Genomic DNA, 115343 nt, shown 5'->3' with positions numbered 1-115343 from the left:
TAGGGTTCCTAACGTTATTTGTGTAACTACGGAAGAAACTTTGACTGATGCACTTAGAAAAATAATAACACATGAAATAGATTGCTTACCTGTAATTAGTCACGAAGAAGGTTCAATAAAAGTTTTAGGAAGAATATCAAAAACAACTATAACTAGGTTGTTGTTAGATATATTGGAGGAATAAGATGATAAATATTTACGTACTGTCAGACTCTTTAGGAAATACTGCAACAGACGTAGTAAGAGCTGGACTTGCTCAATTTGACTGTACTAAAGATGAGTACAAAATAATAAAAATTCCTGGGATAGCAACTCAAGAAGATATTGATGAGGTTTTTGTAGGGATAAGGGATAAAGATGTAATAGTCCAAACTATAGTAAAGAGGGAATTAGCCAACTATACAAAGGAACTAGCAAAGAAAAATGGTGTTGAAGTAATAGATATTTTAACAAAATTATTACAAACTTTGGAAGTTAAATTTGAAACAAAAATAAAAAATAGACCTGGAGAAATTAGAAAACTAGGAGAAAGCTATTTTAGAAGAGTAGATGCTTTGGAATTTGCTGTTAGGTATGATGATGGAAAAGATTTGAACGGTTTGCTGGAGGCAGATATAGTAATACTAGGAGTGTCAAGAACTTCTAAAACTCCATTAAGTATGTATTTAGCTAACAAAAACATAAAGGTAATGAATTTGCCTTTGGTTCCAGAAGTTAATTTACCTAAAGAACTTTATGAAATAGATAATAGAAAAATAATAGGTTTAACTACATCTATAGAACATCTAAACGGAGTTCGTGAAGAAAGAATGAAAGCTTTGGGAGTAAATAGTCAAAATAGTTATTCAACAGAGCTTAGAATTTTTGAAGAGTTGGAGTATGCGGACGGTGTAATGAAAAGATTAAATTGTCCCGTAATTAATGTAGAGAATAAAGCAATAGAAGAAACGGCTGAAATAATTATTGATATTATAAAAGAACGTGGAATTAATATAACAAATATTTAAGGAAGTAATAAAAAAATAAAAGGGGATTAATAATATGACAACAAAATATGTTTACAATTTCAAAGAAGGTAACAAAGATATGAAGAGTTTGCTTGGAGGAAAGGGAGCTAACTTAGCTGAAATGAGTTCTCTAGGAATAAGTGTTCCTCCAGGTTTCACTATTACTACAGAAAGCTGTAATGATTATTATGAAAATAATATGCGTATAAAACCGGAAATCATAAAGCAAATTAATGAACAATTAGCGGTTTTAGAAGAGTCTATGGGTAAAAAATTAGGAAGTTTAGAAGATCCATTATTAGTATCAGTAAGAAGTGGAGCAGTATTCTCTATGCCTGGTATGATGGATACAATACTTAATTTAGGACTAAACGATGAAACTACAATAGTTTTGGCTAAGAAAAATAATGATTATAAGTTTGCTTATGATAGTTATAGAAGATTTATTCAAATGTTTTCTGATGTAGTTATGGGAGTAGAAAAGTATAAATTTGAAGCGGTACTAACACGTGTTCGTAATGAGAAAGGATATGAACAAGATAGTGATATGACGCCTGATGATTTATTTAAAGTAGTAGAAGAATTTAAGAAAATTTATCAAAAAGAAGTAGGAAAACCATTCCCTAGTAATGTTCAAGAACAATTAATGCTGGCGGTAGAAGCAGTATTTAAATCTTGGAATAATAATAGAGCAAAAGTTTATCGTAGACTAAATGGTATAAGTGATAAGTTAGGAACGGCAGTTAATATTCAGGCAATGGTATTCGGTAATATGGGTGATAATTGTGGAACAGGTGTTTGCTTTAGTAGAAATCCATCTACTGGAGAAAATAAATTGTTCGGAGAATATTTGATAAATGCACAAGGAGAAGATGTAGTAGCTGGAATAAGAACTCCGAAACCAGTTTCTGTATTGCAAGCAGAGTTACCATCGATTTATGATGAATTGGTATCTCTTACTAAGATTTTAGAAAATCACTATAAAGATATGCAAGATATTGAATTTACTATAGAAAATGAGAAATTGTATATTCTACAAACTAGAAATGGTAAAAGAACAGCTTTAGCTGCAGTAGAAATAGCAGCTTCGTTAGTCGAAGAAGGTATTTTAACTAAAGAAGAAGCATTATTACGTATTAATTCGGATGATATCAACCAATTGTTGCATCCTACTTTTGAACCTAAAGCATTAAAAGAGGCAACACTATTAACTCAAGGACTAGCAGCTTCTCCAGGGGCAGCAACAGGAGCAATTTATTTTACAGCAGAAGATGCAGTAAATGCTTCTAATAGTAAAGATGTAATATTAGTCAGAGAAGAAACTTCACCTGAAGATATAGAAGGAATGGTTAGCTCACAAGCTATAGTAACTTCAAGAGGAGGAATGACATCACACGCTGCCGTAGTAGCTAGAGGAATGGGTAAATGTTGTGTTTGTGGTTCTCAAAACATGATTATTGATTATGAAGAAAAAACTTTACGAGTAGGAGATGTAATATTAAAAGAAGGAGATATTATATCTGTTGATGGAAGTAGTGGAAAAGTTTATTTGGGAAGTATTGCTAAATCTGATTCTTCATTTACAGATAGTTTCAAAAAAATAATTTCTTGGGCAGATGATATAAGAGAGTTAAAAATTTTTGTGAATGCTGATAATGAAAAAGATGCAAAAGTTGGATTTGATTTTGGAGCAGAAGGTGTAGGATTGTGTAGAACAGAGCATATGTTCTTTGAAGAGGATAGAATAAGTTCTGTTAGAAAAATGATATTATCAAATAATGAAGAAGAAAGAAAAGTACATTTAGACAAATTACAGCCGATACAAAGTGAAGATTTCTATAGAATATTCAAAGAAGCTCAAGGAAAATCTGTTAATATTCGTTTATTAGATCCACCTTTACATGAATTTTTACCACATGATGACAAAACTATTGCGACAATATCTAATGAATTAGAGATTTCTGTTGAGAAATTAAAAGAAAAGATTAAAAGTATTGCAGAATTCAATCCTATGATGGGGCATAGAGGTTGTAGGCTTGGTGTAACTTATCCAGAAATTTATTTAATGCAGGCAAAAGCTATAGGACAAGCAGCTATTCGAGCTAAAAAAGAAGGAATTGAAGTAAATGTAGAAGTTATGATTCCTTTAGTAGGAATAAGTGATGAATTGAAATATTTGAAAGATCAAATAGAAGATTTATTAGAAAAAGATATCCAACTTTACAATCAACCATTTAATTATAAAATAGGAACTATGATAGAGATTCCAAGAGCTTGTTTGGTAGCAGATGAAATAGCTAATTATGCAGAATTCTTTAGTTTCGGAACTAACGATTTAACTCAACTTACTTTTGGTTATTCTCGTGATGATGCAGAGAAATTTATAGATATTTATAAAAAGAAAAATATCCTAGAATCTGATCCGTTTGTTAATTTGGATAGTAGTGGTGTATTAGAACTTATGAAGATAGCTATAAACAAAGCTAAACAAACGAGACCTGATATTAAGTTAGGTATTTGTGGAGAGCATGGAGGAGATGAAAAATCTATAGAATTAGTAGGAAATATTGGTTTAGATTATGTTTCTTGTTCACCATACAGAGTTTTAATAGCTAAACTAGCTGCGGCTAAAACAGCGATAAAGAATAAGTAATAATTGAGAATATAGTAAAAAAACCGTGAATATATAATTTCACGGTTTTTGTTTTTTTAAGTTTTTGGATTAACAGTTATTTTCTAACAGCATCCATAAATAATACTACACCTTGATATAAGAAAGATATAGCAACTAAATAAGCAGCAGCTAAGCTTGCAATTATTGGATTAAAATATACAAATAATCCAATTAGAATACTTAAGATACCAGTCCAAATAAGTAGGTTACTTAAGTTAGGTAGTTTACTTCTAAGTTTGAATGCACGAATAAGACGTATAACTCCATAGACTATTAACCAGATACCTATTACAACAGGAATAACTAATGGTAAAGTTATGAATGATCCTGATAATAGATATATAGCTATTATAATATTAAGAATACCAGAAAATAGTAACCAACCATCACGGTCATCTTTTTCTATATTAAAATAAGTTACAGTTTCAGATATACCACCTAATAGTATCCCAAATGAAATAAGCCAGCTTATACTAAGTAAATTAACTGCCGGATTTACAATTAAATAGATAGCTAATACAATTTGTAAAATTCCACCTATTATATAAAGCCATTTTTCTGATTTTTTCATAAATAAACCTCTTTTCATAAAATTTCATTAAATTATAGCAAATTTTATAATTTAAGTCAATTATAAATTAGCATTATTTTTTGTTTTCTTTTTCATAAATCTTTTAATTATGATAGCTAATCCTCCAAATATAATAACAATAGGAATTGCATTGAGAGGGAAGAATAGAGAAATTACAATTAAAGCTATTACTTCTTGTTTGCTAACAGTTATTAAGAAAGTAGTTGCTATTATGGAAATCATTACCGTTGAGTTAGCTTCCGGAAAAATTACCGACCAAGCATATCCTTGTAAAAATGCGGAGAACATTAATGGAAAAATATCTCCACCTTTCCATCCAGTATTTAGGCAGATAGAAAGAAATAGTAACTTAATAATGGATGATAAAAATAAAAATACAGCACTTAATTGTAATGCCATATCAACTACTAGGTGCATAGTGTGTTGGCCAGAGAATAATAAATTAGGAGCAAAGTTTGCTACTAGAAATATTACTATCCCTCCAAATATAATTTTTTGATTAAGTGTATAAGAATTTTTTATGAATTTCTCTATCTGCTTATCTGCTACTCTATATAGGAAACCTGTAATTATAACAATAGGAATTATGGGTAGGGCATAAGGAATAGTTTTTATAACATTATCTACACTTCCTATTTTAGTTACAAATCCAGGTGCATCTACTAGATTGCTAAGGAGTACATATATAATAATACCATTTATTATTAATAGTATATTTAGTAATTTTTCTTTTTTGAATGTATTTTGTTTTGTTTTTGATTTTAGGTAATTTGTTGGATGGAATAATAGTTCTAATTTTTTATTAAATTTAAGAGTTACAAAATTCTCATAATTTTGAAAAATATAGCGTGCCTTATCAGCTTGCCAAATCGACAATCCATACAAAATTCCCATTAAAGTTGCTTCTGGTCCAACTCCAGCTCCAACAACTAAAACTACTAGTGCTGAAATTGTATTTTGAATTATATTGTAATTTCCTATACTGCCATTCTTTTTAAAAATATGCTCTACTTCGTGATGGTTTTGTGGTACATCTCCATATAGTTTTTTTATAAGTAGTAAAATAATAGTACCTGTAAAAATTAATATAAAATTATATAGCATATTATATGTGTTAATCTTATCTTTTAGCGTGTGCCAAAGAAAATGTGTTAATGCAGATTCTATTCTAAGAAATAAGAATGCAAATAGTCCTATTATTGAACTATAAATAATACTTATTAATAAAATATTTAATTGTTTGGATTTCATTTTTTCTCCTAATAATGTTTAAATTGTAATAAATGTTTTATACTTTAAGGGTTTTGACATCAGGTGTCAAGTTATAAATAACGTCTTTTCTTTCGATGATTATACTAACTTTATTATACAGCTCTTTATTAGATTTAATATTGTCCAGTAATTCTTTGCTAGGATTAATTGCTATTGGATTACCTACTTTACTAAGCATTCTATAATCCCCCTGAGTATCTCCGTAAGCAAAAGATTTTTCTAAATCTATATTATATTCTAATACCAGTTTATCAATCATATTGTTCTTACTTTCTGAATCCCACATAGGAATTACTTCACCAGTAAATTTATTATTTTCCATAATATACTTACTACCTATACTCAAAAACACTCCGTGTTTCTCACCCATTTTTTCTACTAGAAAATCTGGACTTCCAGAAATAAAAAATACTAGATGATTTTTTTCTTTGTGATCTTTGATAATATTTCTAGTATATTTATATACTCTATCAGATTTTAGTTGGATTACTTTTCTTGCAACAAAATCAAGTTCTTCTTTTGTCAAACCTTTTATCGCTTCTTGGTATCTAGTAGATAATTCGAAAAGGTAGTTGTCATAATCATCTTCTCTTTTATCCCAACTATTGTAAAGGTGTCTTATGTCATTTATCCAAATTTTTTCATCTAATATTTCGTAACGTATAAGTTTTTTGAAATGTTCAGTCATCAATGAATCTCTATATAAGGTTCCATCTATATCAAAAAATACCGCTATTTTTTTATTGGTCATTGATAAGATTACCTCCTTTTAAATATATTTTGATTAATGTTATCATAGTTTTTGATAAAATACAATATTCTTAAGGTCTTAAATATATTTTAAATGTATAATTTTATGTCTTAATAAAAATTTTTGATAAATATCCTTAAAGTAAATATGTAGTAAATTATAAAAAAACTAATGTAGTATATAAAGTAAAAATATATTATTATAATTATTTTAACAATTAATATTAATTGTGTTATAATCTATTTAATATATTTTAAGAAAGGAGTTTAGTATGTATTTAATAAAGAAATTAAGTTGGTTTTTGAAGAAAGAAAAGAAAGCATATATAATAGCAATATTATCTTTGATAATCATCAGTATTTTAAATTTAATACCTCCTAAAATTATAGGGATGGTCATAGATAGTGTTACAGAGAAAACTCTAACTCAAAGAGATTTATTTGTTAATGTATTTATTTTGTTAATTGCAGCTTTAGCTATGTATGTTTTGAGATATATTTGGAGAACTAGTTTATTTGGTGCTGCAAATAGATTGCAAAGAATTTTACGTTATAATTTGTTTGAACATTTTACAAAAATGTCTCCTTCTTTTTATCAAAAATATCGTACTGGTGATTTAATGGCTCATGCTACTAACGATATAAATGCTGTAGGTCAAACTGCTGGAGCAGGAGTAATGTCCGCAGTTGATGCTACAATAACGGCCTTAGTTACATTAATTACTATGTTTTTTACAATTTCTTGGCAATTAACATTGGCGGTATTAGTACCATTACCTTTTATGGTTTTTTGTACTAATAGATTGGGTAAAAAATTACATAATAGTTTCAAGGACTCTCAAGCAGCATTTTCTGAATTAAATAATAATGTTCAAGAAAGTATTTCAGGAATAAAGGTTACTAAATCTTTTGATTATGGAGAAGAAGAGTATAGTAAATTTAAGCAAACAAATGATATTTCTTATGAAAAAAATATAAAGACTATGAAATATGATTTGTTATTTGACCCTGCAATAATAATTTTTATAGGAATGTGTTATGTTATATCTCTTGTGTTTGGGGGTTATTTAGTTTACTCTGGAGATATTACAGTGGGAGGCTTAGTAACATTTATTACATATTTAGATATGCTTGTTTGGCCACTGTTGGCTATGGGATATTTATTTAATGTTATTCAACGAGGGAATGCATCATACGGGCGTATAGAAAGTATTTTATCAGAAAAATCTGATATAGTAGAAGCCCAAAATCCTATAACTAGTATTAATAATGGAAAGATTGTTTACAATGTAAAATCATTTTCTTATGATAATAATATTACTTTGAAAGACATAAATTTTGAAATAGAAAAAGGAAAAACTTTAGGTATCGTTGGGCAGACAGGATCAGGGAAAACTACACTTTTAAAATTATTACTAAGAGAACGTGATGTTGAAAATGGAGAAATATCTATAAATAATAACAATATAAAAGATTATTTACTTAAAGATTTACGAAGTTTGATAGGATATGTCCCACAAGATCAAATATTGTTTTCTGCTACTATAAGAGATAATATAGCATTTGCAAAACCTAATAGTACAGATGAACAAATATCAAAAGTAGCTAAACTTAGTTGTGTTTATGATGATATTGTAGAAATGCCTAAAGGTTTTGATACTATAGTAGGAGAGAGAGGTGTTTCTCTTTCTGGAGGTCAAAAACAAAGGATAGCAATAAGTAGAGCTTTGATTACCGAATCAGATATATTAATTTTAGATGATTCTTTGAGTGCTGTAGATGCCAAAACAGAGGATATTATCTTACATAATTTACAAGAGATAAGAAAGAACAAGACAACTATTATAACCGCTCATAGATTAAGTGCGGTAGTTCATGCTGATTTAATTATAGTTATGCAAAATGGTACTATAATAGAGAGTGGTACACATAGTGAGTTAATAGAAAATGCAGGTTGGTATGCAGACACTTATAATAAACAACAAATAGAAAGTAGTTTAGGTGGTGATTAATGATATGAAAGAAAAGAATAACAATACACCGACAGCTAAAGAACAATGGAGGATATTCAAAAGATTAATTACATACACTAACAAATATAAAGTGTTACTTATTATAGCTTTAATATTTTTATTTCTTAATACGGTAGTTAGAGCAGTAATACCACAAGTGGCAAAAGAGTTTATAGATAACTATATAGGAAATAGCAATTTTAATCGTAATATTGTGATTTTCACAATAATAATTTACTATTCTCTTTTCCTACTAGAAGCCATATTTTATTATGTAGGTGGAATGAGTTTTGAAAAATTATCTTTTGGTATTATAAAAGACTTACGAAATGAATCATTTAGAAATGTTCAAAAATTGGGAATGAAATATTTCGATAATACATCTTCTGGAGGTATTGTATCAAGGCTTACTAATGACACAGAAAGTATAAGTAATATGTTTAGCTTAGTATTTAGTAATTTTATTTCTGGAACATTTTTGATTGTAGTTAGTTTATATTCTATTTTTACTCTGGATATTACAGTAGGATTCTTAACGCTATCGTTACTTCCTATAATTTTTGTATGTATGTATTATTATAGAAAACTTTCTGTTAAGGTAGTTGGAGATATGAGAAGTAAATTAAGTTCTATTAATTCTAAGTTAGCTGAAAGTATAGATGGTATGACTATTATTCAATCTTTTAGACAAGAAAACAGAGTAATTGACGAATTTGAAAAAACTAATAATGATTATTATAAATTATATATTAAATATTTACGTGTAGATAGTTTGCTTTTAAGACCGGCTTTAGCATTATTAAAAATGATAGCTTATATAATGTTACTTATGTATTTTGGTTTGCGTGGAGAAGTTTTGGGGCTTACAGCAGGAACTATGTATGCACTAATTCAATATATAAATAGATTTTTTAACCCGATGATAGATTTAACTCAAAGTTTTTCAACGTTACAAACGTCAGTAGTATCGGCAGAAAGAGTATTTAAACTTATTGATGAGGAGGAATATGAACCACATCAATTAAATAAAGATGTATATATAGAAGAAGGCAATATAGAGTTTAAAAATGTTTCGTTTAGCTATAACGGAGAAATAGATGTTTTGAAAAATATTAGCTTTAAAGTTAATAAAGGAGAAACTATAGCTTTTGTTGGACACACAGGATCTGGGAAATCTTCTATTATAAACCTATTTATGAGATTTTATGAATTTAATAGAGGAGAGATATTAATAGATGGTACTAATATAAAAGATTATAGTAGGAAAGAATTATTTAAAAACATTGGATTAGTATTACAAGATCCATTTCTATATCACGGTAACATAGAAGATAACATAAAACTTTTTTCTAGTGATATATCATCAGAAGATGTTGAAGAAGCGGCTAAGTTTGTAGATGCTGATAATTTTATCACTCAATTAGAAAATTCATATAAACATAAAGTTACAGAGAGAGGATCTACTTTCTCATCGGGACAACGTCAGCTCATAGCTTTTGCGAGAACTATAGCACATAAGCCGAAAATATTAATTTTGGATGAAGCAACAGCTAATATAGATTCAGAAACTGAAGAGATAATTCAAAATTCTCTTAGAAAGATGAGAAGAGGAAGAACAACTATAGCGATAGCTCATAGGTTATCTACGATACAAGATGCTAATTGTATATATGTTCTTAATAAAGGAGAAATAGTAGAAAGTGGAACTCACGAAGAGTTATTAGAGAAAAAAGGTTTATATTATAAAATGTATAAATTACAGACAGGAATGATGTAAATAAAAATAGTACTTGTGAAAATTTCACAAGTACTATTTTTTACTATTTATAGTTTTTCGTAGTCTTCTGGAACATCAAAAGGATTTTCTTTGTTGATATGATCGTAGAATAATATTCCGTTTAGATGATCTATTTCGTGTTGGAAACAGATAGCAGGCAAATCAGTTAAGTTGAGTGTTATTTTTTCATCGTTCTCATTAAATCCTACAACTTTTATTTTTGCATATCTAGGAACATATCCTTTTATTTCTTTATCTACAGATAGACATCCTTCTCCGCTTTCTAAGTAACATTTTTTTGCTGAATGCGAGATAATTTTAGGATTGTATAATGCGTATGATACTGTGTTTTCTGGATTTTCGCCGTCTAGAATATGAACGGCAATCATACGTTTTGATACATTTATTTGCGGTGCGGCTAGACCAATTCCAGGCTTTAAATCGTACTTTTCACAAAGTTCATCATCTTGAGATGCTATTACATACTCTAGAAGCTGTTTTAATATTTTTTTATCATCTTCTGAAATAGGTGATACTACTTCTTCAGCTCTTTTTCTAAGTGTGTTATGTGGATCAATTATTATATTTTTTTTTGTTATCAAATTTATTCTCCTTAATCTTTTTACTTTATTGTAATACATAGTTTCAAATAGTTCAATAAAATAAAAACAACAAAAATATAATTTGTTGTTTTTACCTTAAATATCTATTTTTCTTTAAATCCGCTTTTTAGTAACATTTCCGAAGTTTGCTTAAAGCTAACTTTTGTAGCGTTAGCATCTCCAGAGAAATCTGAGCCAACTAGCTTTTTAGCTCTTAGAGTCTTAAGGTCAACCTTAGTATAATCAACCTCAACATCTTCTACAATACTATTATCTTTATATTCAAATTTTTGTGTTACTCCTTCTATACCTTGATAAGTAGTAGAAATTTGTTCCATTTCAGTTTTCATAAGTTCTTTTTGTTCGTCTGTAAATGAATCTAACTGTATTACAGTATGAGCAGTTTGTTTTGTAACTTCGTCATCTTTGTAATAAAGGGCAATTTCAACAGTAGTTGCTTGATTAGGATTAGCAACGTATGTTTTGCTTTCTTCTGGTTTAGAACAACCTGCTAATATTAATATAGATACTAAAAATAATGATAAAGCCTTAAATATTTTATTCATAATTTTTGAAACCTTCCTTTTTAAAATGATTAACATATTAATTATAACATTATAGAAAGATAAAATCAATGTAAATTAGCTTTAAAAATAGTTATTTTAAAGATATTTAGAAGTCTAAAAAAATAAAAGTCAAAAAAAGTCAAAAAAATTTCAAAAAAGTGTTGACTTTTTTTGACCTAAATGATAATATATTAAATATGAATTAGCACTCTACCAATTCAAGTGCTAATTTATAAATGTAAGAAGGTGATTATATGCTATTAGATAGGCAAATACTTATCCTTCAAACTATAGTAGAAAATTTTATTGATACTAATCAGCCAGTAGGTTCAAAAGTTATTTCTAAAAATATTAACTTTAGTTCTGCAACTATTAGAAATGATATGAGTAAATTAGAAAAAGAAGGACTTATTATGAAGACACATACTTCTTCTGGTAGAGTACCTTCAGAAAAGGGATATCGTTACTATATAGATTATATAAAATCTGATTATAAATTAACTAGTGATGATAATAGGAAGTTACAAAGTATATCTGATGATAGTTACAATTCTGAAGGGAATTTTTTGGAAAAAAATGCTATAGTATTGTCCGATTTAACGGATTGTACAGCGGTAATATTAGCACCTACAAAAACGGATAATAGAATTAATAAAATTGAAGTAATTTTATTAAGTAGTAGAAGTATTTTGGTACTATTAATAACTACAACCGGAGAAGTTTATCAACAAAATTATAAGTTGGATTCTGATTTTTCGGAAGACGATGTGGCGGAGGTTAATAAGATTTTGGCAACATATTTTTATGATGTTGATATGGCCACTGCACATATACTTATTCACGGAGAGTTAGAAAGATACTTAAAGGAAAAAGTTAATAACTATGATGTTATTGTAGTAGCATTAAACAGATTACTTCAAAATAAAATTAAGAAAACTATAGCATTGGGTGGAAAGTACAATTTGCTAAAGCAAACAGATATAAATGATTTAGATAAATTAAAAGAAATAGTTACCCTTTTGGAAGATGAAAATATTATCAATTTAATTGATGAGCATTCTAGTGATGATGAAACTTCTATAAAAATAGGTAATGAACTTTCGTTTGGTAGTATAAAAGAACTTTCATTAGTATCGAGTAAATATAGCACTGATAAAGGTGAAGGAGTTATTGCTGTATTTGGACCGAAAAGAATGAATTACAAGAAAGTTATGGCATTAATAACTTGTGTAAAAGATAACTTAAACAGCAATTTAAAATAGCAGGAGGTAAAAATGACCGCTGAGAATAATAACCAAGAAGAAGTAAAAGAAGAATTAGAAAATCAAGAAGATAATGTAGTTGACGTTGAAGATTCTAATGAAGAAATTATAGAAGAACAAACAGTAGAGCAAATTTTAGAAGCAAAAGTTTTGAAATTAGAAGAAGAAGTAAAAGAAGCAGAAGACAAATATCTTAGACTTTATGCTGAATTTGAAAATTTTAAGAAGCGTAAAAATCAAGAAATAGAAACTAACAATAAGTACAAGAGTCAAAGTGTAATATCAAGTATATTACCTAGTCTAGATAATTTAGAAAGAGCTTTAGAAGCAACAGAAGAAACTGAGGCTACAGAAGCATTGCTAAAAGGTGTAACAATGGTATATGAAGGAATTCAAAATGCTCTAAAAAACGAAGGAGTTGAAGTAGTAACACCTACTGGAGAGCAATTTGATCCTAATTATCATCAGGCAGTTATGCAAGATTCTGATGAGGACAAAGAAAGTGGTATAGTATTGGAAACATTCCAAAAAGGATATACACTTAAAGATAGGGTAATTAGACCCGCAATGGTAAAAGTAAACAACTAAAATATTGAAAATATAACTTAACAACGGAGGAAAAAAATAATGTCAAAAATTATAGGAATAGATTTAGGAACAACAAATTCATGTGTATCAGTATTAGAAGGTGGAGAAGCAAAAGTAATACCAAATCCAGAAGGAAATAGAACAACTCCATCGGTAGTAGCATTTAAAGGTGATGAAATTCAAGTAGGGGAAGTAGCTAAACGTCAAGCTATTACAAATCCAAATACGGTAATATCTATTAAACGTCATATGGGGACAGATTATAAAGAATCTGTTAATGGAAAAGAATACTCTCCACAAGAAATTTCTGCTATGATTTTACAAAATTTGAAAGCAACAGCAGAAAGTTATCTTGGAGAGAAAGTTACAAAAGCAGTAATTACAGTTCCTGCTTACTTTAACGATTCTCAACGTCAAGCAACAAAAGATGCTGGAAAAATAGCAGGATTAGAAGTAGAAAGAATAATAAACGAGCCTACAGCAGCAGCATTAGCTTATGGATTAGAAAAAACAGACGTAGATCAAAAAGTTCTAGTATTTGACTTAGGTGGAGGAACATTCGACGTTTCTATCTTAGAATTAGGGGACGGAGTATTTGAAGTATTGTCTACTTCTGGAGATAACTTACTAGGAGGAGATGATTTTGACCAAGCTATTATTGATTACCTAGTATCAGAATTTAAGAAAGAACAAGGAATAGATTTATCTCAAGATAAAATGGCTATGCAACGTCTAAAAGATGCTGCAGAAAAAGCTAAAAAAGACTTATCAGGAGTAACTTCTACACAAATATCATTACCATTCATTTCTGCTGGAGCTAATGGACCAGTCCACTTAGAAAATACGTTAACTCGTGCTAAATTTGATGAATTAACTCATAATTTAGTAGAGAGAACATTAGTTCCTACACGTCAAGCATTAAAAGATGCAGAATTAAGTCCAAGTGATATTGACCAAGTAATATTGGTAGGGGGATCAACTCGTATTCCAGCAGTTCAAGAAGCTATCAAAAAAGAAATGGGTAAAGAACCTCATAAAGGAGTTAACCCAGATGAAGTAGTAGCTATGGGAGCAGCTATTCAAGGTGGAGTAATTTCTGGAGATGTTAAAGATGTAGTCCTACTAGATGTTACGCCATTATCATTAGGTATCGAAACTATGGGATCAGTTATGACTGTGCTAATCCCAAGAAATACAACTATACCTACTTCAAAATCACAAGTGTTCTCAACAGCAGTTGATAATCAACCAGCAGTAGATATTCACGTACTTCAAGGTGAAAGACCGATGGCTAACGATAACAAAACATTAGGTCGTTTCCAATTAACAGATATACCAGCAGCACGACGTGGAGAACCACAAATAGAAGTAACATTTGATATAGATAAAAATGGTATTGTAAATGTTACAGCAAAAGATTTAGGAACACAAAAAGAACAAAAAATTACTATTGAATCAAGTAGCTCATTAACAGAAGAAGATATTGATAGAATGGTAAAAGAAGCAGAAGCTAATGCAGAAGCAGATGCAAAACGTAAAGAAGAAGTAGACATCAGAAATGAAGCTGATCAATTATCATTCCAAGCAGATAAAGCATTAGAAGATGGAAAAGATAAAGTTGATCAAAGTTTACTAGATGCTATAAAAGAAAAAAATGACAAATTAAAAGAAGCTATCAAAAATAATGCTTTAGATGATATTAAGTCAGCTAAAGAAGAATTAGAAAAAGCTGTTCATGAAATGACTATGAAACTTTATGAACAAGCTAGTGCAGCTCAAGCTCAAGCATCACAAAATGCAGAACAGACATCTAGTGATGATGATACTATTGATGCAGATTTCACAGAGAAAAAATAATTTTGAATAAACTATTTTAGATTAAAAATACAAAATCCACTAAATTCTAAATACTTTAAGGAGTTTAGAACTTAGTGGTTTTGTTAATATAAATGTAATTTGAGGTGAAATAATGGCAAAAAGAGATTATTATGAGGTGCTAGGTCTAAGTAAAGGAGCTTCAGCTCAAGAAATAAAAAAAGCATACAGAAAATTATCTAAACAATACCATCCAGATATCAATAAAGAGCCAGATGCTAATGAAAAGTTTAAAGAAATAACAGAAGCTTATGAAGTTCTTAGCGATGATAACAAGAAAGCTCAATATGATCAATTCGGTCATTCTGCTTTTGAACAAGGTGGTTTTGGCGGAAGCGGAGGCTTTGGTGGCTTCGGTGGAGGATTTAGCGGAGCAGACTTTGATGATTTAGGAGATATTTTCTCTAGTTTCTTCGGTGGAGGATCTCGTAGAGCTAATCCTAATGCTCCTAGACAAGGAGAAGATTTGCTTCATAGAATAAATATAAGCTTTAATGATTCTGTTTTTGGAGCTACTAAGAATATAAAAATTAGAAAAGATGTAGAATGTGATCATTGTCATGGAAGTGGAGCGAAAAATTCTTCAAGTGTAGAAACTTGTACAACTTGTCATGGAAGTGGTGTAGAAACAGTAGTTCAAAGTACAGTGTTTGGACAAGTACAATCACAAAGAACATGTTCAACTTGTCAAGGACGAGGAAAAATAATTAAAGATAAATGTTCTCACTGTTTTGGAAAAGGATATAACAACAAAGAAGTAGAGTATGAAATAGAAATACCGGCAGGTATAAAGTCTGGACAACGTGTAAGGCTACAAGGAAAAGGTGGTCATGGAATTAACGGAGGCCCAGCAGGAGATTTATTTGTAGAAGTTTTAGTTGCAGAAGATAGTTATTTCCATAGAGAAGGTGATGACATCTATACTGAATTAGAACTTTCTCCTGCACAAGCAGCCTTAGGAGCTAAAATTGATGTGCGAACTTTAACAGGTGAAATTGAATTAAATGTTCCAGCAGGTACGCAACATGGTAGAAGATTTAAACTTTCAGGAAAAGGTGTAAAAAGTGTAATGGGATATGGTCAAGGTAATCATTATATAGTAGCATCTATAAAAATACCGAAAGATTTATCACGTGAGGAAAGAGAATTATATGAAAAATTAGCTAAATTACGTGATGAAAAATATACAGAGGAAACGGGCTTCTTCGAAAAAGCTAAACGCAAGGCAAAAGATATATTAGATGATTTGTAGAAATTAGTATTTTAATTTGAGAGAAATAAGGTTTTTATTTCTCTCATTTTTGTTATTAGAGCATAAATATTTAGTGGAGGTAGTTATCGTGGTATAATCAATAAGTTCGTATATATTGAGCTATACAATAGAAATAGAGGGAAAAGAATGAAAAAAATAATATTAAGAACAGTAATGTTAGCACTACTAGTAATATTACTAGTGATGTTATTAGTAGGGTGCGTAAAAATAAATTTAAAATCAAATGCAGTATATTATGCGAAAAATATGCCAAGAGGAGAAGGACAAGAACCAGAATTAATAATGTTAATAGACAATTTATGGTGGGTGGATAATCCAGATATAGAAGGAATACAATACAATTTAGATGGAGTTAGGACGGTTAAAACTCCTAATGGTAGGAGATACCTTAGTAATTCCTATGAAAATATATATATATTCAGATGAAGAATATAATTTTTATAAATTTAATAGAAGATTTGAATTATTATTTATGTTGAATGATAAAGATGAAGAAGTAAATATTAACTCTGTAGATAAAAATAAAATAGTTTCGGAGATAAAATCACTAGTACAACCTGTAATTGACAAACAAGATAAGCCACTAATAAATCTCCAATGGATATTTAATTTAGTATATCAAGATGAGTTTAAATAGAAGTATACAAATCTATGTAAGTAAAAATACTTACATAGATTTTATTTTATAAATGCATAAGTTTTCTATAATAATAAATATTATGATATAATCATTGAGTTCGAAAGGAGGAAAAATGAGAAAAATAAAAATTATATTAAGTTTAATGATGATGTTTTTATTACCAGGAAATATTGTTTTGGCAGAAACAACCCTAACTAATGTAGTAGATAAAAATACATCAAATTCGAACAAAAACTATCAGAATGAAAGTGTAACTATTGGTAATGATTCACTAACCATTGGAACACCTTCAAAATCTAATAATACAAGCACATCTAATATTCCACAAATTACCCACTATGTTATTAATGGAGAAGTGGATAATACAAAAACGGGAATTGACTTTTATAATAATATTTCTATTTCATTAATAGGAGATAACTTAACAAACAGGCATTTCTTGACTAAAGAAGGGTTACACTGGTCAGATAGAACATATGTTGAGCTAATCCAAGGACAAGAATTAGGAATACTTAACGATGCTACTACATTTGGTGTTCAAAATACACCTAGTATAGAAGTTAAAGCATATAGAAATAATAAAGGAGATTCTGGAAGAATTAATTTTGTAGGAAAAACTAAATCTAACGAAGATTTAGATTTAATTTGGACAGTAATTGATTCAGATAAAGAAGAATGGGCTAACAATTCTGGTTACGCTAATAATAATCGTATAAAAGGATTAGGTTTTGCAGGAGAACAATTTATTCCAGGAGCAACTGGAAATTCTATTGCCGTCTTATATAATAACGCAAGTAACTTAGGTATTAATTACAAGATAGTAAAACACGGTACAATGGAAGAAATGCCAGTAGTATTAAGCTTTATTTCAACAGATATTGACGCAGCTCAAGGAGTACAGACAGATTTAGCTAATATTACAGAAATTATTCCTAAAGAATCAAATTTAGTAAAGAAAGATAATATTATTTATGATGCTACTCCTGGGGTAGTTGGATTAAATGGCTCTGTAGACTTACCCAAAGGTGGCTATTTAGGTGCAGGATTTTTATCTAGTTTTGATTATATATTTTATTCGCCAGCACCTGAGAGAGTTAATGATTCATATTACTATCCTATAGCTGTAAGATATGATATATTCGGTAGTAGTTTACAAGCTAATCTATTTACAAGGTTACAAAATCATATTACAGTTAGTTATGTAGATGAATCTGGAATAACTATAAAACCTAATGAAGAATTTACAGGATTTCATGACGAAAAGTACTTGTTCCAATCTGTAGCTATACCAAAGTACAAATTAGTAGATATTAAAAAAGATGAATCAAATCTTAACTATCCAAAATTACAATTCGTATATAGACCAGTATATACTGTTACTTTGAAATTCACTGATGAATCAGGAAAAGCTTTGGCAAAAGATAAAGTTTTTCTAGCAGAAAAAGGGTATTCCCTACTATATAATGCAGACAATATAGCAGAATTTACTTCGCCAAATCAATTGAAAACAGTAGTCAATAAGGATATAGAGCATACATTTGTTTATAAGAAGATTGTAAAACCTATTGAGAAAAAAGAAGATTTAGTAGATAATAAAGTAAGTAAAGAAAACATTGCTAAAGAAAATACTAATAACAAAGTTATAGGTAATATAGAACTACCAGTAAACTATAGTAACTATATAAGACCAACTCAACCGATTCAAATTCCTAGACCTACAAATTTCAATAATATTAATAATAATTCTACAATTATACAAAATACTTATATACCAGCAGAGTTAGAACAGAAAACTGCATATGTAGAAAAAAATAACGAAAAAGTAGATCCATTTTTAATAAATACTGGAATGACAAAAGAAGAAAAAGAGATTTTCTTAAATTATATTAAAGAAGTAGCCAAAAAATCTAGAGAAAAACACGGTAATAATCAAGATAAGATAAATCACGATATTACGAATGCTATTGCCTACAGTGTATATCACAATGATTCTCTACAAAAAAAGACTAATGATTTCGGGGAAAGACCTGAAAATTTGGATGATGATTTAAGAAAATTAATTGATAATTCACATTACGATTTAAGATTTATTATAGATTTCCCACATTTAGCAGCGCCACTAGCTACATCAGAGAAAAGCGTTTGGTGGAAAGAATCTATAAAATTTATTGGTGGCTTATCTCCGCTTAATTTATTAGGAGTAAGCCCTAAAGACGTCTTATTTCTAAATAATTCAATGACAGGTGATTTATTAACTCATATAGATGAAAAAGATGCTAGAACTAACAAAGATGCTTATATTTTAAAATATCATCCTGATTTTAAAGATTTGTCGCTAGAAGAAAGAATTGAAAAATATTATAGTATAGAAAGTCTTGAAACAAAAAGACAAGAGTATTACAATGAAGTTTTAGAATTAAAAGGTATAAAATATTTACCAATTGATAACTATATTCTTATTAACTACGGAGCTATACTCAGTTTAGCAGGATTAGGGCTAATATCTTTAACAGCGTTAAGAAAATTTAAAAAAATCTTAAAGTATGTTATACCTGGATTTAAAGAAGTGTTTAAACATACCAAAAACTTTGTGAGCAATAAAATAACAAGTTTCACTAGTAAGGTAACAGCAGGCGTTATAACTGCGAAAAAAGTAGGTGTTAGTATATTAAAAGGAGTAAAAAAAGCAGTAACAGCTACTTATAAAAATGTAATAAAACCAGTAGTTAAAACAATTAATAAGACAGTTATACAACCTATAACAAAACATATAGTAAAACCTACATTAAAAATTGTAAATAAAGTAATAGTAAAACCAGTGCAAAAAATAGCGAGTGTTATTTATAACAAAGTAGTAAAACCGATTCATACTAAAATTATAAAACCAGTTTACAATAAAGTTATTAAGCCAGCAGTCAAAGTAGTAAGTAATTTTGTAGTAAAATCTATTAATAATTTTGTACGCCCCATTGCCAAAACGGTAATTACAAAAGTAGCCAAACCAGTAGGGAATTTTGTAGCTAAAAATATAGTTGCCCCAGCAGGAAGGTTAATAAAAAAACTATTTGGAAGAAACTAGAGGGAAAAGAATGAAAAAAATAATATTAAGAACAGTAATGTTAGCACTACTATTAATATTACTAGTGATGTTATTAGTAGGATGCGTAAAAATAAATTTAAAATCAAATGCAGTATATTATGCGAAAAATATGCCAAGAGGAGAAGGCCAAGAACCAGAATTAATAATGTTAGTAGACAATTTATGGTGGGTAGACAATCCAGATATAGAAGGAATAAAATATGATATAGATGGAACAAGTGCTATTATTGATTTAAATGGTAATGGAAATAGAAGATTCAATAATATATACTCATATGAAACGGAATATGTTTATAACAATGAAAACGGTGTTTCTTATAATTTTAATAGACGTTTTGAATTATTATATGTAATAGATGCGAAATATAAAAAAATAGATATCAATTCTATAGATAAAAATAAAATAGTTTCAGAGATAAAATCATTAGTACAACCTGTAATTGACAAACAAGATGAGCCATTAATAAATCTCCAATGGATATTTAATTTAGTATATCAAGATGAGTTTAAATAAGTATATTGAAAATAAAAATACCATAAACAAAGTTTTATATTGTTTACGGTATTTTTATTTTCCCTATTTTATTTACTTCAAATGTTCTATTTCTATTATTGGTTTTGAGTTTCTTCTGTATAATTATTTTTATTTTCTAATATTGTGTTATTAGTATCTGAAATGTTATGTTCATTGTTTTTAGATGTATCTTCATTTTTCTCAAAATTATCGTTGTCTGTTGTATTATTATCATTGATATTAGTAACAACTTCTGTATTTTGATCTTCTGTTATAGTTTCGTTTCTATTTACTTCTTTGTTTTTCTCGGAAGATACATTATTGAATTCTTCTAAAATATTGTTTAACTTTAATTTTATATTTATCAATTCATCAATACTTTTAGTTGTTTCTAAATTATTTTCTATGTTATTTATTTGTGTTATTAATTTTTGTTTCTCATCATTATCAATATTATTGCTATTTAATTTTTCTTTTATCTTATTAATATCTGTTTTTATATTTTCTATTAATGAGGTATTATTGTCTATAGTTCCGCTATTAGCTTTGTTGAAGTTTTTTGATATTCCGATAGGAATACTATTGATAATTTCTAGTTCACTACTAGGTATATTGTTGTTACTAACATATAAGCTTTCAATAGTTTTGTTAGGTTTACTGATGTTTAGTGTAGTTAAGAAATTGTTATTTGCATTTAGTGTGTTTAATTTTGTGAAATTATTAATACCTTCTAAAGAGTGTAATAAATTGTTTTCTACGTTAAGTGTTGTTAATGAATTTTGATTGTTTTTTATATTAATGTTATTAATTGTATTATTTGATGCATTTAATATTTCTAGATTATCAAAATTTTCAATTCCTTCTAAGTTGGTCAATTTATTATTTTCTATGTTTAGTGAATTTAATGAGTTATTAGTATTATCTCCCAAGTTACTTATGTTATTATTTTTCACGTCTAGTGATTTTAATTTAGGTAGCTTAGTTAGAAAGTTCAAACTATTTATATTGCTATCTGTTGCAGACAGTTCTTCTAGGTTTGGCGCATTTAAAGTTGACATATTTATTTTTGGATTATTTGATAAAAACAATCTTGTCAATTCTCTCTTATTATTTAGAGGCTTAAGATCTGTTATATTATTATGCTCCAAGCTAACAGCTTTCAGATTTTCTAAATTTTTTAATGGCGATAAATCTTTTATGTTATTGTAATCAAGATTTAATGATTCTAAATTTTTTAGTTTTGATAGAACAGATATATCTGTAAGATTGCTTCCAGCTATGGCTACGGATTTTAAGTTAGGATATTCTGCTAAAAATGAAATGTCAGAAATTCCGTTTTGTGAGATATCTATTCCTTCTAGTGTAAGTATGTTTTTTAAAAATGAATAATCTTTAATTCCAGTTTTTGTTAACCATAAATGTTTTAATTTTTTGAATTGATATAGTGGAGTTACGTCATCAATTTGTGTAAATCCTACTCCTAATACTTCAATATTTGGCATTAATTCTAATCCCTTTCTTTTCAAAGGATTTTCTTTTTGACCGATATTAATATATCTAACAGTTTTTAGCCATTCTTTCATTTTTTCTGTATCTTGTTCATCTTTAGGAAAATCAGTCTCTGCATTTGCATGAACAATGTCATTAATAGTTTCTGCATCAAAACCTAATTTTGTTAATGTTTCGGTACCATTATTGTTATGACTATGATGAGGGTCTTCTATTGGTTTATTTATATCTATATTTTTTAGAAGAATTGAATGACTATGATCACCGTGAGGATAAACAAACGCCAATCCCTCGCTTGTTTCTACTAGTTTTATAGAATTTATATCTAAATCTAATTGTTTTGCCAAGTAGTTACGTTTAGTTTCTATTTCTTTTTTTAATTTAATATCTTCACTGTTATTTTTTTCTATGTTGTCTTCATTATTATCATTTAGCTTTTGATTGTATTCATTTTTTGCTTTCTCTAAATATTTATTTGGTATTAAATTTTCCCACATAGAATTTACAAGTTGATAGTATGGAATGAAGTGATTATGGGAACTATGACTAACGATTACACCAGAATCAGTATATGATGTTATATTTTTACCATCAAAGATAAATCCATCATCAGTAGGGAAGTCTATCCCTGCAAATTTTAGTTTATTTTCTTTTGATTTATCATATTCATTGTTGTTAATATTGTTTTCTGTTTTGTTTGGAACTTCTGGTTTTGCTATATCAGGTTTATTTTTATTAACATCTTTTTTAGGAATAAAGTGGAAATGATCTCCATGCTTAACTATGTAGCCATCTTCAGTTTCACCTACAATATCATTAGGGTTGAATGTATAACCGTCATTATTAATATTATTAGTTAGATGATTAGAATTATAGTTAAGTTTAGAATTACTTGGATTGTTAGGGATTAAGTATGCCCATTTTGTTCCTATTAGTTGATTATAAGGGATAAAGTGTGTATGCCCATTATGTAGTAATATTAGTCCAGATGAATTACGTCCAATTATTTGTCCCTCATTAGAGAATAAGAATCCATCACTAGTTGGATAATCAATACCAGCAATACCGTTAGACTTATTTATTGTTTTTATATTGTCGGTATAGTTGTTTTTTGTAATATTTTTAGCTTCTTCTCTAGTTACTATATTAGTTTGTTTTATATTATCTTTTGGAAAGTAATAAAATTTATTGTTTACTTTTATTACATATCCTTGTTCTAGTTCATATTGAACATCAACTTGATTTAATATATAGTTCGGATCTTTCATAACTAATGTATCTAGAATTTTAGCATTGTAAGGAACAATTCCTTTTTCAAAGTGGGTGTGATCGTCATGTATTGTAACGTACCCATCATCTGTTATCTCTGCGACAACAATATTACTTGTTTTATCTTTATAGTGGATTTTTTTAGTTGATAAATTATTGTTATCTATATTTTCGACATTTTGTTTTTCGGGAATATCATGTTCATTGCTGCTCACTTTATATATTCCAAAAGTAAGTAGACATACAGTAATAATCCCAGTCGTTCCAATTATTATTTTTTTGTTATTATTCATATTTACTCCTTAAAATGAAATTATTACGATTTAGATTATAACATGCCAATTTTATTTTGTAAATAGTAATCAATACTATTTATAAAATTTAATTTTTATTGTAACAATTATATTTTAGTTAAACAATTTTAATAATATGGAATTTTATTTTTTTTAATAGTATAATAAACATAATTAATATTGTTACGAGGTAAAGGGTTATGACAAATTTTGAAAGTAAAAGAGTTGTAGGAATAGACTATCTTAGAGAATCTAGATATAAAGATAATGTTATAGTTATTGATGCTAGAGGAAATATGCTTGAAGAAAACTCTTTAATGTATGATAAAGCCATTGTAGTTGATTGGACAGATATAAGTTTATTAGGCGAATTTGGTGGAGAAGATTTAGGAAAACTTCTGTCAATAAATAATTACAAGGAAATATTTAAAAAGCTGAATATAAATGATGATACAGAAGTTTTAGCTTATGGATTTACTATGCCAGAAGCTGGATTTGGTGATGAAGGACGTATAATTTATACATTTGAATTCGCAGGATTAAAAAATGTAAAATTAATTGATGGCGGATATGATGAAATCGAAAAACTAGGATTTAATAAAACATATAATAAAGAAAAAGATAGACTTAATGTAGAGAATATAGTACGAGAAGAAGCTAAAGAAAATACCAAAGCTATATTTACAGACGAATTATTAACTTTGGTTAATAGTAATAACGTACAAATATTAGATACTAGATTAAAAGAAGAATATAATGGTAGAGTTATTTATGGAGAAAATAAAGCAGGACATATAGTCGGTGCTATATCTTTACCTTTTAACACATTAGTAGATGAACGTGGATTCTTAAAAACTAAAGATGAAATAGTTTCTTATTTGAATAGTCTAGGTATAGATAAAAGTAAATTAATAATAACCTACTGTACTACAGGTGTTAGAGCATCTTATGTAGCGGTAATTTTGACAGAATTAGGGTATAAAGTTAGAAACTATGAACCTTCATTTGCAAGATATGCAAATGTAGGAGAAGTAGAATTGTAGTTAAGGAGGAATTTTTATGTTACAAAGTAGACAAGCAACAAAAGAAGATATACGAGTGTTAGATGGTATATATGAGTTTATTTCATCATTAGAACTTGATATTTTAAAAGAAACAGGACGAGAAAAATTTTACAATATTTTGAAAGAGTGCTTTACTTCGGATGAAGATCGTTTTAGTTATAGGTATTGTGATGTAGTAACGAAAGAGGGGAAAATATTAGGATTTTCTTTTAGTTATCACTATGACGATGTTAATATTGCTAGAGATTATTGGTTTAATCATATAGTAAAAAAGTATAATTTAAACAATGATTCAATAATTTTTGATTACAATGAAGCATTACCAGAAGAATTATATTTGGACACACTATATACATTTGAAGAGTCAAGAGGACTAGGAGTTGGGACAAAACTTTTACAACAATTTTGTGAAAAATCCTTTCCATTAAAAAGTTTAAATGTTGCACAAAGTAATATACGTGCAAAAAAATTATACGAAAGCTTTGGTTTTGAAAAAGACGGAGAAATATGGATAGGTCATGAAAATTATGATCATATGATATTAAGATAAATAATTTTATTATAGTAAATATAGAAAACATTTGATATAATTATAAAAAAATGATAGGAGTACAATTTATATGGCAGAATTACTAAGAAAAGATATAAAACTAGAGGAAACTTGGGATCTTACTCAAATATTTTCTACAGATGAAGATTTTTGGGCAGAATATAAGAAAGCAGAAGAAGACATAGTAAATATTAAAAATTATCAAAATAAATTAGCAAATAGTGCACAGGATTTACTAGATGTAATGAAATATTTTGAAGCAAATTTTTTAAGATTAGAAACATTATATGTTTATGCACATCTTAAAAATGATCAGGATACTACAGAAACTACTTATAAAGAAATGTATTCAAAAGCTTATGATTTGTATGTTAGAATTTCGACTGAATGGTCATTTTTGACGCCGGAATTGTTAGCAGTAGAAGAAGAAAAATTAAATAAATATTTAGACGAACTAAAAGAGTTAGAAGTTTATAAATTTGAAATTGAAAAAACTAATAAAGTTCGTCCATATACTTTAGATAAGGAATTAGAAAGAATTATTTCGATGGCAGGAAATGCTCTATCAGCAAGTAGTGATACGTTCTCTGCATTAAACAATGTTGATGTAAATTTTGGAGAAGTTGAAGACAAAGACGGTAATAAATTACCTTTAAATCACGGTACTTACGGACAATATATGGAAAGTAATGATAGAGTACTTAGAAAAAATACATTTAAGACATTATACAAATATTACAGATCACATATAAATACATTAGCTTCAACATTATCAGGAAACTTGAAAGCTAACAAGTATTATGCAGATACGCACAAATATAACTCAACTCGTCATAAAGCATTGTTTAATAATCACATTCCAGAAGAAGTTTATGATAATTTAGTTAAAACTATAAACGATAATTTAGATGTATTGCACAAATACTATAAATTACAAAAGAGAGTTTTGGGAACAGAAGACTTTAGGTTGTATGATCGTTCTGTATCAATGGTAAATTCAGAGCCTACTAAATTTACATTTGAAAAAGCTAAAAATCTAGTGTTAGAAGCGGTAGAACCACTAGGAGAAGATTATGTAAAAGATATGGAAAAAGCATTCACAGAGCGTTGGATTGATATAAGACCTAACAAAGGAAAACGTTCAGGAGCATATTCTTCTGGAGGATATGCAACAAAACCTTATATATTATTAAATTATGATGATACATTGAATTATGTTTATACATTGATTCACGAATTAGGACATTCTATGCATTCTTTCTATACAAGGAAAAATCAACCACAAACTTATGGAAGTTATTCTATATTTGTAGCAGAAGTAGCATCTACTTGTAATGAAGCATTGTTGTCAGATTACCTATACAAAAAGTTCGAAAAAGAAGGTAATAAACAGTTAATGCTAGAAGTTTTAAATCAAGAACTTTTAGGTTATGTATCTACATTGTATCGTCAAGTAATGTTTGCAGAATTTGAACATTTAATTAATAAAACTGTTCAAGAGGGTGGAGTATTAACTGCAGAATATCTAAATGAAAAATATTTTGAATTAGTAAAAAAATATCATGGTGATTCGTTTGTTTATGATGATGAAATTGCTACTGAGTGGTCTAGAGTTCCTCATTTCTACTATAATTACTATGTTTATCAATATGCAACAGGATTCTCTGCAGCACAAGCATTATCAAGTTTAATATTAGAAGATAGTAATAATGCAAAAACTTATATAGAAGAATTTTTATCGAAAGGTAATTCTAACTATCCAATAGAAGTTTTAAAAAATGCAGGAGTAGATATGTCGATTTCTGAACCTATCGAAAGAGCTATTAAACTATTTGAAGAAAAGATAGATCAATTCGAAAAATTATACTTTGATAAATAATTTATTTTATAGACGGCTTACTGATAGTATTATGATTAATTAAGTTACTAATATTAATGCTATCTTTAAGCTGTTATTTTTATGATTTTATATTACAGGAGGAATTATGCCAGAATTACCAGAAGTAGAAAATATAAAAATAGGATTAAAACCTAATGTTGTAAATAAAAAAATAATAGATATAACATATTCAGATGTAATTGTGGATGCACATAAACAAGAGAAACGTGCTTTAGTTAAAGATGATTTATCTTATTTTAGAGATAATCTTGTTGGTAAAGAAATTTTAGATTTACAAAGACGTGGTAAATATATTTATTTCATACTAAATGCAGGTTATTTAATAACTCATTTTGGAATGACAGGGGCATATTTCGTAGTTAATGATATTCGAGAAATTACCAATAAAAATTATTACAAGCACCGTCACATAATTTTTGATTTATCCACAGGAGAAAAGTTGGTGTTTAGTGATATACGTCGTTTTGGAGAATTAAGATATTTAGATAATATTTCTGATTTCAAACCATTCAAAAATTTAGCCCCAGAACCATTTGAAAAAGATAGTTTAGATTATTTTCTGCACAAATTGGAAGAAAAAAAATATAAATCCCAAAAAATAAAAGCACTCCTTCTAGAAGGTAATGTTTTTTGTGGTTGTGGTAATATTTATGCGTGTGAAGTTCTTTACAGAGAGAAAATTCATCCAGAGAGATTGGCTGAAAGTTTAACCTTGGAAGAAAAGAAAAGTATATTTACTACTCTTGTAAATATACTTGAGTTCAGTATTGAACAAGGAGGATCAACAATTTCTGATTATGTACACTCTGATGGAGGAGAAGGTAATATGCAGAATTATTTACAAATATATGGAAAGAAAGAGTGCCCTTTAGGACATGAAACAGAGAATATAACTATAAAAACAAGATCAACATATTTTTGTCCTGTTTGTCAAGAAAATCAGTAAAAATACAACAGTTATTATAACAGATGAGGTTTTCACGAGTATATCAAAATAAAGTTTATATAAAACATTTTCATATTAATTTCATTACTTTTACACTTTGTTTTCATATTAAAAATGTATATAAATAGCTATTGAAACTAAATAATACAGTTGATCAGTAGTTATTGTTCTATATTATTTTGACACAAATTGTTCACATATACTTGTGCAACATTGTTGAAATAGTATTGTAAATGTTGTACACTAAGTTTGTACAATAAAATAAATTACAAGGAGTGTCAAATTATGTCAACAAAAGTAGAAACAAAAAAAGCATTTGTTGGTGGATTATGGGAAAAAGAAGTTAACCTAGTAGATTTCATTAAATCAAACTACACAGAATATCGTGGGGATTCTTCTTTCTTAGTAGGACCAACAGAAGATACAAAAGTTTTAGTTGAAAAATTTAATGACTTAATGCGTCAAGAACGTCAAGCAGGTGGAACTTTAGATATGGATACATCTATTCCATCAACAATTCTATCACATGGAGTAGGATATTTAGATAAAGATCGCGAAAAAATTGTAGGTCTTCAAACAGATAAACCTCTAAAACGTGCTCTTATGACATTTGGTGGTATCAATATGGCTGTTCAAAGCTGTAAAGCTTATGGTTATGAAGTAGACGAAGAAGTAGTAAAAATCTTTACAGACTACCGTAAAACTCATAACCAAGGAGTATTCGATGCTTATACTCCAGAAATGAGAGCTGTTCGTAGATCAGGTGTTATTACTGGACTTCCAGATGCTTATGGACGTGGACGTATCATAGGTGACTATCGTCGTGTTGCTCTTTATGGAGTTGATAAATTAATAGAATTCAAAAAAGCTGATTTAGAAAAAATCGGTGCAGACGGAGTTATGACTGAACATGTAATCCGTGATCGTGAAGAAGTAAATGAGCAAATTAGAGCTTTAGGTGAATTAAAAGAAATGGCTCAAATCTATGGATTTGATATTTCTGGACCTGCGACAAATGCTCGTGAAGCTGTACAATGGTTATACTTTGGATACTTAGCAGCAATCAAACAACAAAATGGTGCGGCTATGAGTATCGGTAATATAGCTACTTTCTTAGATATTTATATTGAAAGAGATTTACAAGATGGATCATTAACAGAAGTAGAAGCACAAGAATTAATAGATAACTTAGTTCTTAAATTAAGAATGGTTAAATTCGCTCGTACTCCTGACTATAACCAATTATTCTCTGGAGATCCAATTTGGGCAACATTAATAGTTGGAGAAATGTTAGATGCAGAGAAATCATTAGTAACAAAAACAGACTTCCGTTTTATCCATACTTTAGATAATATGGGTAACTCTCCAGAACCAAACTTAACTATCCTTTGGTCTTCTAAATTGCCAAAAGGATTCAAAGAGTACTGTGCAGAGTCTTCAATTAATCACTCAGCTATTCAATATGAAAGTGATGAATTATTAGCAGACTTCTTACAAACTTGTGATAAATCAATCGCATGTTGTGTATCTGGTATGACAACTGGTAAAGATATGCAATTCTTTGGAGCTCGAGCTAACTTAGCTAAAGCATTACTATACACTATCAATGGTGGACGTGATGAAATCAGTGGAGCTCAAGTAGGTCCTGTAACTGAACCTTTACGTGGAGAATTAAAATACGAAGAAGTTATGGAAAAATTTGATGTATTTATGGAATGGTTATGTAAACTTTACATTAATACATTGAACGTAATTCACTATATGCATGATAAATACTCTTACGAAAGTTTAGAAATGGCTTTACATGATACAGATGTAAGAAGATTTATGGCTACAGGTATTGCAGGATTCTCAGTAGCAGTAGACAGTTTATCAGCAATTAAATATGCTAAAGTAACGCCAATAGTGGATGAAGAAACAGGATTAGCAGTAGATTATAAAGTTGAAGGAGAATTCCCAACATTTGGTAATGATGATGATCGTGTAGATGATATCGCAATTGAATTACTAAAAGAATTTATGACAAAACTGAAAAAACACCCAGTATACCGTGCGAACGAAACTACTACATCAATCTTAACGATTACTTCAAACGTAGTTTACGGTAAGAAAACTGGTAATACTCCTGATGGACGTCGTGCTGGAGAGCCATTCTCACCAGGAGCAAATCCAATGAACGGACGTGACCAAAGTGGAGCATTAGCTTGCTTGAACTCAGTTGCTAAATTACCATATGAGTACAGCCGTGATGGAATTAGTTTAACAGCTGCGTTTACTCCAAATTCATTAGGTAAAAACCATGAAGATAGAATTACTAACTTGGTAGCAATGATGGACGGATACTTCCAACAAGGAGGATTCCACTTAAATACTAACGTATTTAATAAAGAAACTCTTCTTAAAGTTATAGAAGCACCAGAAGAATATCCAAACTTCACAATCCGTGTATCAGGATATGCAGTACGTTTAATCAGCTTAACGCCTGAACAACAACGTGATGTATTAAGCCGTACAATGCACCAATTCCGATAATAAAAATAATTTATTAAAAAGAGAGAAGGAGGGTTTGTTGCTCTCCTTTTTTTATGATAGTATATAAAAATAGGAGGTATTAATGAATATAGTTACTGCTTTAATGTAATTATTAAACATAAAACCACCTAAATTATCAAAACAGCAAATTTATAATATAAAAAATAATTTTTATAAATTAGATGAAATGTTAGAAATAAGAAATCATGTACTAAAAACTTCTAAAAATCTATAAGTTGGTTTTAATAGAGCAATATTTACTGTAACTTTTGTTTTTATCTTTATTTTTGTATTATCTATTATTAGTTATAATATTGCACCTGTTAATGTTATTTTATTAATACATGGTTCTATATTTGTAATTTTGTATATTATTCTATTTGTTTTTAAGATATTTTATGTTAACAAAATAAAAAGACAATATAATAAATTAATTCAACTTTATTATTATAATAATTTAGATGAGTTGTATATTGAATAGAATATAATATATTATTTTAGAAAGGATTAAATTATTATGGTAGAAATAGAACGCAATAAAAATCTAACGGCTAATGTTCACTCTATTGAATCTTTTGGAAATGTAGATGGTCCAGGTATTAGATTTGTGGTGTTTTTTCAAGGTTGTATGTTACGTTGTAATTATTGTCACAATCCAGATACTTGGAAACTACAAAATCCTAAAGCTACAGTATATACAGTAGAGAATTTGGTAAAAAAAGTAGTACGTTATAGACCTTTCTTTGAAGCTAGTGAAGGTGGAGGCGTTACTGTTAGTGGCGGAGAATCGCTATTACAATTAGATTTTGTTTTGGAATTTTTTAGAGAATTGAAAAAATTAGGTATTAATACATGTGTAGATACTTGTGGAGGTTTCTATGTAGATGCTCCTTCGATGAACAAAAAAATATTAGAATTAATTTCTCTTACTGATTTATTTTTAGTAGATTTAAAGCATATTGATGATGAAATTCATACTAAATTAACTAAACGTACAAATAAAAATATTATAAAATTTACTAATTTTTTAAGTGATAATGGTGCTAAAATGTGGATAAGACACGTTCTAGTTCCTGAATGGACAGACGATGATTATTACTTGCAAAAATTACGTGAGTATATAGATACTTTGAAAGGTGTAGAAAGAGTTGAAGTATTACCATATCATGATATGGCTAAATATAAATACAAAGAACTAGGAATTAAATATGAATTAGATCATATCGAACCTCCTACGAAAGATAGAATAGAAAATGCAATAAAAATTTTAGGTGCTAGATACGATTTATAATAATTATTAAGTCTAAATTTTAAAATTATTATATAATTGAAAAAACCCGTTGTACAATATATACGTTGATATATTGTACATAGTAAAAAATATTTTACTATTGATAGAAAACCTAATATAAAGCGAAAAACATAAGGTATATCAACAAGACAACAAAATAGTTGTTAAGGTTGTATATCGGAAAAATAGAACTTAAAGGACAACCTTAAAAATAAGGTTGTCTTTTTTTGTATTTAAAGAAAGGAGATAGTGCTAATGGAAAAAATAGATATAATAACTCCCCTAGCAGTATTGATGTTTTTTATGACAATAATACTTTTAGCATATTTTCTCGCAATGGTGGTGACAATTCCTTACGCAAAGAAATTATCAAGACAAAATGAGACAAAACACAAATGGGAAGAACATATTGAGTATTTGTGTTTGACTGGTGTCTTATTAGTACTTTTAGTTGCTATGCAAATGTTCTTAATCGAGTTTGAACTAATACCAATAAGATAAACAAGTATGACAACGATTAACAAAATATAGGAGGTAAAAAATATTGAAACATTATATGAACTAATCCTAAAAGGAGGATTAATGAAATATAAGTATAAAAACAGTAAACATAAAATTATAGATATAGAGGAAGTAAAAGGATCTATATTTATATATAGAAACAAAAAAGATTTAATACATCAAAGAGGAATAGTTTTGACCTCTTTAGAAGCGTTAAATGACAACAGTAACAACATAACTCACTTTACCCCTAATGTTTATAAATACGGAACTTATGTAGATGATAATAGAAAAATAACATCAGGACACTTCGAGAAGAATTTAAGACAGATAAACACATTTTACTTAGACTTCGATAGTGAAAAAATTAATGAGAGTGATATATTATCCGTATCCTTTGAATTAGGATTTATGCCTACATTTATTATAAAAAGTGATAGAGGATACCAGGTATTTTATATATTAAAAGAGCCAGTATATATCACAAAACATAGTGATTATAAAGTAATTGAAGTAGCTAAAAAAATATCAAATAATCTTAGAAAATATTTTGCTGAAGCCAAAATGCCAGTAGATATGCTATGTAATCACTTTGGAATATCAAGATTTCCAAATAAGGATAATGTAGCTTACTGTGATACTAATAATGTATATCCATTTAGTGATTGGTTAGATTGGTCGATAAAAGAAGATGATAAGTTACCTACAAACAATAATTTCTATATCATCAAAGGAAGTAAGGATATTAGGCAAATAGATGAAAAGTGGTTTAAATTACTTTTAAATGCAAAAAAGATAAAAGGAAGCAAAGACTTGCTAGGTAGAAACAATGTATTATTTACACTAGCACTAGCTTGTTACTCTTCAGGAATTACACAAGATGAATGTGAGGACAAGTTAAGTATATTTAATAATAGCTTAGAAGAACAGTTAAAAGAAAATGAATATAAAAGAATAATATCTTCAGCATATTCAAATAAGTACACTGCGGCTAGTAGAGAATACATAATAACACTTTGTAGAAAGTGGATAGATAAAGATATTACTTCAAAAGACCTATTTACTAATCAAGTATGGACTAAATTTAAAAGAAAACGGACAGAGAGAGAAAGAAGCCATTTTAACGAATGGGAAGAAGATATTATAAGCTATATTGATAAGCTAGACGATATTTACTTAGAATTTAAAAAGAAAGATATTGTAGAAACTCTAAATATACCTAAAAGAAGTTTAGATATTGCTTTAAAAAACTTAAAGAAAAAGAATGTTATATTTTACAAAGCAACATACGGACGCTCTGGTGGTATAAGAATAGGGCTTATCAAAAAGATATATTTACACAGTATATCACTTGTAAGAAATCAAAAATATACTTTTATAAATGAGCTATCAAATTACTTTAAATTAAAATATAGAGATGTAGTTCAATGTATTAATTCATATCAAGATAATAACTATGTAATACAAGATACATTATTTGAATTAGATGTAGGAGAAGTCCTCATTATTTAATAAAGGAGAGTGGAGAATATGGAAAAAATAGCACATTTAAATTCATCAAATACGTTTTTACTACTAATACTTATATGTTTATATATTATTGGTATTGCATTATGTTTTACGATACTTCATATGATTACTGAAAAAGAAGTTACTATACGTGATATATCTCTAATATCTTTAACAGTAATTATTATAGGTATAATAATGATTTTGTTAGGGAATTTACTTACTTAAAAAGGAGAATACGAGATATGGAAAGATTAAAAGACATAATTTATAGAGTTATCACATTTTTTATATCAATATTTTATATAACTACAAATGGAGTGGCAACTGCACTATCAATATACGGACTTATAAATTTTATCCCAAAAGTAATAAAATACTACAATACGTCTGACGATAGTAAATTAGTATTCTATGTAATCATCACAATTATAGTATCAATATTACTTTGTAAATTTATTAAACACTTATTAATTGCGATTAAAACACTTTTTGCGACAATAAGACCAGGTCTTTTTAATTAATAAAATAAAAGATGCAATGTGCCATTACATTTATATCTTTGATTATATTATATGTTTAGAAAAATTATTTTTTCAGAAAGGATTTATTATGAAACTACCTAAGGATGTTTGTTATTTGATAGCACTTGTTTTATTTTTATTTAACAGTGTATCTTTTCAATTTCTTTTATCACAATTATTAGGCTGGAATAAAATTTATATATTGCTTACCGTGTTAAATTGTATAGTAATGTTATTTTTTACAAAGTATGTTTTGAAACATATAAAACCAAAAAAACCACATTTATAGATTTAATAAATAAATTTTGACCTGATTATGTCGTTAAACTGATTACTTGTATGAACATTGATAATTTAATAACACTGCCCCCCTGATTAGAGTGTCTATTGCATAAAAAAAAGAAAAAGGGTGGTATGTAGACTAGAAATTCATATCTAGGGCAAGACACAGTAACGTATACGCATTAGTTTATACAGCTAATAAGCCAAAGAGGTTAGCTTTTCTTAGACCACAAAAAGCTCGTAAGAAGATACAGAGAAAGACTACGTGTCTTATCCAGCACAGCGTAAATTCGCTACACATTCTACTAGGAGGAAATTAAAATGAATGTAAAAAAAGAAGTACAAATAGAAGACCTTAGAAGACTAGGTAGATTAGGCGGAGCGACTGCTCTATTACTTGACGGAGAAGAAATGATTTTAACTGAAAAATACGGACTTGTTCGTAAAGAAGGAGTTGTTTTTGGTAAAAATATGACCGTTGAAGTAATTGAACAATACACAAAAGTATATTCTAAAATAAGAACGATAAAGTGGAACAATTTACTTATCGCAAGGCGAATAAATAAACAAGGTAAATCGATATTAGAACTAACAGGAATAGGATATAAAAGAAATAATTAATCTATTAAAAACTAAGGAGAAAATCATTATGAAAATACTAACAATAAATATTAATAAAGGTGGAACAGGAAAAACAACACTAGCACATAACTTTGCTGAATACCTATCAAAAAACAATAAGGTATTACTTATTGATTTTGACGATAGTTGTAATCTTACAGGAAGATATGACGTTACCCCAAAAGAAGTAAATACAATAATATCATTATTTGATAAGGAATATGTTGAGCCTATTAAGATAAATGACAATTTAGATTTAATATGTTCATTCATTGGAGTTTCAGATTTAAAGGAAAGACAAAATAATAGACGAAGAAGAGAGTATACATTTGGAAAATGGATCGCCAAAAACTACGATGAACTCTCTAAAAATTATGATTATATAGTAATTGATACTGAAAATGACGAAGGAGTACTTACAATTAACGCTCTTATTGTATCTGATGTTGTATTAGCACCTGCAGAACCTAGTAAAGATGCAGTAGAAGGACTTATCAAGTTAAAATATTTAGTTAGTGAACTTAATAATGATTTTGATTTAAACACTAAGCTATTTTATTTAGGAAATAGAATTAACTTTAGCGAAAACTCATCAAAACATTTTATCGAAGCACTAGAGAAGAAAGATGAATACATAGGATATATACCAAGAAGGACAATTATTGGAGATGACATATCAGTATTTAATAATCCTAAGGCAGATAAAGAGCTAATTAAATTACTTGAAAATTTATTTTCAAATATAAAAATAGAATTAGATAAGGAGTTTTAATATGTCAAAATTTAATAAATTCTTAGATGAAAATAGCGAAAAAATATTATCTAATACAAAAAAAGTAGATAATATAAAAAAAGAAAGTGTATCAGAGTATTCATCACTAAAGATAAAAGGTGGTACTTTAGATAAACTTAGAAAATTAAAGTTGGTAACTAAAGAAGCAAGCTATTCATTATTAATTGATAAAATGATTGATAATTATATAGAACAATTACCAACTAAAGAAAAAGAGTATATAAATATTCTCGAACAGTGAAAAGACTATGTTATAGTCTTTTTTATTTTGTAAATTTTTAATTGGAGAATAATAATGAATAGTGAAAACAAAGAAGAAAAAACTAATGATTTCAAGTATAAACTTGTAAAAAAGATTGGACTTATATCAGTTAATCCACAAGGTTGGACTAAAGAAGTAAATCTAGTATCTTATAACAGAAAAAAGGCAGTAGTAGATATTAGACTTTGGTCGCCTAATAGGAGAATGAGTAAAGGTATTACCTTGAAAAAAGAAGATATAAGTAGATTAGTAGAATTATTAAATTCAATAAATTAAAGTAAGGAGAATTATTTAGTGGAAGTATTGACATATATTTTAAATTTTATTGCAAGCATAGCAATACCAGTAGGAGGAGCATGGGTATTATTTGCAGGTTACCGACTATGGAAGGCTAATAAGGACGGTAATCCAGATGAGCAAACTAAAGCGACAGAGGGGCTTATGTATGGGGGAACTTTAGCAGTTTTTGTAAAAGGAATTGTTGAAATTATATTAAATTCATTAACTGGATTTTAATTTTAGTGAGGGTAAATTATGTTAAATATAGATAATTTGACAAAAAATTTAGCTACTTACTCACAAGAAGCCAACAATGCTTCAGAAGCTATCTCAAAAGGACTAATGCCCTTAGGAATGGTTATTTTAGGAATATTTTTTTTGATTGAGTTACTTAATTGGAAGCATTTATTAGAAAGAGATGATAAAAAAATTGGTATGCAGTTATATATAGAATTTTCTATTAAATATTTAATAGCGTATGCCCTAATAATAACATCAGGGTATATATTAGATGCAATTATGGAATTATCTATAATGATTACTAATAAAGTAAATTCGATATATCCGCCAAGTACTTATGTGATTAAGTATACAGAAGCAGAAGTTGATGGTTTTATTTTGAGAAATTTTATTAATTTGATAGGGTGGTTTTTTGAAAAAATATCTAACGCAATAATATATATTTTAATTTTTATGAGATATGTAGATTTGTATTTTTTAAAAGCCTTAGCACCGATAATGATAGGATTTTATTTCTCAGATGAATTTAGACCTGTTGTGATGAATTTCTTTAAAACTTTTATAGCGTATGCACTTTTAGGAGTTGTACTTTTAGTTCTCAACATAATATTTGGAATGGTGATTACAACAGATTTAATAAGAGGTTCAACTGAAGATACATCGTGGGTTGCATTTATGGGGTTAGTAAAATTATTCATATCTATACTAATTAATGTGGGTGCTGTTAGAAAAGTTAAAAGTTTAATGGGAGTTCAATAATGAGTAAGATAGGTTCAGATTTTATAGATGATTTTAAAAAAGAAAAAGGAAAGATATTTATTTTTTCTTACAGAACATTATTATTAATATTTTCTGTAGGAACCTTTATAGGATTATTAATTTTAATATACTTATTGAAATTACCAGAAATTATATGGAAAATATATGGGATTATTGTGGTAATACCAGGAGTATTTTTTGGAGTAAGTGCTGATGAAGAAATAGAATTAAAAGGAAAACTACATTATTTCTTTTTAGTAAAAAAAAGGGTTTATAAAACAGAATTAGAAAATAAAAAGAAAGGAGAATAGTATTGTTATTTAGAAAGAAGAAAAATAAGGTTGATGGATTAAATAAAGAAATCAATCCGACAACTCAAAATACAATAAGGTTTAATACACTTGAAGAAGACGGAATTATGAATATTTATGATAACTGGTATTCAAAGACTTATAAATTAGGAGATGTAGAGTATGTTACGGCAAAACACGAAGATAAAATTAGAATAATAGATAGTTATGCTGAAGCTCTAAATTTACTTGAAGGTGGCTCTATATATCAATTATTAATTATGAATAAAAAAATTACAGAAAACTCCCTAAATAGTGTTAAATATACGCTACAAAATGATGAATATGACGAGTATAGAAGAGAATATAATAATCTTATTGAAAATAGATTTAAAAATAATGCAAAGGCATTTGAAGTTCATAAATATATTACAATATCACTTGAAGGAATTGATAAAGAGCATTCCAAAAGACAAATTAAAGATGTTTCTAATGACTTGATTTCACATTTTAATGAAAATGAAATTTCTTTAATTTCACTTACAGGAGTAGAAAGATTAGCAGTATTTAATAGTTTAATAAATAGTGATGATAGCTTTACATTTGATTATAACGATATAAAAAATAGTAGTGTTGGAGAAAAGTCATTTATATCGCCGAATAGAATAGAAATAAATAAAAATTATTTAATAATAAATGAACAATATGCTAAAGTACTCTATATAAAACATTTTCCAAAATCATTAAGTGATAAATTAATTAAAAATTTGACTAATCTTAATTTTGAATTATCCGTAAGTATAAACGCAAGTTTGTATAGCGACGAAAACATTTCAAAAGAAATTAGCGATGTAGATACTAATGCTTCAGTTAATTTAGTAAAATCACAAAAAAAAGCGAGTAGAGATAATGTAATCTTATCAGAAGAATTTATAGGTTCTGGAAAAGATAAAAAAACTAAAAAAATTATTAAGCAGTGGAAAAAAGAGATAGATGAATATGACCAGAGAATTTTTAAAGGTTTTATCGCAGTTTACATAAAGGCAGATAGTTTAGCTGAGTTAAGAGATTATGAAGATAAGGTAAAACGTGCAGGTAATAAGTTAGGGGTTAAATTTGAAGATATTTATTACTATCAGGAAGAAGCACTAAATACAATTCTTCCTATAGGATATAATTTCTTAGACCTTGAACAGACATTTTCAAGAAAAATGACTACAACTAATATAGTAACACAAGTTCCATTTACACAAGTAGACTTAATATCTAAATCAGAAAAAGCTATGTACTACGGACAAAATCAATTATCTAACAATATGATAACTGTTGATAGAAAAAGAGATTTGCTTACAGGTAGTGGAGTAATAATAGGTATTTCAGGAAGTGGAAAATCTATGACTGTAAAAACAAATGAGATTATTCCAAATAGGTTACGTTACCCTAATGATGAAATAATTATAGTAGACCCTGAAAATGAATACGGAGATATAGGACGTAAATTTAATGCACAAATAATAGATATATCAAGCTCGTCAGACACTTATATTAACGTATTAGACTTACCAGATTTAGAAAAACTTGATGATTTTGACAGAAGAAAAATTATAGAAAATAAATCAAACCTAATAATAAATTTGTTTGAAGATATACTAGAAGAAGTTAATGACCAACAAATTACAATTATAGATAGGGTAACTCGTCAGACATATAAATTTTATGACAATCCTACATTAAAAGAATGGCATAAAGTTTTAACAAATCAACCTGAACGAGAGGCATATGATTTAGCACTTAAAGTAGAAGTATATACAATAGGTTCACAATCACTTTTCTCTAATAAAACCAACGTCAATTTAAATAACAAGTTTATAATATTCAATCTTAATAATTTATCTGGTAAATTAAAGCCACTAGCTCTATCTGTAATTCAAGATTTTATTTGGAATAGAGTTGTAAAAAATAAAGGAAAAGTAGACACTTGGCTGTACTTTGATGAGCTTCAGCTATACTTTAGGAGTGAGAAACAGGCGTTGTTTTTCTACGAGATGTATTCTAGGATTAGAAAATACGGGGCAATTCCTACAGGAATTACGCAAAACGTAGAAACTATAGATGCTATAGAAGAAGGTCGTAAATTACTCGCAAATAGTGAGTTTATGATAATTCTAAAACAGAAGAAAAATGATATTAATGTTTGGAAAGAAACAATATCTATTACTGACGAACAAATAAAGTATATAGCTAATCCTAAAGCAGTAGGGACAGGGATAATTTATGCAGGTGGAACTATAGTACCATTTGAAAATCCAATTCCAGTAACATCTAAATTATTTAGATTAGTAGAAACGGACGCATATTAAAATGTCTAAGAAAAAGTATAAATTAGAAAGAAAAAGGCTTAAAACAGAGTTAAAGTCTACTAAAGCTAATTTAAAACAAAAAAAACAAGTATATAAGCTAAGTAAAAAAAGAAGATCGTTACTTCTTAAAGAAAAACTTATTACTTTAGATGCACTAGATAACGCTGATAATAAAAAATCAAGTTCTAAAAAGGATTTTAAAGTTGTAAAAAAAGATTATAAGTCTAAAAAGAAAGTTTATAAAAAAAGATATTCCAAAAAAGTAGGTAAAGAAACTGTTAGAACTGCAGATAGATTAAAGACAGTACTTGCGAACGAAGTACTTAATCAAGATGATGATTTAAGTAGATACAGTAGAGCCAAGCAAGAATATAGCCATAAAAGATATTTGGCAGGACAAACTTATCGTAACAGTAAAAAAGTTGTAAAAGGTGTTTCAAAAGTAACTTTTGAAATCTCAAATAGAAGTTATAATAAACTAAGAGGTAGAGGTTTCACAAGAACACCTGAACAGTTTTCTCTATATAATAGGACAAAAAAACGTATTATGAGAAAGAACGCTGTTAGAAAAGCAAAGGCAATTAATAGGAAGTCTAAAGTAATAACTAGCCCAGTAGGAAAGCTTTTTAAAAATATATTTAGAAATCCTTTTAAATTATGGGGACTTACTAATTTATTAATATTTTTGTTTATAATATCAATATTTTTATCATCACTAAGTCCAGCAAAAATGAATGAATGGAATATGAATGATACGTGGCTGTACTTTACAAAACTCGATAGAGAAAACTCGAATAGTAAGGTATCTTATTATTCTAATATTGAAGATAACATACATTATTTAGATTATAGATATGATAAAACTATTAAAGATATCTTTGGAGATAGTGATAATCCATTCTCGAAGAAAAATAATGTAGGAGTTACTGATATATACAAAAAGAAAAGTCTACCTGATACAAAGCAAGGTAAAGATTATTTAGATGGTATGTGGGATTATCTAAACAAAGATAAAGATAACTTAAAAACCATTGATAATTTGATGTTAGAAGATAATGAGTACGGGTTAGATGAAAAGGAACAAAAAGAGTATAAAGAATTTCTAAATATTGCCAATGAAGTAGGTAAATTCCCATTTGCACAAGAATTAACAAATTTTTTATATAGTAAAAAAGAAAAAGAGTACTCTAATGCTTTAAAAATAATAGATAGATACGGTTATAAAGATAAAGACAACATATCAGATACTACAACTTTTGTTGCCGAGCCTAATCAATATCTTTATGCTGCCTTTACTGGAACAGTAACTATCAATGATAATAATATTATCATTGAGCAAGGTTTAAAAAGGATAACTTATTATGACGTAGAAAGTATAAGAGTTTTAAACGGAGAACAGACAGTAAGACAAGATATGATAGGACAAGTATCAAGTAAGGGAAATCAAAAAGTTAAGTATGAGAAATTAAGAAACTTAGAGGATAAAAAAGAATGGCAATCAGTAAATATAGGATTTTATCTTCCTAAAGTTGAATATCTACAGAAAACAGAAGTAGTGAGAAATTACAATTTTGATAATAATAAACTTGCCAGGGTAAGAAAATTCGCAGAATTAGTAAAACAGTATGAACCTAATGCGACTAATAAAGGAATAGCGTCTGTGCTAGGTAATTTTTCTGTAGAAAGTAATATTAATCCTAAACGTGCAGAAGGAGATTACTTGCCAGCACCTATTGGGGTTGTAGATGAGAGTTCGTGGGATAATCCTGATTGGTTAGATATTGGAGGTGTAATAATATATGGAGGACGTTATCCTAATATCCTAAGAAGAGGTTTGGGATTAGGTCAATGGACTGATACATTAGACGGCTCTGTAAGACATACGCTACTTCGTGATTTTGCGAATAGTAAAAACACAAAATGGTATTATATGGATTTACAAGTCGACTTTATGTTTAACGGAGATAACCCGTATTATATTAATCATCTTAGAGATATTGTAGTATCAGATGAAGACGTTGAAGTTTTGACTAGAAAATTTTTAAACAACTGGGAAGGAAATCCTAGTGATAAAATAGATACTAGGATAGAACACGCTAAGTCTATATTACAATACTTAGAAAGACCAAAAGCAGAAAGATTAGATATTGACGGTACATTTTCTGATGAAGTAGCAGAAGAAATCATACAAGAACTTAATGCGTATAGAGTGTCAAATGGACTATCTGAACTTACTGTCAATCCAGTATATGATGACGGTGCAGAACTAAGGGCTCAAGAATTTTCAATTCTCGCAAGAAGAGGATATAACAATCCTATGGAACTTCATAAGAGATTAGACGGAGGAGAGTGGTACACAGCCTTTCAAGGTGGTGTAATGGCTGAGAACTTAGCTTATGCGTACAATGGAACATCAGGAATGATGGGATTTTGGAAATCATCTCCTTCACATAATGCAGCGATGTTAAATCCAAATCATACAGCAGTAACAGTCAAAGTATTTTATACAGACGGACAATATTACGGTGTTCAAATATTTAGTTAATGATAGGAGAAAAAATGGTAAATAATAAATTAAAGAAAATTATTAAAAGTATAATTACAGTAGTAGTTATACTTTTACTTTGCATAATGAGTTATTCCGTAGGATACGGAGTTAAGGAATATAGCTATAAGAATGAAAATGAAAACAAGAATAAAGCTATCACAACAGAAAAGAAAAATGTTCAAATTATAGAAGAAAATGTTAATGATTTTCTAGTGAATTTTTACACTAAAAAAGATCTTGGAGAAAATCGTGATAGATACAAACCATATCTTACAGAGGGAATGTATAACTCTGTTGTGAGTAATGAAGAAAAGGCAACAAGTAAAGCATATCAAGGCTACATTGTAGATTATGAATATCAAGGTGCAGATATATTTATTAATAACGAAGCTAAAGAAGTATTAGTGAATGTTAGGTATAAGAACACAACACTCGCTACTAAAGATGATAGAAGTAATCAAACAACAAAACAACATAGAGAGTCATTTAAACTAACTTACGTAAATGTAGGAGGAAAATTATTAATTAATAAAATGGATAAAATTACAATAGAACCTTACGTTGAGAGAGGACAATAGATGAAAAAAGAAATAGAGAAGATAGAAAAACAAATAGAAACCAAGAAAAAAGAGCTTGAAAAAAACGAAAAACATCTTAACAACTACAAATCAAAAGTAGAAAAAAACAAAAAAGAAATAACAGAACTAGAAAATAAATTAATGAGGGAAACATTAAGATACAACAATATGACGTTTTAAGATTTTCAAGCCTTACTTGGTAATAAAGATTAAGAAAGGATAAAAATATGTACATAGTAAATAACGAAACTAATTTAAAAAAGTGGGAAGTAAATACACTTGATGATTTAATGTTTGAGTTAGATGTATTAAATGTGAAAAACAAAAGAAAAGGTATTAAAGAAGAGTTAGTAGTATATAAAATAAATGACGAAGGGGAGATACTTGACGAAATAGAACTAACACTCCCTACAGAAAAAGATATTGATGACATATTTGAAAGTTTTTTAGAAAAAGAGGGAGATAAAGAAGTAGAAGAGTTAGAAACATCACTAAAAGAAAATATAGAAGAACTGACTGAAGAAGAAAAAGCAGTACTAGATAAAATAAGTGTAGACCCTAATCCTAAAGCTAACAGAGATAAAATAATAGAAAAGCTAAACCAAAACCACAAGCAAGAACAAGAAGAAATAGAAAAACAAAATGAGGAGGAGCTTGAAAAACAAAAGAAAGAACAAGAATTATTAGCCAGAGAAAAAGAACTAGAACGTAGAGAATTAGAGCTTAAACAAAATATGGAAAGGCAAGCTAAAAAAGAACAACAAATAGAATTGCAAGCTCCAGTTTCTAATATCCAAAATCAAACGACAAGAGTATATGAGGGAATAAGTATAAAATCAACAGACGAATTAACTGATATATTTAAGAATGCGACAATTTCAGAAGTAAAGAAACTTGACGAACAAATTTATATACTTAATAGACAAAGAGATAAATATATAAAATTAATTAAAGTATTAGATGAAGTAAATTAAAAGGATAGTAAAATGGAAGATGAAAGAGTAATAAGTTTAACCGCAAGAAGCATAAAAGAAACCGCAATGTATCTGTTTAAAGTTTTATTTGCAGGTACAGAAAAAGCGTATGAGCTATATAACGATAGAAATTTAGGTAATAGAGTTTTTAACGGAGAAACAGAGTGGAATAAATTTATGAACTCACTAGACGCTGTTACTATTAAAGAATTAGAAAATAACGAAATTAACCTAGATAAATTTAAACAAGAACTTGAAAAATACGGTATAGGCTTTTCCTTTTATAAACACCCTGACGGCAAGACAGTATCAATAGCTTTTTTAGTAAAACATAAAGATATAGTAGAAAAAGCATTGTCAGATACATTAGAAAAAATAGTAAAAGAAGATAACTTCACAGAAAAAGTAAAGAAAAATCCTAAAGAACAAACACTCTCTGAAAAACTAAACTTCTATAAAGAAAAAGAAGCCCAACATATGAACAAAGATAAAGTAGTTGATAATATTAAAGACATTGATATTCATAAAGGAGAAAAACGTTTATGAAGTCAAAAAAATTAATAATAAATAGTGTAATAGCTGTTACAATATTTTATCTAGGGCATACGCTTGGGAAAGTTTATGAAAGTTCTCCAGAAAAATTATTTTACAACAAAATATTATGGGTAATTGATAATTATAATTTTCATAATATAATAGATTTTAAATTTACAGACACTTCTATTTACGCAGGAGTAACTTTAACTTTGTTGGCAGGTTTAATTTATTTAAGATTTTTCAAAGCGAAAAAGAATTATAGGTATGGAGAAGAACACGGTTCGGCAAAATATGCGACCTACGAAGATTTAAAAGGTTTTGAAGATAAAATAGAAGAAAACAATATGATTTTCACAAAAACAGCTAGAATGGGATTATATAATAAGAACTTGCCTTACAATAAACAATTAAATAAAAATGTTTTAGTAATAGGTGGGTCAGGTAGTGGTAAAACTTATACATTTGTAAAACCTAATGCGATGCAGCTAAACGGTTCTAAAATATTTACAGATACAAAAGGACTTTTAATAAGAGAATTAGGTAATTTGTATAAAAAAGCAGGATATAAAATAAAAATAATAGATGTAATAAACTTTATAAATTCTAATCAATTCAATGTTTTTAAATATATAGAAAAAGAAACGGATATTGATAAAGTGGCAGAAGCAATAGTAAATTCGACAAAAAAATCTGACAATAGAGGAGAAGATTTTTGGATACAAGCAGAGCTAATGCTTATAAAAGCACTTATAGGATACCTATACTTTGATAGTAAAATAAGTGGGTATGAACCTAGCTTACCACAAATAACAGACCTTATTAAACATATTGATAGAGCTGACCCTGAAACACCTTCAGTACTAGAAGAATTATTTGAAGATTTAAACAAAGCCTATCCGAATAACTATGCTTATAGACAGTTCCAAAACTTTAATAAAAACTTTGCGGGAGAAACAAGAAATTCAGTAAAAGCAATAATATCATCAAGATTTTCAGTATTTGAACACGAAGACATAAGAAGATTACTTGAAACAGATACTTTAGAAATAGAAAAATGGAATACAGAGCGTACAGCAGTATTTATCAACATTCCAGAAGTGAATGACGCATATCAATTTATAACATCACTACTATTTACAACAATTTTTGAAACTACAATAAAAACAGCCGATAATATAATAAATGGTACTTTAGAAAAAGATCTATTACATTTAGAAATATACGGAGATGAATTTGCCCAGGTAGGTAAAGTTAATAACTTATCAAAATATTTATCAGTAATAAGAAGTAGAGAAATATCAATAAAAGCAATATTACAAGGACTGCCACAACTAGATATGATATACGGTAAAGAAGAAGCAAAAAGTATAATAAACAACTGTGATACAATTCTTTATCTAGGAACTAATGATAAAGATACAATGGAATACCTATCATTTAGGGCAGGTAATGAAACTATTGACGATAAAAACTATTCAGAAAATAGAGGAAGACAAGGAAGCTCAACACTTCAGCATTCAAAACTAAAAAGAGAAGTACTTACGTCCCACGAGATAGCGACAATAGATATAAGTGAGGCATTACTTTTCATTGGAAAACAGAATGTATTTAGAGATAAAAAAGCAAATGTGAACGAACATAAAAACGTTAAATATCTAGCTAATCATCACAAGGATAAAAATTGGTATAGGTATAGAATATATAGAAGTGAATATGAAGAATGGATTAGCAATGTGAAGCCAAGTAATCATATAGAGTTAACTGAAGAAGAAATCTATAATTTTGGATAAAGTTGAGAAAAGAAGATAAAAAGTGTATAATTAAGAGAAAAGGGGGTAGAGTATGACAAAAGAAAATTACAGTATTTTACAAGATAAAAATATAGGAAAAGAAATAAAGATAAAACTTATGACTGATAAAGTAATTTCAGGACTGTTAAAAGGATTTAACAATTATGAAGTCCATTTAGAAATTAAGGATAAAATTTATACAGTTAATAAAGGTGCTATTATTTATTCTTATATTGTATAGAAAGAGTGAAGTTATAAAATGGAAAAAAGAGTATTAAACATATCAATAGGAAAATCAGGAGGAAATGCCAGTAAAAATTCAAAAGTATATAAAATGTCTATACCTACTAAATGGGCAAAAGATATGGGAATAGAATTAGATAATAGAACAGTAGAAGTTATTTACGATAGTGATAGAAAAGAAATAAATATAAGAAAAATAAAAGAGTAGAAAAAATAACTACTCTTTTTAAATTTATCTATTGACTATTGGTAACAAATATAATATAATGTATTTGTTACCAATAAAAAAAAGATAAAAGGAGATTATTAATATGAATTACAAATTAAGAAAAATAGGAAAGAAATTATTACCAGTAATGTTTACATTAGGAATAGCAATTACAGGAGAAATTGCGATAAGTAATGAGGCTCAAGCTAGTGATAAAGAAATGACTGTAGTTGAAGAAGTTTCTAATAAAGAAATAAATGTAACAAAAGAACAAGTAGAAAAAGCAAAACAAGATTTAGATATTAAAGTAGATGAAGTAACAAAACAAAAAGAAAAAGTATCAGTTATAGAAAAAGAGGTATCTAATAAAAAGGGAGATATAGAGAATAAAATTAAAGAAGCAAAAGACTTAGAAGAAATATCAAAACAAGCTACAGAAGAAAATATAAACAAAGCTAAAGAAGACATAATAAGCAAAGAAAAAGAAAAAGTAGATGTAGAAAATAAATTACAAATCGAAGAAGAGAAAATCAAAGAGATAGAAACAAACATTAGCAATCAAAATAACAACATAGAAAATAAAAGTCAAGATGTAGTAAATGCAGAGGCTAGCGTAGAAAATTCCAAAAAAGATTTAGAAACTAAACAAGCATTATTAGAGGGAACTAATGAAAAAGAAATAATAAAAGTATTAGATAAAGCAATAAAAAAACTAGAAATAACAACATCAGAATTAAATAATGCACAAAATGAGTTAGAAAATGCACAGATTAAGGATAAAGAAAGAGAAGATAAATTAACAGAATTAACATCTAATAAACTAGATATAGAAAAAGAATTAAATACATTAAAAACAGAATTAGAAGAAAACCAAAATGTAGCAAATAAAACAGAAAGAGATTTACAACAGGCTGAAGATAATAAAAACAAAGCACAAGAAAATTTGGATAGTTTCAATACAGTAACACTAACAAATGACTATATAAATAATTTAAAAAAAGCATTTGATTTAAATTTATCTTCAGAAGAAAGAAAAAATGCTCAATCTAAATTAAAAGAAATAAATGCAGACTTATTAAAACTAAATACATATAAAGAAAATAAAAATGATGATACAGTAAAACTTTATGACATAGATAATCTTCCTGAAGATATAAGAAGGGATTTATCCTTATTTGCGAGTGAACTTATAAAGCAAATAAGAACACAAATGGGAACAGAATTAACAACAGTAACAACTTCATCTATAGAATTTGCGAACAAAGTAGCTACAACATATAATAGAGATAAATTTAATCCATATACTGAAAATGGACATTATGAAAAAGGTATTATAGAAGTATCTAAAGAATATGGATTAAAAGAAGGCCAATATTATGAAAATTGGGCAGGAAGTACTAAAATAAAATCACAATTAACATATAGTGATTTAAAGAAAAATACATACAACTCAATACTTCAACTTATGTTCAATGGGAGAGAATGGTTACACGCTCAAAGCATATCAGGTATAAATTTTGGAAAAAGTAGAGAAGATTATCTTGGAGTAGATTTTTCTACATATACAAAATATGCAGGATTTCATCTACTAACAATTCCAAAAGAATATGTAGAAGAAGCAACAAAGAAAAATTTTAATAAAGAAACAATTACTAATAAATTATCTTTGGAAAATATAAAGAAAGAACTAATTACTGCTAAAGAAAAATATATAGAGAAATTAGAGAATAGCGAAAAAGCTAAACAAAATTTATTAAATACAAAATCAAAATTTGACGAAAAAACTAAAAAACTATTAGATGCAACTAAAGAATTAAATAGAGTAGCATCACAAAAAATACTAACACCAGAAGCAAAACAAAAAGTAGAACAATTAACAATAACTTTAGATAAAGCTAAACAAGATTTAAAAGTAGCACAAGATAACTATGATAATCTAAACGCTGATATTAAATCAAAACAACAAGCAGTAGAAAAAGCTAAAAAGATATTTGATGAAGAATTAGCTAATTTACAAACAAAAAGAAGTATATTAAATATTGAAAATAATAAATTAGCAGAATTAAATAAAAAATTAGATCAACAACAAAATGTAGTAAATTCTATAAAACAGGATTTGGAAGAAATAAAACAAAATATAAAAATAGCCAAAGAATACCTATATAAACTTGAAAACACACCTAAATTATTAAAAGTAACTAAAGAACAATTAGATAACTTAGAAATAGAATTAATCAGTAAAGAAGAAGTTTTAAAAGCAGAGCTGGAAAAATTAACAGAATTAGAATTATCTAAAGAAGATTTGGAAAAAAATTATAAAAAATTATTAGAAAAATATAGTAAGCAACTTGAAGAAAATACATTAAATCAATTAAAAACACAGATAGATAACATTCAAGCAGAAAAATTAGAAAAGGAAACATCAAAATCAGCTTCAGATAATAAAGAAAATATTAAAAAACTATCAAATACAGGGATAAATTCAATATCTACTGTATGGCTAGGTATATTATCATTTATTATTGGATTACTAGGAATAAGAAGAAAAATTAAATAAATTACAATGACTAGTATATATACTAGTCATTGTATGTGGTTGAATAAATGTATCATTTAAAGTATAATTAACTATATTTGTATAAAGGAGATAAAATGTGAAAATAAATATTTTTAAGAACATATTATTGGGAATTTATTTTCTAATACTGACATTATTAGTATACTATACAATGCCAAATTTAATGTTACATTATTATCCTTATGGGGATGCAACAATTTTTGAATATTTTGGATATGCTATGACCAAAGGAGAGAAATTATATTTAGACTTATTTGATCATAAAGGACCTATAATATTCTTAATTAATTATGCAGGGTATATATTAAATGGTGCTTTTGGAATTAAGATTTTATATTTAATTTGTTATTTCGTGTTTTTGATATATGCGTACAAGACAGCAATGCTATTTACAGATAAAAATATAGTATCAATAATTACACTACTAATTATAACTTTAATATTTTTAAATATTTTTGAAAGTGGATTAGGGTTAGAGGGTTATATGTTACCTTTTATAACTTATTCATTTTACATTTACTTAGATTATTTTATGAATAATAGGTATAACTCTTTAAAAATAATCTTAGTAGGATTTTGTTTTGGAATAGTATTCTTTACAAAGTATAATATGGTGGGGTTATGGCTTATTTTATCTGTAGTAGTAATAATATTAAATATCTACAAAAAAGAATATAAACTATTATTGAAATTTATTTTAAATTTTTTGGTAGGATTTTTAATTTTGCTAATACCACTTTTAATATATTTTCTAATAAATAATTCATTATTAGAAATGATATATCAATCCCTTATTATAAATATAAATTATTCAGGAGATGCACCTATAGGATTAAAAGATGTTATTTCTTGGATAATAGGAGTAGCCAACGATTATTCATTAGTTTTAATAATTTTATTATCAACTTTTTACTATTATAAAAATAGTAAAAATATGGTGCTGATAGGAATAGTTTTACTTACTTTTTGTATATTATTAAGTATAATCTCCAAAAGAACGTACTTACATTATTTAATAGTATTAATACCATTGTTTATACCTTATATAAGCATACTGTTAGAAACATTATTTGATAAGATTAATTATAGATTATCTCTTGTAATAACTTGTTGTTTTATAGTTACTTCTTATTTTTCTAGCTTGGTTAATATAAAAGCTCAAATACAAGAAAGAAATGTAGATAATTCAAGAGATATAGCGGAACTAGCTAATTATATAAAAAATAATTCAAATGAAGATGATAGAATATATGGTCATAGAATGTATGGTTCTATTTACTTATTATCTGAAAGGTTGTCTTCAACAAGATACTTTTTTATACCTGGATTTTATAATGAAAATATATTTTATGAAGATTATAAAAAGCATTTTGAAAAAAATTATCCTAAATATATAGTAATTGATATGAACAAGTATTCAGGATTTGATTTACTGACTGATGATTATATAAAAGATGTAATAAAAAATAATTATAAATTAGTAAAAACAGTAAATAATTTAAGTTTATATGTCGAGAACTAGAAATAAAATCTAGTTCTTTTTTTGTTGGAAAGGAGGAAAATGTTATACAAAGAAACGATGCCTATAATCATAATAATTTTATTCATATTAACTGTAATAATAAAAACGAATAATATATTTGCTAATACGAAAGAAGAATATTTAGAAAAATTACATAAAAGAGATAAACTAACAACAGTATTCACAATTATTATCAATACCATACCAATTATATACATTAAAATTATCTATTTCAGCAATAGTATTAGTATTGTTAATGATACTAATACTATTACTTCCTTCAGCAAAGACAGAAATATTATCAAATGAGAAAGAAGAAATAATAATCATAGAAAGGAACAAATTATTTATAGTAAAAATAGTACTAGTTATTTTGATAATGAGTACAGTTACATACTTACGTGTAAATAATTATATTTAAAGATTTGTATATTTTTAATATAGAGAACTAGAAATAAAAGATAAGGAGAATAAAAATGAAAGAAAACATTATTTTAAAAATTTTAGAAAGATTGAGTAAATATATTTTCATTTATATAAAGCATACATTAATTATACTAGGTATATTACACTCTTGGATTATATATCGTTTCTTTTCTTACGGTATGAATAAAGTAATTGAAGAAACTACGTATTCCACAAATGAACTAATAGAAAAGTTTTATAAGTTATATGAGTATAATTTCTTTTTAGCAACTTTTCTTTCTGTTATAACAGTATTATTATCGAAATTTATATCATCATATAGAAAAAATAATACTACAATCGTATTATATAAGGATACTAGTGGAGGGGTTGCGAAGCTAGAAAGGAGAAAATAATTTTAAAGTGAAAAAATTAACAAATAAATACAAAACTTTAAAGACAGAGCAAAATGATTATTTAATAAAAAAGAATAGAATAAATTATTATAGGAAAAAAAGATTTATTTATATAAATAATGATAATAAAGGTATTACAGTAAATGTAGATAAAATAATATACTATACTAAAAATACTCTATTTTTAGAAGGTAATAATTCGATAGAAATAACCATTGAAACATATAAGTACTTAAACGAAATTCTTGATATTACACTTATTTAGTTATTATTCTGGACATAGAAAATACTTGTATTAATAAAATTATTTTTTAAAATTACAATAAAATTAAAAAGGGGAATAAGTATAATGGAATTTTTATTAATATTATTACACTTAATGATTACTTGGATGGTATATAATAAATTAAATAAAAAATTGAATAAATTATATGATAAATTTTTAGAAAATGAAAGAAAAAAATTAGAAGAAAAAGAGAACATATTGACTGAAGAAAAAGAAAATTATATTAATTACTTAACCAATAGACGTTCTCTTTTTTCTATCATATTATTTTCAATAATATCATTAATTAATTCTATAATAATATATTATATATTTAAAATTGTTTATATCGGATAGTTTGTTCAAACATCTTAGCTAATATAACAGAGAAAAATATAGAAAATGGAATAATATTTATCAATAATATAGGTATATTAGAATTACTAAGTATTATAATTAAAATATTAAAATTTAAAATATTTAATTTATAGAGTATGTATAGTATAGCTACTGATAAGAAGATAAAATTTGTTATAACTATACAATAATTTAAAAATTTATTATATTCAATAAGACTAGTTCTATATGTAATATCATTATTTATTTTTGAATATAACCAATACAATAATTCAGAAAATATAAATAATATAAATAGAACATAGTTAATATTAATTGATGAAATTATTATAGAATGAATTAATTGACTATTATTATTTACAAATTCTATGTAAGTTAGTTTTGATATAAAATGTAAATTAATATTTATAATATCAAAATATAAAGATATAACAATAATTGTAATAAAAATATTTATATCATTTATTTTATTAGTCATATAATTAAATATTTTATCATACATAAGAGCACCACCTTTCTAAATAATAATTATATCATACACAAAACTAGGAGAACTAAAATGAACAATAGAATAAAAAAGAGTATAAGAGCACCAGTAAATAACTAGGTGCTTTTTATAATACTCAAAACAAAAAATAGAAATAAATAAAAAGAAAAGGAGACGAAAAATGTCTAATAATTTAAGAGAAACAAAACAAAGATTTACATTAAGAAAGAATAAAAGATACAAAAATGTAGTATCAGTAGGGCTAGGTTTATTCGCTATAACATCTATAGGTGTTATTACAAGTAATGAAGCGAAAGCTAGTGATGACAATAAAGTTGTAACCACAGAAAATCCAGCTACAAACTATCCTGAAGTACAACCAAATCCTACTATTAATGCAGAGGAAAGCCAAAATCAAACAAATAAATCAACTGGAGAAATTGAAGTAGCAGTAGATAATTCAAAATTAAATGAGGCTGTAGAAAAATCTAAACAGGAAGGATTAAATGTAGTTCAAGAAGATACCCAAAATAAAGGAACTGTAAAATCAGTAGAAGAAGCAGAAAAAATAGCAACAGAAATAAATAATTCATATACAAGACAAGTTGAAGAAATCAATAAAGAAACAGAAGATTATAAAAAAGCAAAAGAAGAAAATCAAAAACAAACAGAACAAATTATTGAAGAAAATGCAAAAATAAAAGCAGAGTATGATAAAAAATTAGCTGATATAGAGAAATTAGAACAAGAAAATTCAATAAAAAATGAAGAGATAAAAAAATCAAATAAAATTAAGCTAGATGAATATGAAAGAGAGTTAGCAGAATACAACAGATTAAAAGATGAATATGATAAAAAGATATCTGAAATAGAGAATAATATTAACACAGAAGGATATCTGCAAAAATTAGTTGCACAAAACTTAATTTACATAAGAGAACAAAATGCAAAAATAGATAGTATAAAAGGAGCAACGCCTATAACAAAAGAAGGTCTATTAAGAGTAGAAGGTAATAATTTTACTAGTGATAATAATGGATTGTATATTCATGGAGTTATTGACTTGTATTATTCTGCTAATGCATTTGGAGATAAATTTGAAAAAATAGATGCCTCTAAACATAATCTATTATTTCAACAAAATGAATATAGACAATCAGACTATTATGCAACCTTAATAGATGAAAATAAACCTGTAGAAGTTGTGTATAGTGGACTAACAAATTCTTCATATAAGAATAGAAAAATTAGTAAAGTAAAATACACATATACCGCTAGTAATCTTGATGGTAAAAAACAAGCTATATTAATACTACATGAAGACCCTACTGAGACAGCATGGTTTTTAAGTCAAGAGTCTGGAAATTCAGATAAGTATATACGAGAATCTAAAAAAATATATTTAAATGTTGATGTAAAATTTTATTATGAGGATGGTTCTGAAGTAGTATTTGATGAAAATTCTCCTGCTCTAGTGTCTTTTGAAAGTTTAAATGGAACAGAGTATCCTGATGGAAGTATGACAGAAAGAGTTAAATTTAGTGGAGAATATCTTCCAATAAATGGAAGTTCTTTGAGTAAACATCAAGATGGATGGATTTATTCAGATAGTAACAATAATTCTAGAGATAGAGGTTCTAAATTTGATGGTAAAGAATACGATTATAAAGGGTCAGATAAAGCTTATTACGCTGCAGCAACAGGTATAATAAATGCAGGAAAAGAATTTAATTTTACAATATCAACATCAACAGGTATTTGGTTTTCATTTAATTCAGATGTTAAAGCAAAGGAAGTTCCGACATCATTACCAACACCACCCCAAGAACCTGTATATGACGTGGAACAGCCAACAGAAATAGAAAAACCCAAAAAACCTGAATACAAAGAAATTCCAGAGCCACCCAAAGCACCTACAGTAAAATACCACTATGAAGAATACACATCAGCTCCACAAATAGAAAAAACAGTAACTAATAGTTATAAAGAAGATATTAATGGAAAATTTGTAAATAAACAAGCAGAAGTTAGTTTTCCATTAAATGTTAAAGAATTAGTATCAAATAGAGAAAAAATAAATAAATTTGAACTTGTAGATAATTTGCCTACAGGATATGAAGTAAATATAGAAAAAACAACAACAGAAAATAAAAATTATAATGTAGAGTACAACAAAGCTACACATACAATAGTATTTAAAGCTAGCCAAACTATGTTAGATGATATTAATAAAGATTTAACAAGTACATATCTACCAAAAGCACCAGTAGTTGTAGGAACAGTATTAAATGACGGAGCTACATATTTAAACAACTTTAAACTATTAGTAAATGATTATGAGGTATATAGCAATACTGTAAAAGTAATAACACCAGGTAACACACCAACACCTGAAACACCTGATAATAGCTTTATTAAACCAACAAAAGAAAACACAAACAAAGACGGAGTAAATATTGACGGTAAAACAGTATTACCAGGTTCAATAAACTACTACAAACTACTTTGGGATTTAGATCAATACAAAAATATTAAAGCTACATTAAAAGATATAAACAAAGGGTTTTATTACGTTGAAGATTATCCTGAAGAAGCATTAGAGCTTGATGAAAAAGAGGTAACGTTAGTAGATAGTAAAGGAGAGGCAGTAACTGGAGTAAAAGTAGAAAACTTTAATAGTATAGATATAGAAGAAGCCCCTGAAGAAGTAAAAACAATGTTAGAAAATACTAATATTAAACCAAAAGGAGCGTTCCAACTATTTACTGCGACAAATCCGCAAGAGTTCTTTGAAAAATATGTAGAAACTGGAAACTCAATCATAATCACAAGCCCAATGACTGTGAAAAAAGCATTTAACGGAACATTTGAAAACAAAGCCTACCAAATTGACTTTGGAAATGGATATGAAACAAATGTAGTAGTAAACAATGTGCCTAAATTAGAAGTTTCAAAACAAGTAATTGATGTAAACGGAAAAGATATTAATAACGGTACAGTAGCCCTAAATGAAAAACCTGAATACAAATTAGAGGGTGCACACCTACCAAGCAACAGAGCTGAAGAGATAAGTCAATATGACTTTAATGATGATTACGATGAAAAAGGAGATAAATACCTATCATACAAAGTAATCACAGACGTTGATGTTACACTAAAAGACGGTAGAGTAATTGAAAAAGGAACAGATATTACTACATTTACTGAAGAAGTAAAAGAAGACGGAAAAGTAACAATTAAATTAAAACAGGCATTCTTAAATTTAGTTTCTCTTAATAGTGAGTTTAAGGCAAATGCGATACTAGAAATGGAAAGAATAGCTTCTGGAACATTTGAGAATACATATATAAATGTAGTAAACGGAAATGAAGTTATTTCAAATACAGTAAGAACTACAACTCCAGAGCCAACAACACCAACTCCAGAAGAACCTAAAGAGCCAGAGAAACCAACAACTCCAGTAACACCTGAAGAACCAGTTAAAAAATTAAGTAACACAGGTATTGGAGATGATTACACACAAGAAGCAGTAGGATTAGGAATGGCAGGACTAGGCTTGCTTGCATTATCTAGAAGAAGAAAAAACAGTAATTTAAAATAAATTAATAAGCAAACAAGACCTTTAGTTAAAAGCTAAAGGTCTTGTTTTTTATGTATATAGATAAATAAAAAAGGAAAAATTAATTGAGAATATCGGTAGAAGAAAAATATAAAATATTTAAAGAAAACAAAAAGAATATATTAGAAAATGCTAGTTTAGAAAATAATAAAAAATATATAACTGATAATTCTAAATTATTTAATAAATTAAATGTAGGGAAATCAGGTAAGGGAAGAAAATATAAATTTAGAAGTTAAGGGTAAATAAAGGTTAATTAAATATGGATAAAAATTATCAAAGTTAAATTTTATAATACCATATGGATACAGAGATAATTATATAGACTTTGTATATGAAGTAAACTCTGAAATAAGCAACAATGTAGTAGATGACAATACTGTAATAATACTTTTTTCAAATAATATACCGTATTATTTAGAATGTATCTTATATGTACAGACTTACAATAAAGATAAAATAAGAAATATCGCAAGAAGACATAAAGTAAGTGAACTTCACAATGGAAAAACATTTGAATATTATTTAAGAAAAGAATCAAAAAAATGGAAGTATGCTGTATTTATAGAAAAGGTTAGTCGAGAAGAAATAAAACAATCAATGGAAAGAATTTGTATTTTTCCAACTATATCAGAGTTAGAAAAAAACGTATATTGTTTTTACAATAAAAAGATAATAGTATTTTAAAATTTGTAAAAGTATAAAAGTATGATAAAATTATTATTAAGAAATGAGGTTTATTTTATGAAAGTAAATAAAATAAAGATAAAAAAGATATGGAAAAAAAACCAAGAAAAAAGAAAGAATATATATAATTTAGAATATGAAAAAATAAGAAAAATGAATGAAAAAGATTATATATTAAATTATACAGAAATTAAATCCAAGTATAAATTTTCTCAAAATGTAAAATATTTATTAAATTCTATAGTCATATCAATCGTAGGATTCTTAGGTTATACATTATATAAATTGTCAAGATTATTCTTTATTAACTATACTACTTTCAATGTTGAACAAAAAGAAATAGCTACAATTACAATAATAATATTATCAGGATTATTATTAATATTGATATTTAGTTTTCTTATAATAATCTATTTATACTTAAAAAGGATAAAAAGTATAGAGAGAAAATTAAATATGTATGAGGAAATAAAAAGGGAAAATAATAATGGATAAATTCTTAGAATTGCTAATAAACAATATAAAACAAATAATAATTACTATAATTTATAGTATTATTGCTTTTGTTTATACTTTTAACCTAGAACAATTAAATTATGAACTTATTGAACGAGAAAAACTAGGCGATACAGCAATATATTTAATTCAATATAATAATTATCAAGCAATATACTATTTCTTTTATGCGATTATATTAATGGCAATAGGTATGGTAATAATATATTTTACATTCTATGAATTGAAAAAATACTCTACAGATATTGATATTAAAGATATAATATTAGGAATATTAATAGCTATACTAATAATATTTATAATAATACATATATTTAAATTAATAACAATCCCAATATTAAAGATAATCTTTACGGTTGTAACTATAGGTTTAGGAATCTTATTTAGTATATCATCAAATAGCTAGTAAGATTAATAAAAAATTATAATATATAATTTAAGAACTAGAAATAAAAATCTAGTTCTTTTTTATTTTTAGGAGGAAAAATGGACGAAAGAGGAGTAAACAAAAGAACTTATAAAAATTTAAAAAAGGAAATAGTAGAGGATACGGCATTAAATGTAGGATATTATCCGAAAGTTATTAATAAAATAAATAACGACGTATTGTTAGATACAATCAAAGAGATAAGTTTAAATGGTTGGATAACAGATAAGACAAAAGATATAGATTTACAAAATATGATAGTAACTGAAGCAGTTAGAAAAATGAATTATCAGGAATTTAAAGACATTGCGGATAACTTTTTTTCATTTGTTCCAGATGATAAGGAGAAGTATTACAGAGTATCTACATTAGAAATAACTAGAGAAAATTATGATTATCTAGTTTCTAATACAAATAAAGCATTCGGTTTAGAAAGAAAGCTAGAAGAGATAGAAAACAAACAAAATAGCATAGATACAAAGATAAATAATTTAGAAACAAAAGTTGTTTCTAGTGATGATAAAGTAATAGGAATAGATCTAGAAAATGAAGAAATATTACTACTGAAATCTCCGTTAAACGTATATATAGATGAAGATTTAGTAATAGCGGAAGAAATAATAAATGATTATAAATCAGATAAAGAAGACCACACACAAATATTAGATTATCTAATTGAAAACTATGATGAAATCGAACTAATTCATCACGAGTACGTATTAAACAATGATACTTATATGGGAATGCTTGATATAGATACATACGAATTAAAAGACGTTACAAGTGAACTAGATATTTCACATTTTAAAACACATAAAGAATACTATGATTTTGCGAATAATTTTACTGTATTTAATGATAAGTATAAAGATTATGCTGATTATATAAACAAAAGGTTTGATTATATATATTCAGTAGAATACTTGCCTGACTACTCAAAAGAAATATTACAAGACAAAATAAATGAAATAGATAAGATATTAGAAAAATACGATACTAGATTAATTATAAAAGATATTTACGGATATTCTAGTGGAGAACATTGGCAGGTAGGCTATTTGTCGGATATAGATGAAGATGTAGAAAAAATAGAAGATTATATAGAAAACTACTTAGGTGCTTGGTATAAAGGAGAACTTACAGAACTACAAATTATCTCCTTTGATGCTTTTGAGAAAGGGGAATATATAGGAGAACCTAACGAAACATACTATATAAATTCTAGCTTATTATATAGACATAATAAGCTAGATACAATACAAAAGATATATCCAGAACTAAACAATTTTGAAACACCTAAAAATGTACTTGAAAAACAGAAACAAGAAGAAAATAAAAATATAGATAGGGGAAGAAGCCTATGACATTCACAAAAGAAGACGCAAAGAAATTAAATATATTAGATGTAGCACGTTCATTAGATATGAATATGTTACCTTCAGGAAGGTCAGAGTATTATTGGCAAGACCACGATTCATTTAAGATTAACATAGCTAAAAATATGTTTAAGTGGTATTCAAGAGATATTGGTGGAGATGTAATAGAGTTAGTTCAAGTAATTAAAGGTGTATCGTATAAAGAAGCTATGACATTTTTAGAAACAGGGGAATTTAAAGAGGTAAAAATTAAAGAGATTAAGAAAGAACCTTTTAAATATCACTTAGGAAAATATGAAACGGATTTTACTAACGCTAGAAAATATCTAACTGAAGTAAGGGGGATATCTAACGAAACAATAGATTACTTCTTAAAAAAAGGAGTATTATCATTAGTAAATAGAAAAACAAAAGACGGTTACGAAGAACAAGTAATCGTCTTTAAATATTTAGATAGTGATAAAAATATAGTAGGTGGAAGTATGCAAGGTATAGTACCTAATAAAGAGCGTTATGCAGGTAAGGGCTACCTTAAACAAATAATGTACAACTCGGATAATACGTCAGGCTTTAATATTCAAATAGGAGATAAAGCAGACAACCTAATATTTTTTGAAGCTCCAATAGATATGATGAGTTACTACGAGCTAAACGAAGACAAGCTAAACAACGTAAAACTAATCGCAATGGACGGCTTAAAAGAAGGAGTAATAGCACGTTACTTCACAGAAAAATTATTTGAAAACTCAAATGTAGAAGACATAAAAATAAATAGTAATAGATCTATAGATTATTTAGATTACATAATTAAAAAAACAACATACTTCGAGGAAGAAAGAAACAAAGAAGTAATAACACTTGCGGTAGATAATGATAAAGCAGGCTTAAACTTTATTAATAAACTAGAGAATAAAGGTATTATATTTAATAAAGACCTACCTAAACTATTAAAAAATAAAGAAAAAGTCGATTGGAATGATGTACTAAAAAAAGTAAAGGAAAATAATAAAAATATGAATGAAAAAACTAATAAAAAAACAGATAAAGATTACTTAGAAGATATATGGGACAATATTACATTTACAGTAGAACCTAAAAAACAAATGATAATAGAAGGAGATAGAATTATTGAAACAGGTTTAAGTGATATTAAAACAAACCAAACAAAAAAAGACCTTGAAGAAACAAGGCAAAATAAAAAAGTCGAGATAAAAGACGGGGATTTTTCTGATAAACAGAAGGCAGCACCTCTACCTGAAGAGTTAGAAACTCAACCTTTGAATGACTTGTCGCCAAATCAAACTCAATCTCAACATTTACTACATTTTACCATAAAAAATCCTGAAATGTCAAATTATAAGAAAAATTACCACCCTATAAAAGACAAAGAACTTAGAAAATTAAATAGATACGCTCCCACAATTCAAACTACAGCTAAATGGTATTTAAACGATTTGTCTGATAGTAAAGTACATTATTTATATAAAGACAATGATGAGGTAAATAGCGTAACTGTAGAGTTTAGAAAAGAACACTTTATGCACCTTACAGGTATATTTCCTATTAAAGAAGGACAAAATGCAGAGAAAACATTAATAGACTTTGCGAATGGTAATGGTAATTATGATAACATAATGATTTCAAATAGTGGATATGCTTTTGAAAAATTGCAAGTATTACCAGAACTTGAGTTAATATTAGATACATCATCATTTTATTTTGATGATTTAACAGATATAGAAAAATTCAATAGATTAGATTTATCAAAGGCAATAAAAACTGAAGATAAAGATTTATTACTGTTATTTAAACAAGAGAGCGAAAATCTAGTGCCAGCATCAATAATGAAATTAAGAAAAAAATTATCACTTGAACTTACAAATACAAAGGAAAAAGAAATATTAGGAGTATATAGAGAACGTTTTGGTAAAATAGAACAATTAGATATTAATGAAAAATATATAAAAGACGGTGGGAAAGAACTAATGTCTATTATAAAAAATAATATAGGAGAGAAAGAAAAAATAGAACACGCAAAATCAGAAATAAAAAAAGAATTTTTTAATGAAGCACTAACTAACGAAGAAAAAAATAAAAATCAAAATAAAGAAGAAGTAGCGAGTAAAACAGTTGCGGATTATATAAAAAATAACGATACAGTCGGTTTAAATAAACTACTAAAAGAAGGAATAAAAGAATATGAGAATACAGATATTTACAAAAATTATTTAAAAACAATGAGTAAATTTACTAGGTATTCGAGAAGAAATGTTGACTTAATATTTAAACAAAATCCAAAAGCAACGGCAGTCGCAAGCTACAAAGATTGGATAAATAAATTCGGTAGACAAGTAAAAAAAGGAGAAAAAGGAATATCAATAATAGGTGTATTTGAAGAAGATAAAAAAGATAAAGACGGTAATATAATAATGGACTCTAAAGGTAATCCAGAGAAGACAATACGCTTTAAAAAACATACAGTATTTGATGTATCCCAAACAGAAGGAAAAGAATTACCGAAACCGATATATAACTTAGAAAAAGAAGTAGACGGTTATTTTAATATCTATAAAGCAATAAATCTTTACGCAAAAAATAATAATGTAGAAATTGAATTTAAAGAACTAGATAATAAAGCAAATGGAGTATATTACTCTAAAGAAAATAAAATATATATCCAAAAAGGACTTAGTGGCTCACAAACAATAAAGACATTACTACACGAACTAGCCCACTCAAAATTACATAGAAATTTAGAAACAAGACCAGGAACAACAGAATATAATTTAGGAGAATTAGAAGCAGAAAGTATCGCTTATGTAGTATCAAATTATTTTGGAATTGATACAAGCGAGTATTCATTTGGTTACTTAAAATCTTATATGAGTGGAAAAGAAAACTACGAAGAATTAGATAACATAATTCAAAATATTCATACAAACGCAAAAGAAATAACATCAAAAATAGAACACAATTTAAACAAAATAAAAGGACAAGTTGTCATAAAATTAGAAGATAAAATAAATAAAAAAGTAAATGAACAAATGTTAAATAAAGAGGTAGAAGCACCAAAAAAGTCCCAAGCAAAGAACCTGAATATGATATAATGAGTTTACTAAAAAGGCGAAAACAAAATAAAAAAGAAGACATAGAAGGAGAAGAAAAATAATGGAATATAACGAAGAAAGATATGTAACTACAGTAGGAGTATTACTAGAAAAAATAACATCAGCTTATTGGATTCCAAAAGAAATAGAAGACAATATTGAAGAGATAATAGACGATTTAGATTATAAAAAATTATTAGAAGAACTTAAAATTGATATAGAAGAAACAGAGGGAATACCAGATATTCACGAAGAAATAATAATCGCATTTGAAGAATTAAAAACATACAGCGAAGAAAATTTTGAAAAACTAAAAATAAGTATAAAAGAAATAATTAATAATATTAAAAATAACGGAAATCCTGAATGGTAAAATGAAATTTTAAAAAAAATAATATTATAAACAAAGACAGAAAATAAAAAAATTCTGTCTTTGTTTTTTTCTAAAATAAGAAAAATGCAGAAAGAAAAATAATAAAATAAGACAAAAAAATAATGAGAAAGATAGGCAAGGGGATTGGGGATTTTCCCCAAAAATACAAATATATAAATCTGATATTTACGTTGTAAATTTGAGATTTTTATATTGTAGACAGCATTTTAGGTACTCAAATGCTACGCTTGCCATAACGGAAAAAGAAAAAGGGGGTATTTTTGTAACATATTTGTAATATTTGAAATTAAGATAAAAAACAAACTTTGTAATATATTTGTAACATATAAAAGTGGAGAATAAAATGAGTAGAGAAAGACCAATTCAAAAAAAAATTTATTTAAATCAAGAAGAAAAAAATAAAATATTAGAAAGAATGCGAAAAAAGGCAAATAAAAATAATTTTTCAGATTACGCAAGAGAAATGCTTATTAACGGAGAAATAAAATTAATAGACTTTACATTAATAAAAGAGATAAAATATGAAGTAAATAGAATAGGAAATAATATAAATCAAATTGTAAAACTCGCCAATGAAAATAGAAGTGTAAGAGAGGGAGATATTGAACAAATTTTAGAAAATCAAGTTGAACTAGAAGAAAAAATTTATAAAATCATAAATAAAGAATTAAAAAAAGAGATGTAAAAAAATAACGACTAAAATAAGGGGTATATAAGACGATTAAAAAGAAAAAATGATATTTTATACCAAAAAAATTTAAAACGTCTTAAAAGTATCTTAATTATTCTAAAAATGAATATCTGCTTTTATAAAGGTTAAAAATAAAAAGAAAGGGGGGTATATTTTGGTAGTTACAAAAGTCTTTCAAATAAAAACATCAAAAAACTTAAAATTAGGATTAAATTATATTGATGATAGTGAGAAAACTAAAAACTTTGTAGAAAATATTGAAAATGATTTAGGGAGCAAACTAGATTATATTACTAACTCGCAAAAAACAAAAATTACAAATGATGAATACAATGTAGAATTTTTTGTCGACAAAGACGGTAATAAAGAAATGGTATCTATTTACGGATTATCAAGTGTAAGATTTGCGTACGATGAAATGATGATGACAAAACTTCAGGCAAAAGAATTTATGGGGGATAGAAGTGCAGGAAAAGTAGATGTACTAGCTCATCATATAATACAATCATTTAGTCCAGATGATAACCTAACACCAGAAGAAGTTCACGAGATAGGAAGAAGAACGGTACTAGAACTTACTGGAGGTAATCACGAATTTGTGATTGCGACACATCTTGATAAAGAACATTTACACAACCATATAATATTTAATACAACTAATAGTGTAACACTCAAAAAATTTAGATGGACTAAAGGAACAAAGAAAAGTTTAGAAAAAATATCGGACAAACACGCAGATATGTTTGGGGCAAAAATAATAGATAGAGATAGAATAATAGACCACAAAAAATATGAAGCATATAAAAAACAAAATACATTTAGATATGAATTAAAAGAAAGATTAAAATTTCTCCTTAAACATTCAAATTCATTAGATGATTTTTTAGAAAAAGCAAAGTTACTCAATATAGAAATCAATACTAATGGTAAAGAAATAAAATATAAACTAAAAGACACTAACCAACAACGATACATTAGAGAAAATACACTCGCAAAAAATGGATATTACTCAATAGATAATATTATAAAAATGACCCAAGCAAACGCAAAAGAAATACCAAAAGAAAAAATTAAAGATCTTTACGAAGAATATAAAGAAGAGAAAGCAGAGGATTTTGAGATAAGATTTATAATTGAAGATTGGCAGGTTCTTAGTGAAACAAAAAGAGGCATTTATCTTGAAGTAGATTTTGGGATAAGTAGTAAAGGAGTAATATTAATTCCGCATCAAAAATTAGATAAATTAGAAGAAGGTTACGAAGTATTTATTAAAAGGAACGATTACTTTTACTTTACTAATTCCAAAAACGCACAAGACAATAGATACATAAAAGGAAGTGTCCTTGCCAAACAATTATCAAATGAAAATAAAGAACAAGTAATTTATAAAAATTATTACGTAGGAAAATTAGATAAATTACTTGAAGAATTTAATTATCTTTCAAAAAATAACGTAACAGGGTATAATGTATTTAAAGAGTTCCAGGAAACATTTAAAACAAAACTAGAAGAAGTAGAAAAAGAGCTAGATAGATTAGATACGAAAATAGCTGAGCTTAATAAAATACATTCAGCACTACTTGAAAAAGATAATAATAGACAGAAAGTTTTATCTGAAGAAATACTAAGGAAATTAAAAATACCAAAAAACATTGATATACAAGATATAAAGAAATTACTTAGCGAAGTTAGATTAGAAAGAGATATATTACATACAAAATTTAATGAAATAATAAAAGAACATAAATATACAAAAGGACTTTCAAAAAATGTGGAAGTTAGGAAAAATAATAGAAGAATGAAATAAGAAAAAATATAAATAAGTGTTGACAAAGTAAAATCAACAGTTACAATTTTGGAGTATCCAAAGTATCCAAAGTATCCAAAGTATCCAAAGTATCCAAAGTATCCAAAGTATCCAAAGTATCCAAAGTATCCAAAGTATCCAAAGTATCCAAAGTATCCAAAGTATCCAAAGTATCCAAAGTATCCAAAGTATCCAAAGTATCCAAAGTATCCAAAGTATCCAAAGTATCCAAAGTATCCAAAGTATCCAAAGTATCCAAAGTATCCAAAGTATCCAATTAGAGATTAATTTGTTAATATTGACAAAATAAAATATTTTATATATAATGAAATTCAAGATAACTATTTATAGTCCACTATTCAGTGGGCTTTTTTCTTTGCTTTTTATGTGTTAGTAAATATTTTGAAAAAGAATTAGATCTATTTTTAAAAATTTTAAAAAAATACTTGCAATATAAAAAATAATGTGATACTCTATTAGTTAGATATGTAGCTATATTTAATGACATATCGTAATACATATATCAACAACAACGACTAAGTTATTTAACTTGGTCTTTTTTTATGTTATATTTAATATATACATTTATATACATTTGAAGGAAGGGAATGTGTATGTTAAAAGAGCTATTTAATTTATCAGAAGAAGAAAATTTAATACTCTATGACAATATAGAAAATATAATAATAAAAAATCAAAAGGCAAAGTTAATTAATGGAACGTTAATTCAAGCTGATGAAAAATGTCCTAAATGTAGAAAAAAGAAAATTGTAAAAAACGGAACTTACAAATCAGATATTTTGTTTAATAAAATAAATAATCAAAAGTTAGTTTTACGACTAAAAAAGCAGAGATATTTATGTAATAATTGTGAATTGAAATTTGTGCCTAAAACAAAATTAATAGATGAGAATAAAAGTATATCAAATCAAATAACATCACAGGTTATAGTAAGTATGACAGGAGTTACTTCTCATAAACAAATCGCAAGAGAAAATTTTATTTCTCCTAGCACAGTACAAAGAAATTTAGCACGATTTAAACATTTAAAAATAATTAATAAAAAAGTATTACCTAAAGTATTGTGTGTAGATGAATTTAGAGGGGTTAAGAGTTATAATAATAAAATGAATTTTATAATTGTAGATGGAAATAAACATAAAATAAAAGATATATTGCTTACCAGGAGAAAAAATAGTCTAGAGAAGTATTTTAGGTCATTCACGTTAGAAGCTAAGTCTAATGTGAATTTTTTTGTAACTGATTTTTGGGGAACTTATATAGGATTAGCTAAGAAACAATTTCCTAATGCGAAGATAATAATAGATAGATTTCATATAAAAAGACTTATGAGAGATGCTTTATTGAAGAAAAGAATAGAAGTAATGAATAGGTATAGAAAATATTATGACCCATATAAAGTTACAAAAAAGTTTAGAGATTTACTTTATAAAAAATTTAAAGATATAGATTGTGGTTATAGATATTATAGATACTATGAAAATTTTAAAAACGAGTATGAAATATTAGACTATATAATAGGACTTGATGATATGTTAAGAGATATGTACTGGCTATATCAAGATTTTATCTCTGCCTTCGATAATAAAAATATTGAAGAATTTAAAGAGATAATTAGAAGAGATAACGGAAATATATCCAATGAAATGAAATCAGCACTATCAACCTATTTAAAATATGAAGAATATGTCATTAATGCGTTAAAATATCCGTACTCTAATGGAGTAGTAGAAGGTATTAATAATAAGATAAAATTAATAAAAAGAATAGGATATGGATTTAGAAACTTTGAGAATTTTAGATTAAGAATATTATTAGCTTTCAATGTAATTTCTTTTTCAGAAGATATTGTTAGAAAAGAAAAAAGAAGAAAATATAATGAATTGAAAGATACATCTTGAGCTTGTTAATTTAATATATAATAAGCCTACTATAATTTTAACCAGACAATAAAAGTCAATAAAGGTCAAAAATGATATGTGGAGTAGGCTTGTTTAGTTATGTATAAAAATATATATTAAAAAATTTTCAAAGTGAAAAACCCTATAAGATCAACGTTTTTAAAGTTATAAACATTTTTATATCAATTTTTTTCATCAACGTACTTGACAAAGAGCCAAAAAACCTTAATATACAAACTGTATATTAAGGTTTTTTATTATTGTTGTTGTTGAGTTGTTGTTTTAGATGATAACATATCATTTATATAAGATGTTACATCGCTTGTTGTTCCTTTAACATTGTACTCTTCAAATAATTTTTTCAAAGCAGAGCTATAAACAGTAGGATCTTGTGATACAGCTGTTTGTGCTATTTTTTCTGCTATTTGAGTTTTTTGCTCTTCATATGAAACTTCTTTCGTATCTAATAATTTAATAATGTGGTATCCAAAAGGTGTTTTTACAAGTTCAGAAGTTGTTTCTCCTTTTTGTAACTTAAATGCAGCTTCATTAAATTCTGATACAAATGAACTACTTCCTTTAGAAACCCATCCTAGATCTCCACCATTAGAAGCATTAGCTTTATCCGTAGAATATTCTTTTGCTAAATTAGAGAAATCTTCTCCATCTTTAACTTTTTGTAAAACTTCTTCAGCTTTAGATTTTGCTTCTTCATCGCTAAGTCCGTTAGGGTTTGATGAGCTTTTTACAGAAATTAGAATATGTGCAAGGTGATATTGAACTTTATCTTGTTCGTATGCTTCTTTATATTGTTCTTCTTTAACGTTTTTATAATCGTTAATCATATAAGCCTGAGCTGTACGAACTTTTAAGGCTTCTTTGTATTTATCTAGTGTGAATCCTTGTTGTTTCAGAGTTGCTTCAAACTGTTCTTTACCACCATATCTTTCTTGAGCAGTTTTTATTTGTTCATCTATATATTTTTCATCAATTTTATCTTTATATTTTTCTAAAAGTATTTTTTTGATAGCTATGTCAGTTGCTGCTTTTGATACCTGTTGTTGCCCCATACTATCTAGAACTTCTTTTTGAGTTACATCTCCTGCTTTTGAAGTGATGTATGTTTCAGAGTTTGAACTTGAACATCCAGCCAAGCCTATAACTGACGCACTAAGTGCTATAGGTAAAATTACCTTTTTCATTTTTTTCATTATTTAGTTTCCTCCTAAATTGTTAACTATTGTAAATATAGCATATTTCGTATAAAAAGACAATATTATTTTTATTACAAAATAGGTGATATTAATCTTGCTAACGCTTCTTTAAATTTGATTGTAATTTTTCTGTTATTATATTTTTCTTTTGTTAATAATTTTGAATTTCTTATGTCACTATGGAATATTTCTTTGAATTTTTTGGTAGTTTCTTTATCATAAATAAAAGTGTTTATCTCAAAATTTAGTTTGAAACTTCTATTATCGAAATTAGCACTCCCTACACTGGTAACTTCATCATCAATGATAATTGTTTTTGCGTGTAAAAATCCTTTTCCATATTCATATATTTTTGCTCCCATATTTGCTAATTCTCCAACGTAGTAATAATTCCCCCAACGTACTAAAATATGATCAGGAATACTAGGAATCATAATTCTAACATCAATACCAGAAAGGATAGCCATTTTTAAGGCATCAACAACACTTTCATCTGGTATAAAGTATGGACTTTGAATGTAAATATACTTTCTAGCTCTATTTATCATATGTAAATAACCATATTTAATTTGTTCTAATCTATCATCCGGACCACTAGTAACGACTTGAATAGGTATATTACCGCTATTTTTTTCATAGTTATAGAGATGTTTTTCATTTAAGTCAATTAATTCATTTTTCTTTTTCTTTAGAACTTGTGAATTCCAATCGTCTATAAAACGGAAGTTTAATGTTGCAACCGCCTCACCAACTATTCTTATATGTGTATCACGCCAGTATCCTAGTTTTTTATCTCTTCCTAGATATTCATCCCCCACGTTAAATCCGCCAGTATAACCTATTTTACCATCTATTACAACAATTTTTCTATGATTTCTATAATTCATACGAAAATTTATAAGAGGAAGTGATGATTTGAAAAAGCTTTTCACCTTTGCTCCAGCCTCGATCAATCTTTTTAGAGTATATTTATTTAGAGTTCTAGAGCCTATGTCATCGTAAAGGACATATACTTTAACACCTTCATTAAGTTTTTGAATTAGGAGATCAAAAAGTTCTTTTCCGATATTGTCTTTTTTTAGAATATAATATTGAATGTGGATATACTCTTTTGCATTTTTTATATCTTCAAATAATAAACGGAATTTTTCTTCTCCACTAGTAATAATAGTTATTTGATTTTTTTCTGATAAAAATGATTGATCAGAATGATAATTTAAAGCTATTAAGTTTCTACTTTTATATTTTACTATTTCATCTTCTTTAATATTGTAAGGAGAATTTGTTTCTAATAAACTCTTTTGGTATTCTATTTTTTCTTGTTTAGAATAAGGAAAAATCTTCTCTCTATATATAGGTCGTCCTAAAACTAAGTAGAGTAACAGACCTAAATAAGGAATAAGTAATAATACCAAAATCCAAGCCCATGATGATGAGGCTTTTTGAGATTCTAAAAATATTATTGTTAAAACAATCAGTGTATTTATAACATAGAATATTGATAACGTAGAAAAATTATTTAGAAATCCCATTATAGAATTATAAAATTCTAAAAAACTTGAGCTTATTGATAAATTAACTGCCAAGTTTACAAACATATGATAACACCCTTTCCTTAATTTAACTATAAATAACCTTATAAATATAATAATATATTTTGAAAAAATATCAATAATTAAGTGTTATCTTTTTCAAAATATATTATTTGATAAATATATGGTATTTGTGAGAATTTTATTATATAATTATAATATTAAATAATAAGGAGATATCTATGTCTGTTAATATTTTAGAAGAATTAAAAAGTAAATTTGAAAATTTAGCGAGTGAATTAGACAATATTGAACCCGAAAGTGTAGATTTGAAACAAATAGATAGATTAATTGAATTGGTAGAAGAATTAGATAACGAAATCAAAACTATAAAATAAGTTTTTATATTAATCTGAAAGAATGATACTAGATTTTTAAGTGTATATTTACTTTTAAAAATCTAGTTTATTTTTTATCCGAAAATATATTTTATAATTAAATGAAAGGGCAATAAATGAAAAGACGTATTTTACTTACAATAAAGAAAATTGGAATTAATGGTGAAGGTATAGGTTACTACAAGAAAAAAATTACTTTTGTAAAAGGTGCTTTACCAGAAGAAGTTGTGAATTGTGAAATTATAGAAGAAACTTCAAAGTATATTAAAGCAAAATTATTAAATATAAAAGAAAAAAGTTCTTATAGAATAGATAATGTTAGAAAAGAATTTTTGGAAAGTGGAGCGTACAATTTAATTCATGTAAATTACAATAAACAATTAGAATTTAAAAGAGATATAGTAGTAGATGCTTTTTCAAAATATTTAAATGGAAAAAATATAAAAATAGAAAAAACTATTCCTAGTCCTATACAAAAACATTATCGTAACAAAAATCAATTTCCTGTTGCTATAAAGAATGGAAAGTTAATAGCAGGGCTTTATAAAGAAGGAACTAATGAACTGGTTAATATTAATGATTGTGTAGTACTTCACGAAAATGGTAATAAAATAACTGAACGTATAAAAAATAGTATAGTTAAATTTAATTTGCCTATTTCTAGTTCTAAGAAATTTAAAGGTATAAAATATATTTCAACACGAACTTCGTTCGCTACTGGAGATGTACAAGTTATATTTGTAGCAAATACAAAACAAATTAAAAATTTGAATCAAGCTGTTAATTATTTGAAGAAAGAAAAAATAATAAAAAGTATAGTTTTAAATATAACTGACGAAAAAAGTCATTTAGTGTTAGGAGAAGATACAACAGTATTGTACGGTAATGATTATATAATAGAGAAAATAGGAAATATTTCTTATAAATTATCTGCAAACTCATTCTTTCAATTAAATCCGGTACAAACAAAAAACTTGTTTGATTTAGTTGTAGATGTAGCGAAAATAAAAAATACAGATATAGTTTTAGACGCATTTTGTGGAGTTGGGGCAATAGGTCAATATGTAAGCAAGTATAGTAAAGAAGTTTATGGTATTGATATAATAGAAGATGCAATACGTAATGCAAAAGAAAATATTGAACTTAATAATTTAACTAATTGCCATTATGAAGTAGGAGATGTTGTTAAAGTTTTACCAAAATGGAAAAAAGAGAGGATAAATTTTGATGTTGTTATAGTAGATCCTCCTCGTTCTGGATTAGGTAAATTATCAAAGCATTTATTAACAACTAATGCAAAGAAAATAGTTTATGTTAGCTGTAACCCATCAACGTTGGCAAGGGATTTAAATGTTCTGTCTAAGAAATACAATATAAAAAAAGTTATACCTTTAGATATGTTTCCGCAGACTGCTAATGTGGAGACAGTAGTACTATTGTCAAAAATTAATACATAGAAACATATAAATAATAAAAAATATAGGAGGTGTGCAAATGGCAAGCTTAGAAAAAAAACTAAAATATACAAAATTTACCGTAGATAATATTAAAAATTGTAAGGATTCTTGGGATATTATTGATCCAATGTGGAATATAATTAATATTTATGACAGCTATGAAGATTACATTAAATCGGCAGAGAATTTTACTTTAGAACAAAGGTATTTATTCGCTATTACTTGGTATTTTGCAGAAGTAAATAATGGAGGTCATTATCAATTTTTCTTTAATTCTACAGGAATAGTTTGGGAGGATGCTTTAAAAGGTTTTAAATATTTTGGAATGAACGAATATGCTAATAATTTTCAAAAAGTAATTGATTATTTAGATGGCACAATTTCTTTTGATAGAAATGAAAGACAAGAAATGCTAGATAAATTTCACGAAGAAAGCGAAGAAGAATTTTTTGAGATTTTAGATGAATTCGACGATTTTGTTTTTGAATATGACGGGGAAGAAAATGAGCTAAATTATATAAAAGACAACCCTGAGAAATTTGTATTTGAAGGAGAATATTGGGGATACTAAATTTTAATTTTAAAATGAGATAAAACTTATGGATACTTGAATTATTTTTTAGAAGATATAAAGGATATCAAAAATATGTTATTTCTAGAAGAAGATAAAATATAGGTAATATTATTAAAAAATAAATCATGAATTTTTTATAATTTTTCCAATGAAATATTGTTATTGTGGGGTTACCTTATAAAAAGTCTATAGTAGAGAATATATTAAATAAAATGAAAGTCAACTTTTAATTGGTTTGAATTGTATAGAGATTATTAGAATTATTGTTATAACTGGGTAGACCATTATTTTTCAGTTTATATCTATTAAGAACAAGCAAATTAAGTAAGTGTTTTATAAAATATTGAAAAACTAATAGAGTCTATTATTAAATAGTTAGTTTAAAAAACCACCTATTTCAAAAGAAATAGGTGGTTAATTTTATATTAAATAATGATAACAGCAAATCCTCATAAATAAATATTTAACAAACATTAAATAAATACTTTACAAATTTCTAAGTGTATGGTATTCTAAAATTAAACAAATATTTAATTTTATTGAAGTAGGTGTTTAATATGTTTAAGGTTATAAAGAATAAACTATTTATGAAATTATTTTTGGCGGATATGGTTTCTGATTTTGGAGATTCATTATACTATTTAGCATTAATGAGCTATGTTTTAATGATACCAGAAACATCGCTGGCTATTTCATTAGTTACTTTGTCAGAGATTATACCAATTTTATTATTAGTATTTATTGGTATTAAAGCTGATCAAGAAAAACAAAAAGTTAATAAAATTATATATACATTGTTATTCAGAGCAATATTATATCTAATTGTAGGTTTTGCTATGGGTTTCACTCCTGCGTTATGGATTGTTATTGTTGCCATTGTTTTGAATTTATTTTCCGACTTAGCAGGAAAATATGAATCTTTTTTATATATACCAATTAGTTTAAAGATTGTAACAAATGATGATAGAGAAGCAAGTATTGCTTTTCGAAGTGCAGTCTCTTCAATGTTGCAAATTATTTTTAAATCTAGTGGTTCAGTATTAATTTTATGGTTAACGTATCAACAACTAGCATATTTTAATGCTTTGACATTTGTCATAAGTTTATTAATTGTATTAAGTATTTCTAAAACATTAAAATCTTTATTGCAAGAAGATGATAAGACTTTTAAACAAGAGCATAAGTACTATTCAAATAAAAAAGAATCATGGTTTATGAGCTTAAAAAATTCTTGGATAGAATCTAAACGTATTCCATTACTAATGATGTCTTTAACTGTTCTTATTTTTGTCAATGCATTATTTTCTGTTATACCAAGTCTATTTATATTATCTTTGAAGCAAACACCAAATTTGAGTATTATATCAAATGAAATATCTATTGTGGCAGTTAATATTGTTGTTTTGTGTGGTACAATTTTAGGGAGTTTAATGACAACAAATATTTTTAAAGAATTTAATGTTTTAAAAAGTATTAAATTAGTAGGATATCTTATACCAGTAGTTTTTATAGGATTGATATTAGAAAATGGTTATTTATTATTACTATCAGTATTGTTTAGTGCCATTATTGCAGGTGTTATAAATCCTAAATTTTCTGCTATGATATATAATTCTATACCAGAAGATAAGTTAGCGACTTTTTCTGCAGGATTAAACGTATTATTACAAGTGGGTATTATAGTTATGCAGTTATTATTTTCTGGTGCAGTACTTATATTATCAGCAAAAATAATTTCCTATATTTTACTAGGTTTCAGTATACTGTTGTTGGTATATATAATGTGCTATAATAGACAGAAGTAGCATAAAGGAGAAATAAAATGACATTAGAAATTGAGCATTATCGAAATAAAATTGTAGATTATCTATTTGTACCAAGAGTTTTTAATGAAAAAAGTGATTCTGAATTAGATAAGAGCATATTTGAAAATATTGAACAAGCGATACATTTTTTAAAAGAAGATTGCGAGAAATATTATTTGTGGGGATATCATTACAGCTTACTGCATCATATTTATTTTGATGTGTTACGAAATGGTAAAGATCCAAAAACTTTAGAACAATTTTTAGAAATAGTAGAATCATTGCCTTTACAAGATATTGAAAGAATCATGTATACTACATTACGAGCAACTACTATACAAAATAATGAAGTTAGTACATTACCAGAAGTAAAACTTCAAGATGTTACTAAAGAAAAAATGTTTGAATTATTAGAAAATAGTTCAAAATCTTCAAGTAATAAATGGTTTTGGAGCATGGCTATTCGTCATCCTAAAGATACTGTTCAAAAAATGATTAATATTTCACGTCAAGTATCCAAAATATATGATCCCTTTTATAAAATATTTGAGCAAAGTGTACGTGATTATGCTAAACAATTTACGTTAGACATGTTTGAATCGTTTCCCACTACGAAAGGATTATTATCGTTTATACAATCGCATGAGGAAAGAATATATACATTTATCTTGTCTAAATGGCAAGTAACGTTGGCATATACAGAAAGCGATATTTTAATTGCATCAGTTGATATTGAACAAGAATTATATAAAAATCAGAGTATTGATAATGAGAAGTTTACTGATGTATTGAAAGTTTTAGGTGATGATACAAGGTATCAAATATTACAAGAAGTCATTAAACCAAATATGAAAGTTAAACAAGTTGCTGAATTATTAAATATTACAAGTGCAGCAGTATCTTTTCATACACAAAAAATGATTAATAAACAGTTATTAATGATTGATATTGAAAATAACGATTTAAAATATAGAGTTAATAAAAACTTACTTAAAGATATTATTGATAAACTTCAGTCAGATTTTAATATTCAATAGATAAAATTATTAAAGAGATTGCGAGTCAAACGTAGTTTTCTAAATTAGTATATAGAAGAGTAATGATTGTAGATGCAGACAAATAACAAAAGAGTGAACTTTATTACTTAAGATAATATCAAATAGAACTGTTCGCTTTTTTATTGATTTTCAGACTTTATCAAGTCCAAATTTTGAAAAACTAATGTTATTAATATATTGTTTAACTGAAAATTATATGTTCAATATGTAAAATATAAAATCTAGTATTTATTATTTTGATGCTAGATTATTCATAAATTTAACTAGGCGTAGTAATTAATATTAATCAAAATGATAACTATGCCTATATATTTTTAATTTATAAGATTACTATAGATATCTTATTAAGAAAATGTAGAAAGGAGTTCATAATGGACTTTAGAGTAATAACTGACAACTCTAGATATGGTGTTAGAGTAACAGCTATAATAGTAAAAGATAATAAACTACTAACCTATAAAGTTAAAAATCAAAATCATTTAGTAGGTGGGGCAATAGAAGTTGGAGAATCAAGCTATAATGCTGTATTTAGAGAAGTAAAAGAAGAATTAGGAGTAGAATGTTTAGTAAAGGATTTAATGTTTGTTGTAGAAAACAGATTTTATTATTATGATGAATTACATCATATGATAGAGTTTCATTATAAAGTAGAACTTTTAGAATCTCCGCCTAGTTATACAGTGGATGAAAATAGCTTTGAGTGTGAATGGTTATCGATAGAAAATTTATCTAATTATGACTTACGTCCAAAGTTTATAAAAAAAGAGTTGCAAAAATGGAATGGTACCGTTCAACATATTAATATAGATTTAGAAAAAGAATGATTAATAAATATAGTATATAAATTTTAGATATAAATTAAGTCTTATTAGCAGATTTGAAAATGAAAGGAGAGTTTTAAATGAAAAATAAATCAAGTACAATTCAAAATATATTAATTATTTTACTATGTGTAATTAGTGTGTACTTTTTAATTATAGGTATAGGAGCTTTTATATTAGCTAAATTGGGGCTTAGTTTTATTGTAATTTTATTTTTTATATTTATTTATTTGACAAATACAAAAAGAAAAAATTTATCAAATATATTAAGTATTCTTTCTGTTATTATAAGTTTTGTTTCTTTAGCAGGATCATGGATTCCATTTTTTAATATGCTGCATATAAATTTTGCTTTTTGGGGAATTTTTATTGGTATTGTTGGAGCTCTTATTAAAGATAATGATTCTAAAATTCATTCTCTTGTTGGTATTGCTCTATCTACCGTATCTATAATTATAGTATTTATTTTTATTTCAATTTATAATGATAGTGTAACTAGTAGTAATAATAGAATAGAAGCCCCACCTACATATACTATTGATCATAATTTTAAATGGACAAAAGAAGATGTTGAAAAATTATCAGTTGGAGAAGGTATTTATTCAGAAGGAGGAACGGAGTTAACCGAAATTATTGAGAAGTTTGGAGAGCCACAGAAATCAAGTGATATAAATCTAGAAAAATATACATTAAGAACAGTAGAATATCATAATGTAGGTAATACTAAGTCTCAAAGAGTACGCTTATACTTTGTGGGTGGAGGAGAAGAGAAAAAACCGTTTAGACTTTCTCATATAGGGGAAGTGAACTTTGGTAGTGAAGTTAATGTATAAAGATAAATTATAATAAATAGAGTAAAATATTTTGGCAGTAATTGTTAAAGAAATGTCGTGTAGTGATATTTAATATTTTACTATTAAATACTATAATAATATCATAAAATTAATAATAAAAGAAAATATAAATTTTACAGAACTAATAAGTTAATTGTTAATTTCTAAATTTGAAATTTCTATAGAAGAAAATTCTGTAAATTGGAAAGGAATATTATGTCAACAGCGATACTTTTAGGTGCTACAGGAGAAATAGGAGGGCATCTTTTGCAGGAACTAGTAGCTAATCCTAATTATTCAAGAGTCTATATTTTGGGACGTTTGTCCATAAATAGATTACCAAATTATCAAAAAGTAGAAAAACTTATTATAGATTTCGATAATCCAAATGTTAATGAGAGTATATTAGAGCAAGCAGATATTTTTTGTGCTATTGGAACGAGAGTAAGTCAAGAAAATTTTGAAAAAGTTGATTATGGCTACGTTTATAATTTTGCAAAGATATGTGAGGGAAAAGTGAGAAGTTTTAATTTGGTATCTGCTATGGGAGCTAACAGTAAATCGCGTTATAAATATTTACAAATAAAAGGGAGATTAGAAGATGATTTACTGAAATTAAATCTGGGAGCGCATCGTTTTTATCGCCCTTCTATGTTAATTGCTCCAGAAAGAGAGAATTTAAGGTGGAGTGAGGCAATGTGGATAAAAATTTTTCAAGTTATATCTCCTATTTTTATAGGAAAATTAGGAAAATGGAAAGGAATTAGTCCTAAACAAGTGGCTTATGCAATGGTTACTAATGCTTTGAATAAAAAAAAACAAATAATATACTTATATAATGATATGATAATTAAAAGAAAATAAAGAAATATTGTATTCTCTAAAAGTAATCTCTTATATAGAAGTTACATTTTATTTTGCAATAATAAAAACTCTAAGTTTTGTCAAAGTTGAAAATACTTAGAGTTTTTTTGTATAAACAATTTTTAACTTGTTATAAAAAAAATATGTTAGAATTAAAATGAAATTTTGAAATTGTTAGGAGATTTTCCAATGAATCCTGAGAAGTACGCATGGAATAATTATGAAAGACAACTATATATTGATGGGAAAATTATTGTACCATCACCGTACAAAATAAAAATAGTAGATGATTTTGAGAAAAGAGTGAAATTAGAAAAACTTTTAAACAATTTACCACAAAAAGAGCTAGCAATATGGGCTAGAGATAATGCTGAAAGATTTATTAAGTATATTAATATAGGTGATGAAAAAATAAAGAATGATATTATTATTGAAACTAGTAATGTATTACATAGAAGAATTGAGGGTAAAATTAGTTTATTTGAACTTAGAAAGGCAGGATTTTTAGCTAATAATCTTTCTAAGAATTCTGTAAATGATATAAGTAAATTTTCATCAAGAGTTTATTCACAGGCAATAGCAACAGGACATATGAGAGGTCATGCACTTGTTTCATCTGACTATGCGATTAAAGTTGTTAATATTTTAAGTAATAACGATATAAATTCGAGTATAATTGAAAGAAGTAAGCAAATTGAATTAGTAAAAAATATTATAGATACATTATGAATTTAGAGTTATAGTTAAGTTTATAAGATATTTTCTATCTTATATTATAATTGTTATACTACTAATCAGAGAATTGTTATGGAATTTTTTATTAGAAGAAATTTTTAGATTTTTCATATAAATATTTATGGTAGAAAGTTTTATATAAAGGTTTTACAGATAAAGAAATTGAAGAAGTAGATTCTTATTTAGAAAGAATAGAAAAAATTTACAATAAGCTTTAAACTAAAAAGCTGTTTGATGATATTATTCTTATTATTGATATAAATAAAAATAAGTCTGTATATTAAATTAAAGGAGGTAATATATGATAAGTTATAGAAATGTATTCTTAGAAAGTTCGCTTGGTGATAAAATTTTGAATAATATAAGTTTTGATGTTCAAAAAGGAGAATTTTTTGTTATTGTAGGTCCTAGTGGAAGTGGTAAAACAACGACGCTAAAATTAATAAATAGACTTATTGAGCAAACAGAGGGAGATATTTTTTTCAAAATAAGAAAATAAAAAATTACAATCTTAGAGAATTACGTTTAGACATAGGTTATGTTTTGCAACAAATAGCACTTTTTCCTAATTTAACGGTGGCAGAGAATATAGCGCTTATTCCTGAGATGAAAAAAATGGAAAAAACAACTATTAAGAAAAAAACAGAAGAGTTGTTAGAGAAAGTAGGTCTTGACCCAAAGCAATATATGGAGAGATTACCAGAAGAATTATCGGGAGGAGAGAAGCAAAGGATTGGCATTTTAAGAGCAATTATTTCTAATCCTAAAGTATTACTTATGGATGAGCCTTTTTCAGCGCTTGATCCTTTAAGTAGAACTCAATTACAAAATTTGATAAAAAGGTTGCATAGAGAATATTGTATGACAATTCTTTTTGTAACACATGATATGAACGAAGCTTTAAAACTTGCTGATAGAATATGTATGATGAAAAATGGAGAAATTGTTCAAATAGGAACATCTTCAGAAATACAAAATAATCCGGCAAATGACTTTGTTAGAAAATTTTTTAGAATAAAGGGGGTTTAGCTAGTGAATATTGTTAGTACTTTTATTGAGAAAAAATCAGAATGGTTACTAGCTTTGTTTGAACATTTGCAAATTTCTTTATTATCTTTAATTATTGCGATCATTATTGCTGTTCCGTTAGGTATAGTTTTTTCAAATTATAATAAAACAAGAGAATGGTTGTTGCAAATTACTGGAATATTCCAAACTATTCCATCTCTTGCATTGTTAGGATTATTTATTCCATTTATGGGAATTGGTACACTTCCTGCGGTTGTTGCTCTTGTACTGTATTCAATATTTCCCATTCTTCAAGGTACAATAACAGGATTATCAGAAATTAATTCTTCTTTAGAAGAAGCAGCTACCGCTTTTGGAATGACAAAATGGGAAAAACTAAAAAAATACCAATTAGAACTTGCTATGCCTATTTTAATGTCTGGTGTAAGAACTTCTAGTATTATGGTTATAGGTACAGCAACACTTGCTGCGTTGGTAGGAGCTGGTGGGTTAGGATCATTTATATTGCTAGGAATTGATCGTAATAATTCAAGTCTTATTCTGATTGGAGCATTATCTTCAGCATTACTAGCCATTATTTTTAGTTTAGTTATAAAGTTATTACAAAATAAAAAGCCAAAGATAATATTTATAACGTTATTAGCTTCTATTTTTGGCCTATGTATGAGCTTTGTTCCTTTTCAAAAAGCCAATGACCAAAAATTAATTATTGCCGGTAAACTTGGAGCAGAGCCAGAAATTATAATTAATATGTATAAATTGTTAATTGAAGAAAAAACTAATATTAAAGTAGAAGTAAAACCAAATTTTGGGAAAACTAGTTTTTTATACGAAGCTTTAAAATCAAAAAGTATTGACATATATCCAGAATATACAGGAACTATTACAACAACATTGCTAAAAAATTCTGTAGAAAATATATCTACTAATCCGAAAGAAGTATATGAAATAGCAAGAGAAAAAATATTAGAACAAGATAATCTGATTTATTTAAAACCAAGTGAATTTCAAAATACTTTTGCAATAGCAGTAACGGAAGAATATGCTACTAGATATAATTTAGCAACTATTTCTGATTTAAAGAAGGTAGAAAATATATCTACTGCTGGTTTTTCTTTAGAATTTAATGATAGACAAGATGGTAATTTAGGGTTAAAAAATTTATATGAACTTAATCTGGACGTAAAAACAATGGAACCAGCTTTACGTTATCAAGCCATAGCAAATAATAATATAGACATTATTGAAGTTTATTCAACAGATAGTCAAATTATAACTAATAAATTAAAAATTTTAGAAGATAATAAACAATTATTTCCACCTTATCAAGTTGCTCCTTTATTAAGGGTAGAAACATTAGAAAAATATCCTGAACTAAAAACAGTTCTAGAAGAACTTGCAAATAAAATAAGTACTAAAGAAATGGCAGAGATGAATTATAAAGTAGATGTTGAAGGAAAAACAGCGCTTGAGGTTGCGAAAGAGTATTTAATAAAAGAAAATTTAATAAATAATAAATAGAAAGAGGTTAATTATGTCTAAACCATTAGAAAATGCAAAAAACTTATATATAAGAGGTATTTAAATTGGAGAAATAAAAGAAATTCAAGAAAATTATATGGGAGAAACTTACACACAGCATAGTACGAGCGTACCTGATGAAAAAGAAGGATTCGCAGAGTTTTTTGAAGATTTTTTCATTTTCAAACGACACCAAAAAAGGAAGATGAATATTGTAAGATCGATAGAAGATGAGAATTTTGTTTTTCTTCACGTTCATCAGTACTTAGATGATGGTGAAGTTCAATGGATTACTGCAGATATCTTTAAGGCTGATGAAAATGGGAAAATCACTGAGCATTGGGATATTATAGATTATTATCCGAAAAATATTATGGATATAGATCCTATTTATGGGGACTTTTGTATCAAGGATTTAGATAAAACAGAAGAAAATAAAAAGACAATAAGAAAATTTATTGTAGATATTTGTCAAAATAATGAATTTGATAATTTTTCAAAATATGTTTCAGAAGATTTAATACAACATAACCAAGATATAGAACAGAGAGGTAAGGCATACAAAAATTATTTAATAAAAAATAAAGTTACTTATGACTTTGTTTTTAAAGTAATTGGGCAAGGAAACTATGTAGTTAGTTATTCAAAAGTATTTGTAGGAAAGCAAGACTATGCTCAGTTTGATATTTATAGCTTAGAAAATGGTAAAATTGTAGAACATTGGGATAATAAAGAAGTAATGCCTAATAAATATGATTTAACAAATTTAGGGGAATTTTAGATTATATTGAAAGTTAAATAGATGAATAGTAGTATACATCATTTTACTGACCTATTTTAATAAAAATTTGTAAAATACATAACAAAGTGCTATATAGTATATTGTTATGTATTTTGCAGTTGATTTTGGAATATTTTTAAGTAAGGAATTTATTAACTATCTCTCCGTTACAAAATTATCCTTACTATAAACTTTGAAATTATCTGAAAAACTATTTTTAAACTTTTAAATAAATAGTTTATTAACTAATTATTTTTATAGCCAACAAACTTAGATATTTTAATCTAAGTTTGTTAGCTTATTTTATTTTTATAATTTTCTCCCCATTTGTACATACTATTAATAATTGGTTCAAGAGATTTTCCTAAATCGGTTAAAGAATATTCAACTTTAGGAGGAATTTGTGGGTAAACTTTTCTATTAACAATATCTTTGTTTTCCAAATCACGAAGAGAAGAAGTAAGGACCTTTTGGCTAATATTACCAACAGATCTTTGAAGTTCTCCAAATCGTAAAGTTTGTTCCATAAGATCGCGTAATATAAGAATATTCCACTTATTGCCAATTATTTGTAGTGTAATTTCAACTGGGCATTTAGGTAATTGTTGTGATAAAATTTTTTCTGTCATGTAAATCTCCATTATATTTTTAAAATAATATATTTTCTTAAAAAAGTGTATTTTATTAATTAGTTATATTTAAGTAACTATTTTACAAAAAGGTACCTACTTTACAAAGTAAAGTAACGATATTATTATATTATTATACAAAAGAAAAATCAATATTATAAAATTTTTAAAGGAGGAAGATTATGACTTATTTAATTACAGGAGTTACTGGAGGGCTAGGGGGAGCAATATTAGAACACTTATCTAAAAAGATAGATACTAAAGATATTTCTGTTCTTGTTCGTTCTGAAGATAAAGGAAAAATATTTTCAGATAGGGGGTATGATGTTCGAATTAGTGATTATTCGAATGTTGATTTACTAGAAAAAGCATTTGATGGTATAGAAACTCTAATGTTTGTATCGGGGACACCGGGTCAAAACGTGTCTAGAGAACAACAACATATTAATGTTATTGAAGCAGCTAAAAGAGCAGGGGTAAAAAATATTGTTTATACAAGTATTGCTAAAGGACTTGATTCAACAGCGGTACTTGCTCCGGATCATATTGTAACTGAAAAACTTTTGGCTACAACAGATTTTAATTATAAAATATTACGCAATAACTGGTATATTGAAAATGAGTTGGAATCAATTAAGGCTGCCATTGCTGGACAAGGATTTATTTATGGCGCTGGAGATGGTCGTACGGGTTGGGCATTACGTCGTGAATATGCTGAAGCTGCAGCAAATGCTCTAACACAATCTTTTGCTGGACAAGAAGTCTATGAACTAAGTGGAAAACCAATAACTTATAGTGATTTTGCAAAAGCCGTTAAAGAAGCAACAAATTTAGAGTTTCCAGTTATATCGTTAGATATTGAAGATTTTAAAAAGTTATTAGAAGATGATGGTTTGCCAGAATCAGCGGTTGCTATATTGACGGCAATTCAATCTGATATAAGAAATGGACAATTAGATATTGATTCTAATGATCTTGAGAAATTTCTTGGTCATCCTCAAACACCATTAGTTGAAGCTATTAAGGAATTATTACAATAATATTATTTTTATTATATTATAATTATAAGGGTAATAATACTTTAAGAAGAATGTAAAAATTATTCTATTATTTTAAAATTAAAAACTAATGATAATGAATACAATTTAAAGAATAATTGAAAAAATAGTGTTGTAAACATCTGAAGTTTATTAATGTTTGATAATTATTTATATCAAGCATTTTAATTTTACAGGAGAATAAAAATGACACAAGAAGGAAGAAGACAATTTTTGATTAGATATTTGTTAAATGAGGATAGTAGATATGAAAATATAGAAATACCAGATAACGAAGAAGATAAAAAGGTATTACTTAGAAGCTTATTAAATATAAGATTACCTAAAGAAACATCACAAGAATTTATAGAGATACAAAATAGTTATTTACAAAATGAATTAAAAAATAAAGGTTATATTACTATAGATTCGTTAGAGAGATTTTCTAATAATATTTATCTGCATAAAGGAGACATTACCCTCTTGCAAGTTGAATCTATCGTTAATGCGGCTAACTCTAAAATGATAGGTTGTTTTATACCTAATCATAAATGTATAGATAATGCTATACATACATTTTCTGGAGTTCAGCTAAGAAAGTTTTGCGACAATATTATGAAGGAGCAAGGACATGATGAGAAAACTGGATTTGCTAAATTGACTCCTGCATTTAATTTACCTAGTGATTATATTATTCATACAGTGGGACCTATAGTTTCTGGAGAACTTACAGAAGAGCATAGACGAGCATTAAAGTCTAGTTACTTGTCTTGTTTGGAATTAGCAACAGAAGAAAAAATAGATAGCATAGCATTTTGCTGCATCTCTACTGGAGAGTTTAGATTTCCTAATGAGGAAGCAGCAGAAATTGCTATAAACACAGTTAAAGAATTTATAAATAATAGAAACAATAAATTGAAAGTTATTTTTAATGTTTTTAAAGATGTTGATGAATTGATTTATAGGAGAAAGTTATCAAATGAAAGATATATTGACTAATGAAATAGAAAAAGCAGATGCAATAATAGTTGGTATAGGAGCGGGTATGTCTACTGCTAGTGGATTTTCTTATTCTGGAGAAAGATTTGAGAGATATTTTTCTGATTTTCAACAAAAATATGGAATTACGGATATATATTCAGGGGGATTTTACCCTTTTGGGAGTCTTGAAGAATATTGGGCTTGGTGGAGTAGAACTATTTACTACAATCGGTATAATGTTGAAGTAGGTAAACCTTATTATAAATTGTTAAATATGATAAAAGATAAAAATTATTTTGTAATTACAACTAATGTTGATCATCAATTACAACTAGCAGGATTTGATAAAGATAAGTTATTTTATATGCAAGGAGATTTTGGACTGTTTCAATGTTCAAAGCCTTGTCATAATAAAACTTATGATAATAAAAAAATTATTGAAAGAATGATTGAAGAGCAGAAAGATATGCTTATACCTAGTAATCTTGTTCCATTATGTCCTAAATGCAAAGAACCAATGACTATGAATTTAAGAATAGATGATAGATTTGTAGAAGATGATGGGCTGCAAAGACAAAGAGAGAAGTATATTGAATTTGTAAATAAATATAAAGATAAGGCAGTATTGTATTTAGAATTAGGAGTAGGAGATAATACACCTATAATTATTCATTATCCATTTATTTCTCTAACTTTAAGCAATGATAAAGCTATATTGATAGTTATTAATAAAGATAAAGTTATGTTACCAAAAGAAATAAGTAATCAAACTATAGAAATAATAGATGATATAAGTAATGTATTGTAATAAATAAAAAGCAATAGTAAAATTAAAATTTACTGTTGCATTAAATTTTTAAAATAAGATATTAGTAACAAGATTAGATTATTAAATAATATTTTTTAATATGTTATAAATTTTATAGTCTTTAAATAGAATATAGAAACTAATATTTGCAGCATTATCTTTTATCGGTATAACTACTCTATTAAATTTTTCAGCTGAATATTCATTGAATAAATCAGTTATAAAATGAGGTAAAGAGGAATTTTTTATTAATTCTGTAAATTCAAAATCATTATTTTGTACTAGAAATTTTGAAGATGGCATTTTTTCTCGACATAATGTATCCCAAAATCCAAGATTATTTTTTAGGAGAAAGTTAAATCCATTGATATCACCAAAAGATACTGATGGTTTTGTGGCTAATTCATGAGTTATAGGTACAGATATCATAAGTTTTTCTTCTAATAATTTTTTATAAGGGTATTCGTTAGTATTGGGTTTATATGGCAAAATTACAATATCAAATTCTTTATTTTCTATTGCTGATAAAATATCTTTTGTTAATGCAATATTTGAAGAAATGGTCATATTAGGAAAATATGAAGAAATTATAGGAATTATTTTCCACATAGGCATAGGAGCAACTGATTTTATAGAAACAGTTTTTAGAGTCTGGTCATATAATTTAACTTCATTAATAATTCTTTTTGTTTCTTCGAGTAAATATTTAGATAGTTCTAAAGCCTTCTCTCCAGTTTCATTTAACACAATTCTATTCGCATTGCGATTAAACAAAGAAACACCGAAACTTTCTTCAATATTTTGCATACTTCTAGTAATTGTCGGAGAAGAAATATGGAAGTTTTCTGCTACTTTTGTTAAAGTTTTATATTTTTCTAATGCTACAAAGTGTTCTAATTCATTTAAATTAATCATATAATTACCTCAGTAGATTTCTAATTGTGAAATGTAAATTTCTTATTTAATAGTGTACAATATAGTAATAATATTGTAAAGTATATATTATAAATTTTATACATTACGGAGGTTCATTATGAAATATTTTACGTTAAATAATGGGGTAAAAATGCCAGCAGTAGGTTTTGGAGTTTTTCAGATTCCAAAAGAAGAAACAGAACAAGCTGTTTTAGATGCAATAGAAGTAGGGTATAGAAAATTCGATACAGCACAAAGTTATATGAATGAAGAAGAATTAGGAAATGCACTGGAGAGAGCAAATGTTCCTAGAGAAGAATTGTTCATAACAACGAAAGTATGGTTGTCTAATTATGGATATGAAGAAACAAAACAATCTATAGAGCAAAGTTTAGAAAAATTAAAAACAGATTATATTGATTTAGTTTTATTACATCAACCATTTGGTGATTACTACGCTTCATACAGAGCTCTTATTGATTTAAGAGAATCTGGAAAATTAAGAGCAATAGGAGTTTCTAATTTTTACCCAGATAGATTGTCTGACTTAGCAACATTTTTAGATGTTCCTCAAGTTAATCAGATTGAAATTAATCCATTGTTTGTTCAAGAAGAAGCGGTGGAAAATATGAAAAACGAAAATGTGTTAGCAGAATCTTGGGGACCATTTAGAGAAGGAAGAGATGGGATATTCTCTAATGAAATTTTGAAAGAAATTGGAGAAAAACATAGTAAATCTGTAGCTCAAATTATTTTGAGATGGCTATTCCAAAGAGGAATATCATCGAATTGCAAATCAGTTAAAAAAGAAAGAATGCAAGAAAATATAAATATCTTTGATTTCGAATTAAATTCTGAAGAAATGAAAAAAATTAATTCTCTAGATACGAATACGAGTTTGTTTTTGGATCATAGAACAGTAGAAGCTGTTAGATTATTTGAAAGTTTCGTAAAGGAAAGAGATATATAGAATTATATTTTAACTATTATTATTTAAAAAATAATAATAGTTTATAATTTTAATTAAATATTATTTTTAATAATTAAGCTATATAATAAAAATTAAATGTAATTTTTTGTTCACTTATAATTTTATTATATAGCTATTTTTTATTATTTAATGTTGTTAAAATTCGTGTAATTTTCTTTTGAGATTGAATAATTTAAAAGGTTAATATTGACAATAAAAAATAAAAGTGTTAATATGTACTTGTATTAGATACAAGTACAAGTATAAAGAGGTATTTTATGGATACAAAGTTTTCTGTTTCATTACATATTATGATTTTTATATCAGAGACCAAAGAAATTTCATCATCGGAGCTGATAGCAAAAAGTGTAAATACGAATAGTAGTTATGTTAGAAAAATTATATCTCAACTTAAGCAATCAAAATTAATAGATAGTCATCAAGGAAAAGCTGGATTTTTTTTGGCAAAAGAGAAAGATGAAATAACTTTAGCTGATATATATAATAGCATTTATCCAGGAAGAAGTATTTTAAGCATACACGAAAATACTAATATAGAATGTCCCATAGGAGCAAATATAAAAAAATTATTAATTCCAACATTTGATAAAGCTCAATCTGCTTTCATTAAGGAACTTAATAAAAAAACATTACAACAATTAATTAGAGATTTATATAAAATAGGAGAAAAATAGATGAAAGTAGCAGTACATACAAAATATAGTAAAAATAATATTAATTTAGAATTTAACGAAATAGATGTTCCTATAATAAATAATAATGAATTATTAATTAAAGTTACAGCAGCAGGATTAAATCCATTAGACAACATGATTTCAAGGGGAGAAGTTAGATTAATAGTTCCTTATAAATTGCCACAAGTTGCCGGTAATGAATTTGTAGGAATTGTAGAGAAAGTTGGAGATTCTGTTACAAAATTTAACTTAGGTGATAGAGTATTTGCAAGAATGCCACTTGACAAAATAGGAGCTTTTAGTGAGTACATAGCAATAGAAGAAGATGTATTAGCTAAAGTCCCGGATTATTTAACCGATGAAGAAGCTGCGGCAATCCCACTTACAGCATTAACAATTATGCAAGCGCTAGACATTATGCAAGCAAAAAGTGGAAAAACAATATTTATATCTGGGGGAACAGGTGGTGTTGGAGGAATGGCAATTCCGATAGCTAAAGCAAAAGGATTAACGGTAGTAACAAATGGTTCTAGTGATAATAGTGAGCGTGTTTTGAAGCTAGGGGCGGATAAATTTATTGACTATAAAACACAAGATTATTCAGAGATTTTGCAGGATATTAATTATGTTTTAGATACATTAGGAGGAAATGAGACAGAAAAACAGATGTCCATTATGAAAAAGGGTGGACATTTAATATCATTGAAAGCTATGCCTAATGGAAATTTTGCCAAAAGAATGAACTTACCAAAATGGAAGCAATTTTTATTTAGTATAGTAGGGCGCAAATTTGATAATATGGCTGAAAAATACGGGATCCATTATGATTTTATTTTTGTACAATCTAGTGGAGAACAATTACAAAAAGTAGCAGATATTTTTACTAAATTAGAAGTTAAACCATCTATTGATACTGTTTATAATTTTGAGGATATAAATAAAGCGTTAGATAAAATAGCTAATGGTCGTTCGAAAGGAAAAACAATAATAACTTTTAAGGAGAAATAGTATGCCATATTTAACGACAAAAAATAATTATACTACAGTAAGCGATTTGAAAATTGCTTATAGAGAAGTAGGTATAGGAAAAGGTGAAATACCGCTAGTAATGTTAGTTCATTTAGCAGCTACAATGGATAATTGGGATCCGAAATTAATTGACTTACTATCTCAAAATAATCATATAATATTAATTGATTTACCAGGAGTTGGTGCTAGTGAAGGTACGGTACCAAAGTCTATACCAGAAATGGCAAAGCAAGGAATTTCAATTATTAAAGCATTAGGTCATACTAAAGTAAATCTTCTAGGTCTATCTATGGGAGGAATGATTGCGCAAGAAATTATTCGTTTAGATGGTAATTTAGTAGAAAAACTTATTTTAGTTGGAACAGGTTATAGGGGTGGAGAAGGTATTGATAAAGTAACGAGAACAACATTTAAATATATGTTTAAAGCATTTGTGTATAGAACAGATCCAAAAAGATATATTTTTTATAACCATGATAATGAGGGAAAAATAGTAGCAAATGAAGTATTATCAAGACTTAATAGTCGCGAAAAAGAATACAAGGACAAAGAAATAAGTGTAAAGAATTTTCTTAGACAATTAAAAGCTATAAAACGTTGGGGGATAGCTCCTAAGGATGATTTACTATTTATTTTGCATCCTACATTAATTGTTAATGGTGATAATGATATGATGGTTCCAACAAAAAATTCTATTGATATGAGTAAAAAAATTAAAAATAGTAAATTAGTGATATATCCACATTCTGGACACGGATCATTATTTCAATATTGTGAAGAATTTGTTAAAGAAGTTAATTTATTTTTAAATTAAAATTGTTCTAACCAAGTAAAAAATATATTGAAATATACTCAAAGTAGAAATTCTTAAATTGAGTAAGTAGTAAGGTTAGTATATTGATTCGGTCGAAAATATGTAAATTGTAATTTTAGTATAAATAATTTATAAATGCAATAATTTTTGTATTTCTAGATAGATATAATGTTTAAAATATAAGTGAAAAGGAGAATAGTAATGTCAAAAGTATTATTAGTTACAGGTGCCTCAAAAGGAATAGGTCTTGAAATTGTTATTCATGGATTAGAGAAAGGCTATAATGTAGTAGGAACATCTAGGAATCCAGAGAAATTAAAAGATGAAGTTTCTAAAACACATGGGCATTTAATAGAAAATTTCTATCCTTTATCTATGAATTTGGATAAAGATAGTGTAAACAATGCCATAGAGAAAATTATTAAAAAATATGGAAGAATAGATGTAGTTGTTAATAATGCATGATATGCTATATTAGGTGCTCTTGAAGAATTTTCTATAGATGAAATAAAAGATAATTTTGAAGTCAATGTTTTTGGAACGTTCAATGTTATGAAATCAGTATTACCTTATATGAGAAATCAAAAATCAGGTAATATTATTAATCTAGCTTCAATATCAGGTTCAGTAACTGGTCCAAGTCAATCTATTTATTCTGCAACTAAATCGGCAGTTATTATGATGAGTGAGGCTTTGGCGATAGAAGTAGCACCATTTAATATTCAAGTAACGGCTATTTGTCCTGGTGGAGTTAGAACGGATTTCTTGGACAATTCTTCAATGAAAAAACCTAAGATGCAAATTGATGGATATAAGGTCGTTCAACAGACTATGGAAGGCTTGGATAAACTTAATCATAATCAGAGCGGTGATCCTAAATTAGTTGCAAAGGCTATATTAGCAGTTGCAGATATGGAAAAAGCTCCTAATAGGTTATATTTAAATTCAGGGGCGGTAGCAGGCATTAAAAATAAAGTAGCTCAAGTATTATTAGAAGTAGAGCAAAATATAGATTTAAGCTTGAGTACTGATAGTATATAAATTGATAAAAAAACTATGAGGATAAGTTAATATCCTCATAGTTTTTTTAATGTTTATTGTAGTCAATATTTTCTATTCCTACGAATATATGGTCAATTTGATATTTATCTCTTAAAATAGCTTTTATTTTCTCTACGACAATATAGTCTGTGCCGTTGTAATCTTCTAATAATATATGCATAGCTGCATTTGTTTCCTCATCGTTTGTATGCCATACATGAAACTCGTGAACATTACTAACATTTTCTACATTTAATATATCTTTAGCAATTTCCTCAACGTTAATACTAGAATGATCCATTAGTATTAAGAATGCTTTTTTTGTAATTTTATATCCTCCTTTAAAAAGGATAATACTAATTATAACACTCATTATTGCATCAACTATCACTAATCCTGTAAAGTAAATTATTATTCCAGAAATAATAACACCTACTGAATTAAGTAAATCTCCTATAAAATGCCATAATGCACTTTGAATATTTAAGTTATGCTCATGTTTTGTATTGTTATGAAGTAGTAAGGTAGTTACGATATTAAAAATTAAACCGATAACAGCTATTCCTATCATAGATTTCAAATTTATATCGCGAGGATTTATAAATCTATCTATAGCTTCAATTACTATATAAATTGAAATTACAAGTAAAGCTAACCCATTAACAAAAGCAGTGATTATTTCTAATCTAAGATATCCAAAGGTGAAATTACCTTTAGGCTTTTTGGCAGAAAAGAAAATTGCGATGGCACTTCCAGCTAATGCAAGAACGTCAGAAAACATGTGAAATGAATCTCCGACAAGAGCTAGAGAATTTGATAGAATACCTCCGATTAATTCTATTAATGCAAAAGCTAGAGTAGTTATTAAAATTATATAAACAGTTTTTTTTGTTTTTTGTTGTGTTTTATAATGTTTTATATGGTGATAGTTGTTAGATATGTTTGTCATTTATAACCTCTCCTTAAAATTTATAAAGTAATTATATACCTTAAAAATATAAATAACAAGGCAATGATAATTATTATCAATTATAACAATTTTAATATAAAAATAACATTACACTTATGAATATAAACATTAATTAATGTTTATATATACAAGTATAATGTTATTAATAATTTTACTGTTTTATATATGTATCTATTATTAAATTAAAAGCTCTAGCAAGTTTAGTTCTATCAATATTATCTATATTTAACCAAGAGAAGCTTTCTATTTCATTAGATACTGTAATTTTTCCTTGATAATTTACAGTAAATACATCGGCTTCAAGAGGTAAGTTTTCAAATTGAGCAATAGATTTAACTTTTCCCAAAAACGTTAATTGCTCTTTGTTTATCGTAATTTGAAGTTCTTCATTAAGCTCTCTGATTAATGCTTCAAAATTCTCTTCTCCTTTTTCTATTTTACCTCCGGGTAAAATAAAATGACTGTTATTCTTTTTCTTTTTTAGTGCTAAGATGCAATTTTCTTTATATATTAATGCTACTACTAATTTCAATTATTTTCTCCTTTGAGCTATTATAAGGTAAAGTACATAACTAAAAGCCATTAATAAAGGTGTTAAATATGGTATATAAGCGTATATTATAATTGTTTTTGAACTACTCATCAAAATAGCTTGAGCAATAGTTGGAATAAATAATATTAGGATAAACGCATAGTTAATATTGGCTTTTTTTGCAAAAATTATCATAGTAATAAGCCAAATAATTAAAATTATTATAGATAATATTCTATTAGGATAAATATTGTACATAGCAGAAAAAGATAATGGATTATATACTAACAAAATAATTAATACAATAACTATTATTGTCTGAATTGTACTCACTGTATTATATGATAGATTAAATTTATTTTTTGTTCCTACATAGTACAATACTAAGAAACTTATAGTTGCTACAACTACTATAAAAGCTAATTCTATTATGTTCAGAGGAACAAAAGGATTAGCTAATGGTGGATAAAAATACATAAATAAATATAAAATATATACAAATAATAATTGTCTACCTACATTTAAAAAATTCATAAATTTACCTCCTAGTCTTTTTTGTGAAATATTGATCCTAAGTAATACCCCAAGAATGAGAAGACAATAATTAAACCAATTATTATCAATACAGATTTATTAAAAATAAATAGTAGTCCTAATGATATTACAGCGGAGCTAATAGGAAAAATAATTTGTTTTCCTAAAAAATAAGTAAATATTAAATTTGTAGAAAATGCAAAAAATATAGAAGATAAAATAATAAAAAATGCAGCTTTATTTATTGATTCTATATTAGTAAATTTTAGTATTGCTAATGGAATAGCTATATATTCTATAATAAATAATATAAACGCTAGAGGCATTGTGTATTTTCGTTTCATTTCTACACTCCTATTAAATTTATTTAACTAATTATAACATAAACATTAATTTTTTGTATAATCCTTATTATAAATTACTTGGCATTAATACAAGAATAGTATTATTTATAAAATTTATTATGAAATATATGTGGAATATTCTATTTTACCTTGTTAAAATAACAAAATTAAAGTAAAATTATAGTATTAATATATAAAAATAAGGAGAATAGAATTATTATGTCAAAAGTACATGTATTTGATCATCCATTAATACAGCACAAATTATCTTTTATTCGTGATGTAAAAACAAGTTCTAAAGATTTTAGACAGTTAACAAACGAAGTAGGAATGCTTATGGGGTATGAATTGACAAGAGATTTACCGTTGGAAAATGTGGAGGTAGAAACTCCAATCCAAACAACTACTTGTAAGAGATTGGCAGGGAAAAAAATAGTTTTTGTACCTATCTTACGCGCGGGTCTTGGAATGGTAGACGGGTTAATGGCTCTACTGCCAGCAGCTAGAGTTGGACATGTAGGATTGTATCGTGATCCAGAAACTTTGCAACCACATGAATATTTTGTAAAAATACCTAGTGAGCCAGAAAAAAGACAATTTATTGTAGTTGATCCTATGTTAGCAACTGGAGGATCTGCTATTGCGGCTATTGATTCATTAAAACAAAGGGGAGTTACAGACATAAAATTTATGTGTCTTATTGCTGCTCCAGAGGGAGTTAAAGCTCTGCAAGCTGCTCATGGAGATGTAGATATTTATATTGCTGGATTAGACAGCCACTTAAATGATCACGGATATATTGTTCCTGGATTAGGTGATGCCGGGGATAGAATTTTTGGAACTAAATAAAATTTTGAGATTACTTGAAAACGTCTTAAGAAAGTAATATAATTGTTATATATCTGTTGTTTTGAAATAGGTAATTAAAATATAAAAAAGGAGAAGAGGTGAGCAAGAATATATGCACGAGCAAACTTATCTCATCACAAAGCTATTTGGAACAGATATTACGCTAAATATTCCTAGCGCTTTTGCTACAACTTTAACATGTATTATTACATTTCTTGTAGCGGTGTATTTAACGAAAAAAATAGATTTGAGACCAAATAGTAAAAGACAAAATCTAGTAGAGATTATAGCTGATTTAGTAAAAAAAGTTATATCTGAAAATATTAGTTGGTCTAAATACGGTAGAGGTCTGTGGGCTATGGGATTAACGTTAATTTCATTAATAGCTGTAGCTAACTCTATTGGGGTTATTGTTGAAATCCAATATAATGATGTTCTATATTTAAATTCGATTACAGCAGACCCAACATTCACATTTACAATGGCTGCTACTTTTATACTATTTACTCATTATTATGGGATAAAATATAAAGGTATTAAGCACTATCTTGGGACATATACGTCAAATGGAGCCATGCTTACGCCATTTAAAATTATAGAGGAGTTTGTAAATGTGTTAACTTTATCGCTGCGTTTGTTTGGTAATATTTACGCAGGAGAGGTGCTACTAGGACTATTAACAGGATTAGCAACTATGGCTGCATTGTCAGTAACTGGTGTTCTTTCTGGAGTTTTAGGAGTAGTAGGTTTAGTTATATGGAAAGGATTCTCATTCTTTATAGGATTTATCCAATCATATATCTTTATAAGTATGGTGTTTATTTACTTATCACACAAAGTGTCAGATGAACACTAAAAAATAATTCATAATATTATATTAAATATAAAAAACTTGGAGGTATTAAATTATGGGATTATTAGGAGCAGGTATAGCAGCAGGATTAGCGGCTTTAGGAGCAGGATTAGGTAACGGTCTTTTATTCAGTAAATATATGGAGGCGTCTGCACGTCAACCAGAACTTGAGCCAAGATTCAGAAGTAGTGCTATGATGATGTTCGCCCTTGTAGAAGCATTACCAATTCTTAGTATAGTTGTAGCATTCATATTAGCATTCATCTAAGATTAAATAAACAAATACTAAGATAGGAGAACAGTTAATTATGGTAAAAGATTTACTATTATTAGCTACAGAGCATTCTTCTCGACAAGGTGTCAATGTTGGAAATATTATTTTTAACATATTAGCATTTATTATTCTATTAGTATTATTAAAAAAATATGCGTGGGATAAATTGTTAAATATGTTAGAAGAACGTCAAAAGCTAGTAGAAAGTCAACTTGATGATGCTGAACGTAATCAAGCAGAAGCTTTAGAGTTGTTAAGACAAAATCAAGAAAAATTAGCAAATGCCCAAGCAGAAATCAAAGAAATGATGGAAAACGCTAGAGAGCAGTCTAAAGTTGAGAAAAATTCAATTTTGAGTGATGCTAGAGAACAAGCAGAATTATTGAAAGAAAATGCTAGACGCGACATAGAAGATGAGAAAAACAAAGCTATTGATGAAATTAATAAACAAATAGCAGAACTTTCTGTATTAGTTGCTTCGAAAATTATAGAAAAAGAACTTGATGCTAATGCACAAAGTGCTCTTGTAGATAAAATAATAAAAGAGGTAGGGGATAAGTAATGAGCAAGTCGATTTTAGCTAATAAAATAGGGAAAACACTATTTAATATAGCTAAAGAGAATGACGTATTATCTTTAGTAGATAATGATTTAACTGAAAGCTCAAAAGCTATTTTAAAAGAAGATAGTTTCATTACTTTAATGAATAACCCTAATATTAGTAAAGAATTAAAATGTCAAATCATTGATAAGTCATTTGGAAATATCAATAAATATGTTCTTAATGTTATCAAAATATTGGCAAATGATTTAAGTATAGTATTAATAGAAGACGTATTGGAAGTATTCAAGGATATGAATAATGTTTTCAATAACAAGTTAGTAGCTAAAGTAGAATCAGTTTACAAATTAAGTGATGATGAACTTTCTAGATTAGCAACAACTATAAAACAATCGTTTAATTTAGATGAAGTTGCAATTGAAAATGTAATAGATGAGTCTTTAATAGGCGGCTTAAAAATTTCCTACAATGGAAAAGTGATTGATGCTAGTATTAAAGCTAAAATTCAAGCACTACAGAAAAAAATTGCAACAATATAAAGTCTAAAAATTAGTTTAAGGAGGGACATAGATGGCTATAAAAGCTGAAGAGATTAGTGCATTACTAAAATCTCAAATAGAAGATTATCAGTTTGAATTAAAGTCAACAGATGTCGGAACGGTAATAGAAGTTGGAGACGGTATAGCTAGAGTATACGGTCTTAATGAAATAATGAGTGGAGAGCTAGTAGAATTTCCAAAAACTGGAGTAATGGGACTGGCACAAAATTTGGAAGAAACTAATGTAGGTATAGTTATTCTAGGTCCTACTACACATATTAAAGAAGGAGATGAAGTTCGTAGAACAGGACGAGTTATGGATGTGCCTGTAGGTGATGAGCTTATTGGACGTGTTGTTGATCCTTTAGGTCAACCAGTAGATGGACGTGGAGCATTAGAAACTACAAAACGTCGTCCTATAGAATCTCCAGCAGTAGGTGTAATGGGACGTAAATCAGTGTCTGTTCCATTCCAAACAGGTATTAAAGCAATTGATTCTTTAGTTCCAATTGGACGAGGACAAAGGGAGCTAATAATTGGGGATAGACAAACAGGAAAAACTTCTGTTGCAATAGATTCTATTCTTGCACAAAAAGGTCAAAATATGATTTGTATTTATGTTGCAATAGGTCAAAAAGAATCTACTGTACGAAGTGTAGTAGAAACACTTAGATCGCATGGAGCAATGGATTACACTATCGTTGTAACAGCTTCTTCATCACAACCAGCGCCGTTACTTTACATAGCGCCTTATGCAGGAGTAGCTATGGCTGAAGAATTTATGTTCAATGGAAAAGATGTAGTAATAGTGTATGATGATTTATCGAAACAAGCAGCGGCATATCGAGAATTATCATTATTACTTAAACGACCACCAGGACGTGAAGCATATCCGGGAGATGTATTCTACTTGCATAGTCGCCTGTTAGAAAGAGCTGCTAGAGTTAATGAAGATTTTGGTGGAGGTAGTATAACAGCATTACCTTTTGTTGAAACACAAGCTGGAGATATTTCAGCATATGTACCAACGAACGTTATATCTATAACTGATGGACAAATATTCTTACAATCAGACTTATTCTTCTCAGGAGTTAGACCAGCAATTAATGCAGGGTTGTCAGTTTCTAGGGTAGGTGGATCTGCTCAAATTAAAGCAATGAAGAAAGTATCTGGAACATTGCGTTTAGACTTAGCTTCATACAGAGAATTAGAGAGTTTTGCTCAATTTGGATCTGACTTAGATCCTGCAACACGTGCAAAACTAGATCGTGGACAAAGAACGGTAGAAGTTTTAAAACAAGACTTGCATAAGCCAATACCAGTAGAAAAACAAGTAATGATACTTTATGCATTAACTAAAGGTTACTTAGATGACGTTGCAGTTAAAGATATTCATAGATTTGAACAAGAATTGTATAGTTATTTAGATGCAAATCCTAATGAAGCTATAAAACATATTCAAGAAACAAAAGACCTACCAAGTCCGGAAGTTATGAATGAGGTTATAGAGTCATTTAAGAAAACTTTCTCTTAATAAAATTAGAAAAGGCGGTGAATTAGTTGGCATCACTTAGAGATATAAAAAATAAAATAAACTCTACAAAAAAAACAAGCCACATTACTAAGGCTATGGAAATGGTATCAACTTCAAAATTAATGAAGGCACAAGCTAATGCCGTTAAATTTACGCCTTATATGAAAAAGATGCAAGAAGTTATAACAACAATCTTTTCTAATAACACTAGTATAAAACATCCTATGCTAGATAAGAGAGAAGTTAAAAAGACATTATATGTAGTCATTACAAGTGATAGTGGATTGTGCGGAGGATTTAATTCTAACGTAATACGTAACCTTGTTAATACAGTGACTACTAGACATAGTAACAAAGATGAATATGGTATTCTAGCTATAGGAAATTATGGAGCAGAATTTTTTAGAAAAAATGATTTTCCTGTGGTGGCTAGTTATAGAGATTTACCAGATGAACCTAGTTTTGCTAATGTAAAAGAAATTACTAGTAAAGTAGTTGGCTATTATGAAGATAAAGTATATGATAAAGTTTATCTTCACTATAACCACTTTGTAAGTATGATTTCTCAAGTAGTTACAGAAGATCAAGTGTTACCGATAGAAAAAACAGAAGAATTATTAAATAAAGATAATAATGCTTTATTAGGGAGTTATAAATTTGAACCTAGTGAAGTAGAAGTATTGAGTATAATATTACCTCAATATGCAGAAAGTATGATTTATGGTAGTATTTTGGATAGTAAAGCGAGTGAACATTCTGCTCGTAAGACAGCTATGAAAAATTCGACAGATAATGCTGAAACAATTATCGACACACTTTCTATAAAATATAATCGTGCTAGACAAGCAGCAATTACACAAGAAATAACAGAAATTGTTAGTGGAGCAGCAGCTACACAATAATTTTCAAAAATTATGAAAGGAGAGGCTACCAGAAAAGTAGCAAGGAACATAATGAATAAAGGTTATATTCTCCAAGTTACAGGACCTGTAGTAGATGTTCAATTTGAACCAGGTCATATGCCTGACTTATTAAATGCATTAGAAGTGTATATTGATAAAGGCGACGGAAATAGAGAAAAATTAGTACTGGAAGTATCTCTACATATAGGAGATAACGCAGTTAGAACAATAGCTATGGCTTCTACTGATGGATTAAGTAGAGGAACAGAAGTTATAGATACAGGGGGACCAATAAGTGTACCTGTTGGTAACTTTACATTAGGTAGAGTATTTAACGTTTTAGGAGAAGCTGTAGATAATAAAGAAAATGCAGGAGACGATGTTAAGAAAGATTCTATACATAAGGAAGCTCCAAGTTTTGAAGAGTTATCTACACAAGTAGAAGTTCTAGAAACGGGAATAAAAGTTATAGATTTATTAGCGCCATATATAAAAGGTGGAAAAATAGGTCTTTTTGGTGGAGCAGGTGTAGGAAAAACAGTTCTTATCCAAGAGCTTATTAATAACGTTGCTCAACAACACGGTGGTATTTCTGTTTTCACAGGAGTAGGAGAACGTACTCGTGAAGGAAATGACCTATACTATGAAATGAGTGATTCAGGCGTTATTAATAAAACTGCCATGGTGTTTGGGCAGATGAACGAGCCTCCTGGAGCACGTATGCGTGTAGCATTAACAGGTCTTACAATGGCAGAGCATTTCCGTGATGAAGAAGGACAAGACGTATTGTTATTTATTGATAATATTTTCCGATTCACACAAGCAGGTTCAGAAGTATCAGCACTATTGGGACGTATGCCATCAGCCGTAGGATATCAACCTACATTGGCAACGGAAATGGGACGTCTTCAAGAGCGTATAACATCAACAAAAAAAGGATCTGTTACATCAATCCAAGCAATTTACGTTCCAGCTGATGACTATACAGATCCAGCTCCAGCAACTACATTTGCTCACTTAGATGCAACTACAAACTTAGAACGTGCATTGACAGAGATGGGTATTTATCCAGCTGTTGATCCACTAGCATCTACATCAAGAGCATTATCTCCAGAAATAGTAGGAGAGGAACATTATCAAGTAGCTACAAGTGTTCAAAGAACACTTCAAAAATATCGTGAACTTCAAGATATTATTGCTATTCTAGGTATGGACGAACTTAGTGATGAAGACAAGAAAACAGTAGATAGAGCACGTCGTATTCAATTCTTCTTGTCACAAAACTTCCATGTTGCAGAACAATTTACAGGGCAACCAGGATCTTATGTACCGGTTGCTGAATCAGTAGCAGCATTCAAAGAAATACTAGAAGGAAAATATGATCATATACCAGAGGATTGTTTCCGTCTAGTTGGAGGAATTAAAGACGTTTTAGAAAAAGCTCGTAATTTAGGTGTCGAAGTATAAAATTTAGGAGGTAAACATGGCTACTCTAAATGTAAGTATTGCTACTCCTAATGGTGAAATTTATAAAGATAAAGATATCTATATGGTTTCTATGGAAACACATAGTGGAAGCATAGGTATTATGGCAAATCACGAACCGCTAGTTACAACATTAAAAATAGGTGTTCTAAAAGTCATAAAAGATAAAGAAGAAATTTATTTTGCAGTTAGTGAAGGATTTGCTGAATGTCATGGACAAGAAGTTTCCATATTAGTTCAAACAGCTGAACAAGGATGCGATATAGATAAAGATCGTGCAGAACGTGCGAAAGGTAGAGCAGAAGAACGTATTTCAAATGCTTCTGAAAATACAGATGTAAAAAGAGCTCAAATAGCTTTGGCTAAATCTATAGCACGTTTAAAAGTAGCAGAATTTAAATAAAAATATTAAGTGCGGTGTTTTAACCGTACTTAATATTTTTTTGTGTAAAAAATGTTTAATGTTCAATATTGTTTAAAAATATTAATTAAAAAAGGTTGCATAAAATATAATCTTTAAACTATTATATAAAAAATTATTGGTTTACAACAAAATGTTTATTTTGGTTACTAACTATAAAATATTACTAGCTTATAATTTATATATTGTGTTATAATTACTAAATGTTATAGTCTAAGGAGGAATTTATGAATATTGCGTTGTTTACCGATACTTATTATCCAGAAATAAATGGAGTTGCAACTTCTGTGTATCAATTGAAAATCGGTTTAGAAGCAGAGGGTCATAATGTATATGTTTTTACTACTACCAATCCTAAACAAACAAAAGAAGACTGTGAATATAGAGTATCTAGCATCCCTTTTATTTTTATGAAAGATAGACGATTTAGTATGCCTATGTATTATAAGTGGTTAAGAGTAGTTAAAAAATTAAATATAGATGTTATCCATACACATACAGAATTCTCGCTAGGAATTTTAGGACTTAGAATAGCAAGAAAATTGAATATAAAACATATACATACATATCATACAATTTATGAAGAATATATTCATTATCTAAAACTTCCTAAAAATAAATACACAATAAATTTTGTGAAAAATGCTACAAAATATTTCTGTAATAATGCTAATGAAGTTGTCGTTCCTACTGATAAAACAAAGAAATTATTAGAATCTTATGAAGTTGATACAAATATAACAATAATTCCAACAGGAATAGATTTTGATAAATTCAAAAATATAGATTTAGAATATATTTCAAACTTACGAAAAAAAATGAAAATAAAAGCAGAAGATATAGTATTTGTTAATATAGGTCGTTTATCAGAAGAAAAAGGTATTGATGAATCTATTCTGTACTTTTCGAAATTAATGAAAAATCATAAAAATATTAAGTTAATAATAGTAGGAGATGGACCTTATAAGAAATCTTTGGAGAAATTAGTATCTAAATTAAACATAGAAAATAATGTCAAATTTACAGGTTATGTAGAGTGGGACAAAATTCAAAACTATTACACTTTAGGAAATATATTTATTTCTAGTTCAACTAGTGAAACACAAGGTCTTACTTATTTAGAAGCGGCAGTTAGTGGATTATATCTTCTTGTGAGAAAAGATGCAAGTTTAGATGATATTTTAACAAGTGACGATATGGGTTATCAATTCGAAAATTACGATGAATTTAGAAAATTTTATGAAAAATTGGCAATACGTATAAATAATAAAGTAAAAAATAATATTGATAGAAAATATAGTCAACAAGGATATACACAATCTATTTTAAATTTATATTCTAATAGAAAAGGAGATTAATTTGTTTAAGAAAAATAGTATAATTGAAATAATTTTTTCATTATTTTTTCTTGCTATATTTTTGTTTATAGCAACTAACTTTGACAATAACAATGTTAACAATATTGATTTTAAAGTTTGGTATTATATAAATGATATTAGAAGTGATTTTCTTAATAAAGTAATATCGAATTTTACTCATTTAGGTGATACATATTTTTTAGTATTTCTGGTTGCAATAGTTGTATTAGTCTTAATTTTTAAATATAAATATTATAGAGAAGCGATATGGCTTATTATAACTACTTTTTTAGGAGCAGCTATATTAAATAAATTGTTAAAAAATTATTATGCTAGACCAAGACCATTTGTAGATAATATAATAACAAACGTTGTAGATGCCACAGGATACTCATTTCCTAGTGGACATTCCATGGGATCTATAATTGTTTATTTATCAATAGCATATATAATATCAAATAAAGTAGAGAATTATAATATTAAAGGATTAGTTTATTTTTTTAGTATCACATTTAGTATTTTGATTTGTCTTAGCAGAGTTTATTTGGGTGTTCATTATCCTACAGATGTTATAGCTGGATATTTTCTAGGTCTTAGTTGGGTAATTTTTGCGGTATTTGTCAATAATATGTTGAAAAATAAAAAGGAGAGGATTAAGTGATTAGGTTAGCTACTAAAGAAGATATCGATAAGATATTAATAATTTATGATATTGCACGTAATTTTATGCGTAAAAATAATAATCATTCACAATGGATAAATAATTATCCATCTAGAAATTTGCTTATCGAAGATATAGAAAAAGAACAGCTATATGTAATATATGATGATAAAGATATTTATGGTGTTTTTTCATTTATTATAGGAGAAGACATTACTTATAATTATATAGAAGGTAAGTGGCTTAACAATGATGTTTATAGAACGATACATCGTATAGCTAGTGATGGTAGTCGCAAAAATATAATGAAAGATTGTCTGAGTTTTTGTAAACAACAAATTGATAATTTAAGAATAGATACTCATAAAGATAATACTTTAATGCAGAAATTAATTTTAAATAATGGCTTTGAGTATTGCGGTATTATATATGTATCAGACGGAAGTCCACGTTTAGCATATCATTATGAAAATAAAAAATAATGTTTAGAGATTAAGAGAGCAAATGAAAATATAGTTCAATTAATCTCTTTGATTTTTAATTGATATATGTTATCATTAAGAATATAATTAACGGGAGGAAATTAATATATGGATAAACATATAACGTTTAAAGGTACACCTGTAACTGTACAACATAAAGGAATAGATGTAAATAGTACTTGTCCTAATTTTAAGGCAGTGCGTAGTGATATGACAGATTTTAATTTAGATGATTATAAAGGGAAAGTTCTAGTAATTAATTCATTCCCATCTATAGATACAGGAATATGTGCATTACAAACAGTTCGTTTTAATAAAGAAATGTCTAATTACAAAGATTTAGTTGCAATAACAGTCTCAAAAGATTTACCTTTTGCACTTGGTAGATTTTGTGCTAACAATGGAATAGACAATGCAATAACAGTGTCAGATTATAAATATCGTGATTTTGAGAATAACTTTGGTGGACTTATAAATGAGTTAGCTCTATTAGCAAGACAAGTTATGGTCGTAGATAAGGAAGGCATAGTTAGATATATAGATTTAGTAGAAGAAGTAGGTAATGAACCTAACTACGAAGAAGCAGTAAAAGTTATACAATCACTATTATAGGAGAATATAGGAGAATTTTATGTCAGAAAAATTAAACTATATAAAAAATAATGATAAAGACAAATTACAAGTAAATGATTTAATAAAGTTAGGATTGTATAATTTATTATTAATAATTCTTATGGGAGTTGGGGTAGGAGTGTGTGCTGCTGTAGTTTCCTTATTATTTGCGGGTAAACTGTATTTTTCTATTTTTACAACAGTAGGAACGGGATTATTTGCAGCTCCAGCATTCACTCTAATTTTTAATAAAATTAATAAAAATAACGCTATTTTAATAACTACTGTAATATCAGGATTGTTCTTATTATTATCAGGACACGTAGCACTAGCTTTTCCTATAACTGTATTATTCGGATTTATTGCAGAGTATTACTTTAGAAAAAATAATGAATATCTTTCTTATCAATTTTTCACATTAGGAGGATTAGGTACAGTTATTCCTCTTTACTTTATGAAAGATAGCTACATAGAGCATCTTCAAGCTAGAGGATATAGTCAAGAAAAAGTGGATTTTATTATGTCTAATTCTAGCTTACAAATATTTATTATTATGATAATAGCTACAATTTTATCTACATTAATAGGAACTTATATTAGTAGAAAACTTTATTTCAAAAATTTTGACAAAGCAGGATTGTAATATGTTTTTAAAATTAGATATACGATCAAAAATTATTTTGCTTTTAGTAGCTAATATTTTAATGTTCAAAAAAATGTCAGTTTATGAGCATTTATTTGTGGTTACTTTTTTTACATTTTTGATAATTTTACTATTTGAGTATAAAAGTGCTATAAGGGTGTACAGTTTTTATCTAATATTTACATTATATGAAATTTACCTTGCTAAATATGTTACTTTTGCATTTATTGACAATTTCTTATTATTAAGTTCCTTGATGTACAAAACAATATATTTACCTATTTGTTCAGGAATAATATTAGTGGGAAGTTCTAAAGTATCGGAGTTAATCACTTTTTTACGAAGTATAAAAGTTCCGAAAAATATTATTATAGTTTTGGCTGTAATTTTTAGGTTTTTTCCAGCGATGGCAACAGATTATAAGCTAATAAAAAATTCTCTAAAATTAAAAGGTATAGGAGTCAGTAATTTCTATTATTTTTGTCATCCTCTAAAATTTATAGAATATGTTTTTGTTCCCTATGTAATAATTAGCACGAATATTGCTAATGATTTGTCAATATCTTGTTTGTGCAGAGGAATTGATAATAATAGTAATGCTACATCAATAGTGAAATTATCTCTTGAATATCAAGATTATTTATTTTTAGGAGTATTATTTATATTTTCTATATATGTTGGGGTGAAATTTTGATTACTTTTAAAAACTTTAATTATAAATACGATAATTCAAACAAATTGAATATAGAAGATTTAACTCTTAATATTAAAAAAGGTGAGTGTATATTAATAACTGGTAATTCTGGGTGTGGAAAAACAAGTTTATTAAGAATATTAAATGGCTTATCACCACAATATTATAGTGGTGGTTATAGCGGAGAATTTAGAATAGCTCATTTAGGAATAGAAGATAGTATTTCAGAGTTTTCTAAAATAGTAGGAAGTGTTTTTCAAAATCCTAAAAATCAATTTTTTCATTTAGATTCTACTAGTGAATTAGCATTTAGTATGGAAAATTTTGGTTTTGATTCAAAAGATATACTGAATAGGATTAAGTTTATTTCTAAAAAATTTAATGCTGAGAATTTGTTAGATAGAAATATTATGGAATTAAGTGGTGGAGAAAAACAGAAGTTAGCTTTTATGGCTAGTATGATGTTAGATGCAGATATTTATGTTCTTGATGAGATAACAAGTAATTTGGATTTAAAATCTATAAAATTAATTTCTGATATTGTAGAAGTATTGAAAGAAAATGGGAAAACTATAATAATAGCAGAGCACAGAATTTATTACTTACGAGATATAATTGATAGAATGTATATATTAAAAGATGGAAAATTATTTCATAAGGTTGATAAAGAACAACTTAGAAACTTTGATGGAACACATTGTCAAACAAGACAACTAGATTTACAAAAGGTTGTCATACCAGAAAAAAACCAGAAAAACCCTAAAGAAGATTACTTAATTTTAGAAAATGTTAGTTATAAAGTAAATAAAAATAATATTATACATGGAAAAGAAACATTTTCTACTGGTAATATTTATTCTATTATTGGAGATAATGGATGTGGAAAAACTACATTTGCTAATATATTATCAGGATTTAAAAATTATAAAGGTAATATTATATTAGATGGCAAAAAGATTACTAAAAAAGATTTAACGAAAAATTGTTTTCAGGTTATGCAAGATGTAAATTATCAACTTTTTACTAATAGTGTTATAAATGAGCTCAAATTAGGTTGCAAAGATTTTGATAATTTTGATAACGTAGTTGACAAGTTAAATATTAGACATATTCTTGATAGACACCCTAATACTTTATCTGGTGGCGAAAAACAAAGAGTAGTAGTAGCTTCTGCAATTTTGTCGGGTAAGAAAATATTAATTTTTGATGAACCTACTAGTGGACTAGATTATAAGAATATGATACATCTATCTAATCTTATTCGTGATATTAGTGAAGAGCATAATGTTGTTATTTTTGTAATTACACACGACTACGAATTTTTATGTAATGTAGCAGATTCTGTGTTATTATTCACTAGCAAAGGTATAAAAGAATGTATTGATGTTTCGGAAAAAAATAAAAATAAAATATTATCACTAATGCAATAAGTAATTTTAAATGTAATTTTAGACAAATCTTTGATTTGTCTTTTTTGTTTTTATGTAAAAATTATTTCTTTTATAAGGAAATAAAAATAATTTGTCTTTTTGTGTAAAGACATAGTTATTTTTTGAGAGATATAGTTGTATTTTAATATAAAAAACACTATAATATAGTGTGTTAATTATAATAAAATAAAGAAAGGATATATTACATTGAAAAAGTTTTTGAAAGTATTTTCTATATTAATCTTATTAATAACTATGTTAGTGCCAACGCAATTTACCAAAGCTATTAATAAAGATATAACTAATCAAGTTAGAATTTTTAATTTGGATTATTCAGGATTACCTGATAGTCAACAAAGTAATATGGAAACGATGTTACTTGATTTTAATTTTACAGGTGAGTATGATGCTTCAGCTTTAGGAAGCACTATTCAGTCAGGAGATTATTTTACGGTTCCATTTAATTCAAAAGATTCTAATATTACCTTAGCTAATGGTTCGTATCCATTATTCAATAATGAAGGTAAAACATTAGGAACGTTGACTACAAGTAGACAATTAGGACTACTAACATTTGCATTTAATGAGAATATTGTAGGACTGGAAAATGTTAGGGGAACATTTAGAGTAAAAGCATCTGCAAAGGTAGTAAGAGGAGAAAATCATTTTATCCTTCCAGATGGAACTGAAAAAACAGTAACTTTTTCTAAAGCTGACGATAATTCCGGTGATAACACTGGTGATAACGATTCATCCAAAGGAAATTCTCTAGAAAAGAGTGTTGCCAAAAATATTCAATCTGTAGGAGCACCTCGAGAGCTTATTGAAAAGTTAAAGTCTGGCGAAATAAGTATGGCTGAATATTTACAAGAATTAGAGAAATATTCTGTATCTTCATTATTATGGACAGTGAAGTTCAATAAACCTAAAGCAGATTATGGAACTAATAATGTTATTATAAAAGACACGCTAAAAATAGATGAGGGTGTTGTTCTTACATATCAAAAAGATAGTCTTGTATTAAAGGAAGTGACTTATTTTGGAGATACATCAACTCCTGTTAGAGAAATTTCTATTACTACTAACGAACAAGAATTTGTATCTTCTAATGGAGATAAAGCACTAATTACATTTACCAATGGAGGTACGGAATTTGAGATAAATTTAGGTAATAATATTGGTACAAAAAGTTATGAATTAACTTATAAGACTCCAGTGCCAGAAAAAGGATTTAGTATATCAAATGGTGCAACATTTTATAATGATCAAGTACAGGGTATTGAAGAGATTACAGTAGTTCACAGAGAAGAATCTGTAGGCGGGACAGTAGAAGGTGATTTAATATCAAGGATACGAGTTACTAAGTACGATGCTGATAATGCGTCTATATTACTTTCCAATGCAGTATTCAAAATAGCTAAGGAAGACACTCCAGATGTGGTAGTAGCAACTCTTGTTACAGATGAAAAAGGTGTTGCTATTTCTGATAAATTAGATCCAGGAAACTATATCGTAAAAGAAACTACTGCACCAGAAGGTTATCGTTTAGAAAATTCTTCGAAATTAGTTACAGTTAAGGATAATGTTCTGACGTATATAGCTATATCTAATAATAAAGGAGAAACTCCTTTGCCTACTCCAGAAACAACACAAGTGTCAGGGATAAAAACTTGGGAAGATAACAATAACCAAGATGGAAAACGACCAGAAAAAATCACAGTAAACTTATTGGCAAATGGAGAGAAAGTACAAAGTAAAGAAGTAAGTGCAACAGACAACTGGAAGTATACATTTGAAAATCTACCTAAATACAAAGAAGGAAAACTAATTAACTACACAATAACAGAAGACAAAGTATACGGATATGAAACAGAAATAAAAGATTACAACATAACAAACAAATATACACCAGAAGTAACACAAATAACTGGAGAAAAAACTTGGGAAGACAACAACAACCAAGATGGAAAACGACCAGAAAAAATCACAGTGAACTTACTTTCGAATGGAGTAAAAGTACAAAGTAAGGAAGTAAGTGCAACAGACAACTGGAAGTATATATTTGAAAAACTACCAAAATATAAAGATGGTAAAGAAATTAAATATACAGTAACAGAAGAAGCAGTTGATAACTATACATCAGAAATAAAAGATTACAACATAACAAATAAATACACTCCAGAGACAACACAAGTGTCAGGAACAAAAACATGGGAAGATAACAATAACCAAGATGGAAAACGACCAGAAAAAATCACAGTAAACTTATTGGCAAATGGAGAAATAGTTCAAATCAAAGAAGTAAGTTCAAAAGACAACTGGAGTTATTCGTTTAATACCTTACCAAAATATAAAAACGGAAAAGCTATAACATATACAATAGAAGAAGTCAAAGTAGAAGGATATACATCAAAAGTAGATAAGTATAATCTGACAAATACATATACGCCTACAACAAATTTTGTAGCAACAAAAATTTGGAAAGATGTATATGATAGTTACTATACTAGACCTAGTATAGAATTACAATTATATCAAAATGGCAATCCTTACGGGGAAAAGGTTATAATACCTGAAGTTAGAGCTAGTATAGATAATGCAAAAGTTATATATGAGTGGACAAATTTACCAAAGTATGACGAACAAGGAAATGACTATGTATATACTGTAGATGAATTAAATGTTCCTAATGAATACAAAAAAGAAGTTAAAGGTTCAACAATTACAAATACCTTAGTAAAAAGTATTTTTGTTAAAAAAATTTGGAAAGATGAAAATAATAAGTATAGATTACGTCCAGAAAAAATAATTGTAGATTTATATGCTGATGGTAAATTAGTGGCAACGCAAGATATTACAGAATCTGATAAGTGGGAATATGCATTTAAAGATATGCCTTCATATAGAGAAGATGGACTAAATAAAATAAGATATACTGTGAAAGAGCGTGAAATACAAAATTATGAAACTTCAATGGAAGAATTTTTTCATAATTCTTATATAGATTTAGATCCTATTTATCCTTGGGATACTAATTATGACACTACATATTATATAACGAATAAATATATACCAGAAACAATACAAGTGTCAGGAACAAAAACTTGGGAAGACAACAACAACCAATATGGGAAACGTCCAGAAAAAATCAAAGTAAACTTACTGGCAAACGGAGAAATAGTTCAAAGTAAAGAAGTAAGCGAAAAAGATAACTGGAAGTATACATTTGAAAACCTACCTAAATACAAAGAAGGAAAACTAATTAACTACACAATAACAGAAGACAAAGTAGATGGGTACGAAACAGAAATAAAAGATTACAACATAACAAACAAATACACACCAGAAATAACACAAATAACTGGAGAAAAAACTTGGGAAGACAACAACAACCAATATGGGAAACGTCCAGAAAAAATCAAAGTAAACTTACTGGCAAACGGAGAAATAGTTAAAAGCAAAGAAGTAAGCGAAAAAGACAACTGGAAGTATACATTTACAAACCTACCTAAATACAAAGAAGGAAAAGAAATAACATATACAATAGAAGAAACTGAAGTAGAAGGATATACATCAAAAGTAGATGGATACAACATAACAAACAAATACACACCAGAAATAACACAAATAACTGGAGAAAAAACTTGGGAAGACAACAACAACCAATATGGGAAACGTCCAGAAAAAATCAAAGTAAACTTACTGGCAAACGGAGAAATAGTTCAAAGTAAAGAAGTAAGCGAAAAAGATAACTGGAAGTATACATTTGAAAACCTACCTAAATACAAAGAAGGAAAACTAATTAACTACACAATAACAGAAGACAAAGTAGATGGGTACGAAACAGAAATAAAAGGGTACAATATAACAAATAAATATATACCAGAAGAGCCATATATCAATAATAACCCTGATCCAGAACATCCGAAAGGAGAAGAAAAATCTAAAAAAGAAATTCTTTCTAAAACAGGGGAAAATCCAAACGAAGAAATATTAGGAATAATGGCGATATTATCAACTCTATTAATAATTTTTAAATTAAAAAAACGTAATTAACTATGATAAAAACTTGATATGCATTTTTTGCATATTAAGTTTTTTATTATTTAATATAAAAATAAAATATTTATTTTCTTTGATAATTTTTAAGTAATGAAATATAGGTTTTAATATATTATAGATTTTATATAAATATTTAGGCATATATATTTCCAAGATATTTTATCTGTGTTATAATCTACTAGATATAATATTTCATAGAGTACAAAGTATATAAAAAAATAGCATATACTTTGTAATTCTTTAAAATAAAATTATATGACATAATTATAAACATATGAAAAAGTGTGAGGTAACAAATATATGTATAAAAATAAGAAAAAGAGAAAATCAAATAACAGCTCTTTTGATTGGTATGGAGCTAAACAAAGATTCTCTATTCGTAAATATCATTTCGGAGCTACAAGTGTATTGTTAAGTACAGTTTTAGCTCTTAGTCCAATTATACAAGCAGAAGGGTCAATATCTAATTCTGGAACAGTAGCTAGAGCTACGAGTAATGCCAATTTAATATCTGGAACATTTGAAAAAGGAGATCAAAATTTAACAACAGGAGAATCTGTTGCAGATGAAGTACGTTTATCTGTTTTAGGTACAGATGCATCCTATTCTAATATTAAGATACAATATCAGATTATAGAAAATGGTGTACAAGGAGAAGCAAAAATTGCAAAACTTTCAGGGTATAAAACTAATACTCCTGTTTATGATGCTTCAAATAAAGTATATACAATGACAATTGGAGATTTAATATCTGGATCAGACGTAGTTATTCCTATTTCTTTTAATGCTCCTAATGGATCAGTTGACGGAACAAGTGCAAAAGTTATTATGACTGTTTTGGATGGTGATGGAAATGTTCTAGGTCAAGGAGAAAAGAATATTACATGGAATGCTTTAAGTACTGCTACAATAAATTCTAATTTGGCACAAAACACTATGGGACTAGATGATTCCGGTGCAGCTATTGGAGGGATACGTGCTGCTGATGGAATAGTACTAGCACGTTCAGTACGTTCATATGTGTTAAGTCTTGATGAAGACACTAAAGATGCTATAAAAGAAATAACTGATAAATCAGGTAAAAATATAAGTAACGCAGGATCATTGCCTAAAGGAACTGTGGTTAGAGTTTATTATAATAAAGATAATTTTGAAGCATTACCAATAGGTAATAAAAAATTAACACAGGGAGCTAATCAAGCTGGTAGAATTATAAATCAAGAAGAAGGGTATATTGAATATGATATATCTGCAGAAGGAGTTCTTCATGATATAGAAAAAGAGATTAAAGGTTTTTATTTAGTATATACAGGAAATGAAGAAAATATTCCTGATACAGTTCTAACTAATAAGGTTATGAATTCTGCTACTGGAGAGGTATTGTCTGAAACTAGTTCAACTCATAAAAATGTCTGGTCTTCAGAAAATATTCCTGGTATTTCTAATGATGGTGTAGGAGGATTGTCTGTAAATACAAAAATAGATACGGGTTATACAGATGACTATGCAACTAATAAATATTCTGGAATAAATACAAATAATAGGAATACAAATAACTCAACAATTAATTGGGGAACTAGTTATTTAGGAGAATCTATAGGATCAACTCCAGAAAAAGCGTTAGCTACACATCAAAATACTGATTTTACACGTTCTGATTCTTCAGTAATTAATTTTGTAGATAAATTGTCTGTCGATACTGCTAAACAGGTAGACGGAGATATGGGTGATTACTTTACTAAGACAGTAGTAAGTATTCATAGTGTTGATCAACTAACTTTTAGTGATAACAAAGATGCAGTTGTTTACTATATAAACAAAAATGGAGTAAGAACAGATTTAGGGAAATTATCTGATTATGCAACTTTAATAGGAAGCGCTCCAAATAATTTTGAAATTAACGATGTAGTTAAGACTGTTGGAGTTGATTTCAGTAATACTTCTGGTGCATTCTATCAATCTTTATCAATTAGTATGATTCAATTATCAGATAATATGAATTATAAAACATCAGATGTGGTTAATACTCATAGTGTTACAGATACTACTATATCAGTAGAAGATAACAATGATTATCGTTATACTGCTCAGCTAATTGGAAAGCAAAGTAAAGATACAGACGAAGCAGTAACTTGGAAATCTGCTTATGCAGGATATTCACAAGAAAAAATAACTATTAATACACGTATTAGAAAAAGAGGTTCAGATAGTAATAATTTATATGTAGGGAATAAGGCTAACTTTACTGGTTCTCTTGAGACTAGTAGAACAGCAGGATTAATAAATGAAGTTCCTGTTAATGAATCATCTTATGTTTATGTGGCAGTGGCAGAAACATTACAAGTTGATAATATTGTTCCTGTAGGAGGAGATAGCTCTAAGTTATCTACAGATAAGTCTACTTACAAGACAGAAACTAAAACTATTGATGGTCAAGATTATATAATTTACAAGATACCGTTTAAAGAAGGAGTTACTTCTGTAAAACCGACGGAAGGTTCTGTCAATGTTAGCTATACGATGTCAGATTCTTATTTTTACGGTTCGGATTCAGAGCGAAGAACAACAAATATATATTATGGATTAGCTTTTGATAGTGTGAGTAATTTTGTTCATACTGGAGGAGCCGATCATCTAGATTTAGATGGAGATGGTAATACTCAAGATATTTCTGGAGATAAGTCAATTATAGGTTCACAAGACAGTATAACGGGTATATCTCCTGAGACATTGTTTATCTATGATCAATCTAAATATAAAGATCGTTATAGATTTGATACAACAGAAGTTGAAGCGGGAGACTCTGTTAAAATAAAAGTTAATGTAGAAAATAGAACGGATGCCGCTTATACGGATGTAACAGTAATTACAGTATTATCTAATTCAGAAGATGAGGTATTTAATGGTAAATCGTCTAGAGGTAGCCAATTTACTCCTAAATTAAATGGACCAGTAGTACCTCCAACAGGATGGAAAGTATACTATACTACAGATCAACAAGATCCTAATGAATCGGGATCAGAATTAACTGGTTGGACAGATACAGTTGCAGACTATTCTACAGTTACTGCTATTAAGCTTGTTTCAGATCCTGGAGTTGTATTAGCGAAAGGTGATAATGTGCTATTCGAGTACGGTTTAGATACTCCTAGCGACGCTAAAAGTGGTCAAAAAATAATTACTACTTCAGCCATAGCTATAAACGGTTCAAACAACTTCTTGGAAGGATATCGTTCTACCGTTCAAATCAAGAAAACATACGGATCTGTTGTTGTAAAATATGTAGATACTGATGGTAACACATTGGCAGACGATAAAGTGTCTATGCCTGAGAATACAGAAACAGGTACTGCTTACGATACAACATCATTAGCAACTAAACAAATAACTAAGGATGGTAAAGTTTACAGTTTAGTTCCAGCCGGAACGTATACAGTAGGAGAAGTTGATGCACAAGGACACTTAACAACTTCTGATCCAGTTTCTGATGAAGTAGGTGTAGGAGAAAAAGTTGTAACGTATGTCTATAAAGAAGCAAAAGGAAATGTAATAGTAAAATATGTTGATAAAGAAGGAAATGAAATAAAAACACCAGTAAACGACGAAATAAACGTATCAACAGGAACAGACTACAACACAACAGACAACAAACCAGAAAAAATCACAACAGAAGATGGAAAAACATACAAACTAGTTCCTAGTGAAACAAAAGGAAACGAAACCGGAAAAGTTACAGAAGGAACAACGGAAGTAACGTATGTATACGAAGAAGTCAAAGGAAGTGTAGTAGTAAATTACGAAGACAAAGAAGGAAACGTAATAAAAGATCCAGTAAACGATGAAACAAACGTATCAATAGGAACAGACTACGACACAACAGACAACAAACCAGAAAAAATCACAACAGAAGATGGAAAAACATACAAACTAGTTCCTAGTGAAACAAAAGGAAACGAAACCGGAAAAGTTACAGAAGGAACAACGGAAGTAACGTATGTATACGAAGAAGTCAAAGGAAGTGTAGTAGTAAATTACGAAGACAAAGAAGGAAACGTAATAAAAGATCCAGTAAACGATGAAACAAACGTATCAACAGGAACAGACTACGACACAACAGACAACAAACCAGAAAAAATCACAACAGAATATGGAAAAACATACAAACTAGTTCCTAGTGAAACAAAAGGAAACGAAACCGGAAAAGTAGTTGAGGGAATAACAGAAGTAACATATGTTTATGAAGAAGTTAAAGGAAATGTAGTAGTAAAATATGTTGACAAAGAAGGAAATGAAATAAAAACACCAGTAAACGACGAAACAAACGTATCA

General features: G+C 27.4%; 106 protein-coding genes and 2 pseudogenes (2 of these 108 running past the window's edge). 92 read left to right on the top strand and 16 right to left on the bottom strand.

Annotation, left to right across the window (positions count from 1 at the left end; all coding sequences use genetic code 11):
* The 3 genes in view from AC1XWJ_RS03305 to ppdK are tightly spaced (at most 34 nt apart) and all read left to right on the top strand, a layout consistent with a single transcriptional unit that may run on beyond the window.
* Positions 1-184 carry the 3' end of a CBS domain-containing protein gene (locus AC1XWJ_RS03305; protein ID WP_483334472.1) on the top strand. The gene continues 434 nt to the left of window position 1, outside the view, so 184 of the gene's 618 nt are visible here — the last part of the coding sequence; its start codon lies beyond the left edge, outside the window; its stop codon occupies positions 182-184.
* A 1-nt stretch (position 185) separates the two neighbouring features.
* Positions 186-1007, top strand: a complete 822-nt coding sequence (locus AC1XWJ_RS03300; RefSeq protein ID WP_483334471.1) for a pyruvate, water dikinase regulatory protein — start codon at positions 186-188, stop codon at positions 1005-1007.
* Between the two features lie 34 nt (positions 1008-1041).
* A complete protein-coding gene (ppdK, locus tag AC1XWJ_RS03295; RefSeq protein WP_483334470.1) occupies positions 1042-3660 on the top strand; it encodes a pyruvate, phosphate dikinase in 2619 nt (872 codons plus the stop codon).
* Between the two features lie 76 nt (positions 3661-3736).
* On the opposite strand, the gene AC1XWJ_RS03290 is transcribed toward ppdK, so the two are convergent.
* Genes AC1XWJ_RS03290 through AC1XWJ_RS03280 form a run of 3 tightly spaced genes read right to left on the bottom strand, consistent with a single transcriptional unit; the run spans position 3737 to position 6296 of the window.
* On the bottom strand, positions 3737-4252 hold the full coding sequence (locus AC1XWJ_RS03290) for an HdeD family acid-resistance protein (RefSeq protein WP_483334469.1): 516 nt from the start codon (positions 4250-4252) through the stop codon (positions 3737-3739).
* A 60-nt stretch (positions 4253-4312) separates the two neighbouring features.
* Entirely contained in the window at positions 4313-5524 is a 1212-nt protein-coding gene (locus AC1XWJ_RS03285; RefSeq protein WP_483334468.1) for a chloride channel protein, read from the bottom strand.
* A gap of 37 nt (positions 5525-5561) precedes the next feature.
* Entirely contained in the window at positions 5562-6296 is a 735-nt protein-coding gene (locus AC1XWJ_RS03280) for an HAD family hydrolase (protein WP_483334467.1), read from the bottom strand.
* A 271-nt stretch (positions 6297-6567) separates the two neighbouring features.
* Between AC1XWJ_RS03280 and AC1XWJ_RS03275 the strand changes: the two genes are divergently transcribed.
* Positions 6568-8307 carry an ABC transporter ATP-binding protein gene (locus AC1XWJ_RS03275; RefSeq protein ID WP_483334466.1) on the top strand — a complete coding sequence of 580 codons (1740 nt, stop codon included), beginning with the start codon at positions 6568-6570 and terminating at the stop codon, positions 8305-8307.
* A gap of 4 nt (positions 8308-8311) precedes the next feature.
* Positions 8312-10084, top strand: a complete 1773-nt coding sequence (locus tag AC1XWJ_RS03270) for an ABC transporter ATP-binding protein (protein WP_483334465.1) — start codon at positions 8312-8314, stop codon at positions 10082-10084.
* A 47-nt stretch (positions 10085-10131) separates the two neighbouring features.
* On the opposite strand, the gene def is transcribed toward AC1XWJ_RS03270, so the two are convergent.
* Positions 10132-10686, bottom strand: coding sequence for a peptide deformylase (gene def / locus AC1XWJ_RS03265; protein WP_483334464.1), 555 nt, complete (start codon positions 10684-10686; stop codon positions 10132-10134).
* Positions 10687-10790: 104 nt separating this feature from the next.
* Complete coding sequence (locus AC1XWJ_RS03260) at positions 10791-11252, bottom strand: DUF1307 domain-containing protein (protein WP_483334463.1); 462 nt, start codon at positions 11250-11252, stop codon at positions 10791-10793.
* 254 nt (positions 11253-11506) lie between these two features.
* Between AC1XWJ_RS03260 and hrcA the strand changes: the two genes are divergently transcribed.
* From hrcA to AC1XWJ_RS03220, 8 genes are all read left to right on the top strand, one after another.
* Positions 11507-12514, top strand: a complete 1008-nt coding sequence (gene hrcA, locus AC1XWJ_RS03255) for a heat-inducible transcriptional repressor HrcA (RefSeq protein WP_483334462.1) — start codon at positions 11507-11509, stop codon at positions 12512-12514.
* Positions 12515-12526: 12 nt separating this feature from the next.
* Positions 12527-13102, top strand: coding sequence for a nucleotide exchange factor GrpE (gene grpE / locus AC1XWJ_RS03250; protein WP_483334461.1), 576 nt, complete (start codon positions 12527-12529; stop codon positions 13100-13102).
* A gap of 39 nt (positions 13103-13141) precedes the next feature.
* Positions 13142-14959, top strand: a complete 1818-nt coding sequence (dnaK, locus tag AC1XWJ_RS03245; protein ID WP_483334460.1) for a molecular chaperone DnaK — start codon at positions 13142-13144, stop codon at positions 14957-14959.
* A 112-nt stretch (positions 14960-15071) separates the two neighbouring features.
* Complete coding sequence (gene dnaJ, locus AC1XWJ_RS03240; protein ID WP_483334459.1) at positions 15072-16229, top strand: molecular chaperone DnaJ; 1158 nt, start codon at positions 15072-15074, stop codon at positions 16227-16229.
* A gap of 147 nt (positions 16230-16376) precedes the next feature.
* Positions 16377-16676, top strand: coding sequence for a hypothetical protein (locus AC1XWJ_RS03235; RefSeq protein ID WP_483334458.1), 300 nt, complete (start codon positions 16377-16379; stop codon positions 16674-16676).
* Complete coding sequence (locus tag AC1XWJ_RS03230) at positions 16651-16887, top strand: hypothetical protein (RefSeq protein ID WP_483334457.1); 237 nt, start codon at positions 16651-16653, stop codon at positions 16885-16887. Before AC1XWJ_RS03235 ends, AC1XWJ_RS03230 begins: the two co-directional genes overlap by 26 nt.
* 115 nt (positions 16888-17002) lie before the next feature.
* Positions 17003-19969, top strand: coding sequence for a MucBP domain-containing protein (locus tag AC1XWJ_RS03225; protein ID WP_483334456.1), 2967 nt, complete (start codon positions 17003-17005; stop codon positions 19967-19969).
* Between the two features lie 10 nt (positions 19970-19979).
* Positions 19980-20504, top strand: a complete 525-nt coding sequence (locus AC1XWJ_RS03220) for a hypothetical protein (protein WP_483334455.1) — start codon at positions 19980-19982, stop codon at positions 20502-20504.
* Between the two features lie 95 nt (positions 20505-20599).
* Here AC1XWJ_RS03220 and AC1XWJ_RS03215 read toward each other — a convergent pair whose 3' ends face one another.
* A complete protein-coding gene (locus AC1XWJ_RS03215; RefSeq protein ID WP_483334454.1) occupies positions 20600-23575 on the bottom strand; it encodes a pneumococcal-type histidine triad protein in 2976 nt (991 codons plus the stop codon).
* 200 nt (positions 23576-23775) lie between these two features.
* On the opposite strand from AC1XWJ_RS03215, the gene AC1XWJ_RS03210 reads away from it, so the two are divergent.
* The 31 genes from AC1XWJ_RS03210 to AC1XWJ_RS03060 all read left to right on the top strand — a co-directional run bounded on the left by AC1XWJ_RS03210 (position 23776) and on the right by AC1XWJ_RS03060 (position 52699).
* Positions 23776-24618 (top strand): sulfurtransferase, encoded by an 843-nt coding sequence (locus AC1XWJ_RS03210; RefSeq protein ID WP_483334453.1) that lies wholly within the window; start codon positions 23776-23778, stop codon positions 24616-24618.
* A gap of 16 nt (positions 24619-24634) precedes the next feature.
* On the top strand, positions 24635-25189 hold the full coding sequence (locus tag AC1XWJ_RS03205) for a GNAT family N-acetyltransferase (protein ID WP_483334452.1): 555 nt from the start codon (positions 24635-24637) through the stop codon (positions 25187-25189).
* A gap of 70 nt (positions 25190-25259) precedes the next feature.
* Positions 25260-27068 carry an oligoendopeptidase F gene (pepF, locus tag AC1XWJ_RS03200; RefSeq protein ID WP_483334451.1) on the top strand — a complete coding sequence of 603 codons (1809 nt, stop codon included), beginning with the start codon at positions 25260-25262 and terminating at the stop codon, positions 27066-27068.
* 106 nt (positions 27069-27174) lie between these two features.
* Positions 27175-28035 (top strand): DNA-formamidopyrimidine glycosylase, encoded by an 861-nt coding sequence (gene mutM, locus AC1XWJ_RS03195; protein ID WP_483334450.1) that lies wholly within the window; start codon positions 27175-27177, stop codon positions 28033-28035.
* 285 nt (positions 28036-28320) lie between these two features.
* The gene (gene pflB, locus AC1XWJ_RS03190) at positions 28321-30567 is read left to right on the top strand and encodes a formate C-acetyltransferase (protein WP_483334449.1); all 2247 of its coding nucleotides are present in this window, start codon (positions 28321-28323) and stop codon (positions 30565-30567) included.
* A gap of 517 nt (positions 30568-31084) precedes the next feature.
* Entirely contained in the window at positions 31085-31858 is a 774-nt protein-coding gene (gene pflA / locus AC1XWJ_RS03185; protein ID WP_483334448.1) for a pyruvate formate-lyase-activating protein, read from the top strand.
* Between the two features lie 255 nt (positions 31859-32113).
* A complete protein-coding gene (locus AC1XWJ_RS03180) occupies positions 32114-32359 on the top strand; it encodes a hypothetical protein (RefSeq protein WP_483334447.1) in 246 nt (81 codons plus the stop codon).
* Between the two features lie 81 nt (positions 32360-32440).
* Positions 32441-33871 carry a primase C-terminal domain-containing protein gene (locus tag AC1XWJ_RS03175; RefSeq protein ID WP_483334446.1) on the top strand — a complete coding sequence of 477 codons (1431 nt, stop codon included), beginning with the start codon at positions 32441-32443 and terminating at the stop codon, positions 33869-33871.
* An 18-nt stretch (positions 33872-33889) separates the two neighbouring features.
* A complete protein-coding gene (locus AC1XWJ_RS03170) occupies positions 33890-34096 on the top strand; it encodes a hypothetical protein (protein ID WP_483334445.1) in 207 nt (68 codons plus the stop codon).
* Between the two features lie 17 nt (positions 34097-34113).
* Complete coding sequence (locus AC1XWJ_RS03165) at positions 34114-34392, top strand: hypothetical protein (RefSeq protein ID WP_483334444.1); 279 nt, start codon at positions 34114-34116, stop codon at positions 34390-34392.
* 603 nt (positions 34393-34995) lie between these two features.
* Positions 34996-35295 (top strand): hypothetical protein, encoded by a 300-nt coding sequence (locus tag AC1XWJ_RS03160; RefSeq protein ID WP_483334443.1) that lies wholly within the window; start codon positions 34996-34998, stop codon positions 35293-35295.
* A gap of 28 nt (positions 35296-35323) precedes the next feature.
* On the top strand, positions 35324-36067 hold the full coding sequence (locus tag AC1XWJ_RS03155) for a ParA family protein (protein ID WP_483334442.1): 744 nt from the start codon (positions 35324-35326) through the stop codon (positions 36065-36067).
* 1 nt (position 36068) lies between these two features.
* Positions 36069-36329, top strand: coding sequence for a hypothetical protein (locus AC1XWJ_RS03150; protein WP_483334441.1), 261 nt, complete (start codon positions 36069-36071; stop codon positions 36327-36329).
* A 54-nt stretch (positions 36330-36383) separates the two neighbouring features.
* A complete protein-coding gene (locus AC1XWJ_RS03145) occupies positions 36384-36626 on the top strand; it encodes a YdbC family protein (protein ID WP_483334440.1) in 243 nt (80 codons plus the stop codon).
* Between the two features lie 18 nt (positions 36627-36644).
* On the top strand, positions 36645-36866 hold the full coding sequence (locus AC1XWJ_RS03140; protein ID WP_483334439.1) for a hypothetical protein: 222 nt from the start codon (positions 36645-36647) through the stop codon (positions 36864-36866).
* Between the two features lie 18 nt (positions 36867-36884).
* Positions 36885-37628 carry a hypothetical protein gene (locus tag AC1XWJ_RS03135; RefSeq protein ID WP_483334438.1) on the top strand — a complete coding sequence of 248 codons (744 nt, stop codon included), beginning with the start codon at positions 36885-36887 and terminating at the stop codon, positions 37626-37628.
* The gene (locus AC1XWJ_RS03130) at positions 37628-37939 is read left to right on the top strand and encodes a hypothetical protein (RefSeq protein ID WP_483334437.1); all 312 of its coding nucleotides are present in this window, start codon (positions 37628-37630) and stop codon (positions 37937-37939) included. Before AC1XWJ_RS03135 ends, AC1XWJ_RS03130 begins: the two co-directional genes overlap by 1 nt.
* A gap of 2 nt (positions 37940-37941) precedes the next feature.
* The gene (locus AC1XWJ_RS03125; RefSeq protein WP_483334436.1) at positions 37942-40278 is read left to right on the top strand and encodes a VirB4-like conjugal transfer ATPase, CD1110 family; all 2337 of its coding nucleotides are present in this window, start codon (positions 37942-37944) and stop codon (positions 40276-40278) included.
* A gap of 1 nt (position 40279) precedes the next feature.
* The gene (locus tag AC1XWJ_RS03120; protein ID WP_483334435.1) at positions 40280-42823 is read left to right on the top strand and encodes a phage tail tip lysozyme; all 2544 of its coding nucleotides are present in this window, start codon (positions 40280-40282) and stop codon (positions 42821-42823) included.
* 14 nt (positions 42824-42837) lie between these two features.
* Positions 42838-43404 carry a hypothetical protein gene (locus AC1XWJ_RS03115; protein WP_483334434.1) on the top strand — a complete coding sequence of 189 codons (567 nt, stop codon included), beginning with the start codon at positions 42838-42840 and terminating at the stop codon, positions 43402-43404.
* Positions 43405-43584 (top strand): hypothetical protein, encoded by a 180-nt coding sequence (locus tag AC1XWJ_RS03110; RefSeq protein ID WP_483334433.1) that lies wholly within the window; start codon positions 43405-43407, stop codon positions 43582-43584.
* Between the two features lie 47 nt (positions 43585-43631).
* Positions 43632-44378 (top strand): hypothetical protein, encoded by a 747-nt coding sequence (locus AC1XWJ_RS03105; RefSeq protein WP_483334432.1) that lies wholly within the window; start codon positions 43632-43634, stop codon positions 44376-44378.
* 12 nt (positions 44379-44390) lie between these two features.
* On the top strand, positions 44391-44924 hold the full coding sequence (locus AC1XWJ_RS03100) for a DUF3801 domain-containing protein (protein ID WP_483334431.1): 534 nt from the start codon (positions 44391-44393) through the stop codon (positions 44922-44924).
* The gene (locus AC1XWJ_RS03095) at positions 44921-46705 is read left to right on the top strand and encodes a VirD4-like conjugal transfer protein, CD1115 family (RefSeq protein ID WP_483334430.1); all 1785 of its coding nucleotides are present in this window, start codon (positions 44921-44923) and stop codon (positions 46703-46705) included. Before AC1XWJ_RS03100 ends, AC1XWJ_RS03095 begins: the two co-directional genes overlap by 4 nt.
* Before the next feature lie 52 nt (positions 46706-46757).
* On the top strand, positions 46758-46946 hold the full coding sequence (locus AC1XWJ_RS03090) for a hypothetical protein (RefSeq protein WP_483334429.1): 189 nt from the start codon (positions 46758-46760) through the stop codon (positions 46944-46946).
* 18 nt (positions 46947-46964) lie between these two features.
* Positions 46965-47156: a hypothetical protein gene (locus tag AC1XWJ_RS03085; protein WP_483334428.1), complete on the top strand. Its 192-nt coding sequence runs from the start codon at positions 46965-46967 to the stop codon at positions 47154-47156.
* A 103-nt stretch (positions 47157-47259) separates the two neighbouring features.
* Positions 47260-49713: an SEC10/PgrA surface exclusion domain-containing protein gene (locus AC1XWJ_RS03080; protein ID WP_483334427.1), complete on the top strand. Its 2454-nt coding sequence runs from the start codon at positions 47260-47262 to the stop codon at positions 49711-49713.
* 97 nt (positions 49714-49810) lie between these two features.
* A complete protein-coding gene (locus tag AC1XWJ_RS03075) occupies positions 49811-51256 on the top strand; it encodes a hypothetical protein (protein WP_483334426.1) in 1446 nt (481 codons plus the stop codon).
* 476 nt (positions 51257-51732) lie between these two features.
* Positions 51733-52077, top strand: coding sequence for a hypothetical protein (locus AC1XWJ_RS03070; protein WP_483334425.1), 345 nt, complete (start codon positions 51733-51735; stop codon positions 52075-52077).
* A 7-nt stretch (positions 52078-52084) separates the two neighbouring features.
* Positions 52085-52342, top strand: a complete 258-nt coding sequence (locus AC1XWJ_RS03065) for a hypothetical protein (RefSeq protein WP_483334424.1) — start codon at positions 52085-52087, stop codon at positions 52340-52342.
* Between the two features lie 84 nt (positions 52343-52426).
* A complete protein-coding gene (locus tag AC1XWJ_RS03060; protein WP_483334423.1) occupies positions 52427-52699 on the top strand; it encodes a hypothetical protein in 273 nt (90 codons plus the stop codon).
* Here AC1XWJ_RS03060 and AC1XWJ_RS03055 read toward each other — a convergent pair.
* Positions 52677-53201, bottom strand: coding sequence for a hypothetical protein (locus AC1XWJ_RS03055; RefSeq protein ID WP_483334422.1), 525 nt, complete (start codon positions 53199-53201; stop codon positions 52677-52679). The genes AC1XWJ_RS03060 and AC1XWJ_RS03055 overlap by 23 nt on opposite strands.
* Before the next feature lie 166 nt (positions 53202-53367).
* Between AC1XWJ_RS03055 and AC1XWJ_RS03050 the strand changes: the two genes are divergently transcribed.
* The 9 genes from AC1XWJ_RS03050 (at position 53368) to AC1XWJ_RS03010 (ending at position 65810) form a co-directional block, all read left to right on the top strand.
* On the top strand, positions 53368-56787 hold the full coding sequence (locus tag AC1XWJ_RS03050; RefSeq protein ID WP_483334421.1) for an SspB-related isopeptide-forming adhesin: 3420 nt from the start codon (positions 53368-53370) through the stop codon (positions 56785-56787).
* Between the two features lie 83 nt (positions 56788-56870).
* The gene (locus AC1XWJ_RS03045) at positions 56871-57044 is read left to right on the top strand and encodes a hypothetical protein (protein ID WP_483334420.1); all 174 of its coding nucleotides are present in this window, start codon (positions 56871-56873) and stop codon (positions 57042-57044) included.
* A 505-nt stretch (positions 57045-57549) separates the two neighbouring features.
* Complete coding sequence (locus AC1XWJ_RS03040) at positions 57550-57987, top strand: hypothetical protein (RefSeq protein WP_483334419.1); 438 nt, start codon at positions 57550-57552, stop codon at positions 57985-57987.
* Positions 57980-58414: a hypothetical protein gene (locus AC1XWJ_RS03035; RefSeq protein WP_483334418.1), complete on the top strand. Its 435-nt coding sequence runs from the start codon at positions 57980-57982 to the stop codon at positions 58412-58414. Before AC1XWJ_RS03040 ends, AC1XWJ_RS03035 begins: the two co-directional genes overlap by 8 nt.
* Before the next feature lie 80 nt (positions 58415-58494).
* Positions 58495-59799, top strand: coding sequence for a hypothetical protein (locus AC1XWJ_RS03030; protein WP_483334417.1), 1305 nt, complete (start codon positions 58495-58497; stop codon positions 59797-59799).
* Entirely contained in the window at positions 59796-62918 is a 3123-nt protein-coding gene (locus AC1XWJ_RS03025) for a PBECR4 domain-containing protein (RefSeq protein ID WP_483334416.1), read from the top strand. Before AC1XWJ_RS03030 ends, AC1XWJ_RS03025 begins: the two co-directional genes overlap by 4 nt.
* A 61-nt stretch (positions 62919-62979) precedes the next feature.
* On the top strand, positions 62980-63291 hold the full coding sequence (locus tag AC1XWJ_RS03020) for a hypothetical protein (protein WP_483334415.1): 312 nt from the start codon (positions 62980-62982) through the stop codon (positions 63289-63291).
* Positions 63292-63655: 364 nt separating this feature from the next.
* Complete coding sequence (locus AC1XWJ_RS03015; RefSeq protein ID WP_483334414.1) at positions 63656-63997, top strand: plasmid mobilization protein; 342 nt, start codon at positions 63656-63658, stop codon at positions 63995-63997.
* A 160-nt stretch (positions 63998-64157) separates the two neighbouring features.
* Positions 64158-65810, top strand: coding sequence for a relaxase/mobilization nuclease domain-containing protein (locus AC1XWJ_RS03010; protein ID WP_483334413.1), 1653 nt, complete (start codon positions 64158-64160; stop codon positions 65808-65810).
* Positions 65811-65850: 40 nt separating this feature from the next.
* Here AC1XWJ_RS03010 and AC1XWJ_RS03005 read toward each other — a convergent pair whose 3' ends face one another.
* The gene (locus AC1XWJ_RS03005; RefSeq protein WP_483334412.1) at positions 65851-66078 is read right to left on the bottom strand and encodes a hypothetical protein; all 228 of its coding nucleotides are present in this window, start codon (positions 66076-66078) and stop codon (positions 65851-65853) included.
* Between the two features lie 346 nt (positions 66079-66424).
* Here AC1XWJ_RS03005 and AC1XWJ_RS03000 point away from each other — a divergent pair, with 346 nt between their 5' ends.
* Positions 66425-67732 (top strand): ISL3 family transposase, encoded by a 1308-nt coding sequence (locus AC1XWJ_RS03000; RefSeq protein WP_483334411.1) that lies wholly within the window; start codon positions 66425-66427, stop codon positions 67730-67732.
* Positions 67733-67989: 257 nt separating this feature from the next.
* On the opposite strand, the gene AC1XWJ_RS02995 is transcribed toward AC1XWJ_RS03000, so the two are convergent.
* Positions 67990-68943: a peptidylprolyl isomerase gene (locus tag AC1XWJ_RS02995; RefSeq protein WP_483334410.1), complete on the bottom strand. Its 954-nt coding sequence runs from the start codon at positions 68941-68943 to the stop codon at positions 67990-67992.
* Positions 68944-69017: 74 nt separating this feature from the next.
* Complete coding sequence (gene cls, locus AC1XWJ_RS02990) at positions 69018-70544, bottom strand: cardiolipin synthase (RefSeq protein WP_483334409.1); 1527 nt, start codon at positions 70542-70544, stop codon at positions 69018-69020.
* Between the two features lie 176 nt (positions 70545-70720).
* Between cls and AC1XWJ_RS02985 the strand changes: the two genes are divergently transcribed.
* The 12 genes and pseudogenes from AC1XWJ_RS02985 to AC1XWJ_RS02930 all read left to right on the top strand — a co-directional run bounded on the left by AC1XWJ_RS02985 (position 70721) and on the right by AC1XWJ_RS02930 (position 82354).
* The gene (locus AC1XWJ_RS02985; RefSeq protein WP_483334408.1) at positions 70721-70876 is read left to right on the top strand and encodes an SE1561 family protein; all 156 of its coding nucleotides are present in this window, start codon (positions 70721-70723) and stop codon (positions 70874-70876) included.
* Between the two features lie 116 nt (positions 70877-70992).
* The gene (gene rlmD / locus AC1XWJ_RS02980) at positions 70993-72333 is read left to right on the top strand and encodes a 23S rRNA (uracil(1939)-C(5))-methyltransferase RlmD (RefSeq protein ID WP_483334407.1); all 1341 of its coding nucleotides are present in this window, start codon (positions 70993-70995) and stop codon (positions 72331-72333) included.
* 37 nt (positions 72334-72370) lie between these two features.
* Positions 72371-72904 carry a DMP19 family protein gene (locus AC1XWJ_RS02975; protein WP_483334406.1) on the top strand — a complete coding sequence of 178 codons (534 nt, stop codon included), beginning with the start codon at positions 72371-72373 and terminating at the stop codon, positions 72902-72904.
* 560 nt (positions 72905-73464) lie between these two features.
* A complete protein-coding gene (locus tag AC1XWJ_RS02970) occupies positions 73465-74712 on the top strand; it encodes an MFS transporter (RefSeq protein ID WP_483334405.1) in 1248 nt (415 codons plus the stop codon).
* Positions 74713-74729: 17 nt separating this feature from the next.
* Positions 74730-75749 (top strand): hypothetical protein, encoded by a 1020-nt coding sequence (locus tag AC1XWJ_RS02965; protein ID WP_483334404.1) that lies wholly within the window; start codon positions 74730-74732, stop codon positions 75747-75749.
* 392 nt (positions 75750-76141) lie between these two features.
* Positions 76142-76594 (top strand): NUDIX hydrolase, encoded by a 453-nt coding sequence (locus tag AC1XWJ_RS02960; protein ID WP_483334403.1) that lies wholly within the window; start codon positions 76142-76144, stop codon positions 76592-76594.
* 77 nt (positions 76595-76671) lie between these two features.
* The gene (locus tag AC1XWJ_RS02955) at positions 76672-77424 is read left to right on the top strand and encodes a hypothetical protein (protein ID WP_483334402.1); all 753 of its coding nucleotides are present in this window, start codon (positions 76672-76674) and stop codon (positions 77422-77424) included.
* 216 nt (positions 77425-77640) lie between these two features.
* Positions 77641-78288 carry a Rossmann-fold NAD(P)-binding domain-containing protein gene (locus AC1XWJ_RS02950; RefSeq protein ID WP_483334401.1) on the top strand — a complete coding sequence of 216 codons (648 nt, stop codon included), beginning with the start codon at positions 77641-77643 and terminating at the stop codon, positions 78286-78288.
* A gap of 189 nt (positions 78289-78477) precedes the next feature.
* Entirely contained in the window at positions 78478-79017 is a 540-nt protein-coding gene (locus AC1XWJ_RS02945; RefSeq protein ID WP_483334400.1) for a putative immunity protein, read from the top strand.
* Positions 79018-79324: 307 nt separating this feature from the next.
* Positions 79325-80052, top strand: a pseudogene (locus AC1XWJ_RS02940) (ATP-binding cassette domain-containing protein).
* A gap of 3 nt (positions 80053-80055) precedes the next feature.
* On the top strand, positions 80056-81573 hold the full coding sequence (locus tag AC1XWJ_RS02935; RefSeq protein ID WP_483334399.1) for an ABC transporter permease/substrate-binding protein: 1518 nt from the start codon (positions 80056-80058) through the stop codon (positions 81571-81573).
* A 97-nt stretch (positions 81574-81670) separates the two neighbouring features.
* Entirely contained in the window at positions 81671-82354 is a 684-nt protein-coding gene (locus AC1XWJ_RS02930; RefSeq protein ID WP_483334398.1) for a nuclear transport factor 2 family protein, read from the top strand.
* Between the two features lie 293 nt (positions 82355-82647).
* Here the strand turns inward: AC1XWJ_RS02930 and AC1XWJ_RS02925 are convergent, their stop codons facing one another.
* Positions 82648-82983 carry a winged helix-turn-helix transcriptional regulator gene (locus AC1XWJ_RS02925; protein WP_483334397.1) on the bottom strand — a complete coding sequence of 112 codons (336 nt, stop codon included), beginning with the start codon at positions 82981-82983 and terminating at the stop codon, positions 82648-82650.
* Positions 82984-83165: 182 nt separating this feature from the next.
* On the opposite strand from AC1XWJ_RS02925, the gene AC1XWJ_RS02920 reads away from it, so the two are divergent.
* From AC1XWJ_RS02920 to AC1XWJ_RS02910, 3 genes are all read left to right on the top strand, one after another.
* Complete coding sequence (locus AC1XWJ_RS02920; RefSeq protein ID WP_483334396.1) at positions 83166-84023, top strand: SDR family oxidoreductase; 858 nt, start codon at positions 83166-83168, stop codon at positions 84021-84023.
* A gap of 204 nt (positions 84024-84227) precedes the next feature.
* Positions 84228-85019 carry a protein-ADP-ribose hydrolase gene (locus AC1XWJ_RS02915; RefSeq protein WP_483334395.1) on the top strand — a complete coding sequence of 264 codons (792 nt, stop codon included), beginning with the start codon at positions 84228-84230 and terminating at the stop codon, positions 85017-85019.
* Positions 85000-85809: an SIR2 family NAD-dependent protein deacylase gene (locus AC1XWJ_RS02910; RefSeq protein WP_483334394.1), complete on the top strand. Its 810-nt coding sequence runs from the start codon at positions 85000-85002 to the stop codon at positions 85807-85809. The genes AC1XWJ_RS02915 and AC1XWJ_RS02910 overlap by 20 nt, the downstream gene beginning before the upstream one ends.
* An 81-nt stretch (positions 85810-85890) precedes the next feature.
* Here AC1XWJ_RS02910 and AC1XWJ_RS02905 read toward each other — a convergent pair whose 3' ends face one another.
* The gene (locus tag AC1XWJ_RS02905) at positions 85891-86724 is read right to left on the bottom strand and encodes a LysR family transcriptional regulator (protein ID WP_483334393.1); all 834 of its coding nucleotides are present in this window, start codon (positions 86722-86724) and stop codon (positions 85891-85893) included.
* Between the two features lie 118 nt (positions 86725-86842).
* On the opposite strand from AC1XWJ_RS02905, the gene AC1XWJ_RS02900 reads away from it, so the two are divergent.
* The 5 genes and pseudogenes from AC1XWJ_RS02900 to AC1XWJ_RS02880 all read left to right on the top strand — a co-directional run bounded on the left by AC1XWJ_RS02900 (position 86843) and on the right by AC1XWJ_RS02880 (position 91273).
* On the top strand, positions 86843-87694 hold the full coding sequence (locus AC1XWJ_RS02900; protein ID WP_483334392.1) for an aldo/keto reductase: 852 nt from the start codon (positions 86843-86845) through the stop codon (positions 87692-87694).
* Positions 87695-87972: 278 nt separating this feature from the next.
* Positions 87973-88389, top strand: coding sequence for an Rrf2 family transcriptional regulator (locus tag AC1XWJ_RS02895; protein WP_483334391.1), 417 nt, complete (start codon positions 87973-87975; stop codon positions 88387-88389).
* Positions 88390-89397, top strand: a complete 1008-nt coding sequence (locus tag AC1XWJ_RS02890) for an NADP-dependent oxidoreductase (protein ID WP_483334390.1) — start codon at positions 88390-88392, stop codon at positions 89395-89397.
* Between the two features lies 1 nt (position 89398).
* The gene (locus AC1XWJ_RS02885) at positions 89399-90232 is read left to right on the top strand and encodes an alpha/beta fold hydrolase (RefSeq protein WP_483334389.1); all 834 of its coding nucleotides are present in this window, start codon (positions 89399-89401) and stop codon (positions 90230-90232) included.
* 201 nt (positions 90233-90433) lie between these two features.
* Positions 90434-91273, top strand: a pseudogene (locus tag AC1XWJ_RS02880) (SDR family oxidoreductase).
* Positions 91274-91319: 46 nt separating this feature from the next.
* Here the strand turns inward: AC1XWJ_RS02880 and AC1XWJ_RS02875 are convergent.
* The 4 genes from AC1XWJ_RS02875 to AC1XWJ_RS02860 form a co-directional block, all read right to left on the bottom strand.
* A complete protein-coding gene (locus tag AC1XWJ_RS02875; RefSeq protein ID WP_483334388.1) occupies positions 91320-92222 on the bottom strand; it encodes a cation diffusion facilitator family transporter in 903 nt (300 codons plus the stop codon).
* Positions 92223-92394: 172 nt separating this feature from the next.
* Complete coding sequence (locus AC1XWJ_RS02870; RefSeq protein ID WP_483334387.1) at positions 92395-92775, bottom strand: NUDIX hydrolase; 381 nt, start codon at positions 92773-92775, stop codon at positions 92395-92397.
* Entirely contained in the window at positions 92776-93309 is a 534-nt protein-coding gene (locus tag AC1XWJ_RS02865) for a hypothetical protein (RefSeq protein ID WP_483334386.1), read from the bottom strand.
* Positions 93310-93320: 11 nt separating this feature from the next.
* Complete coding sequence (locus tag AC1XWJ_RS02860; protein WP_483334385.1) at positions 93321-93653, bottom strand: hypothetical protein; 333 nt, start codon at positions 93651-93653, stop codon at positions 93321-93323.
* A gap of 219 nt (positions 93654-93872) precedes the next feature.
* On the opposite strand from AC1XWJ_RS02860, the gene upp reads away from it, so the two are divergent.
* From upp to AC1XWJ_RS02770, 18 genes are all read left to right on the top strand, one after another.
* Entirely contained in the window at positions 93873-94502 is a 630-nt protein-coding gene (upp, locus tag AC1XWJ_RS02855; RefSeq protein ID WP_483334384.1) for a uracil phosphoribosyltransferase, read from the top strand.
* Positions 94503-94614: 112 nt separating this feature from the next.
* Positions 94615-95358, top strand: coding sequence for a F0F1 ATP synthase subunit A (atpB, locus tag AC1XWJ_RS02850; protein WP_483334383.1), 744 nt, complete (start codon positions 94615-94617; stop codon positions 95356-95358).
* A gap of 52 nt (positions 95359-95410) precedes the next feature.
* Entirely contained in the window at positions 95411-95623 is a 213-nt protein-coding gene (gene atpE, locus AC1XWJ_RS02845) for a F0F1 ATP synthase subunit C (RefSeq protein ID WP_179943072.1), read from the top strand.
* A 40-nt stretch (positions 95624-95663) separates the two neighbouring features.
* Positions 95664-96191, top strand: a complete 528-nt coding sequence (gene atpF / locus AC1XWJ_RS02840) for a F0F1 ATP synthase subunit B (protein WP_483334382.1) — start codon at positions 95664-95666, stop codon at positions 96189-96191.
* Positions 96191-96730 (top strand): ATP synthase F1 subunit delta, encoded by a 540-nt coding sequence (gene atpH / locus AC1XWJ_RS02835; RefSeq protein ID WP_483334381.1) that lies wholly within the window; start codon positions 96191-96193, stop codon positions 96728-96730. The genes atpF and atpH overlap by 1 nt, the downstream gene beginning before the upstream one ends.
* Positions 96731-96761: 31 nt before the next feature.
* The gene (gene atpA, locus AC1XWJ_RS02830) at positions 96762-98264 is read left to right on the top strand and encodes a F0F1 ATP synthase subunit alpha (protein WP_483334380.1); all 1503 of its coding nucleotides are present in this window, start codon (positions 96762-96764) and stop codon (positions 98262-98264) included.
* A gap of 26 nt (positions 98265-98290) precedes the next feature.
* A complete protein-coding gene (atpG, locus tag AC1XWJ_RS02825) occupies positions 98291-99166 on the top strand; it encodes an ATP synthase F1 subunit gamma (RefSeq protein WP_483334379.1) in 876 nt (291 codons plus the stop codon).
* A 51-nt stretch (positions 99167-99217) separates the two neighbouring features.
* Positions 99218-100633, top strand: coding sequence for a F0F1 ATP synthase subunit beta (gene atpD / locus AC1XWJ_RS02820; RefSeq protein ID WP_483334378.1), 1416 nt, complete (start codon positions 99218-99220; stop codon positions 100631-100633).
* A 16-nt stretch (positions 100634-100649) separates the two neighbouring features.
* The gene (locus AC1XWJ_RS02815) at positions 100650-101054 is read left to right on the top strand and encodes a F0F1 ATP synthase subunit epsilon (protein WP_483334377.1); all 405 of its coding nucleotides are present in this window, start codon (positions 100650-100652) and stop codon (positions 101052-101054) included.
* 245 nt (positions 101055-101299) lie between these two features.
* Positions 101300-102430 carry a glycosyltransferase gene (locus AC1XWJ_RS02810; RefSeq protein WP_483334376.1) on the top strand — a complete coding sequence of 377 codons (1131 nt, stop codon included), beginning with the start codon at positions 101300-101302 and terminating at the stop codon, positions 102428-102430.
* Between the two features lies 1 nt (position 102431).
* Positions 102432-103091, top strand: coding sequence for a phosphatase PAP2 family protein (locus tag AC1XWJ_RS02805; RefSeq protein WP_483334375.1), 660 nt, complete (start codon positions 102432-102434; stop codon positions 103089-103091).
* The gene (locus tag AC1XWJ_RS02800; protein ID WP_483334374.1) at positions 103088-103573 is read left to right on the top strand and encodes a hypothetical protein; all 486 of its coding nucleotides are present in this window, start codon (positions 103088-103090) and stop codon (positions 103571-103573) included. The genes AC1XWJ_RS02805 and AC1XWJ_RS02800 overlap by 4 nt, the downstream gene beginning before the upstream one ends.
* A gap of 108 nt (positions 103574-103681) precedes the next feature.
* A complete protein-coding gene (gene tpx / locus AC1XWJ_RS02795) occupies positions 103682-104185 on the top strand; it encodes a thiol peroxidase (RefSeq protein ID WP_483334373.1) in 504 nt (167 codons plus the stop codon).
* A 19-nt stretch (positions 104186-104204) separates the two neighbouring features.
* Positions 104205-104828 carry an MptD family putative ECF transporter S component gene (locus tag AC1XWJ_RS02790; RefSeq protein ID WP_483334372.1) on the top strand — a complete coding sequence of 208 codons (624 nt, stop codon included), beginning with the start codon at positions 104205-104207 and terminating at the stop codon, positions 104826-104828.
* A 1-nt stretch (position 104829) separates the two neighbouring features.
* Positions 104830-105522, top strand: a complete 693-nt coding sequence (locus tag AC1XWJ_RS02785; protein WP_483334371.1) for an energy-coupling factor transporter transmembrane component T — start codon at positions 104830-104832, stop codon at positions 105520-105522.
* Positions 105519-106952 (top strand): ATP-binding cassette domain-containing protein, encoded by a 1434-nt coding sequence (locus AC1XWJ_RS02780; RefSeq protein ID WP_483334370.1) that lies wholly within the window; start codon positions 105519-105521, stop codon positions 106950-106952. The genes AC1XWJ_RS02785 and AC1XWJ_RS02780 overlap by 4 nt, the downstream gene beginning before the upstream one ends.
* Positions 106953-107159: 207 nt before the next feature.
* On the top strand, positions 107160-111008 hold the full coding sequence (locus AC1XWJ_RS02775; RefSeq protein ID WP_483334369.1) for a Cna B-type domain-containing protein: 3849 nt from the start codon (positions 107160-107162) through the stop codon (positions 111006-111008).
* 306 nt (positions 111009-111314) lie between these two features.
* A protein-coding gene (locus AC1XWJ_RS02770; protein WP_483334368.1) for a MucBP domain-containing protein crosses the window boundary here: on the top strand, positions 111315-115343 show its 5' portion. It continues 3570 nt past the right edge of the window; 4029 of the gene's 7599 nt are visible here — the first part of the coding sequence; its start codon is at positions 111315-111317; its stop codon lies off the right edge, out of view.

It is taken from the genome of Gemelliphila sp. 1F1, assembly GCF_056897515.1.
The sequence above is the reverse complement of the archived record's forward strand: the minus strand, read 5'-3'. Positions and strand labels throughout refer to the sequence as shown.

Coding starts and splice junctions, on each gene's coding strand:
- AC1XWJ_RS03090 (WP_483334429.1), top strand. CDS start 46,758: ATGACAAAAGAAAATTACAGTATTTTACAAGATAAAAATATAGGAAAA.
- AC1XWJ_RS03235 (WP_483334458.1), top strand. CDS start 16,377: ATGAAAAAAATAATATTAAGAACAGTAATGTTAGCACTACTAGTAATA.
- AC1XWJ_RS03230 (WP_483334457.1), top strand. CDS start 16,651: ATGAAAATATATATATATTCAGATGAAGAATATAATTTTTATAAATTT.
- AC1XWJ_RS03105 (WP_483334432.1), top strand. CDS start 43,632: ATGTACATAGTAAATAACGAAACTAATTTAAAAAAGTGGGAAGTAAAT.
- AC1XWJ_RS02995 (WP_483334410.1), bottom strand. CDS start 68,943: ATGAAAAAAATGAAAAAGGTAATTTTACCTATAGCACTTAGTGCGTCA.
- AC1XWJ_RS03285 (WP_483334468.1), bottom strand. CDS start 5,524: ATGAAATCCAAACAATTAAATATTTTATTAATAAGTATTATTTATAGT.
- AC1XWJ_RS03165 (WP_483334444.1), top strand. CDS start 34,114: ATGGAAAGATTAAAAGACATAATTTATAGAGTTATCACATTTTTTATA.
- atpA (WP_483334380.1), top strand. CDS start 96,762: ATGGCTATAAAAGCTGAAGAGATTAGTGCATTACTAAAATCTCAAATA.
- rlmD (WP_483334407.1), top strand. CDS start 70,993: ATGAAAAGACGTATTTTACTTACAATAAAGAAAATTGGAATTAATGGT.
- pepF (WP_483334451.1), top strand. CDS start 25,260: ATGGCAGAATTACTAAGAAAAGATATAAAACTAGAGGAAACTTGGGAT.
- AC1XWJ_RS03030 (WP_483334417.1), top strand. CDS start 58,495: ATGGACGAAAGAGGAGTAAACAAAAGAACTTATAAAAATTTAAAAAAG.
- AC1XWJ_RS02865 (WP_483334386.1), bottom strand. CDS start 93,309: ATGAATTTTTTAAATGTAGGTAGACAATTATTATTTGTATATATTTTA.
- AC1XWJ_RS03070 (WP_483334425.1), top strand. CDS start 51,733: ATGAAAGAAAACATTATTTTAAAAATTTTAGAAAGATTGAGTAAATAT.
- AC1XWJ_RS02890 (WP_483334390.1), top strand. CDS start 88,390: ATGAAAGTAGCAGTACATACAAAATATAGTAAAAATAATATTAATTTA.
- AC1XWJ_RS03035 (WP_483334418.1), top strand. CDS start 57,980: ATGGATAAATTCTTAGAATTGCTAATAAACAATATAAAACAAATAATA.
- atpB (WP_483334383.1), top strand. CDS start 94,615: ATGCACGAGCAAACTTATCTCATCACAAAGCTATTTGGAACAGATATT.
- AC1XWJ_RS03085 (WP_483334428.1), top strand. CDS start 46,965: ATGGAAAAAAGAGTATTAAACATATCAATAGGAAAATCAGGAGGAAAT.
- AC1XWJ_RS03170 (WP_483334445.1), top strand. CDS start 33,890: ATGGAAAAAATAGCACATTTAAATTCATCAAATACGTTTTTACTACTA.
- AC1XWJ_RS03160 (WP_483334443.1), top strand. CDS start 34,996: ATGAATGTAAAAAAAGAAGTACAAATAGAAGACCTTAGAAGACTAGGT.
- AC1XWJ_RS02955 (WP_483334402.1), top strand. CDS start 76,672: ATGAAAAATAAATCAAGTACAATTCAAAATATATTAATTATTTTACTA.
- AC1XWJ_RS03215 (WP_483334454.1), bottom strand. CDS start 23,575: ATGAATAATAACAAAAAAATAATAATTGGAACGACTGGGATTATTACT.
- AC1XWJ_RS03060 (WP_483334423.1), top strand. CDS start 52,427: ATGGAATTTTTATTAATATTATTACACTTAATGATTACTTGGATGGTA.
- AC1XWJ_RS02915 (WP_483334395.1), top strand. CDS start 84,228: ATGACACAAGAAGGAAGAAGACAATTTTTGATTAGATATTTGTTAAAT.
- AC1XWJ_RS03000 (WP_483334411.1), top strand. CDS start 66,425: ATGTTAAAAGAGCTATTTAATTTATCAGAAGAAGAAAATTTAATACTC.
- AC1XWJ_RS02965 (WP_483334404.1), top strand. CDS start 74,730: ATGACATTAGAAATTGAGCATTATCGAAATAAAATTGTAGATTATCTA.
- AC1XWJ_RS03220 (WP_483334455.1), top strand. CDS start 19,980: ATGAAAAAAATAATATTAAGAACAGTAATGTTAGCACTACTATTAATA.
- pflB (WP_483334449.1), top strand. CDS start 28,321: ATGTCAACAAAAGTAGAAACAAAAAAAGCATTTGTTGGTGGATTATGG.
- AC1XWJ_RS02790 (WP_483334372.1), top strand. CDS start 104,205: ATGTCAGAAAAATTAAACTATATAAAAAATAATGATAAAGACAAATTA.
- AC1XWJ_RS03150 (WP_483334441.1), top strand. CDS start 36,069: ATGTCAAAATTTAATAAATTCTTAGATGAAAATAGCGAAAAAATATTA.
- mutM (WP_483334450.1), top strand. CDS start 27,175: ATGCCAGAATTACCAGAAGTAGAAAATATAAAAATAGGATTAAAACCT.
- AC1XWJ_RS03080 (WP_483334427.1), top strand. CDS start 47,260: ATGAATTACAAATTAAGAAAAATAGGAAAGAAATTATTACCAGTAATG.
- AC1XWJ_RS02815 (WP_483334377.1), top strand. CDS start 100,650: ATGGCTACTCTAAATGTAAGTATTGCTACTCCTAATGGTGAAATTTAT.
- AC1XWJ_RS03015 (WP_483334414.1), top strand. CDS start 63,656: ATGAGTAGAGAAAGACCAATTCAAAAAAAAATTTATTTAAATCAAGAA.
- AC1XWJ_RS02905 (WP_483334393.1), bottom strand. CDS start 86,724: ATGATTAATTTAAATGAATTAGAACACTTTGTAGCATTAGAAAAATAT.
- AC1XWJ_RS02900 (WP_483334392.1), top strand. CDS start 86,843: ATGAAATATTTTACGTTAAATAATGGGGTAAAAATGCCAGCAGTAGGT.
- AC1XWJ_RS02960 (WP_483334403.1), top strand. CDS start 76,142: ATGGACTTTAGAGTAATAACTGACAACTCTAGATATGGTGTTAGAGTA.
- AC1XWJ_RS03155 (WP_483334442.1), top strand. CDS start 35,324: ATGAAAATACTAACAATAAATATTAATAAAGGTGGAACAGGAAAAACA.
- AC1XWJ_RS03120 (WP_483334435.1), top strand. CDS start 40,280: ATGTCTAAGAAAAAGTATAAATTAGAAAGAAAAAGGCTTAAAACAGAG.
- AC1XWJ_RS02895 (WP_483334391.1), top strand. CDS start 87,973: ATGGATACAAAGTTTTCTGTTTCATTACATATTATGATTTTTATATCA.
- AC1XWJ_RS03130 (WP_483334437.1), top strand. CDS start 37,628: ATGAGTAAGATAGGTTCAGATTTTATAGATGATTTTAAAAAAGAAAAA.
- AC1XWJ_RS02930 (WP_483334398.1), top strand. CDS start 81,671: ATGGGAGAAACTTACACACAGCATAGTACGAGCGTACCTGATGAAAAA.
- AC1XWJ_RS02985 (WP_483334408.1), top strand. CDS start 70,721: ATGTCTGTTAATATTTTAGAAGAATTAAAAAGTAAATTTGAAAATTTA.
- AC1XWJ_RS03020 (WP_483334415.1), top strand. CDS start 62,980: ATGGAATATAACGAAGAAAGATATGTAACTACAGTAGGAGTATTACTA.
- grpE (WP_483334461.1), top strand. CDS start 12,527: ATGACCGCTGAGAATAATAACCAAGAAGAAGTAAAAGAAGAATTAGAA.
- upp (WP_483334384.1), top strand. CDS start 93,873: ATGTCAAAAGTACATGTATTTGATCATCCATTAATACAGCACAAATTA.
- AC1XWJ_RS02950 (WP_483334401.1), top strand. CDS start 77,641: ATGTCAACAGCGATACTTTTAGGTGCTACAGGAGAAATAGGAGGGCAT.
- AC1XWJ_RS02875 (WP_483334388.1), bottom strand. CDS start 92,222: ATGACAAACATATCTAACAACTATCACCATATAAAACATTATAAAACA.
- tpx (WP_483334373.1), top strand. CDS start 103,682: ATGGATAAACATATAACGTTTAAAGGTACACCTGTAACTGTACAACAT.
- AC1XWJ_RS03210 (WP_483334453.1), top strand. CDS start 23,776: ATGACAAATTTTGAAAGTAAAAGAGTTGTAGGAATAGACTATCTTAGA.
- AC1XWJ_RS03260 (WP_483334463.1), bottom strand. CDS start 11,252: ATGAATAAAATATTTAAGGCTTTATCATTATTTTTAGTATCTATATTA.
- AC1XWJ_RS03280 (WP_483334467.1), bottom strand. CDS start 6,296: ATGACCAATAAAAAAATAGCGGTATTTTTTGATATAGATGGAACCTTA.
- AC1XWJ_RS03205 (WP_483334452.1), top strand. CDS start 24,635: ATGTTACAAAGTAGACAAGCAACAAAAGAAGATATACGAGTGTTAGAT.
- atpE (WP_179943072.1), top strand. CDS start 95,411: ATGGGATTATTAGGAGCAGGTATAGCAGCAGGATTAGCGGCTTTAGGA.
- dnaK (WP_483334460.1), top strand. CDS start 13,142: ATGTCAAAAATTATAGGAATAGATTTAGGAACAACAAATTCATGTGTA.
- AC1XWJ_RS03100 (WP_483334431.1), top strand. CDS start 44,391: ATGGAAGATGAAAGAGTAATAAGTTTAACCGCAAGAAGCATAAAAGAA.
- AC1XWJ_RS03145 (WP_483334440.1), top strand. CDS start 36,384: ATGAATAGTGAAAACAAAGAAGAAAAAACTAATGATTTCAAGTATAAA.
- AC1XWJ_RS03025 (WP_483334416.1), top strand. CDS start 59,796: ATGACATTCACAAAAGAAGACGCAAAGAAATTAAATATATTAGATGTA.
- dnaJ (WP_483334459.1), top strand. CDS start 15,072: ATGGCAAAAAGAGATTATTATGAGGTGCTAGGTCTAAGTAAAGGAGCT.
- AC1XWJ_RS03275 (WP_483334466.1), top strand. CDS start 6,568: ATGTATTTAATAAAGAAATTAAGTTGGTTTTTGAAGAAAGAAAAGAAA.
- AC1XWJ_RS03040 (WP_483334419.1), top strand. CDS start 57,550: ATGAAAGTAAATAAAATAAAGATAAAAAAGATATGGAAAAAAAACCAA.
- AC1XWJ_RS02975 (WP_483334406.1), top strand. CDS start 72,371: ATGGCAAGCTTAGAAAAAAAACTAAAATATACAAAATTTACCGTAGAT.
- atpH (WP_483334381.1), top strand. CDS start 96,191: ATGAGCAAGTCGATTTTAGCTAATAAAATAGGGAAAACACTATTTAAT.
- AC1XWJ_RS03115 (WP_483334434.1), top strand. CDS start 42,838: ATGGTAAATAATAAATTAAAGAAAATTATTAAAAGTATAATTACAGTA.
- AC1XWJ_RS03270 (WP_483334465.1), top strand. CDS start 8,312: ATGAAAGAAAAGAATAACAATACACCGACAGCTAAAGAACAATGGAGG.
- atpD (WP_483334378.1), top strand. CDS start 99,218: ATGAATAAAGGTTATATTCTCCAAGTTACAGGACCTGTAGTAGATGTT.
- AC1XWJ_RS02910 (WP_483334394.1), top strand. CDS start 85,000: ATGAAAGATATATTGACTAATGAAATAGAAAAAGCAGATGCAATAATA.
- hrcA (WP_483334462.1), top strand. CDS start 11,507: ATGCTATTAGATAGGCAAATACTTATCCTTCAAACTATAGTAGAAAAT.
- AC1XWJ_RS03175 (WP_483334446.1), top strand. CDS start 32,441: ATGAAATATAAGTATAAAAACAGTAAACATAAAATTATAGATATAGAG.
- AC1XWJ_RS03300 (WP_483334471.1), top strand. CDS start 186: ATGATAAATATTTACGTACTGTCAGACTCTTTAGGAAATACTGCAACA.
- ppdK (WP_483334470.1), top strand. CDS start 1,042: ATGACAACAAAATATGTTTACAATTTCAAAGAAGGTAACAAAGATATG.
- pflA (WP_483334448.1), top strand. CDS start 31,085: ATGGTAGAAATAGAACGCAATAAAAATCTAACGGCTAATGTTCACTCT.
- AC1XWJ_RS03290 (WP_483334469.1), bottom strand. CDS start 4,252: ATGAAAAAATCAGAAAAATGGCTTTATATAATAGGTGGAATTTTACAA.
- atpF (WP_483334382.1), top strand. CDS start 95,664: ATGGTAAAAGATTTACTATTATTAGCTACAGAGCATTCTTCTCGACAA.
- AC1XWJ_RS03180 (WP_483334447.1), top strand. CDS start 32,114: ATGGAAAAAATAGATATAATAACTCCCCTAGCAGTATTGATGTTTTTT.
- AC1XWJ_RS02785 (WP_483334371.1), top strand. CDS start 104,830: ATGTTTTTAAAATTAGATATACGATCAAAAATTATTTTGCTTTTAGTA.
- AC1XWJ_RS02920 (WP_483334396.1), top strand. CDS start 83,166: ATGACTTATTTAATTACAGGAGTTACTGGAGGGCTAGGGGGAGCAATA.
- AC1XWJ_RS02925 (WP_483334397.1), bottom strand. CDS start 82,983: ATGACAGAAAAAATTTTATCACAACAATTACCTAAATGCCCAGTTGAA.
- AC1XWJ_RS03095 (WP_483334430.1), top strand. CDS start 44,921: ATGAAGTCAAAAAAATTAATAATAAATAGTGTAATAGCTGTTACAATA.
- AC1XWJ_RS03135 (WP_483334438.1), top strand. CDS start 36,885: ATGTTAAATATAGATAATTTGACAAAAAATTTAGCTACTTACTCACAA.
- AC1XWJ_RS02860 (WP_483334385.1), bottom strand. CDS start 93,653: ATGAAACGAAAATACACAATGCCTCTAGCGTTTATATTATTTATTATA.
- AC1XWJ_RS03055 (WP_483334422.1), bottom strand. CDS start 53,201: ATGTATGATAAAATATTTAATTATATGACTAATAAAATAAATGATATA.
- cls (WP_483334409.1), bottom strand. CDS start 70,544: ATGTTTGTAAACTTGGCAGTTAATTTATCAATAAGCTCAAGTTTTTTA.
- AC1XWJ_RS03050 (WP_483334421.1), top strand. CDS start 53,368: ATGTCTAATAATTTAAGAGAAACAAAACAAAGATTTACATTAAGAAAG.
- AC1XWJ_RS02970 (WP_483334405.1), top strand. CDS start 73,465: ATGTTTAAGGTTATAAAGAATAAACTATTTATGAAATTATTTTTGGCG.
- AC1XWJ_RS03225 (WP_483334456.1), top strand. CDS start 17,003: ATGAGAAAAATAAAAATTATATTAAGTTTAATGATGATGTTTTTATTA.
- AC1XWJ_RS02810 (WP_483334376.1), top strand. CDS start 101,300: ATGAATATTGCGTTGTTTACCGATACTTATTATCCAGAAATAAATGGA.
- AC1XWJ_RS03110 (WP_483334433.1), top strand. CDS start 43,405: ATGAAAAAAGAAATAGAGAAGATAGAAAAACAAATAGAAACCAAGAAA.
- AC1XWJ_RS02885 (WP_483334389.1), top strand. CDS start 89,399: ATGCCATATTTAACGACAAAAAATAATTATACTACAGTAAGCGATTTG.
- AC1XWJ_RS02945 (WP_483334400.1), top strand. CDS start 78,478: ATGAATCCTGAGAAGTACGCATGGAATAATTATGAAAGACAACTATAT.